At 38.4% G+C, this 114,799-nt stretch carries 99 protein-coding genes and 1 pseudogene (1 of these 100 running past the window's edge); 51 read left to right on the top strand and 49 right to left on the bottom strand.

Annotated features, from left to right (window positions below; translation table 11 throughout):
• Positions 1-159 precede the first annotated feature (159 nt).
• Positions 160-777 carry a LysE family translocator gene (locus H5120_RS04010; protein WP_182673667.1) on the top strand — a complete coding sequence of 206 codons (618 nt, stop codon included), beginning with the start codon at positions 160-162 and terminating at the stop codon, positions 775-777.
• Positions 778-857: 80 nt separating this feature from the next.
• Positions 858-1,349 carry a DUF2798 domain-containing protein gene (locus tag H5120_RS04005; protein ID WP_182673666.1) on the top strand — a complete coding sequence of 164 codons (492 nt, stop codon included), beginning with the start codon at positions 858-860 and terminating at the stop codon, positions 1,347-1,349.
• A 52-nt stretch (positions 1,350-1,401) separates the two neighbouring features.
• Here the strand turns inward: H5120_RS04005 and uvrA are convergent, their stop codons facing one another.
• Entirely contained in the window at positions 1,402-3,960 is a 2,559-nt protein-coding gene (gene uvrA, locus H5120_RS04000) for an excinuclease ABC subunit UvrA (RefSeq protein WP_182673665.1), read from the bottom strand.
• Between the two features lie 268 nt (positions 3,961-4,228).
• Between uvrA and H5120_RS03995 the strand changes: the two genes are divergently transcribed.
• The 5 genes from H5120_RS03995 (at position 4,229) to H5120_RS03975 (ending at position 10,568) form a co-directional block, all read left to right on the top strand.
• The gene (locus H5120_RS03995; RefSeq protein WP_182673664.1) at positions 4,229-4,633 is read left to right on the top strand and encodes a hypothetical protein; all 405 of its coding nucleotides are present in this window, start codon (positions 4,229-4,231) and stop codon (positions 4,631-4,633) included.
• 159 nt (positions 4,634-4,792) lie between these two features.
• Complete coding sequence (locus H5120_RS03990; protein ID WP_182673663.1) at positions 4,793-6,133, top strand: hypothetical protein; 1,341 nt, start codon at positions 4,793-4,795, stop codon at positions 6,131-6,133.
• Positions 6,134-6,195: 62 nt separating this feature from the next.
• Positions 6,196-8,286, top strand: coding sequence for a retron Eco8 family effector endonuclease (locus tag H5120_RS03985; protein WP_182673662.1), 2,091 nt, complete (start codon positions 6,196-6,198; stop codon positions 8,284-8,286).
• 176 nt (positions 8,287-8,462) lie between these two features.
• Complete coding sequence (locus tag H5120_RS03980; protein ID WP_182673661.1) at positions 8,463-9,533, top strand: reverse transcriptase domain-containing protein; 1,071 nt, start codon at positions 8,463-8,465, stop codon at positions 9,531-9,533.
• Positions 9,534-10,136: 603 nt separating this feature from the next.
• Positions 10,137-10,568: a universal stress protein gene (locus H5120_RS03975; RefSeq protein ID WP_008165663.1), complete on the top strand. Its 432-nt coding sequence runs from the start codon at positions 10,137-10,139 to the stop codon at positions 10,566-10,568.
• Between the two features lie 433 nt (positions 10,569-11,001).
• Here the strand turns inward: H5120_RS03975 and H5120_RS03970 are convergent, their stop codons facing one another.
• Together H5120_RS03970 and H5120_RS03965 are read right to left on the bottom strand one after the other, a co-directional pair.
• Entirely contained in the window at positions 11,002-12,585 is a 1,584-nt protein-coding gene (locus tag H5120_RS03970; RefSeq protein ID WP_182673660.1) for a sulfotransferase, read from the bottom strand.
• Positions 12,586-12,673: 88 nt separating this feature from the next.
• Positions 12,674-15,091, bottom strand: a complete 2,418-nt coding sequence (locus tag H5120_RS03965; protein ID WP_182673659.1) for a TonB-dependent receptor — start codon at positions 15,089-15,091, stop codon at positions 12,674-12,676.
• 478 nt (positions 15,092-15,569) lie between these two features.
• Here H5120_RS03965 and H5120_RS03960 point away from each other — a divergent pair, with 478 nt between their 5' ends.
• A complete protein-coding gene (locus H5120_RS03960; RefSeq protein WP_182673658.1) occupies positions 15,570-16,664 on the top strand; it encodes an NADH:flavin oxidoreductase/NADH oxidase in 1,095 nt (364 codons plus the stop codon).
• 75 nt (positions 16,665-16,739) lie between these two features.
• Positions 16,740-17,936 (top strand): MFS transporter, encoded by a 1,197-nt coding sequence (locus tag H5120_RS03955; protein ID WP_182673657.1) that lies wholly within the window; start codon positions 16,740-16,742, stop codon positions 17,934-17,936.
• An 86-nt stretch (positions 17,937-18,022) separates the two neighbouring features.
• On the opposite strand, the gene H5120_RS03950 is transcribed toward H5120_RS03955, so the two are convergent.
• The 4 genes from H5120_RS03950 to H5120_RS03935 all read right to left on the bottom strand — a co-directional run bounded on the left by H5120_RS03950 (position 18,023) and on the right by H5120_RS03935 (position 22,323).
• Positions 18,023-18,886 (bottom strand): DMT family transporter, encoded by an 864-nt coding sequence (locus tag H5120_RS03950; protein WP_182673656.1) that lies wholly within the window; start codon positions 18,884-18,886, stop codon positions 18,023-18,025.
• 232 nt (positions 18,887-19,118) lie between these two features.
• Positions 19,119-19,862: a FadR/GntR family transcriptional regulator gene (locus H5120_RS03945; protein ID WP_182671067.1), complete on the bottom strand. Its 744-nt coding sequence runs from the start codon at positions 19,860-19,862 to the stop codon at positions 19,119-19,121.
• A gap of 426 nt (positions 19,863-20,288) precedes the next feature.
• Positions 20,289-21,275: a Gfo/Idh/MocA family protein gene (locus H5120_RS03940; protein ID WP_182673655.1), complete on the bottom strand. Its 987-nt coding sequence runs from the start codon at positions 21,273-21,275 to the stop codon at positions 20,289-20,291.
• A 37-nt stretch (positions 21,276-21,312) separates the two neighbouring features.
• Positions 21,313-22,323, bottom strand: coding sequence for an AraC family transcriptional regulator (locus H5120_RS03935; protein WP_182673654.1), 1,011 nt, complete (start codon positions 22,321-22,323; stop codon positions 21,313-21,315).
• Between the two features lie 102 nt (positions 22,324-22,425).
• Between H5120_RS03935 and H5120_RS03930 the strand changes: the two genes are divergently transcribed.
• Entirely contained in the window at positions 22,426-24,030 is a 1,605-nt protein-coding gene (locus tag H5120_RS03930) for a GMC family oxidoreductase (RefSeq protein ID WP_182673653.1), read from the top strand.
• Between the two features lie 27 nt (positions 24,031-24,057).
• On the opposite strand, the gene H5120_RS03925 is transcribed toward H5120_RS03930, so the two are convergent.
• From H5120_RS03925 to H5120_RS03915, 3 genes are all read right to left on the bottom strand, one after another.
• On the bottom strand, positions 24,058-24,873 hold the full coding sequence (locus H5120_RS03925) for a class I SAM-dependent methyltransferase (protein WP_182671071.1): 816 nt from the start codon (positions 24,871-24,873) through the stop codon (positions 24,058-24,060).
• Positions 24,874-24,876: 3 nt separating this feature from the next.
• Positions 24,877-25,278, bottom strand: coding sequence for a hypothetical protein (locus H5120_RS03920; RefSeq protein ID WP_182671072.1), 402 nt, complete (start codon positions 25,276-25,278; stop codon positions 24,877-24,879).
• A gap of 266 nt (positions 25,279-25,544) precedes the next feature.
• Entirely contained in the window at positions 25,545-25,964 is a 420-nt protein-coding gene (locus H5120_RS03915; RefSeq protein ID WP_182673652.1) for a DUF3429 domain-containing protein, read from the bottom strand.
• A gap of 282 nt (positions 25,965-26,246) precedes the next feature.
• Here H5120_RS03915 and ahpC point away from each other — a divergent pair, with 282 nt between their 5' ends.
• Positions 26,247-26,816 (top strand): alkyl hydroperoxide reductase subunit C, encoded by a 570-nt coding sequence (gene ahpC, locus H5120_RS03910; RefSeq protein WP_002960601.1) that lies wholly within the window; start codon positions 26,247-26,249, stop codon positions 26,814-26,816.
• Between the two features lie 155 nt (positions 26,817-26,971).
• Positions 26,972-28,546 carry an alkyl hydroperoxide reductase subunit F gene (ahpF, locus tag H5120_RS03905; RefSeq protein WP_182673651.1) on the top strand — a complete coding sequence of 525 codons (1,575 nt, stop codon included), beginning with the start codon at positions 26,972-26,974 and terminating at the stop codon, positions 28,544-28,546.
• Between the two features lie 117 nt (positions 28,547-28,663).
• Here the strand turns inward: ahpF and H5120_RS03900 are convergent, their stop codons facing one another.
• The 4 genes from H5120_RS03900 to H5120_RS03885 form a co-directional block, all read right to left on the bottom strand.
• Positions 28,664-28,924, bottom strand: a complete 261-nt coding sequence (locus H5120_RS03900) for a hypothetical protein (RefSeq protein ID WP_010555288.1) — start codon at positions 28,922-28,924, stop codon at positions 28,664-28,666.
• A 58-nt stretch (positions 28,925-28,982) separates the two neighbouring features.
• Entirely contained in the window at positions 28,983-31,001 is a 2,019-nt protein-coding gene (locus H5120_RS03895) for an ATP-binding protein (protein WP_182673650.1), read from the bottom strand.
• Between the two features lie 172 nt (positions 31,002-31,173).
• A complete protein-coding gene (locus H5120_RS03890; RefSeq protein WP_007375621.1) occupies positions 31,174-31,395 on the bottom strand; it encodes a hypothetical protein in 222 nt (73 codons plus the stop codon).
• A gap of 206 nt (positions 31,396-31,601) precedes the next feature.
• On the bottom strand, positions 31,602-32,375 hold the full coding sequence (locus tag H5120_RS03885) for an undecaprenyl-diphosphate phosphatase (protein WP_182671077.1): 774 nt from the start codon (positions 32,373-32,375) through the stop codon (positions 31,602-31,604).
• 236 nt (positions 32,376-32,611) lie between these two features.
• Here H5120_RS03885 and H5120_RS03880 point away from each other — a divergent pair, with 236 nt between their 5' ends.
• From H5120_RS03880 to H5120_RS03870, 3 genes are read left to right on the top strand one after another with little or no spacing between them, the layout of a single operon-like run.
• Entirely contained in the window at positions 32,612-32,899 is a 288-nt protein-coding gene (locus tag H5120_RS03880; RefSeq protein ID WP_182673649.1) for a hypothetical protein, read from the top strand.
• Positions 32,896-34,491 carry a PepSY domain-containing protein gene (locus H5120_RS03875; RefSeq protein ID WP_182673648.1) on the top strand — a complete coding sequence of 532 codons (1,596 nt, stop codon included), beginning with the start codon at positions 32,896-32,898 and terminating at the stop codon, positions 34,489-34,491. Before H5120_RS03880 ends, H5120_RS03875 begins: the two co-directional genes overlap by 4 nt.
• Positions 34,488-34,733 (top strand): hypothetical protein, encoded by a 246-nt coding sequence (locus H5120_RS03870; RefSeq protein ID WP_165723373.1) that lies wholly within the window; start codon positions 34,488-34,490, stop codon positions 34,731-34,733. The genes H5120_RS03875 and H5120_RS03870 overlap by 4 nt, the downstream gene beginning before the upstream one ends.
• Before the next feature lie 9 nt (positions 34,734-34,742).
• Here H5120_RS03870 and H5120_RS03865 read toward each other — a convergent pair whose 3' ends face one another.
• On the bottom strand, positions 34,743-35,579 hold the full coding sequence (locus H5120_RS03865; protein ID WP_182673647.1) for a patatin family protein: 837 nt from the start codon (positions 35,577-35,579) through the stop codon (positions 34,743-34,745).
• A gap of 167 nt (positions 35,580-35,746) precedes the next feature.
• Here H5120_RS03865 and H5120_RS03860 point away from each other — a divergent pair, with 167 nt between their 5' ends.
• Positions 35,747-36,619, top strand: coding sequence for an SMP-30/gluconolactonase/LRE family protein (locus tag H5120_RS03860; protein ID WP_182673646.1), 873 nt, complete (start codon positions 35,747-35,749; stop codon positions 36,617-36,619).
• Between the two features lie 239 nt (positions 36,620-36,858).
• Here H5120_RS03860 and H5120_RS03855 read toward each other — a convergent pair whose 3' ends face one another.
• The gene (locus H5120_RS03855; RefSeq protein ID WP_182673645.1) at positions 36,859-38,298 is read right to left on the bottom strand and encodes a diguanylate cyclase domain-containing protein; all 1,440 of its coding nucleotides are present in this window, start codon (positions 38,296-38,298) and stop codon (positions 36,859-36,861) included.
• A gap of 197 nt (positions 38,299-38,495) precedes the next feature.
• On the opposite strand from H5120_RS03855, the gene H5120_RS03850 reads away from it, so the two are divergent.
• Positions 38,496-39,389, top strand: coding sequence for a cation diffusion facilitator family transporter (locus H5120_RS03850; protein ID WP_182673644.1), 894 nt, complete (start codon positions 38,496-38,498; stop codon positions 39,387-39,389).
• 54 nt (positions 39,390-39,443) lie between these two features.
• On the opposite strand, the gene H5120_RS03845 is transcribed toward H5120_RS03850, so the two are convergent.
• A complete protein-coding gene (locus H5120_RS03845) occupies positions 39,444-43,943 on the bottom strand; it encodes an EAL domain-containing protein (RefSeq protein WP_182673643.1) in 4,500 nt (1,499 codons plus the stop codon).
• Positions 43,944-44,109: 166 nt separating this feature from the next.
• On the opposite strand from H5120_RS03845, the gene H5120_RS03840 reads away from it, so the two are divergent.
• The 3 genes from H5120_RS03840 to H5120_RS03830 all read left to right on the top strand — a co-directional run bounded on the left by H5120_RS03840 (position 44,110) and on the right by H5120_RS03830 (position 46,783).
• Positions 44,110-44,661 (top strand): isochorismatase family protein, encoded by a 552-nt coding sequence (locus H5120_RS03840; protein ID WP_182671085.1) that lies wholly within the window; start codon positions 44,110-44,112, stop codon positions 44,659-44,661.
• Positions 44,662-44,808: 147 nt separating this feature from the next.
• Entirely contained in the window at positions 44,809-46,275 is a 1,467-nt protein-coding gene (locus tag H5120_RS03835; protein WP_182673642.1) for a methyl-accepting chemotaxis protein, read from the top strand.
• On the top strand, positions 46,259-46,783 hold the full coding sequence (locus H5120_RS03830) for a DUF6436 domain-containing protein (protein ID WP_182671087.1): 525 nt from the start codon (positions 46,259-46,261) through the stop codon (positions 46,781-46,783). The genes H5120_RS03835 and H5120_RS03830 overlap by 17 nt, the downstream gene beginning before the upstream one ends.
• Positions 46,784-46,843: 60 nt before the next feature.
• On the opposite strand, the gene H5120_RS03825 is transcribed toward H5120_RS03830, so the two are convergent.
• On the bottom strand, positions 46,844-47,401 hold the full coding sequence (locus tag H5120_RS03825; protein ID WP_182673641.1) for a TMEM165/GDT1 family protein: 558 nt from the start codon (positions 47,399-47,401) through the stop codon (positions 46,844-46,846).
• 342 nt (positions 47,402-47,743) lie between these two features.
• Here H5120_RS03825 and H5120_RS03820 point away from each other — a divergent pair, with 342 nt between their 5' ends.
• The gene (locus H5120_RS03820) at positions 47,744-47,938 is read left to right on the top strand and encodes a (2Fe-2S)-binding protein (RefSeq protein ID WP_002960627.1); all 195 of its coding nucleotides are present in this window, start codon (positions 47,744-47,746) and stop codon (positions 47,936-47,938) included.
• A 65-nt stretch (positions 47,939-48,003) separates the two neighbouring features.
• On the opposite strand, the gene bfr (H5120_RS03815) is transcribed toward H5120_RS03820, so the two are convergent.
• From bfr (H5120_RS03815) to H5120_RS03795, 5 genes are all read right to left on the bottom strand, one after another.
• The gene (gene bfr, locus H5120_RS03815; protein ID WP_002958984.1) at positions 48,004-48,468 is read right to left on the bottom strand and encodes a bacterioferritin; all 465 of its coding nucleotides are present in this window, start codon (positions 48,466-48,468) and stop codon (positions 48,004-48,006) included.
• Between the two features lie 12 nt (positions 48,469-48,480).
• Positions 48,481-48,951, bottom strand: a complete 471-nt coding sequence (gene bfr, locus H5120_RS03810; protein ID WP_002958985.1) for a bacterioferritin — start codon at positions 48,949-48,951, stop codon at positions 48,481-48,483.
• Between the two features lie 274 nt (positions 48,952-49,225).
• A complete protein-coding gene (locus tag H5120_RS03805; protein WP_182673640.1) occupies positions 49,226-51,361 on the bottom strand; it encodes a TonB-dependent receptor in 2,136 nt (711 codons plus the stop codon).
• A 72-nt stretch (positions 51,362-51,433) separates the two neighbouring features.
• Positions 51,434-52,504 carry a PepSY domain-containing protein gene (locus H5120_RS03800; RefSeq protein ID WP_182673639.1) on the bottom strand — a complete coding sequence of 357 codons (1,071 nt, stop codon included), beginning with the start codon at positions 52,502-52,504 and terminating at the stop codon, positions 51,434-51,436.
• A gap of 102 nt (positions 52,505-52,606) precedes the next feature.
• On the bottom strand, positions 52,607-53,485 hold the full coding sequence (locus H5120_RS03795) for a cation diffusion facilitator family transporter (RefSeq protein WP_182673638.1): 879 nt from the start codon (positions 53,483-53,485) through the stop codon (positions 52,607-52,609).
• Positions 53,486-53,736: 251 nt separating this feature from the next.
• Here H5120_RS03795 and H5120_RS03790 point away from each other — a divergent pair, with 251 nt between their 5' ends.
• The 8 genes from H5120_RS03790 to H5120_RS03755 all read left to right on the top strand — a co-directional run bounded on the left by H5120_RS03790 (position 53,737) and on the right by H5120_RS03755 (position 63,657).
• Positions 53,737-58,500 carry a PAS domain-containing protein gene (locus H5120_RS03790; RefSeq protein ID WP_182673637.1) on the top strand — a complete coding sequence of 1,588 codons (4,764 nt, stop codon included), beginning with the start codon at positions 53,737-53,739 and terminating at the stop codon, positions 58,498-58,500.
• Positions 58,501-58,512: 12 nt separating this feature from the next.
• Positions 58,513-58,995, top strand: coding sequence for a GNAT family N-acetyltransferase (locus tag H5120_RS03785; RefSeq protein ID WP_002958990.1), 483 nt, complete (start codon positions 58,513-58,515; stop codon positions 58,993-58,995).
• Positions 58,996-59,074: 79 nt separating this feature from the next.
• Positions 59,075-59,581, top strand: a complete 507-nt coding sequence (locus H5120_RS03780; RefSeq protein ID WP_182673636.1) for a hypothetical protein — start codon at positions 59,075-59,077, stop codon at positions 59,579-59,581.
• A 22-nt stretch (positions 59,582-59,603) separates the two neighbouring features.
• Entirely contained in the window at positions 59,604-60,215 is a 612-nt protein-coding gene (locus tag H5120_RS03775) for a superoxide dismutase (protein ID WP_182673635.1), read from the top strand.
• Positions 60,216-60,289: 74 nt separating this feature from the next.
• On the top strand, positions 60,290-61,642 hold the full coding sequence (locus H5120_RS03770; RefSeq protein WP_182673634.1) for a DNA-3-methyladenine glycosylase 2 family protein: 1,353 nt from the start codon (positions 60,290-60,292) through the stop codon (positions 61,640-61,642).
• On the top strand, positions 61,642-62,112 hold the full coding sequence (locus H5120_RS03765) for a methylated-DNA--[protein]-cysteine S-methyltransferase (protein ID WP_182673633.1): 471 nt from the start codon (positions 61,642-61,644) through the stop codon (positions 62,110-62,112). The genes H5120_RS03770 and H5120_RS03765 overlap by 1 nt, the downstream gene beginning before the upstream one ends.
• Before the next feature lie 114 nt (positions 62,113-62,226).
• The gene (locus H5120_RS03760) at positions 62,227-62,979 is read left to right on the top strand and encodes an amino acid ABC transporter substrate-binding protein (protein WP_259397815.1); all 753 of its coding nucleotides are present in this window, start codon (positions 62,227-62,229) and stop codon (positions 62,977-62,979) included.
• Positions 62,980-63,072: 93 nt separating this feature from the next.
• A complete protein-coding gene (locus tag H5120_RS03755) occupies positions 63,073-63,657 on the top strand; it encodes a thymidine kinase (protein WP_154902930.1) in 585 nt (194 codons plus the stop codon).
• Here H5120_RS03755 and ltaE read toward each other — a convergent pair.
• Both ltaE and rlmF read right to left on the bottom strand, forming a co-directional pair.
• Entirely contained in the window at positions 63,640-64,644 is a 1,005-nt protein-coding gene (ltaE, locus tag H5120_RS03750; protein WP_182673631.1) for a low-specificity L-threonine aldolase, read from the bottom strand. The genes H5120_RS03755 and ltaE overlap by 18 nt on opposite strands.
• A gap of 40 nt (positions 64,645-64,684) precedes the next feature.
• Positions 64,685-65,617: a 23S rRNA (adenine(1618)-N(6))-methyltransferase RlmF gene (rlmF, locus tag H5120_RS03745; protein WP_182673630.1), complete on the bottom strand. Its 933-nt coding sequence runs from the start codon at positions 65,615-65,617 to the stop codon at positions 64,685-64,687.
• Positions 65,618-65,745: 128 nt separating this feature from the next.
• Between rlmF and H5120_RS03740 the strand changes: the two genes are divergently transcribed.
• Complete coding sequence (locus H5120_RS03740; protein ID WP_182673629.1) at positions 65,746-66,654, top strand: alpha/beta fold hydrolase; 909 nt, start codon at positions 65,746-65,748, stop codon at positions 66,652-66,654.
• On the opposite strand, the gene H5120_RS03735 is transcribed toward H5120_RS03740, so the two are convergent.
• The 3 genes from H5120_RS03735 to H5120_RS03725 all read right to left on the bottom strand — a co-directional run bounded on the left by H5120_RS03735 (position 66,651) and on the right by H5120_RS03725 (position 71,408).
• Entirely contained in the window at positions 66,651-68,084 is a 1,434-nt protein-coding gene (locus tag H5120_RS03735) for a sulfotransferase (RefSeq protein ID WP_182673628.1), read from the bottom strand. The genes H5120_RS03740 and H5120_RS03735 overlap by 4 nt on opposite strands.
• 250 nt (positions 68,085-68,334) lie before the next feature.
• A complete protein-coding gene (locus tag H5120_RS03730) occupies positions 68,335-70,917 on the bottom strand; it encodes a TonB-dependent siderophore receptor (RefSeq protein WP_182673627.1) in 2,583 nt (860 codons plus the stop codon).
• A 317-nt stretch (positions 70,918-71,234) separates the two neighbouring features.
• Positions 71,235-71,408 (bottom strand): oxidoreductase-like domain-containing protein, encoded by a 174-nt coding sequence (locus H5120_RS03725; RefSeq protein ID WP_182673626.1) that lies wholly within the window; start codon positions 71,406-71,408, stop codon positions 71,235-71,237.
• Positions 71,409-71,511: 103 nt separating this feature from the next.
• Here H5120_RS03725 and H5120_RS03720 point away from each other — a divergent pair, with 103 nt between their 5' ends.
• Both H5120_RS03720 and H5120_RS03715 read left to right on the top strand, forming a co-directional pair.
• Entirely contained in the window at positions 71,512-71,934 is a 423-nt protein-coding gene (locus H5120_RS03720) for a hypothetical protein (RefSeq protein ID WP_002959004.1), read from the top strand.
• Between the two features lie 87 nt (positions 71,935-72,021).
• Positions 72,022-73,386 (top strand): M17 family metallopeptidase, encoded by a 1,365-nt coding sequence (locus H5120_RS03715; RefSeq protein WP_154902923.1) that lies wholly within the window; start codon positions 72,022-72,024, stop codon positions 73,384-73,386.
• Positions 73,387-73,425: 39 nt separating this feature from the next.
• On the opposite strand, the gene H5120_RS03710 is transcribed toward H5120_RS03715, so the two are convergent.
• Positions 73,426-73,812, bottom strand: a complete 387-nt coding sequence (locus H5120_RS03710; RefSeq protein ID WP_002959006.1) for a VOC family protein — start codon at positions 73,810-73,812, stop codon at positions 73,426-73,428.
• 70 nt (positions 73,813-73,882) lie between these two features.
• Positions 73,883-74,962 (bottom strand): ketoacyl-ACP synthase III, encoded by a 1,080-nt coding sequence (locus tag H5120_RS03705; RefSeq protein ID WP_182673625.1) that lies wholly within the window; start codon positions 74,960-74,962, stop codon positions 73,883-73,885.
• Between the two features lie 153 nt (positions 74,963-75,115).
• Between H5120_RS03705 and H5120_RS03700 the strand changes: the two genes are divergently transcribed.
• The 7 genes and pseudogenes from H5120_RS03700 to H5120_RS03670 form a co-directional block, all read left to right on the top strand.
• Positions 75,116-76,423, top strand: a complete 1,308-nt coding sequence (locus tag H5120_RS03700) for an amidohydrolase family protein (RefSeq protein ID WP_182673624.1) — start codon at positions 75,116-75,118, stop codon at positions 76,421-76,423.
• An 8-nt stretch (positions 76,424-76,431) separates the two neighbouring features.
• Positions 76,432-76,836: a DUF4440 domain-containing protein gene (locus tag H5120_RS03695; protein ID WP_024595765.1), complete on the top strand. Its 405-nt coding sequence runs from the start codon at positions 76,432-76,434 to the stop codon at positions 76,834-76,836.
• Between the two features lie 61 nt (positions 76,837-76,897).
• Entirely contained in the window at positions 76,898-78,139 is a 1,242-nt protein-coding gene (locus H5120_RS03690; protein ID WP_182673623.1) for an ATP-binding protein, read from the top strand.
• Positions 78,136-78,663, top strand: coding sequence for a response regulator transcription factor (locus H5120_RS03685; protein WP_002959011.1), 528 nt, complete (start codon positions 78,136-78,138; stop codon positions 78,661-78,663). The genes H5120_RS03690 and H5120_RS03685 overlap by 4 nt, the downstream gene beginning before the upstream one ends.
• Before the next feature lie 27 nt (positions 78,664-78,690).
• Entirely contained in the window at positions 78,691-79,113 is a 423-nt protein-coding gene (locus H5120_RS03680; protein ID WP_182671112.1) for a thiol-disulfide oxidoreductase DCC family protein, read from the top strand.
• A 102-nt stretch (positions 79,114-79,215) separates the two neighbouring features.
• A complete protein-coding gene (locus H5120_RS03675; RefSeq protein ID WP_002959014.1) occupies positions 79,216-79,494 on the top strand; it encodes a peptidylprolyl isomerase in 279 nt (92 codons plus the stop codon).
• 225 nt (positions 79,495-79,719) lie between these two features.
• Positions 79,720-79,824: pseudogene (locus H5120_RS03670) on the top strand (peptidylprolyl isomerase); the annotation flags it as partial.
• A gap of 80 nt (positions 79,825-79,904) precedes the next feature.
• Here H5120_RS03670 and H5120_RS03665 read toward each other — a convergent pair.
• From H5120_RS03665 to H5120_RS03640, 6 genes are all read right to left on the bottom strand, one after another.
• The gene (locus tag H5120_RS03665; protein ID WP_182671113.1) at positions 79,905-80,252 is read right to left on the bottom strand and encodes an energy transducer TonB; all 348 of its coding nucleotides are present in this window, start codon (positions 80,250-80,252) and stop codon (positions 79,905-79,907) included.
• A 165-nt stretch (positions 80,253-80,417) separates the two neighbouring features.
• Positions 80,418-81,077, bottom strand: coding sequence for a DsbA family oxidoreductase (locus tag H5120_RS03660; RefSeq protein ID WP_002959016.1), 660 nt, complete (start codon positions 81,075-81,077; stop codon positions 80,418-80,420).
• A gap of 114 nt (positions 81,078-81,191) precedes the next feature.
• The gene (locus tag H5120_RS03655) at positions 81,192-82,412 is read right to left on the bottom strand and encodes a Xaa-Pro peptidase family protein (RefSeq protein ID WP_138490371.1); all 1,221 of its coding nucleotides are present in this window, start codon (positions 82,410-82,412) and stop codon (positions 81,192-81,194) included.
• Positions 82,413-82,513: 101 nt separating this feature from the next.
• Complete coding sequence (locus tag H5120_RS03650; protein ID WP_149593093.1) at positions 82,514-83,122, bottom strand: flavin reductase family protein; 609 nt, start codon at positions 83,120-83,122, stop codon at positions 82,514-82,516.
• Positions 83,123-83,131: 9 nt separating this feature from the next.
• Positions 83,132-83,854, bottom strand: coding sequence for an SDR family NAD(P)-dependent oxidoreductase (locus H5120_RS03645; protein WP_182673622.1), 723 nt, complete (start codon positions 83,852-83,854; stop codon positions 83,132-83,134).
• Complete coding sequence (locus H5120_RS03640; RefSeq protein ID WP_182671116.1) at positions 83,851-84,249, bottom strand: thiol-disulfide oxidoreductase DCC family protein; 399 nt, start codon at positions 84,247-84,249, stop codon at positions 83,851-83,853. Before H5120_RS03640 ends, H5120_RS03645 begins: the two co-directional genes overlap by 4 nt.
• Positions 84,250-84,369: 120 nt before the next feature.
• Between H5120_RS03640 and ppc the strand changes: the two genes are divergently transcribed.
• A complete protein-coding gene (gene ppc / locus H5120_RS03635; RefSeq protein ID WP_002959021.1) occupies positions 84,370-87,015 on the top strand; it encodes a phosphoenolpyruvate carboxylase in 2,646 nt (881 codons plus the stop codon).
• A gap of 136 nt (positions 87,016-87,151) precedes the next feature.
• A complete protein-coding gene (gene cdd, locus H5120_RS03630) occupies positions 87,152-88,078 on the top strand; it encodes a cytidine deaminase (RefSeq protein WP_182673621.1) in 927 nt (308 codons plus the stop codon).
• A 90-nt stretch (positions 88,079-88,168) separates the two neighbouring features.
• On the opposite strand, the gene udp is transcribed toward cdd, so the two are convergent.
• Positions 88,169-88,924: a uridine phosphorylase gene (gene udp, locus H5120_RS03625; protein ID WP_007375563.1), complete on the bottom strand. Its 756-nt coding sequence runs from the start codon at positions 88,922-88,924 to the stop codon at positions 88,169-88,171.
• 454 nt (positions 88,925-89,378) lie between these two features.
• Between udp and H5120_RS03620 the strand changes: the two genes are divergently transcribed.
• From H5120_RS03620 to H5120_RS03590, 7 genes are all read left to right on the top strand, one after another.
• The gene (locus H5120_RS03620) at positions 89,379-90,488 is read left to right on the top strand and encodes an arginase family protein (protein WP_024605708.1); all 1,110 of its coding nucleotides are present in this window, start codon (positions 89,379-89,381) and stop codon (positions 90,486-90,488) included.
• Between the two features lie 129 nt (positions 90,489-90,617).
• Entirely contained in the window at positions 90,618-91,307 is a 690-nt protein-coding gene (locus H5120_RS03615) for a transporter substrate-binding domain-containing protein (RefSeq protein ID WP_182673620.1), read from the top strand.
• Positions 91,308-91,454: 147 nt separating this feature from the next.
• On the top strand, positions 91,455-92,756 hold the full coding sequence (locus H5120_RS03610; RefSeq protein WP_002959027.1) for a hemolysin family protein: 1,302 nt from the start codon (positions 91,455-91,457) through the stop codon (positions 92,754-92,756).
• A gap of 286 nt (positions 92,757-93,042) precedes the next feature.
• Positions 93,043-94,212 carry an efflux RND transporter periplasmic adaptor subunit gene (locus tag H5120_RS03605; RefSeq protein ID WP_182673619.1) on the top strand — a complete coding sequence of 390 codons (1,170 nt, stop codon included), beginning with the start codon at positions 93,043-93,045 and terminating at the stop codon, positions 94,210-94,212.
• Positions 94,213-94,224: 12 nt separating this feature from the next.
• The gene (locus H5120_RS03600; RefSeq protein ID WP_182673618.1) at positions 94,225-97,359 is read left to right on the top strand and encodes an efflux RND transporter permease subunit; all 3,135 of its coding nucleotides are present in this window, start codon (positions 94,225-94,227) and stop codon (positions 97,357-97,359) included.
• Positions 97,356-98,774 carry an efflux transporter outer membrane subunit gene (locus tag H5120_RS03595; protein WP_182673617.1) on the top strand — a complete coding sequence of 473 codons (1,419 nt, stop codon included), beginning with the start codon at positions 97,356-97,358 and terminating at the stop codon, positions 98,772-98,774. The genes H5120_RS03600 and H5120_RS03595 overlap by 4 nt, the downstream gene beginning before the upstream one ends.
• A 96-nt stretch (positions 98,775-98,870) precedes the next feature.
• Entirely contained in the window at positions 98,871-99,494 is a 624-nt protein-coding gene (locus H5120_RS03590) for a TetR/AcrR family transcriptional regulator (RefSeq protein WP_182673616.1), read from the top strand.
• Between the two features lie 68 nt (positions 99,495-99,562).
• Here the strand turns inward: H5120_RS03590 and H5120_RS03585 are convergent, their stop codons facing one another.
• The 6 genes from H5120_RS03585 to H5120_RS03560 all read right to left on the bottom strand — a co-directional run bounded on the left by H5120_RS03585 (position 99,563) and on the right by H5120_RS03560 (position 105,226).
• Positions 99,563-100,675: a HupE/UreJ family protein gene (locus H5120_RS03585; RefSeq protein WP_182673615.1), complete on the bottom strand. Its 1,113-nt coding sequence runs from the start codon at positions 100,673-100,675 to the stop codon at positions 99,563-99,565.
• Positions 100,672-101,697: a hypothetical protein gene (locus H5120_RS03580; RefSeq protein WP_182673614.1), complete on the bottom strand. Its 1,026-nt coding sequence runs from the start codon at positions 101,695-101,697 to the stop codon at positions 100,672-100,674. The genes H5120_RS03585 and H5120_RS03580 overlap by 4 nt, the downstream gene beginning before the upstream one ends.
• A gap of 53 nt (positions 101,698-101,750) precedes the next feature.
• The gene (locus tag H5120_RS03575) at positions 101,751-102,260 is read right to left on the bottom strand and encodes an Ig-like domain-containing protein (RefSeq protein ID WP_182673613.1); all 510 of its coding nucleotides are present in this window, start codon (positions 102,258-102,260) and stop codon (positions 101,751-101,753) included.
• Between the two features lie 11 nt (positions 102,261-102,271).
• Positions 102,272-103,864, bottom strand: coding sequence for a DUF4331 domain-containing protein (locus H5120_RS03570; RefSeq protein WP_182673612.1), 1,593 nt, complete (start codon positions 103,862-103,864; stop codon positions 102,272-102,274).
• Between the two features lie 157 nt (positions 103,865-104,021).
• Positions 104,022-104,705 carry an anti-sigma factor domain-containing protein gene (locus H5120_RS03565; protein WP_182673611.1) on the bottom strand — a complete coding sequence of 228 codons (684 nt, stop codon included), beginning with the start codon at positions 104,703-104,705 and terminating at the stop codon, positions 104,022-104,024.
• The gene (locus tag H5120_RS03560) at positions 104,702-105,226 is read right to left on the bottom strand and encodes a sigma-70 family RNA polymerase sigma factor (RefSeq protein ID WP_182673610.1); all 525 of its coding nucleotides are present in this window, start codon (positions 105,224-105,226) and stop codon (positions 104,702-104,704) included. Before H5120_RS03560 ends, H5120_RS03565 begins: the two co-directional genes overlap by 4 nt.
• Before the next feature lie 349 nt (positions 105,227-105,575).
• Here H5120_RS03560 and H5120_RS03555 point away from each other — a divergent pair, with 349 nt between their 5' ends.
• Positions 105,576-107,195, top strand: a complete 1,620-nt coding sequence (locus H5120_RS03555; protein WP_165742538.1) for a diacylglycerol kinase family protein — start codon at positions 105,576-105,578, stop codon at positions 107,193-107,195.
• Positions 107,196-107,246: 51 nt separating this feature from the next.
• Here the strand turns inward: H5120_RS03555 and H5120_RS03550 are convergent, their stop codons facing one another.
• Both H5120_RS03550 and H5120_RS03545 read right to left on the bottom strand, forming a co-directional pair.
• Positions 107,247-107,555: a VF530 family DNA-binding protein gene (locus tag H5120_RS03550; protein ID WP_024591820.1), complete on the bottom strand. Its 309-nt coding sequence runs from the start codon at positions 107,553-107,555 to the stop codon at positions 107,247-107,249.
• Between the two features lie 54 nt (positions 107,556-107,609).
• Positions 107,610-107,912 carry a DUF1496 domain-containing protein gene (locus H5120_RS03545; RefSeq protein ID WP_002959040.1) on the bottom strand — a complete coding sequence of 101 codons (303 nt, stop codon included), beginning with the start codon at positions 107,910-107,912 and terminating at the stop codon, positions 107,610-107,612.
• A gap of 126 nt (positions 107,913-108,038) precedes the next feature.
• Between H5120_RS03545 and H5120_RS03540 the strand changes: the two genes are divergently transcribed.
• Positions 108,039-108,272 (top strand): TIGR02647 family protein, encoded by a 234-nt coding sequence (locus tag H5120_RS03540; RefSeq protein WP_007375551.1) that lies wholly within the window; start codon positions 108,039-108,041, stop codon positions 108,270-108,272.
• Between the two features lie 11 nt (positions 108,273-108,283).
• Here H5120_RS03540 and maiA read toward each other — a convergent pair whose 3' ends face one another.
• Positions 108,284-108,913, bottom strand: coding sequence for a maleylacetoacetate isomerase (maiA, locus tag H5120_RS03535; protein WP_182673609.1), 630 nt, complete (start codon positions 108,911-108,913; stop codon positions 108,284-108,286).
• 2 nt (positions 108,914-108,915) lie between these two features.
• Complete coding sequence (hmgA, locus tag H5120_RS03530; protein WP_182673608.1) at positions 108,916-110,217, bottom strand: homogentisate 1,2-dioxygenase; 1,302 nt, start codon at positions 110,215-110,217, stop codon at positions 108,916-108,918.
• Positions 110,218-110,368: 151 nt separating this feature from the next.
• Here hmgA and H5120_RS03525 point away from each other — a divergent pair, with 151 nt between their 5' ends.
• Positions 110,369-110,800 (top strand): MarR family winged helix-turn-helix transcriptional regulator, encoded by a 432-nt coding sequence (locus tag H5120_RS03525; protein ID WP_024591817.1) that lies wholly within the window; start codon positions 110,369-110,371, stop codon positions 110,798-110,800.
• 52 nt (positions 110,801-110,852) lie between these two features.
• Here the strand turns inward: H5120_RS03525 and H5120_RS03520 are convergent, their stop codons facing one another.
• Both H5120_RS03520 and H5120_RS03515 read right to left on the bottom strand, forming a co-directional pair.
• The gene (locus H5120_RS03520; RefSeq protein WP_165742535.1) at positions 110,853-113,972 is read right to left on the bottom strand and encodes a TonB-dependent receptor; all 3,120 of its coding nucleotides are present in this window, start codon (positions 113,970-113,972) and stop codon (positions 110,853-110,855) included.
• Between the two features lie 336 nt (positions 113,973-114,308).
• Positions 114,309-114,799 carry the final stretch of a TonB-dependent receptor gene (locus H5120_RS03515; RefSeq protein WP_182673607.1) on the bottom strand. The gene runs 2,692 nt beyond the window's last position, so the window shows 491 of its 3,183 coding nt (coding positions 2,693-3,183); its start codon lies beyond the right edge, outside the window; it ends in the stop codon at positions 114,309-114,311.

Raw genomic sequence — 114,799 nt, 5'->3', positions numbered from 1 at the left:
AGAACAGTGGTTAGATAAGTATTTGTTAAATGATACAGCAGAGCCAGTAAAAGTAATTACCGAACCAGTGGTAAGTACTGGGCAATAGTAATAAAAATGAGTAAGTAACAGCGCGGCTACTTATAGCCGCGTTTTTGCTTTTAATATGAGAGTAAATTAATGATTGATGTAGCAGCACTTGCGGTTTTTATTCCTACGTTCTTTTTTGTGTCGATAACGCCTGGTATGTGTATGACCCTTGCCATGACACTCGGTATGAGCATTGGCGTGCGCCGCACATTATGGATGATGATAGGCGAGCTGTTAGGTGTTGCAAGTGTTGCCATAGCTGCGGTATTAGGTGTTGCAAGCGTAATGCTAAATTACCCTGAAGCGTTCGCTATTTTAAAGTGGGTAGGCGGTGCATACCTAATTTATATTGGCGTTAACATGTGGCGAGCCAAAGGAAAAATGTCGGTCGATACCTCAAAACCAAGTGACGTAAGTAGGAAGTCGTTATTTACGCAAGGTTTTGTAACCGCAATTGCTAACCCTAAAGGGTGGGCGTTTATGATTTCACTACTGCCACCCTTTATAAGTGTTGAGCATGCTGTAGCCCCTCAGCTTTTAGTATTGCTTGGCGTTATAATGACCACCGAGTTTTTAAGTATGTTAGCTTACGCAACAGGCGGTAAAAGCTTACGTTTATTTTTAAGCCGTGGTGATAATATAAAATGGATGAACCGTATTGCTGGTAGCTTAATGGGGTTAGTTGGAATTTGGCTTATTTTTGGTTAGTTCAAAAAGTAGTTGATATTATCAATTAATTTGTTATAGTTGACTTTATCATCTATTTAACGCTTAAGGCATGCCCAAAAATGAATACACCCGTATCAGCAAATCCAGTAATGGTTGAGCCTAAAAAAACACCTGTAATTTATAAAATACTGGTTATGGTAAGTATTATTACCTTAATTGGCGGTACTCTAACTGGCATTATGACTTATGTGAATGTGGGTGTTACAGAGCATTTTTATGCAGATTGGTTTACCTCATTTATAAGTGCAGTATTGGTTATGGCGCCTGTTGGTTTTGTAATGATGACCTTAATGCATAAGCTAGTTAATAAGTTATTGCCTAGTAGTAGCGAGCTAAAACGTAATTTAGTGATTAGTGTTTTTATGGCGCTGATCATGGAGTCGGTTATGGCGTTTGTTATCGCTACTAATAATATTGGCTATGCAGATATGTGTGTATTTGTAACTGGATGGGCTGAAGGATTATTAGCTGCATTACCAATAGGTTTAACTATAATGCTGATAATGTCGGTTACGGTAAAACCTAAAATAGAACGCTTTTTAAAAAGCTAATAACAAAAAAGAGCCATTGGCTCTTTTTTGTTATTTAGTGTTTACCTGCTCTTTAAATTGCGTCATTCAAAAAAGGTGCTGTTCGGCTTATTTTAGATTGAGCTACCTCTGTAGGTTTACCTTGCGCTACAATTAAGCCGCCTTCTTCGCCAGCACCGGGTCCTACATCTATAACCCAGTCACTATTGCGGGCTACTTGCATATCGTGTTCAACCATAATGACGGTATTGCCAGCATCTACTAATTTATTTAACTGCGACATTAACATTGATACATCCGATGGATGCAGGCCTGTCGTTGGCTCATCAAGAATATAAAGTGTGTTACCGCGCTGCGCACGTTGCAGCTCGGTTGCTAATTTAATACGCTGCGCTTCACCGCCCGAAAGCTCAGTGGCAGGTTGCCCTAAACGTAAATACCCAAGACCAACTTGCATAAGTGCATCGAGTGTTCGCAGTATTGCAGGTTCATTTTCAAAAAAGGTATATGCCGATTCAACCGTTAAATTTAGAATATCGCTGATGTTTTTATCACGATATGTAACCTCAAGTGTTTGCTCGTTATAACGTTTGCCATGACACACTTGGCAAGGTGAATAAACGCTAGGTAAAAACAGCAGCTCTATACTCACAAAGCCAACGCCTTCACAGTTTTTACAGCGACCTTTAGTAACATTAAACGAAAAGCGACCAGCATCGTAACGGCGCTCTTTCGCTTTTTGGGTAGAAGCAAATAGTTTACGCACATGATCAAATAAACCCGTATAGGTAGCCAAGTTTGAACGAGGGGTACGGCCAATCGCTTTTTGATTTACGGTAATAAGGCGGCTTATATTATTTATTCCTTCAATGATTTTTCCGCTGGTGTGTGTTTGCAGCTCTTGTTCGAGTAAGTCGGCTTCGTCGGTTGGCGCTTCCGTTATTATTTTTTGCCCAAGTGCTTCGTAAACAAGCTCTACTAGTGCTTGGCTTACTAGGCTTGATTTACCAGAGCCCGAAACCCCAGTAACTGTTGTCATAACACCCAATGGAAATTCTGCATTGAGTTTTTTAAGGTTGTTACGCTCAATATCAGCTAATTTTAACCACGCTTTTGGCTGCCTTTGCTCCTTTTTTTGAGCGCTGTTTTGAGTAGACTCTTGACTGGCGTTTTTAGCAAAAAGGTGGCGACCGGTGTGCGAATTTTTTATTTTTCTTAACCCTTCAACAGGGCCGCTGTAAATAATGTCGCCACCATGCACTCCTGCATCAGGGCCTACATCAACAATCCAATCGGCATGTTTAACAACGCTAACATCGTGTTCAACAACAAATACAGAATTGCCAGCCGCTATTAACTCGTCGAGCGCTTTTAAAAGTGCTTGAGTGTCGGCAGGGTGTAAACCCGCTGAAGGTTCATCTAACACGTAAACCACCCCAAATAATTTAGAACGAATTTGTGTGGCAAGTCGCAATCGTTGTAGCTCTCCGGGTGAGAGCGTTGGCGTTGTACGCTCAAGCGACAAGTACCCTAAACCAAGCATGGTTAGTGCTTCAATACGGGTGAGTACATCGCTGGCAATGCGCTGCGTAACAATGGCTTGCTCTGGATTTTTTGTATTTTTATTTACTTTGGTATTGGCGGCGTTACTTAGTTTTTTAGCAAGCTCGTTTAATGTAAGTTGAGATAGCTCGCCAATATCAAGCCCTGCAAATTTAACACTTAACGATGCTTGTTTTAATTTTTTACCTTGGCAAGTAGGGCACTGCGATATTTGCATAAACTGTGATACGCGCTTTTTAGTACGCGGGCTTTGGGTAGTAGCAAAAGACTGTAAAACAAAGCGTTTAGCGCTTGAAAAAGTTCCCATGTAGCTTGGATCTTCGTTATTTTTTATCGCATTTTGTGTTTGCTCATAGGTGTAATCTGGGTATACCGGCACAGTAGGTGTTTCGTCGGTAAATAAAATCCAATCCCGTGCTTTTTTAGAAAGTTTGTTCCAAGGTGTGTCTATGTCATAACCAAGGGAAGTAAGAATACGGCTTAGGTTTTTACCTTGCCATGCTGGTGGCCACGCTTCAATGGCGCGCTGGCGAATAGTTTTTGTATCATCTGGCACAAGTAGCTTTTCGGTTACTTCAAACACTCGGCCTATTCCTGAGCATTCTGGGCACGCACCTTGTGGCGTATTCGGCGAAAACGCATCGGCGTAAAGTATACCTTGCCCTTTGGGGTATTCGCCTGCGCGTGAGTAAAGCATGCGTAGCGCGTTAGAAATAGTTGTTATGCTGCCAACGGATGAACGAACCGACGGTGCGCCGCGTTGCTGCTGCAAAGCAACGGCAGGCGGTAGCCCTTCAATAGAATCAACATCGGGCTCATCAACTTGATCTATTAACCTACGGGCGTACGGCGATACTGAATCAAGGTAACGGTGCTGCGACTCAGCAAACAGCGTTCCAAACGCAAGCGACGACTTTCCAGAGCCCGATATCCCTGTAAAAACAACCAATGCGTTACGAGGTAAATCAACGTCTACATTTTTTAAGTTGTGAACGCGCGCCCCTCTTACTTGAATGCTGTTACTGGGATCAGATAAATCCGTTGTTGAGTTTTTATGTGTGCTTGCCATACGTTTATACTCCTGTTTAATCGCGCTTTTTACTCTAAGTTAGCTTTGAATTATTTACTCTTATCACTCGTTATTACCCCAAAGTAGCGCAAGCACACTGAATGAGCGCTTAGTCTGTAGTGGCGCAGCCAAAGCGCTGGATAAAATTGTGATGATTGTTTGTTTACATAATAGGTATGGAATGCGAATATAATTTAAACAGTTATTGTTATGTAATTTATTAGGTAATTTACTAGGTATTTTACTAGGTAATAAAAAGGAACTCACAATGAAGAAAGCCTTAGTGATCATTTTATTGGTGCTTTCGTGGGCAAGCCAAGCCGACTCTATCAACGCGCTAAATGTTGACCGTGCAGTACCAAATAGCATGCACTTATCGTTTGCAAACGATAGCAACATAACCCCTAAAAAAGGGGATTTTAAAATCGTTAATTATGTATTAATGAGCAATGAAGAGGGCGAACGCTGGGCTGTTATAACGCTAACTAACTTATCGTCGGGCAATCGAGAATTAGGCGAGGAGCACTTACTTGCACTTTTTGCTGACGGCAGCCGATTCATGCCAATGGAATTTAAACTCGGTTTCAAAGGCAACGAAACACAATCGGTAACTGTATCGTTTGCCGATTATAAATTCCCTATTTTAAGTGTGTATTCGAGTAACGATTTATAACTATACCAGCTTTAAAAGGGTATAATTTCTAATCCATAGTTTAAATACTGTTTTTATTCATAACTTTGATGAAGTGTTTGAACTTTCAACGTGTTTTTTATTAACTTCATCGTAAATGTTAATAAATTATAGTCTAACTAAATAGAAAAAGGTGTATGGATGACTTCGTGTAAAGGTAATAGGCAGGCAGTAATTATCATACATGGTATTGGCGAACAAAGGCCGATGGATACGTTGCGGAGCTTCGTCAAAAATTTATTTAGCAAAGATATAAGAAATAAACCAGATAAAATGTCTGCATCTTTCGAGTTAAGGAGGCTCCAGGTTCCTGGTAAAGGGCGATATCAACCTTTAACAGATTTTTATGAGTACTATTGGGCCCATCACATGCGAGATACAAAGTTAAGGCATGTGCTTAGTTGGAGTCGTTCACTGTTACTGAAAAGGCCTAAGAATGTAAGCAATAATTTATTACCTATTTATTATTTTTTATGGATTACTTTCTTCCCTATACTGTATTATTTTTTATCTTCTGTATTAGATTTTTTACAGGGTGGATCTTTAATAAGTTTAACTTCATTGTTAATTGTAATTGGCTTTTTATTTTTTGATTATCACGTTTTGAGAATAATTTATGGGACTATTGATGATGCCGCTCGTTATTTGAGCCCCTCTCCAGATAATATTGAACAACGTAATAAAATTAGAAAAGAAGGAATTGAACTATTAGATAAGCTTCATAAATCTAAAAAATATCGGAGAATTGTAGTTGTTGGTCATAGCCTAGGTTCTGTTATTGCTTATGATTTATTGAGGTTATATTGGGCGAGCATAGAGGTTGAGAAAAGAAAAAATACGAAAAAACAAAAATTACTCCATAGTTTTTCAAGCGATAGCAATAATATTTTATCTTGTCAAAACTATCAAACAGAGAATGAGCGCATAAAGGACTACCAAAATCTTCAAATAAAATTATGGCGCGAACTTAGGGAGAGTAATTGGCCGTGGCTAGTTACGGACTTTGTAACTATAGGTTCACCATTAGCTCATGGGAGCTTTTTATTGGCCAACGATGGCGCTGAATTTGAACAATTAAAAAAGGAAGGGGAATACCCTTGCTGCCCGCCAGTGGGTTCTAACAAGGTTTTTTATAAAAAAAACTACAGAACTCCAGACAATGGTTTAACTACATCAAGCGTACCAACTTACTCAGCTCCATTTATATGCACCCGGTGGAATAATATCTATTTCCCGCACAGAAAAATATTTAAAGGAGACTTGATTGGAGGCCCTTTAAAAAATATTTTTGGAAGAGGGGTTAACGATATTCCTGTTGGTATAAGTGGTTATTTCAAAGAGTACTTACAATCACATACCAAATACTGGTCTTATGATATAGATTCTTTTAAAGATAAAAATAAGAATCATCCTACTCAAGCTGTAAGGGATTCTATGTCACTAGGTCGGCTAAAAAATAATGAGATGTGGCCTGAACCATGATACATTTTAAGTGCTAATTTATTAGTTGTTGAAGTATTATTTATATGTAATAGAAGAAATAAATGAGTATAAAATCTATCGAAATTAAAAACCTATTTTCATATGAATATATGAAAATAGATGATGTTAAAGATATTAACTGTATTGTTGGCAAAAACAATGTTGGTAAGTCAAATATATTAAAAGCTTTAAGGTTTTTTTATGGGAAATTGGAAGGTAAAAGAGAGTTAGGGCCAGAGCTATATTCAAATTACACATCATATGGTTCAATAACTATTGAGTTTGACACAGAGAGGTTACATCGGATAGTTAGATCTTCGGAAGTACCTTATTTTAAAAGAATTAATACTATTTTATTTAAAGATTTCTTTTTAGATAGGGATGAAAAAAAAACTTTATCTAATTTTTTACGTACCGAATCCCAGCTTGTTTCTAGTTATCCATTGACATTACATATAAGAAATGATGGTCTTTCTGAATGGTCGATAAAAAATAAGAACGCTATTGATCTTCTGAGTACAATTTATCCTTTTTTCGAAGTTGATGCGCGGCATATGAACCTCCATGAATGGGATAAAATCTGGCATATTGTAAGTAGTTTGAAAACTATAAACTTTAATAAAATACCAAAGAAAGACGTAGAGTTATTCTTTAACGAAAAATTAGGTGAAAAAAATAAATCTTATAGTCAGCTTATATCAATTGTCGATAATGCCATTTCCACTAAACAATTTACTTATAAAGAAAGAATTTTAAACTACATTAAATTAGGCCTTAAAGGCGATCAATTTGAAATTAACGGAGAGAGCTTAGATTTACAATCAGATGGAACTAACGCTTATAATTTTACAAATACACTTTTAACATTATTGATAGCACTTACTCGCTCAGAATACATATCTCCTTTTATATTTCTTGATGAACCAGAGTTAGGTTTACATCCTAAACTTAATGAAGGTTTGATTAGTAATATACATGAAAATTTTATTAAGTACGGATTTAAAAAGAATGGTGTGAAGATTAAAACTAAAATGCCAAGTATTTTTATATCCACGCATTCACCTAATATAGTTAAAGAAGTAATAATTAAATTTCAGGGTAAGCATCAAGTACTCCATATATCTAAAGATAAAGAGCAGGGGTCACTACTAAAAAAATTACATTCAACTTATAAAGATAGTAATTTTTTAAGTACTTTCAGTGATAATGAAGCCAGGCTTTATTTTAGTGATCATATTTTATTTGTAGAAGGTCAAACAGAACTAGAAGCTTTTGGAAACTTGTCATTAAGGATGCATTTTAAACATTTGAGTCGTGTTGATGTATATAGTACTAGTAGTAATACAACTAGTGAGAGTATTAATCCAGGTGCAACTGACGCTGCTATAAAATATCTATTCTTATTCGATGCTGATAAAGCTTATTCTTTCAAAGATAAAGGTAAAAATGAACTTACGGTCCAGTTAGAAAAGAATGGTCGATTATTTAACCTACGTAAGCAAAATCTTGTAGAGCAGAAGATATATTATAAAAAGGGATTCAGTGCTGAATTTAAGCGTTTAAATAAAAATATCAATAATATTTTAGATTTTAGTTCAGAAAGTCACAAAGTGGAAAGGCATAACGTAAGATTTACCGACCAAAAATCATATTTGAATTTCCATTCTAATGTTGAACAATACCTACTGTCCAAAAATGTAAAACTGATACCTAATACTTTTGAAGGGTGCTTAATATGTTTAACAAGTGCTAGTTTATTTTATCAATGGCTAAAAATAGAGAAAAATATAGATCTAACCCTTTTTGTTAAAAAAGCTAGAAAAAATAGTAATGAAAGACGATTAATCGACTTTCTAAGAATAAAGTTTAAAGGTAAATCAGAAACTTTGAAGAGTGAAAAGCAGTTTCGTATCAAAAGTAAGTCTGACACAATATCTGGCTGGGGTATAAAGTACTTTGAGGAGTTAGAAAGTCTGTTAAAAAATTCGGAAAAAAAGAAAAAAACTAATGGTTGGGTTACTCAGTTCCTTAATTTTTCAATTAATGAAATAGAGAGAGAGTCCTTGAATACTAAAATTGAGTTTGAAGAACTTTTTAGTAATTACTTCCCTGAATTACATGATATAATAACAAGGCTTCAATCTGATAGGTAATGGGAACGGTTTAGTTATTAATTTAACTTAATTGTAAGGGCTTGTCCCTTCATGAACTTAATATAACTAGTTCATAAATAAATAAATAGTCTCTCAGTCAGCAGTTCATTGTCAGCGTGTCTGAGTACTCAAGGTCACATGTGCAACTCTGAAAATGTATCAGATTGGAGCAATTGATGAAAACAATTACAAAAAAATATTTCATGGAAAATATTCTAAATAGTAATCCTCCTGGTGATATACCTGATAATTCAATACAAGAGATTAGGATAGGTAAAGATTTTGCTTACTCTATAGATAAAAAGTTTGAATCATATTCTATAAATAAGCGCCTTACATCTTTAGTTTTTAATAAAGTACCTCTCAATGACTCCGCTGTAGCCTTTCGCCAAGGAATGTCTTATTACGACTTTATGTTTCCTCACAAAAACAACTATAAATTCCTACGTTTAGATGTAAAGTCATATTTCCATTCACTTAGAATTAGAGCGATAAGAAATTGTTTAAAACACTATTTTATGGGGTCACGTTTAACAAATAATACCACAATGGTAGATCAAGCCTTAAAATACTGTACTTATACGATCCCTACAGATTCTAAAAATGTTAAATTTAGTGAAAAAGTTGTGTTACCTATCGGTTTCCCTTCCTCCCCAGTCATCTCAAATATTATTTTTAGACAACTTGATATAGAAATTCAAAAAATTTGTTATAAACATGAAATTATTTATACGCGTTATGCAGACGACATGCTTTTTTCAGCAAAAAAATCAAATATATATATTCATAATGCTTTATTTGAAGAAGAAATATCTAGATTATTACAAAGGTTATCCTTAAAGCTAAATAATAAAAAGACACTCAAGAAGAACCATACTTTATCTCTTAATGGAAACGTTATCGCATTTGGTAAAGCTGGAGGAAGTTTGAGGTTATCTAATAAAAAAGTAAAGTTAATTAATAAGGTAACCTATCTTGCATTAGTAAAAGAAGAATCAGCGGTCTTTATAATGAATAAATTATTCAATGTTAATATCAATAATTATAACTTTCAATTTCAACAAGACGAGATTTTTTTTAAAAAAGTCTGCATGGATCAATTATTTAATAAAGCTGTTGGTTATAGATCTTATTTACTATCGATAATCCAGTTTGATAAAAAAAACAATTGCTTGGAAACACGTTACCGAAAAAAATATTCTAAAATAATTACTCGACTAGATAAATTAATCGATATTTACTCTTAGTTTTTAAAGCTTTCGAAGTAGGAACTTTACAATCTTCTAGATTGAATTGTTTTCATTAGTTTTAATATAAAATTAGGATGACACCCATGTTAATTTATACTGAAACCGTAATTGTTGTGCATAACCAATAGAACGATGACAACTGTTAGTAAATAATGGTGGTAAGCCCTTATCACCTCGAATGGTAATCCTCTTCTCTAATTACTTAAATATCGGTAACCCCTTTCAAAACACTAATGAAAACGAATGGGGTCAAATCAGGATTTCACACATCAGGGATCATCAATGTCTGCTTTTGGCTGTGAGTTCAACTGTGAGCGAAAAACTGACTGTCAGCCCCAATTATTCCAAATATTGATTATCTTATATAAGAAACAACAACGACAACCAGAGTAATAAACCCCGCAATCACAGCCTAATCAATAAGCATAAATTGATGAGGTATTGTTACTTTTAGTGCCTTATTGTTATTTATTGATCGTAATCAATAGATAACCTTTTAATACTCACTACACTTAACTTGCTGAGATGGAGCCGAGTCTATTCTTATGGAGTTGGTAATATCATTGAAAAATATGATTTTAGATTGTGAAGGAGAATAATATGCGCACAGGTAATATTTTATGGCCTACGGATTTTTCTGATACTGCATCACATGCTTTGCAATATGCCATTGAAATGGCGAATTTATATCAAGTAGGCATTCGTATTTTACACATTGTTGATCAGCCTTCAGATAATGAAAATTATATGATCCTTGCGATAACTCCCCAAGAGTTAGCTAAAAATATGGAAGACGCTGCGGCGAGTAAAATGCATGAGTTATTAGGTCAGTTAAATACTGATTTAAAGATTGAAACGGTTATTCGACATGGTGATGCCATTAATGAGATTTTAGATGAGACTAATAGCGGTGATATAGGCATGGTGGTAATTGCCAGTCATGGAAGAACCGGACTTTCTCATTTTTTGAATGTTAACGTTGCAGAAACGATCGCCAATAAAGCTGATTGCCCAGTGTTAATAGTCAAATAAAATTGGCGCGTATCTCTTGTCCCGCTGCGTTTTAGACGGGACAAAGTGGCCAGCAGGTTGGGTAAAAATGTGAGTTGTGTAAACATCAATACACGGTTTAATTGCCCGAAAGTGAACGTTTCATACTGGGGCAGGGTCAACGTAAAACTTTTACAGCAGTGAGTGTTAATTTTTTCACTCATTGCGTAGGCATTCATTGCAGACGTCTTTTAACTGAGACCTTCACTCTACCAGTATGTACAACCTGGTCTTTTCCTCTTGAATTAACTGAATAATGAAGGTCCGCTCATGGCCACCCTTCAACCACTCCACAACATAAAATGTTGATAATAATTGGCAAGGTATTTTACTGTGTCGGATGGCGCTTCGCTTATCCGACCTACATTGGCACAAAGCCGCCTATTTGGATTTTCCCACCGGTAAAATAAAGCGTTTATTCAATATAAATACCTTGTTTTAAAAGGTACTCAACTGCTGTATTAGTATGTGGCTTAAACGCCTTCCAACGGCCGATTGCTTTATTATTAAGTGGTTGGCGTACTTGCATTTTACTTGCAGTAGAAACTGGTGCGGTGTTTAAGTGAAAATTTATACATTGCTCCTGCCAATCTAAGTTACAAAAGCTGACTAACTCTTTAATTTGTTGCTCGGGCTGTGCGACTAATTCTTCGTATTTAACTAATTTTATATTGCTGTGCAGGGTACTAAAGTGCTGCATTAGTTTGTAAAAACAGCTGTAAAATTTTGCTGTGTCGAGTAAATCGAGCGAGTACGCGTAGTAGGGGTTATTAATGGTAAATAATTGGCGATAGTTGCCAATACAGGTGTCCATTGGATCGCGCAGCATACAAATTATTTTGGCATTTGGCAGTGCTTTGGTTATTAAATCGATATAAAAAAAGTTAAACGGGAGCTTATCAATAAAGTGTTTATGGCTGCCTGTTATTACGCGTGTTGCGTTTAAATAGGTTGACCCAAGCTGATTAAAATCAAGCTCGTAGGCTTTACTGAGCGTTTGAGTGTCGAGCACATGGGGTGTTTGTGTTTGGCTCAGCTTTTTAACACTTAGGCCAAAGTCTTGTAATTCACCGGCTGATTGCACGTCGCTGTGGCTCGATAAAATACGCTCAACCAATGTGGTGCCAGAGCGGGGCATGCCTAATACAAAAATAGGTTCGGCCGTTGGGTTACCTTGTGTCAGCGCTTGTGTGTGCTGCTCACTTAAGAGTTTAATATGTTCAAATAACTCAGTTGAGCTTTTATGATCAAACGGCTGCACAGCACGTTTTACTACTTTACCTTGCTCCAGCGCGTTAAAAGCCTCTGAATATTTACCAATATCTTGATACTCTTTTGCGAGTGCATGACCAATATGCAGTTTTGCATCGGGGTGTGTTACTTGCTCAAACACATTTTTTAAGCGCTCAATATGATTGTTTTGTGTACTTACTTTAGTTAAATCACTTAATGCAAAATGACTTTGGTGGTGCAGCGGGTTAAGCGCTATGGCATTTTCAAAAGCGTGTTGGGCTTTATCAAATAGCCCTAAAAACTTAGCGCTTACACCGTAGTTATAATAAAACTGAGGTTGAGCTTTGTTGGCTGTATTAGCCAGTTTAATAGCGCGCTCAAAGTAGTTAAGTGCTTGCTCGTGAATACCTGCTTGAGTAAGTGCAACGCCAAGTGTGTCGGCATCAAGGGCTTTAGTTATTTGCTTTAATGGCACCGATAGTGCGGTGTTTTTTGATTTTTGTAATTCGCCAGTAAGTGCGTAACATTTAGCAAGTTGCGCGGTGTATTCAATACTTTTACCAAAGCTAAGGGCTTTTTCGATGAGCTTTATTGCTTTGTGTATTTGCCCAACAGTTAAATTAACCATTGCCAGCAAAAAGTACCCATCAGCAAAGTCTGGTTTGAGTGTAACTAACTCCACTAGGGCTTTGTGTGCTTGCTCTATTTTACCTTGGTTTAGGGAGTGTATGGCGCTTTGATGAAGTTGCTTTAAATTTGGCTGCATGGTTTTTGGTAATTATTATTTTGTAAAAGAAAATAAAAAGGCTCAAATAAATTTGAGCCTTAAAACATTGTTTAAAAATTACTATAAATTATATTTCAAATTTGTAGTTAAATTTAACACCTACCGTAAGCGGGCGATTAATGTAATGGCCGTAGTTACGTTGTATGTCGGCACCATTTGCTGATGTTATATCGGCATCTGAACGACGAACGGATGTAACCGCGTATTTGTTGAATAGGTTATCAACATATAGGGTAGTTGACCATGCATCAGCTGTTAATTTAGCTGATATATTACTTAAGCTGTAACCTGGTAGTGTTTCACCGTTATCACGAAGCCCTACTCTTGAAAGCACGTCGCTTTGCGCAGTTAAACCGTAGTTAATATCAAGCGTTTTGTCGTTAAACACGTCTGTTTGATAGTTTACACCCATCGAAAATTGATTTTCAGGTGAGCCTGGTAAACGGTCGCCGTCTTCTGCGCCATCGGTACCATCGGCATTAAACAAAAATGGTGCGTCTGATGTTAGCTCTGCTTTTGTGTAGGCATAAGTTGCGTAAACTGAAAACGAGTCAGATAAAATGGCACGGGTCGAAATTTCTACCCCTTTTGCATTAGCGCTGCCTGCGTTTGAAAGGTACGTTAATTGACCTATATCTGTAGCGCCTGTAATTTGTGCATCATCCCAATCTACGTTAAATAACGCGGCGTTAAAGTGTAGCTGGCTTCTAAACCATGTACTTTTAAAGCCTAGCTCGTAGTTTGTTGTGGTGTCGGCTTCATATAATAATTCGTCAGGTTTACCACAACCTGTTTGTTGATCCTCAACAATAGGATCAGGGCAAGACACTAAACCGTTTGAACCGCCAATTCTGAAACCTTCACTTACGGTTACATAACCCATTACAGAGTCAGTGAACTGGTATTTAGCATTAAATTTAAATAAGTTACCGTTATCGGCTGCTTCGTCTTTTTCGTATGCAACGGTGATTTCGTCAGGATCTACTCCACCATACAATGTATTGGCTAGAGGAAAGTCAAAAGCCGCTTGCGACTCTATATCGTACTTGTAAAAACGGGCACCAACGGTCACATCTAATTTGTCGGTAACTTGGTAGCCAACTTCACCAAATAGTGCAGACTCAGTGACGGTACTTTTTGTAAGCTCTAAGTATTCTAATGAGTCAGGTCTTAGCTGCTCGCCACCAAAGTTATCAACTGCGAATTGGTCAAACCCAGGAGTAAACTCTCTGCTTGACGCTTCGGTTTCTGTTTTGTTGTAAAAGCCACCCACAATCCAGTTAAAGTCGCTGTCGCTTTGTGACACTAAGCGAATTTCTTGAGTGAAAGTATCTTCTTCGTCTATTTCACGGGTAAACGTTGAAAACGAAGGGAATTCTTCATAGCCGTAATCAAGACGAATAAGTAAATCTGTTTGATCGCGTTGACCGTCGGCATCAAAGCTCGAAATACCAGTAGCCGATACTAGCTCTGCAAAACCTAGGTCGGCTTTTAGTTCAAGGCTTAGTAATTGATCTTTTTTCTCGCGCGGCTCTTCAAAGCGATAAGCCGATTCGTATTTACCTATTACGTCGCTTAAACCGTTGTTTGAATTAAGGCTGTTGTAATGAACAATCGAGCGGCCTTCGCTATCTTGGTTTTGGTAAAAGTAGTTAAGCGTACCTTCAAACGATTCGTTTGGTTTAAAGCGAACAGAAATACGACCTGTAGTGGTGGTTTCGCCGTTGGCGTCTTTTACATTTTTAAGGTTGTTATTAACTGCTGAGCTGTCGCTCCAATCAGGATCTGGTAACGATACGCCAGGCTCGCGCACTACGTAACCGTAATCGATAAAACCAGGGTCTTCATATACGTTTAAGCTGGCGCGCACTGCTAATTTATCTTCAATAATAGGAAGGTTAAATATAAAACCGCCTTCGCCACCTAAAGAGTCACTTTCTTTTGTTTGAAACAGGTCGCCGTAAACTTCAAGAGATGTAAAATCAAGCTCAGGTTGTTTAAGCATGTAACGAATCGCACCGCCTAATGTGCCTGCACCATATAAGGTGCCTTGTGGCCCAATTAATACTTCAACACGCTCAATATCTACTAGGCGCATATCTACCGAAACCGGAATTTCGTTAATGTAAGTAGATACCGTGCCGCCATCTGATGATGGACCAGACGAGTTTGTATTTAAACCACGAACAATTATAGGCGAGCCTGAGCGACCACCTTGATCGGTAATTGTTAAACCAGGCACCCAGCGCGCTACATCGGCAAGCTCATTGATATTTTGATCTTTCATAATATCTGCATCAAGGGCTGTAATATTTAGCGGTGCATTTTGCACCGAGCCGCTGCGCCTTGTTGCTGTAACTTCGATTACTTCGAGTGATTTGTTTTTAGCTGCAACTTCTTCTTGAGCAAGTGCGGCATTAGGCAATAAAAATACGCTGGAAACAGCGCTCGAAATAGCCAAGGTTAACAAGCTTGGTTTAAACATAAAAAGTGATCCCCAGTTCAAATGTTTTACATTAGTAAATTAAGTTAAGCAGTTTATCAGGGAGTGAAGTAGCTTGGAATATTTAAATTGAATTTTAATTCACTTATATAGAATAAATATGGATTATTTGTGGGGGTTTTATTTGGTTAATAGGCAATACAGGCAATGGCTTAGTGTAATTAGGTACAGTTAGGTTAAAAAATACACCCTTGTTTAAAGGTAAATAGTCATTCATTTTTTAAAAATGGCTTTATGATGTGCTCGTTAAACAAATTATTACATTAAAATTGATAGTTTATAATGTCATTAGTTATGCTTTTATCAGCACTATTAAAGTATGTTTTTATCCCCATTAAGAGTGTTAAGTCGGAATTATAAATAACTGTGTAAGTTATTGAGTGAGCGTGTTTGATTGCCGCTTCGTATTCTTTTTTTTGTTTTGTCCGCACTTTTTTGTGCGTGTTTTTAAGGATTAACAATGAGCCAACTATTTTCGCCTTTATCACTTGGGAAAGTAACGTTAGATAACCGTATTATTATTGCACCCATGTGCCAGTATTCAGCAAACAATGGCGCTGCTAGCGATTGGCATACTATTCATTTAGGCCAATTGAGTTTAAGTGGTGCAGGATTACTTATTTTAGAAGCAACAGCTGTTAACCCAGAAGGGCGTATTAGCTACGGCGATTTAGGGCTTTGGAATAACGAAACTCAACAAGCACTAGACAAAAGCCTAAAAGCAGTAAGGCAATACAGCCCTATGCCTATTGGTATTCAGTTAGCGCATGCTGGGCGCAAAGCATCAACTGAAAAACCATGGGACGGTGGTGATGCCATTGCACCTGATGAGGTAAATGGCTGGCAAACGCTCGCCCCTTCGGCAATTGCGTACGACGCTAACAGCCCAGTACCAAAAGCAATGAGCCAAGACGACATAGATTCATTAATTAAAGATTTTGTGAGTGCAGCCAAACGCGCTGATGAACTCGGCCTTGATTTAATCGAGCTACATGGTGCGCACGGTTACTTGTTACACCAATTTTTGTCGCCACTTTCAAACAAGCGCGATGACAACTACGGTGGCAGCTTAGAAAACAGAATGCGCTTATTACTTGATGTGTTTAAAGCGGTAAGAGCGGTATTCCCCAGTAATAAAGCAGTGGGTGTGCGTATTTCGGCAACCGATTGGGTTGAAGGTGGCTGGGATTTAGATCAATCGATAGTACTTAGTAAAGCGCTTGATGAACTAGGTTGTGATTTTATTCATGTAAGTACGGCGGGCCTAAGCCCAGAGCAACAAATACCAGTTAAACCTAATTTCCAGGTACCGTTTGCAACAGCCATAAAAGAAGCGGTTAAAATGCCTGTTATAGCGGTGGGTTTAATTACACAGGCGCAACAAGCCGAAGATATTATTAGCGAGCAGCAAGCCGATGGCGTAGCACTAGCGCGTGGTATTTTATATAACCCGCATTGGCCGTGGCATGCAGCTGCAGAGCTTGGCGCTACAGTAACTGCACCTAAACAGTATTTACGCTCAAGCCCACATGGGCAGCCATCACCAATAAAATAAAGTTTAGTTTTTTTGTAGAAACCCAACCCGCGTTTGCGGGTTGGGTTTTATTATTTTTATAAAGTAGAGACACACATGACCCAAACAGGCGTTTCAGCGCAACCTCTTAGCAATACACTCGTTACTATTATTGCTTTGTGTTGCGGTCTTATTGTTGCCAATATTTATTACGCTCAACCTATTATTGAGTTACTTGCCCCAGAAGTTGGATTAAGTTCACGCAGTGCTAGCCTTATCGTATCGCTTACACAAATAGGCTACGCTTTGGGGTTGTTTTTTTTAGTACCACTAGCTGATTTAGTTGAAAATAAAAAGCTTATGTTGGTCACTCTTGGTGTGTCGTTTTTGAGTTTAGTGGGTACGGCACTTGCTGATTCACCTAATGTAATGCTTATTTTGTGTTTGATGATAGGTATAAGTTCGGTTTCTGTTCAGGTGCTTATTCCACTTGCTGCGCATTTATCGTCTGACGAAAAACGCGGACAAGTTCTTGGTAATATTATGGCGGGTTTGTTGTTAGGTATTTTGCTAGCAAGACCTATATCGAGCTTAATAGCCGATCACTTTGGTTGGCGCGCTGTATTTTACTTTGCAGCAGGGTGTATGGTGTTTATTGCTGGTGTAATTTATTTTGCTATTCCAAGTAGGCAACCAACCCATAAAACAACGTATTTTAAGTTATTAAAATCGCTGAAACAATTAATGATAAGCCAGCCAGTGCTGCGCCAACGTTCACTTTTTCAAGCGTTAATGTTTGCATCGTTCAGCTTATTTTGGACGAGCGTACCGGTTGTGCTTGCCCGTGAGTATGGTTTATCCCAATCAGAAATAGCATTGTTTGCACTAGTGGGCGCCGCAGGTGCTGTAGCAGCTCCCATTGTTGGGCGTTTGGCTGATAAGGGCTATACGCATCAGTTATCGTTACTGGCCAAACTCATTGCAGCACTGTGCTTTTTACCAAGCTTATTTGAGTTACCTTACGGCATTATAGTATTGGCATTAACCGGTGTGTTTATTGATTTTTCTGTGCAGGCCAATATGGTATTGGGTCAACGTGCAGTGTACGCACTAGAACCACAAAGCCGTGCGCGTTTAAACGCTATTTACATGACGAGTATATTTGTAGGTGGCGCAGTAGGCTCGCTTATTGCCAGCCCATTATATGAAGTGGGTGGTTGGACTGGTATTGCACTGGTCGCTACCGGCATGCCGCTTATTTCGTTGATTGGTTATTTGGTTACAACTAAAAAGCAAAGTAAGGCTGTGAGTTAAAAAAACACTGCAAAGAGCTAAATAAAGTCACCATGTGCGTGGTGACTTTATTTAGCTTGTTTAGGTTAGTTTGGTTTGGTAGTTAATTAAGTAGCCTGTTTTTTTGCGTTTGAAAACGAGCTACCAACAGATGCAATAATCACAAGTAAAATAGCAAGCCACTGCCATAAAGTAAGCAATTCACCTAGTATAATAAACCCTGCGAGCGAGGCTATTGCAGGCTCTAAGCTCATCATTACGCTAAACCCTTGTGAAGGCATGTTACGCAGTGCAACCATTTCAAGAGTGTAAGGCAGTGCGCTTGATAAAATAGCAATACCAATACCCAGTGGGATAATTTCCCATGTAAACGCGGGGCTTTGCATAATGCCGCCGTAAGGCACTAGCACTATAGCGGCAACAGTCATGCCCAATGCGACAGTGGCTCCACCAGAACTTTGTGTGCCCGTTTTTTTACCAAATAATATATAACCTGCCCAACACGCGCCAGCACCAAGCGCAAGCGCTACACCTAATGGATCAAGGCTATCTTGCTCGCTCATATCAGGAAGCAGAAGCAAAATACCAGCAATAGCACAGGCAACCCAAAATAAGTCACGTTTGCGGCGAGATGAAAATAAGGCAACAGCAAGCGGGCCTGTAAATTCAAGTGCTACACCAATGCCTAGTGGAATGCGTTCAATAGCGTAATAAAACAAAATGTTCATGCCGCCTAAACTTAAACCATACACAATTATAGGAATACGATTACCCGTAGTGGGTAAGTGTTTCCAAGGTTTAAACACTAAGCAAAGTATAAAGGCAGAAAAACCAAGCCTAAGGGCCGTCGTACCCTCAGGGCCAACAATAGGAAAAAGCTGCTTTGCAAATGACGCGCCCGTTTGAATGGTCATCATAGCAAGCAGTACACACACGATAGCCAGTAAATAACTTTTTGAAGATGCTTGCATTTTAATCCTTGAGTTGAGTGACTCTATCAATTAGTTATGTAATGCAGGGAGTATAAAAGCTAAACCCGCCCGATATTAATGGCGGCATAGTATCTTTTTTTTAATTTATAGGTAAGTGTTTGCGACCAAAAATAGCGCAATTAAAAATATATTAAATAGGGCAGGTAAATAAAGTAAGAGGTAAAGTTAGCAAACAGGCGTTTGCTAACTTTAATCAGTTGGTTAAAAGGCCTTAGTGGGCACTTTTATTAACTAAGCCATCAAGCGAGTAAAGACCTCGTTTTTCATCATTTTTGCGTTTAATTTCTTCAAGTGCGCGCGATTCTACAGCGTCAAATAAAGCATTAATTAAGCGGTTAAAATGTTTATGCATTGCAGTACGTGCTGCATTTGCATCATGCGACTTTAGGGCTGTATAAATAGCGGTGTGTTCATCCATAACGCACTCGTCATTGTTTTTACACACACTGCCATAGTCAGCAACAATTTGTGGGTTTGTTAAACGTAAATCCCACAAGTTAGACACTGCAAATTCAAGTGCTTTATTGCGCGTTGCTCTAGCTATAATTTCGTGGAACTCACGATCGGCTTGCTCAACATAAAGGCCTTTTTGCATGGCAATTAATGTTTTATTTAGTTGCTCTAGTTCTTCTTCTGTAATGCTTTGAGCAGCTAAAGCGGCAATTTCGCCTTCAATTAATGCGCGAGCTTGAGTAAGTTCAAATGCACTGATCTCTTTTGATTTTATAGATGCATTTTTTTGTTCTACTACGTAAACACCAGAGCCAGTTTTAACTTCAACTCGGCCACGTACTTCTAATGCGATAATAGCTTCTCTAATGGTAGGGCGGCTTACATCAAACATTTCTGCAAGTTCACGTTCAGGTGGTAAACGACTCCCAGCAGAAAATTCGCCTTGATTTATTAAAGACTCAATTTTATCAACTATGCGCCAAAATAAGCGACGATTACCCATACTTTACCTTCATTACCTTAAGGAATAATGGCCTCTGGGGCCTATAAGTCAAAACCAACTGTTAATATCAGAGGTTACCTTAAAATTCACTATTATGTCAAAATTCTAACGCGATGTTAGGGTTAATAACCACTATACACCAACGGTTGTATTCTTGTATTACCAATTTAGTTTAAAATAATGTAATTGGCCAGCTTGATTGGTAATGTTTTTATGTGTTAGGTTAGATTTAGGTTATGGAGTAATAAATATTGGTAATAAACCGAGTTGGGTTGTCAGTGTTAAGTTTGTTGTAGAAGTATTTGATTGCCCATGGATGGGGATCGCTATTTTAAAGTGTTTTATAAAATCTGTCGTTGTACGAGAGCTATTTAAGCTTTCTTCTGGGCGTTAGCTGTCGTTGGTTAACGCCCATATTTTATTTAATTAGTCGTTAGGGTACACAACCCCAAGCTGTTTGCGCGCTTCATCAAGAACGCTCATTACGTTACTGGCTAAAATGTGCGTATTAACAGGTGACTCAAGGATATTTTGCTTCACTAATGACATAAAATGCTCAACTTCGTATTTCATAAAGTGCTCATCAAACGGCTGGGATATAACCTCTACATCACCATTATTAGCAATAAACTCCACCTTTTTAAGTTGCGATACCGCTTCTATACGTATGCGCCCAAGCTCGCCTTGTATTTCGGTTATGTTGTCGCCTTGCGATATTTTGGAGTAACTAATAACGGCTTGTTTATCTGCATAGTTTAGTAATACATCGCCCGCACCATCTACACCAGTATCGAGCAATACGCCACTGGCACTCACGCTTTTTGGTGCCCCCCAAAGTGCAATTAATAAATACAGTGGGTAAATCCCTAAATCAACTAAAGCGCCGTTAGCAAACTCGGGTAAAAATGTGTTTGGGCGTTCGCCATTTTTATACTTATCGTAACGCGATGAGTATTGACTGTACTGGCCAATATATTTACGTGGTGTGCCAATTTTTACCATTGCCTGTTGCAGCTGTTCAAAGTTAGGCAAGTGAGTGGTCATCATGGCTTCCATGTAAAGGCGCTGGTGCTTTTTTGCTGTAGCTATAATGCTTGCAAGCTCTTTAGAATTGGCAGCTGATGGTTTTTCGCCAAGGACATGTTTACCCGCTTCTAGACACATAACGGCATATTGTTTGTGTAAGCTATTAGGGGCGGCTATGTAGACAGCATCGACATGTTTATCTTGGCAAACTTGCTCGATTGAGGTGAAAATTTTTGCTTGTGCATTTTGTGGGTGTTTGGCTAAAAATGCTTCGCCGCTAGATACTGCGCGCGAGCACACCCCATATAAATTAAAATCGTTTAACGTATTTGCAGCGGCTAACAATGTGTCGCTAATAAAATTGGTGCCAACAATAACAAAGTTCATGCTCACTCCTTAGCTTAAATAAAAATAATAAGAGTATTTAGTTTAACATTTTTTTAGTTCTATATGCTCGAGGAGAACATCCAAACCAGCGTTTAACATTAACACTTAGTGTTGCTTGTTCCTGATATCCTAAAAGCTCAGATATGGTTGAGATTGTAAATTGGTTTTGCGCTAAATAGTGTGCAGCTAAAGCGCGGCGAGTGGCATCTTTTAGTTTTACAAAACTCGTATTATGTTTGATAAGTTCTCGATGCAGAGTACGCGGGTGCATACCCAGCGCAGCTGAAATAGTTTGGTTACTACATTGATAAATAGGAAGCATAGGCCTAATTAGCGCACTAACTTGGTTGGGCAACGGTTGTGTGTGTTCTTTGTTTTTTGCCAAGAAGTTTAGCGCTGCTTGTACTTTATTTAGTTTAGGGTGATCAAGCTCAAGAGTTAAATCACTTTTTGAGATTACAATGCCAGCGCTGTTGCGATGCTCTATAACGTTACAACCAAAGTAAGTGTTATAGGCACGAGTATTAGTACTTAACTTTTTTGGCAAAAATATATTAATTGGTTTGCAGCGGTTATTACTCAGCTTTTTAATAACAGCCAATGCCAAACCAATGGTTAGCTCAATCACTTGGTTAATGTTCGGTAATGGTTTTAAATTAATTTCGAATGATAAAAACAAGCTTTTATCATTCTCTAAAGGGTGCGAGTTTAAGCTAAGTGCAGGGCTGTGTAAGTGAAGGTATTTAATAACCCAATTAAGTGCATCACCTAAATTAGTACTACTTTTGGCAGCTATTGCAATATGTCCTAAAATATCAAAGTTTTGTCTACTTGCGAGCTTAAGGCCAAAACTAGAGCAATTGAACTTACAAGCACAGTATTCTAAAAGCTCAGCGTAATCTCGATAAGGTAAATATTGGTTGTCGAGATTTTTAAAGTCAACGTTACTAATATTACAGCTTTGCATTATTTCATGCGGATCGCCGCCAAATTCGCTAATTAGCGTGTCTATACCTTGTAATGACGTGGCTCTGATTAGGCTGCTCATGGTTAACCCCAAATAAGTGATGTCTAAAAATATCAAGTTTTATTGGGTTTTTCTATGCACTATTACTGTTAAGGCCGTTTAAAACTTTTATTAAGGTACACCATGAACAATACAACATTTGATTACATTGTGATTGGCGCAGGCAGTGGCGGCTGCGTTATGGCATCGCGATTGTCTGAGGATAAAAATGTCAGTGTGTGTTTAATTGAAGCTGGCGGCAGCGATAAAAGTGCATTTGTGCAAATGCCAGCTGGCATAGCAGCGAGTGTGCCTTATGGCATAAATAGCTGGCATTACAATACGGTGCCACAAAAAGCGCTTAATAACCGCTGTGGTTTTGTGCCGCGCGGCAAAGTATTGGGTGGGTCAAGCTGTACCAATGCAATGGTTTATATTCGCGGTAACAAATACGATTACGACCAATGGGCTGCTAATGGCAATACGGGATGGGATTTTGAGAGTTTACTCCCGTACTTTATTAAAGCTGAGAACAATAAAGCGTTTATAAATAATGAGCTGCACGGAATAAAAGGCCCGCTACATATACAAGAGCTAAGTAACCCAAGCAATGTAAACCAATATTTTTTAAATGCCTGTGCTGAGCAGGGCGTTAATTTAAGCGACGATATAAATGGTAAAGAGCAAAGCGGCGCGCGTTTATCGCAGGTAACTCAGCACAATGGCGAGCGTTGTAGTGCAGCAAAAGCATATTTAACACCGCATTTAAACCGCCCGAATTTAACGGTATTAACCCATAGCCACGTTAATAAAATAAATATAGCTAATAAGATAACGCAAGGCGTGCAAATAGGGCGTAATAAGGAGGTTATTAATTTACGTGCTAAAAAAGAGGTAATACTCAGTGCTGGCTCTATTAATTCGCCGCAAATATTAATGCTTTCGGGTATTGGCCCAAAAGAGCAGTTAAGTGCACATAACATTAAGGTTCAGCACGTACTTGAAGGTGTTGGCGCTAATTTACAAGATCACTTAACGGTAGTGCCACTTTATAAATCAAAAACAAGTAAAGGCACATTTGGTATAAGCCCGCTTGGCATTGCCAGCATTTTAAAAGGATGCGTTAACTGGTTTAGTAAACGAGAAGGGCGATTAACCAGTAATTTTGCAGAGTCGCACGCGTTTATTAAATTATTTGAAGGCTCGCCAGCACCCGATGTGCAGCTAGAATTTGTAATTGGGTTGGTGGACGATCATAGTCGTAAATTACACACTGGGCATGGTTACAGTATACACAGCAGTATTATGCGCCCCAAAAGCCGAGGTACTATTACATTAGCTGATAACAATCCGCGTAGTGCACCGCTTATTGACCCTAATTATTTAAGCCATCCAGATGATTTAACTGTAATGCTTGCTGGTCTTAAAAAAACACTCGCTATTATGCAAAGCAACGCTTTTGATAACATACGCGGTAAAATGCTCTACCCGCTTGATATAAATAATGATGAGCAGCTAATTGAGTTTATACGCCAAACTGCAGATACCGAATATCACCCAGTAGGGACATGTAAAATGGGGCAAGACTCAATGGCAGTAGTAGATACTAATTTACGAGTACACGGGGTAAGTAACTTACGCGTAGTTGATGCGTCGATTATGCCTACTATTATTACCGGCAACACAAATGCGCCGGTAATTGCGATTGCTGAAAAAGCGGCTGATTTAATTAAACACGAAAACGTATAATTGAATTAACAATAGCAGGGCTATTAATTAGCGATAAAACTCATTTAGCCATTGTTGCCAATCGCTTTCGAGATGTAGCATTTGCTGATGCTTTTTAGCGTTTAGATGCTTGGCTTCGTCCTCGCTTGCCACATAAGGCCCAACGCGGCATAGGGGGCAATGGTTAGATGTTAAGTATGCAGGCTTTGTAAGGCGTGAGCTTAATTCGCTAGTATGTTTATCGAGACTTTTTGGGCTGAAAACGTAAGTTATGCCGCTTGTGTCTTTAACGTGTTTGTCGCGGTCAACATTACGAATTTTATAACCTTCAAAATGGCTAATATCAAATGGGATTTGGCCTAAATAATCTGCGGTTAAACCGTTATTTAAACTCCCCTCTATATTCCATTCTCGATAAGGTTTTACATCCTTTGAGGTGATGTAACAAAGCATTGGCCCATTTTTATCAAGCGCGTATTCGTTAGCGTATTTAATAAATTGGTGCAGTAAAGCGCGGTTTAATACGTTCATGCTGGTTTGGCGCGTGTTGTTTTCAAACGCTTCACGGCCAACAAATGCAGGTATAAGCGGAAACTGAAAAATAACCACATCAAAGCTGTGCTGGTTTTCACTTAGAGCTTGCCAACATGCATGGTTTGTAACATCAAAACTATTAAGTACCTCAACGTTATGCGCTTTTAAGTTGCTAAGTGCATTGTGCTGGTATTTTTGCTCAATAGTAGTTTGGTCATCGTAAGTAGATGCAACCAAAGCTTTTGGCGATAGATGAGTGTAAATAGCGTTCGAAAACGATAAATCGCCATCGCCTACGGTGAGTATTCGCCATTGAGGATTTAAATACATATTTTATTTAGCGTTTATGTTTGTAGCAGTATTATTTATATCGCTATTTGTTTGTGCGTCTTTTGCTAGTAAACGATGAAACGCAAGTCTGGTTTTTAACCCTTCAATAGCGATTTGTTTAATAATAAGATTAAAGGTAATTAAAATGGCAAAGGCAATATGAATAGGGCCGTGAGTAAATCCTGCATCTGTATCGTACAGTGTTAAACCGAATAGCAAAAATAAGACGACTAAAAATATTTCGAGTAATTGACTTGAATAAAAGCTTAAACGACCTTCGCTTTTATGATCTTTTTTAATGCGAATAGCACAAAAAAATGGGATCACTTTGATTTTAAATGCAGCGTTTTTTTCTACGTAGTTTTCGCCAAGTTCGTCGAGTTGTTGGCGTAGTTGGTCAATCATGGTGTGTCCTCAAATAGCAGTGCGCGGATATTACCTTATTACCACGCAATATTTAAGTTTACAGCTGCTATTTAACCTGAACTCTGGTTAATAGATTTGCTAACGCATTGAATTATGGTGATATTTAAATTTATTTTCTCTAGCCAGAGATTTTCTGTGAGAACAAGGCGAATTTACGCGTCAATAGCGGGCCTATTGCAAGTAAATTCAACGCAGTTAGCGCTGAAAATAGCTGCTTGAGATAGATTTATTATCCAGAGCTCAGGTTACTCAGGGTAAATACCCATACCAATAGTCAAAATGTGACAAACAAATACAACAGAGGTAAGTACAAAGCGCATTTTTTGATAATCTTTATGATAGGTTTGCCATTGCGGCGTGGCTTTTTCAAATAAAAGTACTAGCCAAAAACTAGCACCTAACCAAGCGAGTGCCCACTCAACAGGTAAAAATGATAAAAATGGTATAGGTATTACAGGCGCAACAGCTTTTATAGCATTGCTATAAGTTTGCTCTCCGGCGCGCCATAAGTTACCCGCCATAAATGCTAAAATGGCGATACTGTAAAAAGTAAAAAACTCCAAGTTAAGGCTATTACTGCCAAACATGAGCGGCCAACCTACACACCCTAAAAACGGGATTAAGCCTAGGTAACCTAGCTGTATATGGTTAACAAATTTTTCCATTACGGTGTGCCTTATATTTAATGACTTATCTGAAGCGGGGCTATTGTAGCAGTATTGCGATTAGCGGTCTTAATAATTCGCCAGCGTTTACAATCCAAATAATGCTTACGATAACAGGGATTATATAGTTCAATCCAAAAAACCGATTGTTTTAATCTAAACAATCAATTTTATTTAATTATCCATTAGCCTTATTGTATTAACCAAGCCAACGCAGAAGGTCGTTTTAAACGAGAGCGTTGATTACTTTTTAAATACATTAAATATAGATGAGGAAATACCATGAGCACTTCATTAATCAATACAAAATTACAACCATTCAATGCAACCGCTTACCACAACGGTGACTTTGTAGAATTGTCTGAAAAAGATGTTCTAGGTAAATGGTCTATCTTCTTCTTTTACCCAGCAGACTTTACATTTGTATGTCCTACCGAATTAGGTGACCTTGCAGATTACTATGCACAACTTCAAGAAATGGGCGTAGAAGTTTACTCAGTATCTACTGACACTCATTTTACTCATAAAGCATGGCACGACACGTCAGACACTATCGGTAAAATTACTTACCCAATGATTGGCGACCCAACAGGGCGTATTACACGTAGCTTTGGTGTAATGATTGAAGAAGAAGGTTTAGCACTTCGCGGTACATTTGTAATGAACCCAGAAGGCGAAATTAAAGTAATCGAAACTCACGATTTAGGAATTGGCCGAAGCGCTAAAGAACTAGTTCGTAAAGTACAAGCTGCACAATACATTGCAACTCACGATGGTGAAGTTTGCCCTGCATCTTGGCAGCCAGGTGAAGACACACTTGCACCTTCATTAGATTTAGTTGGTAAAATCTAAATATAGGTTTACCCACTTTTATAAGGGCAGGTAACTGCCCTTAAATCAACGAACATCCGTTTGTTGGTGCCTCCTATATCAATATACTTGTTTAAGCACATGCATTATTTGGCATGGGAGGCTTGCTGTTTAAATTTTCCTAAAAGGGTTAAGCCATGTTAGATAACAACATAAAAAATCAATTAAAAAGCCATTTCGAATCGCTTACTCAACCTGTTGAGCTGCTTATTGCCTTGGATGACAGCAAAAAATCAGCAGAAGTAGAAAGCTTAGCAAACGATTTAGCCTCACTAAGCGATAAATTTACTGTAATAAGCAATCCTGATACAAGCGCACGTCGCCCGTCAATGGTTGTATATTCGCCTATTAAAAACACTCATATTACGTTTGCAGGCGTACCTATGGGTCATGAATTCACAAGTTTAGTGTTAGCACTTTTGCATACTGGCGGACACGCAAGTAAAGCTAAAAGCGAAGACATTGAGCAAATACAATCGCTTACTCAAGAGTTGAACTTTGAAGTATACATAAGTTTAAGTTGCCAAACGTGCCCGCAAGTAGTGCAAGCACTTAACACTATGGCAGCAACAAACAGTAATATTAAAGCCACCATGATTGACGGTGCATTATTTCAAGATGAAGTAGAAGAGCGAAATATTTTAGCTGTACCGGCTGTATATTTAAATGGCGAACCATTTAGCCAAGGTGCACTAAGCCTTACTGACATACTTAATAAAGTAGATAGCAAAGGGGCTGCTAAACAAGCAGCAGCACTAAGCGAAAAAGGCGAGTTTGATGTACTTGTAGTTGGTGGCGGCCCAGCGGGCGCGTCGGCTGCAATTTACTCAGCACGAAAAGGGTTAAATACAGGCATTGTGGCTGATAGATTTGGTGGACAAGTTGCCGATACATTAGCAATAGAGAACTTTATTTCGATTAAAGCGACTGAAGGGCCTAAATTGGTTGCTCAGCTTGAAGAGCACGTTAAAGAATACGATGTAGATGTAATGCATAATCAGCGTGCAGCGGCACTTGGTTATAACAATGGTTATGAAATTACACTAGAAAATGGCGCAGTACTTAAAGCTAAGTCGCTCGTACTTGCAACTGGTGCACGCTGGCGCGAAATGAACGTACCAGGGGAGCAAGAATATCGTGGCCACGGTGTGGCATATTGCCCACATTGCGACGGCCCTTTATTTAAAGGCAAACCTGTTGCTGTAATTGGTGGTGGTAATTCAGGTATAGAAGCGGCAATCGATTTAGCCAATATTGTGCAAAGCGTTACGGTACTTGAATTTGCAGACACACTACGTGCTGATGAAGTGCTTATTCGTAAAGCTAAAAGTATGGCAAATATTACTATTATCAAAAGTGCACAAACAACCGAAGTACTTGGTGATGGCAAAAAAGTAACTGGCTTAATGTACACAGATAGAGTGTCGGGAGAGAGCAAAGAGCTTGAACTTGCCGGTATATTTGTACAAATAGGCTTAATACCAAATACAGAGTGGTTAAAAGACAGCGACCTTGAATTAAGTAAATTTGGTGAAATACTGATTGATGCTAAAGGCGCAACTTCATTACCAGGAATTTACGGCGCGGGGGATGCAACCAATACTCCGTTTAAACAAATTATTATTGCAATGGGCAGCGGTGCAACAGCAAGTTTAGGTGCATTTGATTATTTAATTCGTCACTCTGAAGAAGCTGATCAAAGCGCTGCTTAATGTAATTAGTAAAAACTCTCTTGATATAACAGCAAGGCTACACCCATAGCTGTTTGTTAACCCAAGCCGCCCTTCTCCAAAGGCGGCTTTTTTAATGCTTAAGAATTAGCTCACGATTTAATCGCACCCACCGCCAGAATCACCGCCGCTACAATTTGTATGAGAATGCGATGAGTTACTGCTAGAGGAAACTGATGAGTCACTGCCAGTATAAGCGGATGATCCACGTGATGACTTAGCACTTATAAATGTAACTAACAGCAATACGCCTGATACGATAACTATTGTTATTGATGAGCTCCATTGCCCAGTGGAAACGCCTTTAAATACTGCAACAATAAGGACAGTTAGTAATATAGTTCTAATTATGTTTTTCATTGTTAATGCCTTATCTAACTATATTTAGCACGCGGTTAAGTGTGCAAAGCTAATATTTTTAAAGCTTTAGTAATTGCGCCGCTGACGCAATAGCAACTTCTAAAGAATGCATTTTAAACGGTTTTGAAATAAACATATCCATACCAGCTTGTTTGCATGCTAATTTATCTTGTGATGAAGTATTAGCTGTAAGGGCAACAATATAGGTTGAATCGTGCGGACAGATACTTTTTGAACGCAGTTGTTTTGTAGCCTCAAAACCATCGAGTATAGGCATAATACAATCCATAAAAATAAGGTCGTAATGCTTTTGCTCGCATTTAAATATGGCATCTTGCCCATCTACTGCAAAGTCTGGCTTTATATTGAGTTTATTAAGCGACGCATCAAGAACGAGTCTGTTTATGTCGTTGTCATCCACCACTAAAACAGAAAGCTTAGAAGCGTTAATGTTTATTTTTGATAGTGGATTTAGTTCTACTTTTTGCTCTTTACCGAGCTCTATAGGGATACTTAGCGAAAAAGTAGTTCCTTGATTTACTTTACTACTTACCTTGATTGTTCCGCCCATGTACTCAACAAGTTCTTTAACTATTGCGAGGCCAAGTCCTGTGCCTCCTTTACTGTTTTTAGCATCTACTTCTTGAGTAAAAGGGGAGAATAAAGATTCAAGAAATTGGCTAGTCATGCCTCTTCCCGTATCGGCGACTTTAATGTTTAGCGTTAATTTATTATTGTTATTAATCACAGACGTGTGCAGTTTTACACAACCACGCTCAGTAAATTTTAACGCATTACTTAATAAGTTGGAGGTAATTTGACTTAGGCGTGTGTTATCGCAATATGCCCAGCAGCTATCAGAAATTTCATTTTTTACTTCTAGTTCTACATTGCTGTTTTTAAATAACGGGGTGTACAAAGAAATGAGATCAGTAAATGTTGTATTTAATAAAACATCCGTGGGTTCTAGTTTTAACTCACCGTGGTTAATTTTAGAAAAATCGAGTACTTCGTTTATTATGCTCAAGAGTATATCTGCGCTACGCAGCGCGACTATTATTTTTTCGGTTCTCTTTTGTTCGTTATGTTCATCTATTAACGTAGTAAGCATGCCCGTAATGCCATTTAGCGGTGTTCTAAGTTCGTGGCTTATTTTTGCAAAAAGCATGCTTCTATCTTCGAGTAATCGCTCGGCTTGTTCTTGTTTATTTTTAAGCTCTTCTCTTAAAGCCACTGCTTCGGTAATATTTTGAAAGGTACCAAACAAACGTACACAGGTATCACCGTCAAATTCGGCTTCACCAAATGTAGATACCCAAATGGTCTGATTTTTGGCTGTAATAATTTCAAGCTCTAGATGCCACTTTTCGCCGTGTTGTATAGCAAGCTCAACTGCTTTACTTATTTCGTCTCTGCTTGTACCTTCTTTATAAAAGTTAACTGCAGATTCCATTTCAGGCTGATAGTTTTCATCAACTTGATGGATTTGTTTAGTTTGCTGACTCCAATAAATTTTATTATTAGTAAGGTCAACTTCCCACGTGCCTATATTTGCTATGCTTTCTAGTTTTAATAAGCTATTGCTGTTTTTTATTAATTTTTCTTTAGTGATGCTGCGAGCTAGTTCTGCCCCTAACCACTGCGCAAATAGCTCAATATAGTCGTAGGCGGCATCTGTAAATACTGGAGATTGATTGGCAGAAGAAAAATTTACAGTTCCAAATATATCGGTACCTATTTTAATAGGTGCCCCAATATATGACTCAAGTTTAAAGTTTGCATAGCAAGGATGGTCAGCAATTGCGCTTTGTGAGACGTTATGAAATGCAAGTGCAGAACCCGCACTAAGAGTGTGTACACAATAGGTGCCATCTAAATCAAATTGAGTACCTATTTCTAATGCATTATCTGGCGTAATGGCATGTAGCACGGTATAGCAGTTTTTCTCGACCTTACTAATAATAGCTAAATCAAGGTTAAACACTTTAAGTCCAAATGCTAGTAGCTGATGGTTTTTTTCATCAAAGTCTAAGCTTTGGTTAGATACTATGTCGTGAAATTGCCTAAGAAAATTCAATAGTAAACATCCTGTTGGTTTTAGAACTGAGTCTATAGCTTGATAAAGCACTAGTTTAACAAAAAAATTAAATATATTTAGTTAATTATTACTTTATATAAACTTTCTCTAATTAAGCACAACTGATTTAAACACAAACTGCGAGTAAGTTGCTCGCAGCTTATTGTGTATATTAGTACGTTGAGTTTGGTGTGTACTCAGGGTTGATATCGCCGCCTACTTCCTCTGGGTCAACATCGTTAATAAGCAGTGTTTCACGTACAGCTTCAATGTGATCAAGTACGCTTTGGTAGCGCTCGCCATATTCATACTTTGTCACTTCAATCGCTTTAGGCATGTAAGTAAAAGCTATTTTTAGGGCGTGGAGTGCTTCTTCGTTTATTTTTTCGCTCATAATGTTCTCTTATGTGTAGGCTATGGCTAACCTGAGTTCTGAATAATAAATCTATCTCAAGCAGCTATTTTTAGCGCTAACTGCGTTGAATTTCCTTGCAATAGACCAGCTATTGACGCGTAAATTCGCCTTGTTTTCACCAAAAATTTCTAGCTAGAGAGAAACAGACTTAAATATCGTTATTATTTATAGTGTTTTTAAATCTCTTAACCAGAATTTAGGTTAGTTAATAAAATAACACCAAATACGATTCGGTAAAGACCAAAACTAACAAAAGTGAAATTTTCTAGAAAGCGTATGAATAGTTTAATAGTAAAATAAGCAACTATAAAAGACGTTAAAAAACCTACAGCAAGGGCAGTTAGGTCATCTAAGCTAAACAGTTGGTAATGTTTAAGTAAGTCGTACCCTGAGGCTGCTGCAAGTACAGGTAAACCAAGTAAAAATGAAAATTCAGCGCTGGTTTTTCGGTTTAAACCACACAACATGGCACCAACAATAGAGCTCCCAGCACGACTAGTCCCCGGAATTAACGCAAATACTTGTGCTACGCCAATCCAAAGTGCTTGTTTATAAGTAACTTGGGTTACATCGGTAGTTGTACAGTGAGCCTCTTTATAACTGCGCTCTAATAGTAAAAAAATCACACCGCCTACAATAAACATAACACCTACTACCGGTACGCTAAACAGTGTTTTTATTACATCACTAAATATAAAACCAATAATGCCCAAAGGAATAAATGCAATGGCAACTTTAATCCATAAATTAAAATGTTTAGGGCTAAACTTGTCTTTATAGTTGGCTAGTACCGCTAAAATGGCGGCAAGTTGGATAATGACTTCGAAGGCGAGGTTAGTGTCTGTTGATTCAATGCCTAACCACTTTGACGCTACAATTAAGTGCCCAGTTGATGATATGGGTAAAAACTCTGTTATTCCTTCAATAATACCTAAAATAATCGCGTTAATTATATCCACGGTTTACTGCTTCCTGAAAAATTAAAAAGCCCGAACTCGGCTTAACTGAAATGACGCATTACTGCGTACCTAAATTGCGAGGCGTAGCATAAAAGCTCTTAAAGCAAACCAACAGTATTTTTAGAATTAATGTGTTTAATAAATTGCATTAAGTTTTAAATGCACAATATAATAACAATTGTTATCATTTGCATATGCTGTTTTGTATATGTTTGGGCAAATTTAATGAGCGAATAATGCATAATAAAAAAACGTTTACAGCTACACGGCGAAGGCACCTAATTGCATGTGTGTTAGCGCTAATTACTGCGGTAATAATGATTCCGGGTATGACAACTTATTTACCGTTTCAAATGAATGAACAAATATTACTGCCTATTTTACTCTTTCCTGTTATTTGGACTGCGTTGTTTATTTATGCGTATTTGGCGCAAAAGGTATGGCAACCGTTTGTTGTAATGATTGCACTGTGTGTATCACATGGTTTATTGAGTTTTTGGGCGTTAACGCAGGGGCAGGGATGAAGTCGATTACTTTAAAAAAGCTATTTTTATTACATAGCTGGGTAGGAATTATTACTGCTGTACTGCTATTTATTGTTGCATTTAGTGGGGCGTTAGCAGTTCTGTCGCGACCTGAGTTAAAAATATGGGCAAATCCAGAGCTACAATCTAGCCAACACGTTGCCAGCGCGCAAATTAATCGACTAGTAAACGAATACCATAAACAGGTGCCTAGTGAATTTGGCGAAAACATTCATGTGTTTTTACCAAGTGGACATAACTTTCATTTATTAACGTTGGTATTTGAATCCCATCATGGCGATGAAAACTATGACCAAGAGGTGGCCAGAGTATTCCAGTTTCATCCGGATACTTTGGCGCTGGAAAATACTTACTATGGGCCTAGTAAAGAGTTTTACGCTAATAAAAAAACAGATGCGCCAACCTACATAGGTGAGTTTCATGCAGATTTGCATTTAGGGCGACCAATTGGGTTAATTCTCACTGGTTTTTTAGGTTTAACACTTTTAGTAAGTGCAGTTACAGGCTTGTTTATTCATCGTAAATTGATAAAAGAGCTCTTTACGTTTAGGCGAGATAAAGGATTAGATATTGCAGTGAGCGATGCTCATAAGGTCATAGGTATTTGGGGCAGCGTATTTAATATTGTAATTGGTTTTACAGGATCATTTTTAGGGCTTGCGACCGTTATTTTATTACCAGCTGCTGCGTTTGTGAGCTTTGGTGGCGATCAAGATAAGTTAATAGAAACGTTTACCGCAATTCCTGAGCCGGTAGTTAGCCACATCAAGCAACCTACAAAAATAGACACTATTTTAGACAATGTGCATAGTCGTTACCCTGAAGCAATAATTAGGGATGTCACAATAATGGCGCATAACGATGCGAATGCGCAGGTGTATTTGCGTTTGTTAGGTGGCGAGGCAGTTGCTTCTCAATTACTGCATTATAAAGGCAATGGTGAGTTTGTGCAGTCGATGAGTAGTTTTGGTGATATTTCCGGTGTTTCGATAAAAGTAATTGAGTTGATGTTTCCGCTGCACTTTGGGAACTTTGCAGGGGTGTTTGTAAAATTACTTTGGGTATTGCTTGGCTTAAGTACTGCGCTTTTACCTATTTCGGGCATGATGATGTGGCTAGCAAAGCGTACACGTGGCAGTAGCCCGTCGCTGAGTGTGCAGGCATATGCACGCTGGAATCGTTTTATTATTGGTAGTTGTGGAGGCTTGGTATTAGCAAGCTTTGTGTTATTTCCTTTGCAAGTTGTACTTAATTATACCGTTATTGGTGTGGCGCAAAATAGCTTTTTTGGACCCGTGTTTTTTTATACGTGGTTGGCATGGTTACTCTCAAGTGTATTGCCTATAGGTTATAAAAACTATTTTAAGCTGACTCTTTTGCTATGCGGCGCTTCGCTTGCTTTGGTGCTGCCGCTCAATATTATATTTGGCGTGAGCAATGTTATTAACCTTAATAGCTCGCTTGTCGCGATAGTAGATATAAGTTTTATGGTGGTGGGTATCGCGTGTATTTTTGGTGCCTTAAAAATAAAAAACACACAAAAATTACAAGCAGAGGTACAACCCGCATGAACGAACTACTAATTATAATTGCCATGGTAAGTCTATTATTAATGATGCTCAATATACGCAAAAACACACTCACAATACCCACTAAAGCTTTTTTATGTACACTGCTATTTAGTTTAGCGCTGATATGCTTTATGAGTGTTTATGGTATTTTAGGCGGTGCAATATGCACCGTTGTAGGAGCTATGTTAGCAGGGTTACTAACTGCAGTTATTGCGGGTAAAGCGCCGCAATTATTAGGGTAAATAATGCATTTATTTAGCTAAAAAGGCCTTAGCAGTATCAACTCCCATATTGTAACCACTATTAAGTATTTCAAACTTTTTAGTGGTTCGGCCAACTTTAAAATTAGACGGTGGAGCAATAATATTGATTTTGCAGTCACTAGGTGGATTCATAATAAAATCGATAGACTTATTATAAAAATTAGCCCTGTTTAAGGTCGTTTGAATTAATGCTGGATAGTTTTTATACATTTTTTTAGTAAGCCAAGGTGCCTTACTTGGTTTTTTACGATAGCCTAAACATTGAGACAAAATAACGGTGATTTCGCGTGCACCCATTTCGTAAGCTTTTATAACCGGAATTGAATCAGCAACACCGCCATCGGTCATCGCTATGTCATTAATAATAGGGTAGTCACGGTATGCAATGGGTATAGCGCATGATGCTTTTAATTGATCCACCATATCGGCGCTGGTGGCTTTTAAATAGTGTGCTTTGCCTGATTCGATTGCCGTAGATACAATATAAAACTCTTGTGGAGTTTGTTCGAATACCTCTGTATGAAGGCGTATTTCGCGAATTGTTTCTTGCCATAACCAATCTAAATCAAATAAATGACCACCTTTAATAAAGCGCGCTAAATTAATGAATTCAGGACGACATGAATAGTCGGTAATTACTTTATAATTTCGCATTGGTTGTTTGCATAAAAATGCGGCTATATTAGTTGCTCCAGCTGAAACACCAAAATAGCGTTCAAATGGCTGGTATTGCTGTTTTAAAAACTCATCAAGCACACCAGCGGCAAATATACCGCGCATTGCACCGCCTTCAACGACGAGTGTGTTTTTATTATTGTTGTTCATGGCCAATCCTTTTTATGAAATTTGATGTTATCAACTCAGTCTAAAAAATGCGATAGAGATTACTGAAGATGATAAAAAATTAAAGCCGGGTACACATCGCGAAATTCACTGCTTTCTGGTAAGGTTTAGTATTACAAGGCTTTGTTAATAATAAAGAATAACTACTTATGTTTGATCCTAGCGTAACCATTTTTGAAAGCACACAGAGTCAGCTTGCAGAAAGTCCTCTTTGGCATCCTATGCTGAACACTTTTTTTTGGGTCGATATAAATAAAAAATTACTTTTAAGCAAAAATATACACAGCAAAAGCCAACTAAAAACCGTGAATATGCCCGATACGCTCAGTGCAATAGCGTGGATTGATGAGCAGCACTTATTGCTAGGGACAAGTACTGGTATATACAAATACCATATTAATTCAAGCACTCGCCATCTTATTCTTAATATTGAAAATACACAGCTAAATCGACGTTCAAACGACGGCCGTGCTGATCCATGGGGTGGCTTTTGGTTAAGTACAATGGATGTAAATGCTAAAAAAGGGGATGGTAAAATATACCGTTATTATAAAAACCAGCTTAAAGCCGTTGTAAGTGGTTTGAGTATCCCAAATGGATTGTGTTTTGATAAGTCCCGTTTACGCGGTTATTACTGCGACTCTTTAACGAGTTGTATTTATGTATTAGATCTGGATGAGAAAACTGGTGAGCCTTGCGCTGAGCCACGTGTTTTTTATCAATTTAATAATACTGATGTTGACCCCGATGGCTGCGTAACCGATAAATTAGGTAATTTGTGGCTAGCTGTTTGGGGAATGGGATGTGTTATGTGTTTATCCCCAAGCGGTGAGTTAATTAAAACAATAGAGCTTTGTGCATTAAAACCGACGTGCACCGCCTTCGGTGGTGAAAATGCTGAGTTACTACTTGTGACATCGGCATTTGATGAAGCGATTAATAATACTGTTGGTGAACAAGGCGCTGTATTTCAGATCTCCGGTATAAAAAACGGGCAGTTTGAGCCGCCAGTTTTACTGTAACTTGTACTTTTCAGTGATGATTAGCTTTTAGGCGTAACCCCCATAACACCCACTTCTTTTTTGGTTACTAAAACCTCAGTACCGGCGATAATTGGTTGCTCACTTTCAACGCCTTACTTAGCTTACTACGCGTAAATCACTGAGTAGTTGTATTGTTTATAATTTCAGGTGTATGGATTATCACTACAGCAAACTTTAAACCACTAAAACTCACTGCAGTGCGACACCTTAGTCGGTTTTTAAAAACTAGCTATTTTATTTCTGCCTGTTTCTTTTGCGTTATAAAGGGCTATGTCGGCGTTAGTTATAACCTCTTTGGGTTTTGTTTTGTGATTGGGTATGAAACTATAAAACCCAATGCTTAAAGTGAGGTATTTACTGACAGTTGAAAAGTTATGTTCAATTGCGAGTTCTGCGATTTTTTCCTGAATAAGAACAGCAAACCTTTGACAGTGATCTGTGTCGACTGCAGGTAAAACTATCGCAAATTCTTCCCCCCCGAAACGAGCTGCTAGATCACCTTCCCGTTTACAAATATTGTGTAGCGCTTTGGCCACTCGCTTTAGCACTTCATCGCCAAGCTGATGCCCATAGTTATCGTTATAACGCTTAAAAAAATCAATATCACACATAATTAAACTAATGGGTTCCTTATTACGTGCACAGCGCTTAATTTCGCATTTTAAAGTCTGATCAAAACAGCGTCTATTAGCAATGTTTGTAAGGCCATCAGTATTGACTTGTTTATTGAGTTTTTGGTTGGCGTTAATGAGTTGCTGCTGAGTTTGTTGAAGCTCTTGTTTATAATTTAAATTTTTGAAAGCATTAGCAAGCATTTCACCTACTAACCTTAGGCGAATAAGGTCTAAATCTGTCCAATCTCGCTTTTGAACAACACAATCACAGCCAATAAAGCCAACCAATTCTTTGTCATAGCGTAATCCAATGCAAAGTACCGATTTTATTTCTTGTAGCTGGAAAATCGTTTTTTCGCTCATTGCTTGAATGGGGAGCAACGTTACATCATTCACTCTGAATAAGTGGGTACGGGCCATCGAACTAAAAAAATAAGGGAGGTCGCTTTTTAAAAGGTTTTGTAAGTCGTCTTTAAAAGCTTTGATACCATCATTGACCCATTCGTGAGTGTTATTAATAGTTTTACCATCTTCGGCAAACTTAAAAAGATAACTCCTATCGGCATTGCAAACCGTACCGACTGCTTTTAATGCATAGTTGATATGCTTATCAACATCGTCATTTTGAATATCAATTAAGTCAGTTGAGATGTTCGATATAATATTATCAAAATCATATTGTTCATCCACGTTGTTATTTAATATATCGATAATAATAATGGAGTTTGAATTAGGTAAATTTGCAAATTTTACGTTGAGTAGCAATTTGGATGATTGTTTCGATAAAATAAACTGGCATTGGTTATTTGCCGTAAAATAATCAAAGAATAGCTCCTCGATCAACAGATTTTTTTTACTGTGATGATTTGTTAAAGTGATGTGTGAAAAATCAGTTTTATAAAAATGTGATTGGTCTTTTAAGTCAAACAAGTCCTGTGCCTGGCTGTTAACTTTAAATATATCTTCATTTGCATCATAAAGTAATACACAAAACGGCAATAACTCCAAGTTTTGCCATGCTTCTTCTGATAGGTTATTACTCACTCAACTCTCCATGTGTCCAAGCCATAATTAAATTCTTTTTCTTTACTAACTATTAGCACATTTTTTTTGATTTACTAAGTTTTTAGTGCGTTTGCGGGCAGTACGTATTATAATTGATACTGTATATCATTACCCATTTCTACTCTAAGCCATCTTTGGCTTATTTGCACTTTAAGTATAGGTTATTCAAGCATTTCATGACAGAAATCACTACACACCAAGCTTCTCGTCGTCGGTTACTCATTGCGCTAGCAATTACGTGTTCGTTTATGGTAATTCAGGTTATAGGTGCTTATTATTCTAATTCGCTTGCTGTTCTTGCTGATGCGGGGCATTTGTTTGTTCACAATAGCTCGTTATTCATCGCACTGATAGCATCAAGTCTCGCTATTCATTTTGCCAAAACCTATAACGATGGCCATCAACGAGCAGAGCTTTTTGGTGGCCTAGTGAACGGGTTTTTATACCTAGCAATCAGTTTAATTATTTTGTATGAAGGTGGTGAGCGCTATATACACCAACATGAAGGAAATGAGCTGGCTATCAATAGTTATTTAATGTCGGTTATTGCTGCTATTGGTTTTTTATTTCATGGGGCTGCTGCATGGGTTTTATATAAAGGCCGCAAAGCGAGTATTAATGTGTACGCGGTATTTTTACACTCATTCTTTGATCTGATTTCTACCGTATCGACATTTGTTGCCGGTATTCTTATATATTTCACAGGCTGGGTTGTAATCGATATTTTATCGAGTATGTTAATTGCTTCTTTCGTATTATTCACCGGTATTAAGGTCATAATTAGTTGTATAAAAGGTTTACGCCTAAATAAAGCGAAACTTCCTAAAGTTACTGATATTGAAAGTAAAATTACAGATATGGAACATGTTCATAATGTCCATAACGTCACTGTAACGCGCAAATATAATGGTGTTGTAGTAGGCGCACACGTTGTCCTTAAACAACATTGTACGATTGAAAAACATGATGAAGCGTGTCGTATGAAGGTAGAGCAATTATTAGCCGAAAAATTTAATGTACGTAATAGTGTATTACAAATTGAAAGCCATGAATGCCATCATATCCATTAATAGCATCTAATTAATATAAAAGCGTGTAATAATGATTAGCACGCTTTTAATGTTTCAAATCAAATCAATGATATTGCTAAAACAATCGCTTTTACGTAAGTCTTTAGCATCCATTGGTTTTGCAAAGTAATAACCCTGTAATACATGGCAGCCAACCTCGGCTAAAAAGAGCATCTGTTCGCGCGTTTCTACTCCTTCTGCAATGCAGTATAGATCTAAGTTTTCTGCCAATGAAAAAATAGTTTTAATAATTGATTCATCTCCCTTATCTATACCAATACTATTTACAAAGCTTTGATCTATCTTAATAACATTAATAGGGAATTGGCTTAAGTAAGTGAGTGATGAGTATCCTGTACCAAAATCGTCAAGTAGTAATTTAAATCCAGCAGCTTTTAGGTTTTGCAGCTGTTTGGCTGCTTTAAGCTTATCTTCTAATAAAATACTTTCTGTTATTTCGAGCCTTAATTGTCTTGGATGAACTTGAGAGTCCGCTAATATAGCCATTAACCGCTGTGTTATGTTTGTTTTTAAAATGTGTTTAGGCGATAAGTTTAAAGATATATAAAACAACGGGTTTTCGCTGAGTATAGGCGTAAGTTCAATTAGTGAACGGTGCAAGGCTTGCTCAGTAAGAAGTTCTATTAAACCGGTTTCCTCAGCTACAGGAATAAAAAGAGCTGGAGATATTAACTGGCCTTCATTTTTCCAGCGCATGAGTAACTCCACGCCATTTATTGTTTTCTCTTTTATGTCGATAATAGGCTGGTAGTGATTAAAAAATCGGTTGTCTTTTACTGCATCTTTTAAATCATTTTCAAGCAGTAACTTTTGTTTTATTAGCTCATTCATTTCATCGCTAAAAAACTTAAAGTCGTTTCTCCCGCCTTGCTTAGCGTGCATCATTGCAACATCGGCATTACGGATGAGTATATCTGTGGTTATAGCATCGAATGGGTACAGAGCTACGCCAATACTTGCTGAAATATTAATAGAAAAGTCTTCAATAATTACTTTATTAGCTAATTCATTACTAATTTTTCTTACGGTATCGCGAAGAGATTGGAGTGATTTTATATTTTGAATCAGCACTAAAAATTCATCACCACTTTGGCGGCCAAGTATAGCGTCTTCGCTAAGCATGCCGCTTACTCTTTGGGTAATATTACATAACAACTTGTCACCTACTGCATGACCAAAAGAGTCATTAACAGGTTTGAACTTATCTAAATCAATAAATAATAATGCGCATTGGGTATTGTTTTTATCGGCATATTTAATCGCCTTTTCAATGTTTTGATACATTAAACTACGATTAGGTAGATGTGTTAGAGGGTCAAAATTAGCCAAATAGCGCAGTTCGTTTTCAGCACGTTTTTGTTCAGTTAAATCTGTAATAACAATCACATAGTAACTTGCAGTGTCTTTTGTTACAGCTGTGGCACTTATATGTATTGGGTGTTCGTTATTTCTTGCTGTTCTTATATAAACATCACTTTGCCAGTTTTCAGTTGGTTTTAATTTTTTTAAAATACTAGCAAACTCTCTGCACTTATCTTTACCAATTGCTTTAATAAACAATTTAGGGCTAATTTTGGTGGTCGTTTGCTCGTTTGAAAATGTTTCAATAAAACTATTGTTCGCAGAAAATGGCATTAAACGCTTATCGAGTATAAGTAACCAATCGTTTATTTGGCTAAACGCTTCACCTAAAATTTTTGCTTGTTGCTCATTAGCTCGTTGCTCGGTGATATTGGTATATATGCCAGAAACATATAGAGGCTCATTTGTTTGAGGATCGTATATAACTTGCCCTGTATCTTGATACCAGAGCCAATGGCCATTTTTATGCTGTAAACGGTAAGTTGCTTGCCAGTTTTGTTGTTTTTTGTACTTGAAGTAGTTTTCCCATTGGTTTTCAAAACGACGTCGATCGTCTGGGTGTATAAGCGCTAAAAATTGATCTATATGCACGCGTTCAGGTAAGTCTGTATAGCCTAATTCACTTCCTCTGAGCGTATTTACGGAAGCGTCTTTAAAGTTATAATCCCATACGCCGCTTTTATTATTTTTAAGCGCGAGTTCTGTTTGCTTTTGCGAATGAATAGTCGCTCTATGGGCTTGTTCAATTGCAACTTGGCGGCTGCGGTATTGCCAAAAAATGAAAAACAACACGGCAATTATTAAAACTACATAGGCGACAATAGCAAAGGGCGACTTCCATGGTGCGTAGGCCACGTTGATATTAAGTGTTGCAGGTTCGCTTGTAACAATACCATCGCGATTATGTGCTGATATTTTTAGTGAGTAATTACCAGGTTGAAGCTTTGTGAAAAACACTTGATTAGATTGTAAATCTTCATATGTAAGAGACGTAGGCCCTGAAAGGATTACTTTATAATATGCTTTATCAATATTAGGGTAAGAGAAGTTAGAAAAGCTAACCGTCAATCCCATGTCTTCATAATTTAATTCAAGTGGTTTGCTAAGGTATTTATGAGGATTGTAATTGAGTTCGCTAGTAAGGAGGCTAATATCAGTAATGGCTAGATTACTTTTTTGTAGTTGTTCATTTTCATTAAAGTCTATCGGGTCAAGAAGTAAGGCTCCAGCATTGCTACCGAACATAAGCCTGCCATCGCTTAGTGTTGCTGCCGCTATTGGTGTAAATTGGTTTATATTCAAACCGTCTTTTACTGAAAAACTCACTACATTGAGAGTATCTAGGTCTATTTGATACAGACCATTGTCGGTACTTGCCCATAAAAAGCCGTTTTCATCAGGAAGTAGTGAATAGATAGAATCAGTATTAAACGAATTTTTTAATCCTATATAGTGCTTTCTTTCATAAGTAACGGGGTCAACGCCGAGCAAACCTTCGTGAGTGGTTGCTAACCATAAAATGTTTCGTTTTGAGTCTAAGTAAAAGTTTTCTACAGTGTAAAAAATATCTTCTTTAGGATTAAAAGACTGAAATATAGTCGTTAAAGTTTTTGTTTTTTCGTTGTACCTAAGGAAGCTTTTTGATGTGCCAAGTACAAACTCTTCAGGATGTGTGTCGAGGTGTTTATAAAAAGCGTAAGAAAATAAAGGATCGACTTGCTCTTTGAGCCCCTTAATAATTCTTGTTTTTCCTGTTGTTTCATTAAAAACATAAAAATTATCATCCGACATAAATGCATATGTGTCTGCAGATAATTGGGCAAAGCCAAATAAGTTGGATTGGTTAATTACATCTTTTTCTGTGTCTTTATTTTCAATAATTTTACCCGTTTGTTTATCAAACAGTTTAAAACCATCGAAAGTAACAAGCCAAAGGAATTGATTATCACCAATTGAAGACGCAAAAATATCATAAACGGCAGATGCCCCGTATATTGCTTTTGAGTCGGTTGAGCTCAGATATACATCACTTTTATTTGTTGCTTTGTCGTACCGTGCAATTCCATCTTCTGTTCCTAACCAAATAATATTATTTTTGTCTTGGTAGGTGGCATGAATAGTATTGTTACCGGGTAAAGTAATGTGTTTAAACCGTCGGGTTTTAATTGGCCATGTAAACACGCCCTGGGTTCTAGATGCGAGCCAAAGTACGCCGGACTTATCAACCATTAGATCGTTTATTGAGTTTTCATTAATATTAAACTTACTTTTTTCATAATTTAATACGAATTCTAGTTCTTTGGTTTCGCGGTGATAACTGAACAATCCACTTTCGGTTGCTACAAACTCCCCGTAAACAGTATTGACATAATCCCATATATTATAATTAGGAATTAAAGTTGTAATATTTGCTGCAGATATATTTTTGGTATTATCGAATGCTAATTGATACATGCCTTCAACAGTACCAACAAGTAATCCTAATTCATTATCAACACTTAAGAATTTGACGTTTACATTATCTACCGTATTTTTTTCAGGGGGATGAAGAGGTATTTTTGCAAGTTCTGAATTATCTATATTTGCAGTGTATAAACCATCATTTGTACCAATATATAAAGTGTTTTTATATATTGTTAATGACCGAATGTAGTCACCTTTACTTGGCAGGGTTAGCTTAAATGTGAAGCGTTTACTCGTCTCATCAAATGTATATATTTGGGCATCTATGGCGAAGTAAAAAGTACCTTGTTGCTGAGTCATTGCAGAGATCGGAGAGAACATTTTTTTTTCTTTATCTATTTGACCAGAATAGATTTTTTCGGTTTTTAAAGTGAGGGGATCTATTATATAAGCACCAGAAAGGTCTGTTGAGACAATGATTTTTCCGTCTTCGGCTTTAAATAATGCATAAATATAGTGTTTATCTAGGCCAAAGCCGCCACTAAAAGTTTTTACATTATATCCATCAAAACGGTTTAAACCCTGTTGGGTTGCTATCCAAATATAACCAATATCATCCTCTTGAGTCTGCAAAACGTAACTTTGTGATAGGCCTTCGTCAGTAGAAATTCGTTGTAATTGCTGAGCATAGTTTTGTGATGCAAAAGTGCTTTGGATGCATAGTAAAAAAGTAATGGTGATATGAAAAAAAAATTTGCTCAAACGCACTTATAAACACTCTCAGTGGAAGATAGGATGATGCTTAGCTAGATAGTAAATATAGCATAAGTTTTTATTTTTTAATTACAAATAATATACATAACGCTAAAAGTTCTATTTATAAATAGTGAGCTACTCTATACAGATAATAGTAAATGCTTATAAGGAGAGTATAGTGGTTTTCTCTAATGTTGATGCAAAAAATAGTGTGTTATTAGTTATAGACTTACAAGAGTTGCTTGCTCCTGTAATTAAAGATTTTCCGAATATTTTAAAAAGCACATTGCAGTTAGCACAAGCGGGTATTATTCATGGCGTTCCATGTTTAGTAACGGAGCAATATGTGAAAGGTTTGGGCGAGACTAATCAGCAAATTAAAAATACGTTACCTAATGCCGCGTATTTTCATAAAACGTACTTTAGTGCGTGTGCAGAGCCTGGTTTTGTTGATACGTTAAAAAGCCATGGTAAAAAGCAAGTTGTTGTTGTGGGAACTGAAGCACATGTGTGTGTTTTACAAACATGCTTAGATTTAATAGAAAATGACTTTGAAGTTATTATTGTTTACGACGGAGTTGGTTCGAGAAACCCGCAACATAAAAATTTGGCGATTGAGCAGCTACGTCAAGCTGGAGCTGTAATTTCATGCGCTGAAATAGTAATTTTTCAATGGACAAAAAAAGCTGCTACGCCTACGTTTAAAAAAATACTGCCTATAATTAAGTAGACCGCATGTATATAATGTAAATTAAATGTATTATTTTTGATGTGTCGGTAGTTTATTATTGTGTTCAGTAAACTAAAACTCGTTTTAATACGTATATTGCAGACTGCTTTATAAAATAACAATGCAAACAACAATTTTAAGGTTCTTATGTCTAGTATTGGCCGGTTATTTACAATTATTTTTAGTCTTTTGTTTGTCGAATCTATCGCTATTGGCTTGTATTTCGACACATTAGCGCAGGCCTTTATGATAGGTTTGCCATTGTGTTTATTACCTATATGGCTTTTAAACACACAAGGGGATAGTCCTGTTACCCCGCATGTGGTAGCTGCCGCTATAATGATGTTTTCTTTTTTGCACATTCAACAAACTTTTGGGTTGATTGAAGTCCATTTTGAAATATTTATTTTAATGCCCATGTTAATTGTTTTTGTACAGTGGCGAGTGTTTATTACCGCTATTATTTTTGTAGCGGTTCATCATTTATCTTTTTATTATTTACAAACTCAAAATACGGGTTTTTACGTATTTGACCCTGATAGACTCGCTTTTACTACGGTGCTAATTCATGCTGGATACGCAATAGTTGAAGTATTAGTTGCAGGCTATATTGCAAAAACGCTGCAACGGGAACGTCGTGCGGGCTTATCTTTAAGTTATGCGACAGAACAAATAATGAAAGATCCTGAAAACATTAAACTCTCTCTTCGCGCGGATGACACTAAAAGCGAGGCTGTAGCAGGATTTAACACATTACTAGATTACTTATCTGATGTTATTAAACAGGTACAAACTCAATCAGAGTCATTGCAAAAAAACTCACAAGAGCTTATTGATGTTCACGATCAGTTAGCGAGTGGAGCGGTTCAACGTACGCAACAAACCGATGATATTGCTAATTCTGGCGCTCAAGTTGCCAATGGCTTTAAACTTGTAGAAGAAGAAAGTGAGGTGCTTAAGCGCCAAGTTGACCATATTACACAATCTGCAGGTGATGCATTAAAAGAGGTGCTTCAAACAGACGCTAAAAGTAGAGAGTTGTTAACACTGCTTAACCATACCGAAGAAAAAATAAATCACTTAGTGGCAGCGGGCGATGTTATTTCAGGACTTCTTAATGAAATATCAGGCATTGCTGAGCAAACAAACCTACTTGCTTTAAATGCCGCTATTGAAGCTGCCCGCGCAGGCGAACACGGTCGAGGTTTTGCTGTTGTTGCTGATGAGGTGAGATCTTTGGCCAACCACAGTAAAGCAACAACAGATAAAATTAGTCTTACATTAAAAGACCTTGTTAATAATAGTAAAACGTCAACGCAATCAATGAGTCAGTGTGTGAGTTTTGTAGTTGATTTAACAAGTATTAGTGCTGCAATGAAAGAGAATATTTCAGCAATGAGCGAGCAAATAGCCGCAGTATCTTCAAGCTCTGACTCAGTTGCACAAGTGGTAGCGGAGCAGGCAGGTAATACCGAGTTAATAGCAAGCAGTACTGATACTATGCGCCAAAATCAGTACCAAGATACGCAAATAGTGCAGCAGTTAACCGCTAAGGTGCAGTTAATCGATGTAAGTATTGATGTATTAGAGCAAAGCATTGCCAAGTTTAAATAAATCTAACTCTTTTGTATTTTCGCTTATAACTATATGGCTTGTTTGTGTTGTTGCAGGGTTAGTTTATTTTCAGTTAGAGCAGCTTAAACCGTTTGATAGCTCAAAAGTTTTATTGCAAAAGCACTGGTTTAATAACTTTAAAAAGCAATTGGACTGGGTTGACACTAATGAAGCGTCGTTAGTGCTTATAACTGAAAAAAATTGCGGGTGCACCATACAAGCCAAGCCGCATATTTCATCGTTAAGCTCCTTTGCTGCCAATAAAGCTATGAAGGTTGTACAAGTTGAATTAACACCAAAGCTTAAACTTGTTATTCCGGCAACGCCTGCCGCCGTTATTATTAATAAAAACGGTGATTTTGTTTATGCCGGTCCTCTCTCCGAAGGGTTAGCGTGTGCCCAGGGAAGTGGCTTTGTTGAAACTGCGGTCACTAATTTAGCTGCTGGTTTTAACTCAAATCTCTTAATTACACAAACCAAGGGATGTTACTGTGTAAATAATGCATAAATAACGTATCGATAAACTAAAGCTCGCACTTAAATCAACAGTTGCGAGCTTTAATATTGATTAAATTGTAACTAAGCCATAAATACCTAATGACACAAACACAAAAGCAGCAATAGCACGTACGGTGTTTAGCGATATTCTTTTTAGTAGTGCATTTCCGGCGTATATAACAGGCACGTTAGCAATTAACATACCTAACGTGGTTCCTACCGTAACCCAAAACACAGACTGATATTGTGCACCTAACAACACCGTCGCTATTTGTGTTTTATCACCAATTTCTGCAATAAAAAATAATACAAAAGCGACTAAAAAAGCCCCGTAGCTATCGTATTTACTACATACATCTTCGTCTTTGTCTGGAACTAATAGCCAAAGGCCAACAACAATAAAGCTGATGTTTACAAGCCAAGGTAAATATTCAGAAGAAAAACTATTACTTAACCACTGCCCAAACCACGCTGATAGGCCATGATTGAGTAAAGTTGCGGCTAAAATACCAAGAATAAGTGCGCCTTTATTACGAAAACGGGCAGCTAACAGGAGCGATAAAAGCTGGGTTTTATCGCCAATTTCGGCAAGAGTGACAGTGACGGTTGAGGTTAAAAAAACTTCCATTATTGATTCTTACAGGCGGGAATACTAAACCAAGGCAAACAACTATCTCCCGCCATGAGGATAGTGTCTACCTAGGTCTCGCCGATAACGCTTGCTACAACATTACAAACTTACCATGCACATGAGGTGCAATTATGTTGATAAGTTTACTCATTACTGAGCGGGCTACTCCCCTAAGAGGCGGCCATTATTCCATAACTTTATTTTTAGGTAAATATAGTTAAGAGAACAAATACCATATTCTAATAAATAATTTATATTTATTAGTGAAGAAGCTATTGATAACAATTGTCGTTTAGATTAGTATGCATCTATTGATTGTAATTAACACGGTTTGTATTGATGTATATTTGTCTTTGTCACGGTGTGACTGATAAAAAAATTGAGCAAACAATTGACGATGGTGCAACGACCATGCGTGAATTAACTAAAGAGCTTAAAGTAGGCAGCCAATGCGGTAAGTGTTGTGGTTGTACTAAAAAGATCCTTAATCGCAGACTTATTCAAATTGCGGATGTAACGGATCAAGTTGCTTAATTACATATAAAATTTAGATATAAAAAAAGCAGCTTTTTAGCTGCTTTTTTTATGCTTGTTACTATTTACAGTTGAGACTGTAAGTAGTTTTTGATACCCGTATTTTTAATAAGTAATTGTTGGGTTTCTAACCAATCAATTTGCTCTTCTTGTTCATTTAAAATGTGATCAAGGGCTTCGCGGGTAATGTAATCTTTTTTGCTTTCAGCTAGTTTTACAGCGCTTCGTAACTCGTCAATAGTATCGAGTTCAAAACTCATGTTAGCAGCAATCATTTCTTCGCTGTTTTCACCAATACGTAATCGGCCTAGGTCTTGAAGATTTGGTAAGCCTTCTAAAAACAAAATACGTTCAATTAAACGATCAGCGTTTTTCATTTTTTGAATTGATACTTTGTAGTCTGCTTTATCAAGCTGTGTAAAGCCAAAATCTTTAAACATACGTGCATGTAAAAAGTATTGGTTAATACCAACAAGCTCATTAGCGAGTACTTTATTAAGCGCTGCAATAACGTCTTTATCGCCTTTCATAATATGCTCCTACTAAGCCATTTGTGCTTGATGATAATTTTCAGAACCAATTTTATCAATTAGACCAAGTTGTTGCTCTAACCAGTAAACATGATCTTCTTCGGTATCAAATAACAGCTTTTCTAAAATGCTACGAGATTGATAATCTTGTTGTTCTTCACATATTGCGATGACGTCTTTAACACACGCAACTACTTCAAGCTCTAGTGTTAAATCGTTTTGCATCATGCTTTTTACATCGTTACCGATAAGTAAATCACGGCGCTTAGTCATATTTGGTACACCTTCTAAAAACAAGATGCGCTTAATAAGCCAGTCTGCGTGATCTTTTTCTTCTTCCATTTCGTGGTTAAGGCGCTCGTATAGTTTGTTTAAACCCCAGTCGTCATACATGCGCGAGTGTATAAAATACTGATCGATTGCTGCTAATTCGTTAGCTAACAATGTATTAAACGCATCGATTACTTTTTGATTACCTTTCATGATAAATCGCCTCAACTATTTCAATTGTTTGCAGTGTAGTACATATAGCCTATATTGCAAGTTTTCTCTATAAAAATCATTGCTTTACTATTGGTTTTGATTCTTATTTAAGTTTGCGTTACTGCTTGGTTTGTGGACAGTTTTTTATTTGTATTAGTATCTGAGAATGATTACTAGAGGTATTTATAAACAATAAGTTGAGAGACTACTTTTCATATTATTTTTTTAATAAATAGGCATGCTGATGATGCCTATTTATTGGGTCTATTACTAATTAAAACTGGTATTTAGCACCTAGGGTAGCCGTTGTGCCTAATCCTTTGATGTTATAGCCGCCGTAAGTGTAAGATTGTGCGCGGGCAGGGTAGTAATCGCTATTGAACAGGTTTTCGATACCAAAATAGCCACTCCAGCTGGCGTTAACATTGTATTGGCCACTTAAGTTAAAGGTGTTGTAGCTACTAACAGGGCCTTGATCGCCAGAGTATTGGCCTTGCGCATTTTTATCAAAACGCTTTCTGTCGCCTACATATAAAAAACTCATTGCAAGTGATAAGTTTTCGTTGGTTTGCCATGTTAAATTAGCAGTGGCTTTCGGCGGGCTGATTTGTTTTGCCCCTAAATATTCATCCGCTTCGGTGTTTTTACCTTCTACGTAGCTGTATGTAGCACTTAATTTAAGTTCTTGATTAATAGTATAATTAACTAAACCTTCGTAACCCCATATTTCTTGAGGTGCGCGTACGGGTTCGTAAACACCCGTTACTTCGTTAAATTCATTACTGGTGCCAAGCTCTGAAGTACTTCTGTACAGTGCAAATTCAAAACGAACGTTTTCAAACTGTGAAGTAAAACCAACTTCGTAGTTGTCAATTATAGATGCTTGTGTCTGAATAAGTGCAATATCGTCAACGGTTGCAGCGCGAAGTAAGCGCCCAATATCAGAAATATCAGATCCCTGTGAATAACTAAAAAATGGGCTGAATGCATCTGTTAAATTGTATTTTATGCCTGCATTATACGTTGTAGCGTCATAGTTTATGGTATCACCACGCACATTTAATGGGACTGAGCATTGCGAAGGGGTTCTACACAGTTTTAATGTTTGGTAATCACTTACGCTCAAATCAATACTTTCGTTTCTTACACCTGCTTTTACAATAATATCGTCGTTTATTACCCATTTGGTTTGTAAAAAGCCAGCCACACTTTCCATGTCCATTTCGGGCACCCATACACGGCCATCTACTAAAGGTTGCGATGTTTTATCGTTTAAGGCATCAATACCGTAGATTAAGGTGGCTGTTACGTTTTCAAAATCAAACTGACTATTAAATGTAGCCCTTGCACCTTGCTTGTCTGATTTAATAACGGATTGGCCACCGGTATAGCCTTCATCGAGGTTAGCTAGGTTAGTGGAGAAAAAGAATACGTTTTCTATATCTTGTTTATAAAGATCGAGGGTCATTTGTGTGTTTTCAAACAACGCGTAATCAACATATTTTAGGGTTATATTTTTGTTGCCTTCTGGGCCTTGCGGCTTACCTTGTTTTTGAAGCTCTAAGGGGACATGTATAGCGTATGTTTTTTCTCCTATATTGCCATCGCCAGTAACATCGCCTAAATCAGTTTTTTGCTGTGAGCTGAAATAGTTATAGCTAAACTGCAGTTGCTTTTCGTCGTCAAAATCATAAGTTAGTTTGGTAAAATAGTTTTGAGTTTCAGAGTCTGATAAACCATATTGCAAGCCTAAAATATCGCCCTGTGCATCGCGTTGTACGCCGTTTTCTTCATAGCTTGCCGTTAACAGGTAGCTTAGTTGGTCGAGCTTACCGTTTACTGCAGCCGCTATTCTGCCGCCACCACTTTCTGCTAATTTAACCGCGCTAAAGCGACTTGAAATACTTATTTCGCCTTCTGGTTTACCATCACTACGCGCTTGTTTTGTTATGTAGTTAATAATGCCACCTGAGGCACCATTACCATAAATAGACGTTGCGCCTTTTATGACTTCAATGCGCGCTATTGCGCTGGCGTCTAACGTTTTTACGCCTAAAGAACCATTACGAAGAGGGGTTGATTGCGGTACGCCATCAATCATTATTAGAGGCGCACGGCCGCGTAGTGTTTGTCCTGAATTACTTGAACTACCAGTATCTGGGGCAAGCCCTGGAACCATTTGCGCGAGTAAACTTCCCAATTCTGAGCTTACTTTTAAATGCTGTTGTATTTGTTGCTGATTAATAACGGTGATCGAGGCTGGTACTTCGTCAATGCTTTCTGATATACGGCTGCCTGAAACAATGACATGCTCAAATTGATCAGAATTGTATTCATTTTTATTATTTTCATTTGCTAACGTGTTAGTACTTATTGCAACAGCAATAAGGCAAAGCGAAGTTTTTAACATGGGGTGTCTTAGTTGATAATAATTTACGTAATGGTAATTATTATCAACTAATGACGCAAGTGTTAATGAGATTTATTTCCATTTATGGCGTTTTAACCAAAAATATACACCGCTTACAATAAAAAATGCGAGTGAAAGGGCTATTAATAACCATAAAAACTGCACGATAGGACCTGCAAAATCACCAATGTGAAACTTATATTTGAAGTTCCATGCTTGTGTTGTGAAGTTTGTTTTACTGGCGTCAAATGAGTTTAATACTTTACCCGTAAATGGGTTAGTCCAAACCCAGCTGTAAGCGTGACTTTCGCCAGGGTTTTGCATTCTCAGTGCAATTGCTTCGTCATCCTTTTTAGGTAAGTAAACTCTATATAATTTACCGTCTGGAAATACGTTCTCTGCATTTTTAATTGCTTCATTGTAGTTTAAAGCAGCTTGAGAAGGGGTTATTACTTTTGGTGCTTTAGGTCTTTGTTCTACCTTGTTTAAGGTCACAAATTCTAATACCGATTGAGTTTGTGTTTTCCAGTTAAATGCCATACCAGTAAAGGCAATCAGCATAAGCGGTATAAAAAAGTAAACACCAAGCACTGTATGTAATTGATACATGAGCACTCTAAATTTGGCTTTTGGTTTTATAGCTAAACGTTTAACTCTGTTTTTGGGCTTTACCCATAAATAAAAGCCCAGTAATACATTTATTAAAAGTAGCAATGCACATACCGACATCCAATTTCGAAAGGTTTTTTCACCTTTACTGTTTTCAAACAACAGCCAACGATGTAATCCCATAGCAAACCCATAAATCGTATCGGTTGATTCATAGATGTTTAGTACACTCCCAGAGTAGGGGTTAACACTGGCGTAGTGTTTATTGGCTAACCGAAATTGCCATGCTGCGTTTGGCGCTTGTTCGGGCATAAAAAAGGTGATTTTTTGCTTAGTTTGAGCTTGTACATTTTGTATAAGTTCATCGTAATGCATTAAGTTTTTTTGGGGTGTTACTTGCCATTTCTCAGGCTCTATTAGGTGCTGTATGTCTTTTGCATAAATCATAACAGCACCGGTTAGGCTCACTATTAATAAAAATAGTCCGCTAATTAGGGCAAGGCCTAAATGAATTCTACGTAACCAAAGTTTCAAAAACGGTATCTCATTATGAGTTAATGACAATATTGTAAATGATAATACGAGCTGTTTTCAATTAAATAGTTATGTATTTGGTTTAGCTTGTTATTAAGAACATTAAATTAGGCTTTTATTCGCGATTGGTCGGATTTCTATTATGCAATTTTCGATATTAAAATTGTTGTGTAAAAAACTTTTAACTGCGGCTAAATCAATTACGTGCTGAGTGCTAATAATAAGCTCGCAATAATTTTCTTTATCGTCTAGTTGCCAAAGCTTGATGCTCATTACCGATTCGATATTAAATTCATTACTAATAGCATGTGATATTGCATCTGTATCAATATTGCTAGGCGCTGCTTGCATTAAAATTTTGCAGCTTTGCTTTAATAGTAAAATGCCATGATAAATTACATAAAGAGAAATAAGCACAGTGGCAATTAAGTCAACGATATACCACTGGTATAAAATAATTAAGGTGCCCGCAATAATAACAACAATAGATGCCATTGCATCTGATACGTTATGAATAAAGGCCGCTTTTATATTTATACTGTGATTTGCGCCAGCTAGGTAGATTAAATATGCGGTTGCTAAATCAATAATCAATGCTAATGCTGCCACCCACACAACTATCCAACCATTAATTGGTTGAGGGCTTAAATAGCTCGAAATGGCTTCAAAAATTAAATACACACCAATTAATATCAATGTACTGCTATTAAAAAGTGTGGCAAGTATTTCAGCGCGTTTATAGCCAAAATGATGAGTGGTGTCAGCAGGTTTATTACCAATTTTACGTGCAACGAGCGCGATAAATATAGCGGCAGCATCACTTAAATTATGAAGTGCATCGGCTATAAGTGACAAACTGCCCGAAAATACCCCGCCAATAACTTGGGCTACGGTTAGCAATACATTAATAACCACAGCGACGGTTAGCTGTTTATCGCTCTGGTTTTCGTCTACATGACTATGAGAGTGATCGTGCGCCATAATGACCTCAAATGTATTAATTGAATATTGCTTATATCATGGCTGGTTTAAAACCGCTACAGATGTGGTAGCGTCAATAAATCTAATTATAAGTTAGTAATAAAGGCGTATATTTTAAAAAGTGTGAATTTAATATTGTAACGCTAAACACCCATTTTTTAAGGAGTTTACCGCTCAAAACTTGCGTCTTTATATATTTAGTGCATTAATGTAAGTAATATTAAATGATTATAAGTTGCTGGATATTAAGCATGCACAAAGGTTTAAACTTTGGTGAATTAACAGGTAAAGGACAGTCTGTTCGAAGTAAGTTAATTATAACCTTTATAATTATAGCCTTAGGGCCACTTTGTATACTTACTTGGTTTAGCCTTGGACATGTAAATAGCACGCTTAAGCAAAATGCAGACGCTGAACTTAACGAGCTTAATAATATAGGTAAGCAATTTGCTGATATTTGGTTTGCAGAGCACGTTAAGGATCTATATTTGCTTAGGGCGCAGTTTGATATTAGCCCGACTAAAAAACAACAATTAATAGCGCAATTTGTTGAGCAGTACGACTTTGTTAATAATGTAGAACTTATTGATGTAAACCTCGTTAAATCACTACCTTCATCTCCCTTTTTTAATATTATTAAAGATCAACGTTTTAATAACATACTCTCTGGTATTAAAAATACAGGTAAAATCCAATTTCAGTCAATGACAGTCTCAGGGCGTGAGTATCATATTATTGGCTTACCGTTAGTAAATACCGAAAATAAGCTACAAGCCATATTGCTCGCAGATATAAATTTAAACGGCTTATTAAATAATCTAAGTAAAATACACGCTGCAAATAAAGACATAACATTTTATGTTATGCATAATAATAAAATTCAAAAAAATAATAATTCAGAAGATTCTCAACCATTATTTTTCTCTCAAAACGGCTCCCCAACGCAACGTGTTTTTTCTTACAGTAATAAAAATGAAGAGACTTTATACGGGTATATTGATTCTCTAGAGTTTTTAAATGAATCTGGATGGCAGTTACTTGTAACAAAACCAAAAGAAGTTGCACTACAAGGTGCTAATTTTTATAAACAGCTTGCTTTATTAACAAATGCGGGGGCATTACTGCTTATATTAACGTCATCGTGGTGGTTTGGGCGTCGACTTTTTAGACCTTTAATTAACTTAGCTAAAATTGTTGAAAGTATTACAAAAGGAGACAAGGTAAAAGTCCCTGTAATAAACGACAGTATTGAGTTTAACCAGCTTTCATTGGGTTTACGTAATTTAGTAGCCGTAAAAGAAGAGCAACAAAGTATATTACAAAAGCAACGCTCTGCACTTCAAATTGCATTAAAACAATTAGCCGAGCAAAAAAGTGCATTAGATGAACACGCTATTGTTGCTGTAACTGATTTGCATGGCACCATCACTTTTGTAAATAAGAAATTTTGTGAGATTAGTGGCTACGATGAACACGAATTAATAGGTCAAAACCATCGCCTTTTAAATTCAGGAAAACACGAAAAAGCATTTTTTAAAAATATGTATAAAACGCTTAAACGTGGTGATATATGGAACGGGCAAATATGCAATAAAGCTAAGCATGGTGGCATATATTGGGTAGATACGACAATTGCACCATTTTTAGATGAAAATGGAAAACCGCAAAACTATATTGCTATTCGTAATGACATTACAGCCCTGAAAGTACAAGAGCTAGAGCTTGAGCAACACAAAACACAGTTACAGCTAGTGATAGACTCAACAGCCGTGGGTATTTGGGATTGGTATATTGATACTAATAAAGTGACGTTTAATAACCGCTGGGCCGAGATAATAGGTTACAAACTCAGTGAGATTGAGCCTTGTACTATAGATACTTGGTATACATATGCTCACCCAGACGACTTAGTGATATCAAATAAAAAACTTCAAGAGCACTTTGCCGGTGAGACTGACTATTTTGTTAGTGAAGCCCGCATGAAGCATAAAAATGGACATTGGATATGGGTACTCGATACTGCAAAAGTAGTTGAGTGGAATACCGATGGCTCTCCAAAACGTATGATAGGTACGCATTTAGATATATCAGAACGAAAATCTACAGAGCTTGAGCTACAAGGAAGCCGCGATAGGTTTGAATCTTTGGTATCAAATATCCCTGGCATTATTTATCGATGTAAGTTTGATAATAAATTAAGCATGCTTTATATGAGCGAGCAAGCGAGTGGAATAACAGGTTATTCACCTGATGAGTTGATACATGATGAACCCCCCAGCTTTTTTGATTTGATATGCGAAGACGATTCTAAAAAAATAAAAGATGAAATTCTACGTTGTGTTAGCGCTAAGCAGTCATGGTCTGTTGAGTATAGGATTACAGCCCGCGATGGCTCCTTACATTGGGTAAATGAAAAAGGCCAAGCCATTTACGCAGATGATGGCAGCATATTGTATTTAGATGGATTTATTTTTGATATTACAGAGCGTTACAATACACAGTTAAAAATAAATCGTCAGCAAAGCCTACTTGAATCAATGAGTAAGCAAGGGCAAATTGGCGCATGGGAGATGGACTTAGATGCGCATACACTTTATTGGTCTGATGAAGTTAAAGTTATTCACGAAGTACCAGAGGACTTTGAACCGAGCATAGATACCGCTATTAACTTTTATAAACCAGGCATACACCGAGATACTATAAGTACCTTATTTGAGTGCGCAGTGACTTTAGGTGAAAGCTGGAGTGTAGAGCTTATTATTTTGACCTATTCTGGGCAAGAGCGTTGGGTTAAATCGATGGGCCAAGCTGAGCTTAAAGACGGTAAATGTGTACGTGTGTTTGGTTCATTTCAAAGTATTGATGCACATAAACGACTTGAACTTGAGAGCGAAAAAGCAAATCGTTATAACAAAAATTTAGCCGCGCTTACAGTCGCACCTGAGGTGCAAAATAGTGATGTAGAACAGGTTAAAAAGCTAGCCGTTAAATCTATGTGTGAAGTGCTAAATGTTACACGAGCTTCGATATGGATCTTTAACGAAAAACGAGATGTGATGACGTGTCATTGCTTATATATAAATGGTCAAGGGTTTGTAGATACCGACGCTATTTTAACTGCTAAAGACTACCCAGCTTATTTTAATGCTATTTATAAACATAATTTAGTGGCTATTGATGATGTTTATACTCACTCAGCAACTGTTGATTTTATTAAAGTATATGTAACACCACTAAATATTAAATCGATGCTTGATGCTGTAATTGCAACAGGCGATGGTAATTTAGGTATTTTGTGCGCTGAAACAGTAGGCGAGCATCACAACTGGACGCAAAGTGAAGAAACGTATCTTCGCTCATTAGCTACTTTAGTGGGAAGCACTTTAGTTTCTCAAAAACGAAAAGTAATTAGTGAGGAGCTAAAAGTAGCACTTGTAAAAGCTGAAGATGCAGCCATTGCTAAGAGCCAATTTTTAGCAACCATGAGCCATGAAATTAGAACGCCAATGAATGGCGTACTCGGTATGCTAGAGCTTGTTCAATTAGAGTCGTTATCTAAACCAATAGAAACAAAAGTAGATATAGCCAAAAAAAGTGCACATTCTTTATTGGGTGTAATTAATGATATTTTAGATTTCTCTAAAGCTGAAGCAGGTAAAATCGAGCTTGAAGAGATTAACTTTAATGGACGTGATTTAATTGGTGAAGTTGCTGCCGCACAAGCATTTACAGCTCAAGACAAAGGTATTGAAATTATTTTGGATCTGGTAGCGCTAGAGCCTTCGCAGTTATGCGGCGATCCTGGGCGCATTCGCCAAGTTATTACTAATTTATTAAGCAACGCCGTTAAGTTTACGAGTCAAGGCGAGGTTGTTGTAAGCGCGAAAATTAATAAAGTAGCTCAAGGTATAGAGTTTGTTGTAAGTATAAAGGACTCAGGCATAGGAATTAGTTTAGAAAAACAAGAGCAATTATTTACCCCTTTCTCTCAAGTCGATGCATCAACAACGCGTGAATATGGAGGCAGTGGCTTAGGGCTGGCTATTTGTAAGCAGCTTTGTGAACTAATGGGGGGAGCTATCTCTCTCACTAGCGAAGCCGGTAAAGGGAGTACTTTTACTGCCACTATAATGCTGACTCCGGGAGATCAAAAAGAACGTTATATTCCTAATATTAATATGGAAGAGCTAACCGTTTTGGTTGTTGATGATAACGAGACAAATCGAATTGTAATTTCACAGCAGCTTGAGCACTGGGGCGCTAAAGTTGCGCTTGCATGTGACGCACGCGAAGCTCTTGATATGTGCGCGCAGCAATATAAAAGTAACAATTGTATGTATGATATTGCAGTGCTTGATATGCAAATGCCAGGAATGGATGGTATAGAGCTGTGTAAAGCACTAAAAGCACATGAACATTATAAATCAATGCCACTTGTAATGATGACCAGTATTGCTGGTATGGAAGGTGCGCAGCGCTATTCTAATGCAGGCTTTCAGGCATATTTCCCCAAACCTGTAACCACTGCCGATTTAATTTCTGCACTGTCAGTCATAACAAGTAATGATTCAGATGAGACACTCCCACTTGTTACTTCAGGCTATATTTCCTCTCTTAAAAAAGAAAAGGTGCAGGAACCTACCCAAATATTACTTGTAGAAGATAATCCAATTAATCGGCAAGTGGCTACATTAATGCTCAAAAAGCTTAATTGTGACGTTACAATTGCCGAAAATGGTCAATTAGCGATAGATATATTGGAGTCTCACGATTCTGGCTTCTTTAAACTCGTTCTTATGGATTGCCAGATGCCTGTTATGGATGGCTTTGCTGCAACTGCAGCTATACGTAAAGGTATGGCGGGTATACAACACAAAAACATTAGGATCATTGCTATTACGGCTAACGCAATGGACTCTGATAAAGAGCGTTGTATAACCGCTGGAATGGATGACTACTTGAGCAAACCGATTCAATTAGATATTTTAAAAGATAAATTAGAGCAGTATATTTAAGGTAAAAATACAATGAGCCAACCCGTTATAATACGTGATGCAAAACCAAGTGATGCAAAAACAATTTTGCACTTTATTACCGAACTTGCCATATATGAAAAAGAACCGGATGCAGTAAAAACAGACGAGCAGGCTATTTTAGATACGCTGTTTAGCGATGGTGCTACTGCGCACAGCATAATTTGTTTAGAAGGTGATGAGCCAATTGGTTTTGCGGTCTATTTTTATAATTACTCTACATGGTTAGGTAAAAATGGCCTATACCTTGAAGATTTATACGTAAGCCCAGATAGCCGTGGCAATGGTGCAGGTAAAGCCATTATGAAGCACTTAGCTAATAAGGCGATTAGTAATGACTGTGGTCGTTTTGAATGGGTAGTGCTTGATTGGAATAAACCCGCTATCGATTTTTACAATAGCATTGGTGCAAAGCCTCAAAACGAATGGATAATATATCGCTTAACGGGGCAGGAATTACTAGACTTTGCTAAATAGTTAATGAAAATCATTTGCATTTAGGCTTGTGGGTGTGTAAGTTAACTACACGCCCATAAATAAACCTGCAGATGATTATATGATCTCAAATCAAAAACAATCCAACTCAGATTTACTTTGTCTTGATCAAGCATTAAGCCCTTGGCAGTCGAATATAATGCAAGGTAATTATGCATTTGAACAAGGTGCACTTTTCGAAGCCCGCGATAAATACTTATTAGCTAAAACACTTGCAGATCATCTTCTTCAGCAGTTTTTATATGCTCAGATTAATAACAATGTCATCCATGCTATTGAGCATTGCATACCCGCACTTGTTGTTGCGTCGCATAATTTAGCTGATACCTATATAGCTTTGCAACAGCCTGAAAATGCATGCAAATGGCTATGCGAAGTACACTTAACACTCTGTTCGCTAATTAAGCATACTCATTACGATATACAAAAAGTGAGTAAGCATCATTACACTAAAACGTCCTCTGAACTTGTATTATTTGCAAGACGCTATCATTTTTTACCTGAGCTAATAGAGCAAGTGAATTTTTGCTTATGCTCAGAGAGCACTACAAACAATCAACTGCACTAATTTAAAAGAAAAAGGAGTATTTATGGCTTTTACTTTGCCTGCACTTAACTATGAGTACGATGCGCTTGAGCCTCATATTGATGGTAAAACAATGCATATTCACCACACATTGCATCATCAAACGTATATCAATAAAGCCAATGCTGCTTTAGCAGATACTGTTTATGCAACCGCAAATGCTGAAAAATTACTTAAGGGAATAAACAGCCTGCCTAGTAATTTACAAAAAGCAGTACAAGAGCATGTAGGAGGGCATTTTAATCACAGCTTATTTTGGCAAGTAATGTGCCCGCAAGGAGGAGGTGAACCTGAAGGTAGTGTAGCTCAGGCAATAAATGAACAGTTTGGCTGTTTTGATAAGTTTAAAGAGGAATTTACAGCTGCTGCAATTAGTCAATTTGGCAGTGGTTGGGCGTGGCTATGTGTGACCCCAGATAAAAAGTTGATTGTAGAAAATAGTGCTAATCAAGATTGCCCTTTAATGCAGGGAAATACCCCTATTTTGGGGCTTGATGTATGGGAGCATGCTTATTATTTGAAGTATCAAAATAAGCGTCCTGACTATATTGCTGCTTTTTATAATGTAATTAATTGGACTGAAGTTGAAAAACGCTACCTAGCCGCAGTAAGTTGAGTGCCGAATATGGCTAGTAATGTGAGTTTTTTTGTATAAGCTAGGCTCTATTAGGTTAATTTATAGAGCCGTTTATGGACACTTTACATTGGCAAAAAGCACGTCAGAGTCGCGATCCTCGTTTTGACGGGCTTTTTTACGTAGCGGTAAAAAGTACCGGTATATATTGCAGACCAATTTGCCCTGCACCAACGGCTCACGAAAAAAACGTTGCTTATTATCAGTTTGCCCATAACGCGGCGCAAGATGGTTTTAGGCCCTGTATTCGTTGCAGGCCCGATAGTGCCCCTGGCAGCGCAGCATGGCAGGGTACAAAAACGACTGCACTAAGAGCAAAACAGTTAATAGATCAAAATGACGAGCACGACTGCGAAAAATTAGCAGCTCGTTTAGGTATAAGTAGTCGTTATTTAAGGCAGTTGTTTAAGCAGTATTTTGGCGTGTCGATTACGCAATATCGATTATTTAACCAATGCCACTTTGCTAAAAAACTGATTCAAGAAACACATTTACCCCTTACCGAAATAGCGTTTTCCGCAGGCTTTAAAAGCATTAGGCGCTTTAATGATGCATTTTTACAGCAGTTAAATATAGCTCCCTCGAAGCTGCGCAGTGGCGATAAAAAGCCAACGTCAACACTCATTTTAACCCTACCATTTAGGCCGCCTTATAATTGGCCTGCTTTGCAGGGCTTTTTACAAAGGCGCTTGATAAAACCAATGGAGTGGATAACACAAACGAGCTACGGGCGTACTTTTGCAAGTGATAAATATAAAGGAAGCTTTAACGCTGAATTTATAGCTAATAAAAACCACTTTAGTGTATCTATCAATATAGACAATACGGCGTACTTACAACCTGTTATAAATAATATACGCCGTGTACTTGATTTAGATGCCGATATTAATTTAATTGAAACGCATTTAAGCGCCAATATAAACAATGCGTTTACAGTGTGTGAAGGGCTCAGACTTCCGGGGATTTGGTCAAGTTTTGAAGCCGGTATAAGAGCTGTACTTGGGCAACAAGTGAGTGTTACTGCGGCGCATAATTTAGTAACAAAGTTAGTTGATGAATTAGGCGAAAAAGAGGGCGCTGCCGTTTATTTTCCTACGGCTAAAATTGTTGCTAATAGTGATTTTGCATTTTTTAAAATGCCACAAGCACGCAAAAATGCGCTACACAACTTAGCCCAGTTTTGTGCACTAAATCTTGAAAATGACGATTTAGACGAATGGCTTAGCTTAAAGGGAATTGGTCCTTGGACAGTAAATTATGCAAAGCTGCGAGGACAAAGCCAACCCGATATATTACTTGATGGCGACTTAGGTGTTAAAAAAGCTCAAGCGGCGGCAAACCCTTTTGAGCCTGCTAATTGCGCTCCCTTTCGCTCTTACTTAACGTTTCAACTTTGGCAGCAATTATAATGATCATTCAAACATCAATTTCGAGCCCTATAGACGACATAATAATTCAAGCGACTGATAAAGGTGTGAGTTACGTTGGTTTTTATCCACCAGTTGAATACTCTTATACGCCATTTGAGCAAGTTACTAACAAGGCGGTGCTTATTTGCGCTGCGCAGTTAAATGAGTACTTTGCAAAAAAACGCACTATGTTTGATGTAACACTTGATACAACCGGTACAGTATTTCAGCAAAGTGTATGGCAAGCACTATTAACTGTGCCTTTTGGACAATCGCAAACATACGGCTATATTGCTAACCAACTCAATAACCCAAAAGCAGTGAGGGCAGTAGGCGCTGCTAATGGTAAAAACCCGATTAGTATTATTGTACCGTGCCACCGCATTATTGGCGCAAATGCAAAGTTAACGGGCTATGCTGGTGGGCTTGAAAGGAAACTGTGGTTGCTGAAACACGAAGGATTAATGTAAATTAATTGATAAAATATAGCCAGTCTGCTTAACTCAACCTATAATTTAAATAATCAACTAATAAAAATTATTATGCGTATTAATAGCTTAGTTTACTCTTTTATTGTCAGTTTAATGTTTACCGCTACTGCGTTTAGCAAGCCGCAAAGTCTCGTGTTTTGTTACGAAGACAAAAACATAGCACCCATGTTTTTAGGTGATGGCCAAAATATACCAACAGATAAACCTGGTGCATCAATCGAAATACTTCAAAAACTTGATTTAGCATTGCCCAATGTAGCAATATCATTTGTTAGAAAGCCATGGCGTAGATGCTTAAACGATTTAGAATTTAATCGAGTTAATGCTGTTATTGCAAGTTACCGCAAAGGGCGAGAAAACGTTGCTGTTTACCCTGTTGATGAGCAAGGTAAGTTACAAGATGACTACGCAGTAAGTGAATTTGGCAGCTGCCTTATAGGGCGTTATAAATTTCATAAGGAATGGGAGACTCGTGAAGTATTTCAAAATAAAGCATTTACGATAGCTATTCCTAATGGTTATGGGCTAAATAGCGCGTTAAAAGAAGAACCATTTTTTATTCATAATACGTTTTCTAAAAGCAAAGCTTTTGAGTTGCTAGATAAGGGGGTAGTGCAAGCGAGCGTTGATCTATGCCAAGTAGATGGCTTAAAAGTGTCGAGTTATCCGTATGAGGGTAATAATGTTAAACCTATTTATCCCCCTTACGAAACCAGCCATGGTTACCTTGTATTTTCAAAAAAATTCTACGAAGAAAATAATGCTCTAAGCTTGCAAATGTGGCAGTGGTTATCAAAATTTGAAAGTGCACCTGTGTATATTAAATACTTACAAACACTTAAATAAACAGGCCCTGACAAAATAAAATTCGCGTTTGTAAATTGGTATTAATTTAATATTAAGGTAGCATAAGCGCACTTTTTATAAAATGGCACCACAATGGCTCAATTATACTTTTACTACTCTGCAATGAATGCAGGTAAATCAACCACGTTATTACAATCTGCATTTAATTATAAAGAACGTGGCATGGAACCTGTGATCCTGACTGCTGCCATTGATGATAGACAAGGCGTGGGTAAAGTATCTTCTCGTATTGGTTTGCAAGCTGATGCGCATGTATTTGATGCTAGTAAAGATGTTTTTGATCTTATTCAATCACTCAATAATGATAAAAAGCGCCATTGTGTGTTAGTTGACGAGTGCCAATTTTTATCAAAAGAACAAGTAATGCAATTAACCGATGTGGTTGACGAGCTCGGTATACCGGTATTGTGTTATGGCCTGCGTAACGACTTTAGAGGCGAGCTATTTATAGGGTCGCAATATTTGCTTGCGTGGGCTGATAAGTTAGTTGAGCTTAAAACTGTTTGCCACTGTGGACGTAAAGCAAACCATGTACTGCGTACCGATGAAAATGGCGAAGCAATAGCCGATGGTAACCAAGTAGAAATTGGCGGCAATGACCGATATGTTTCGGTATGCCGCAAACATTATAAAGCCGCGTTAAATATGGGCCGATAAAGCATTTAAAAATGTATCAATATCTTCGCGGGTTATATCTAAATGCGTAACTAGCCTAAGCTGCTTGCTTGGGCTAAATAATATGCCTTGTTGTTTAAGCGCTTCAGCAATATCTTCAATATTTATACTGCTACTGTATGTTGCGTAAACCATATTAGTGGTGTTAGTCATATCGACAGTAAAACCACTGATTTCACTTAATTGTTGAGCCAAATAACGTGCATTTTCATGATCGTATTTTAAGCGCTCTACATTGTGCTCAAGTGCAAACTGCCCGGCAGCTGCAAGCATTCCGGCTTGGCGCATACCGCCACCAAGTACTTTTCTCCATCGTCTTGCTTTATTAATAAATGCTGGTGAGCCTAATAATAAAGAGCCTACGGGCGCACCTAAACCTTTAGATAAACATAAAGAAACTGAGTCAAAGTGTTTTGTAATTTCAGTGATATCAACTTTTAGCTCAACAGCGGCATTAAAAGCACGTGCGCCGTCTAAGTGCAGCGCTAAACTATGCGTATTAACAAAGTCACGTGCTTGGGCTAAGTACTCAAGCGGGAGTACTTTTCCGCCAATGGTATTTTCTAAGCTGAGCAATCGCGTTTTTGCAAAATGGCAATCGTCTGGTTTTATAGCCGCCGCTATTTTACTAAAAGGGATGCTGCCATCAGCTTCGTTTTCAATAGGCTGTGGCTGAACAGATCCTAATACAGCTGCGCCGCCGCCCTCAAACTTATAATTGTGAGCATTTTGGCCACAAATGTATTCGTCACCTCGCTCACAGTGCGCCATTAACCCAAGTAAGTTGGCTTGTGTGCCTGAGCTACAATAAAGTGCGGCTTCAAAATTAAAACGCTTACACGCATAGGCTTCTAGTTGGTTAACGCTTTCATCATCACCATATACATCGTCACCAACCGGTGCGTTGTACATAATGTCGCGCATTTCTTTTGTTGGTTTTGTAACTGTATCAGAGCGAAAATCTATCATGATTGCCTTATCCTTTTTATTATTTTCAATAAAATTGGTATTAATCAAGCTCGCTACAAATTTGCTCACGAGTGTCTTTATCAAAGTAGGTCCATGCAATAAAGCGGCTAATTTTTTGACCTTGTGCCATATCAACTATTTTATACTGTGCTATTGGGTGAGCTTTTAATACTTCTTCAAGGGCTGCAATATTATCTTTTTTAGAGACTAACGATGTAAACCACAGTACTTGCTCTGCAAAGTCTTCGCTTTCTTTAATCATATTAGAGATAAACTGTACTTCACCGCCTTCACACCACAATTCATTATTATGGCCACCAAAGTTAAGCGTGCTACTGGGTGTTTTTCCTAGGTTTTTCCATTTACGTTCACTGCCTTTACTTGCCTCTTCTTCACTTGCATGAAACGGAGGGTTACAGAGCGTTAAATGGTATAGATCTTTTTGATTTATAACGCCTTTAAAAATATGTGATGCGTTTTTTTGTTGTTTTAGGCTTATTTTTAAACCATTAAACTGAGCAATTTGCTTTGCTATTTTTACTGAGGCTGTATCAATATCAGTCCCGGTAAAATGCCACTTATATTCACTTGTACCAGTAAGCGGATAAACTAAATTAGCACCAGTACCAATATCAAGTACTTTAATTTGCTTACCTAAAGGTATTTGTTGTTGGTTATCATCACTTAATAGGTCGGCCAAGTAGTGAATGTAGTCAACACGCCCAGGTATAGGCGGGCATAAGTTGTGCTCGGGAATATCCCAAAAATCAATATTATAATGTGCTTTTAAAAGAGCTTGGTTAAGTGTTTTAACGGCTTTGTTATCACTAAAATCAATACTTTTAGTCCCTGCAGGTGTGGTTATAACAAAGGGCAGTAGAGCAGGATGCTCTGTTGTTAATAAATCGAAGTCGTACCCATTTTTATGTAGGTTACGAGGGTGTAATTTTGAACGTGCTTTATTTTCTTTCATGGCTTCATTTTAACAACAGATATGATGTGGTGATTGTAACAAATGCTGATGAGTAAAGTGCAGACATTTCCTTTGGTATATTTAATATTACTGGTAGGATGAGTTGAAAATAATAAAAAGGAATAACTGTGGCAATTTCTCAGCAATCAATAATAGTTGATTTAGACTCTCAGCAAACTCTTCATTTACGCCGTATTAGCGATGAAGATCAGCAAGGGCCCATCGTATTTTTTATGCATGGAGCAATAGAAAACGGTAAGATTTTTTACACGCACTCTAATAAAGGACTTGCCCCTTTTTTAGCTGAGCATGGGTATAGATGTTATGTGGCTGATTTACGTGGCCGAGGTGATAGCAAGCCAATCATTTCGAGTGAGTCCGAACATGGACAAACTGAGTCTATCCTAGAAGACATCCCTGCCTTTATTAAGCAAATAGAGTTGATTGAAGGCAAAAAGCCAGACTACTGGGTTGCTCACTCTTGGGGCGGGGTATTGATGAACAGCGCGTTTGCACGTTTTCCAGAATATATTAACGACGTTAAAGCATGTGTGTATTTTGGCTCTAAGCGTTCTTTATTTAATAATCATCCTCAAAAATTATTACAAGCCAATTTAATTTGGTATTTTATGGCGCCTTTACTTGCTAAAAAACATGGCTATTTAAATGCTAAAGGTTATAAGTGGGGCAGCGATAACGAAACTCAAAAGTCGCATTATCAAAGTATGCAATGGGCTAAAAAGAAGCCATGGATAGATTCTGATGATAATTTTGATTATGCAAAAGCGCTAAACAACCTGCATTTACCGCCAACGCTTCATATTGCTGCGGTAAAAGATAAAGCATTAGCGCAACCAATCGATATTCAAAAATTTATGGACGAATCGGGGCTAGGCATTCAACAAATGCAAATTTACGGTCGTAAACACGGGCATAATTTTGATTACGATCATATTAATATGCTTACCCACCCAAGTGCGCGTGATGATCAATTTAAAGATTTACTTAATTGGCTTAAAGCACATCCGATTAATTAATTCTCATCAAGTAACTTTAGAAGAGGTGTTTTGTAACGCTCCCACTTAGCGATTGCGGCATTATTAATAGGTTGGCGAATAGCATGTTTACTCAAGGTCGTTACCGGTGTTTTTTGTTTATAAAACGCTAAGCAGCGCTCTTCAAAACTACAGTTTAAAAAACCAAGTAACTGCGTTAGCTGCTCTTTTGGGTTATTCACTAAATCTTCGTAACTGACATCATAAATTGGCATCTCTTTAAAAGAGTGCCAATGGCTCATCAGTTTTTTATACAACTTATGATAAAGCTTAAACTCAGGTAGTGAGCAAAAGTAAGGCTCGTTTTCAGCAAAGTAATTAGTGAAGATAGAAAATGCGGTGGCATTAAAATCACGACTTAAATTTATAAATTTAGCATTTGGAAATAGAATATATATAAGTCCGAGCGACTGATAATTACTCGGCAGTTTATTTATTATAAAAGGTCTGATGGGCGATGCTGTTTTTAATGTTGTGATATACAGCTCGCGGGCTTTTTTGATTAAATCCGGCGTTAAATGTGCTAAACATTGCGGGTAAGTCACTCCCGTTTTTTGTTCGATAAAAGCAACTGCGTTATTACTAATACTCGTGCTCTCTCCTAGGCTCGAAAACTGACTATGGCTTGCCAACATTTGCTCCACAAGGGTAGAACCACTACGAGGCATGCCAATAATAAATACAGGTGTGATATTACCCGTAAACTTTTTATCGGCAGAGGCTATAAATTCCTCGGTGTTGTATTTTATTATTTCATCGTAAAAAGGGGTTAAATCTTTAGTGTTAAATTCACTTAATTTTTTTTGTAATTTATTCGCCAATATAAAATAATTAAATGCTTGCTCGGTATCCTCAAGTGCATTGTAACTGTTTGCTAATGCGTAGTAACACACCATTTTTAAACGTAAATTACTCGTTTGAGTTAATAAGTGGTGCAAATTACTTACATAATTATGTTCTTTATCAAAGCGACCTAATTGTACAAGTTCAAATAAAATATAGGCTGTTACAGGGTATACACCAATGCTGAGTGCATGAGCAAAAGTTGTATGAGCTTTATCTAACTCGCCATGTGTTAAATAGTGCTGTGCTAAGTAATAATGAGGTTCTGGATTATGACTTGCTAATTTTTTTGCGTATTCAAGTACCGTTAGTGCATCGTTTGGCGAATGAACACCGTTAAATGCATCAGCAAGGGCATGTAATGGTTCAAGCATATGAGGCAAGCGCTCACAAGCTTTTTGGAGTAGGTATACGCCAGCGTCGTAACGTTCTAGTCGTAAGGCAATTCTGCCTAAGCCAAATAAAGCCTCACCATTTTCAGGGTTACTATTTAAAATTGCTTTAAAATGGAACTCGGCTTCTTTGAGTTTATTTTGTTGCAGTAGTTGGTTGGCTTTTTCAAGTAGCATAGTTATACCAATTTTATTAAAAAAATAATCATTCTATCGCATTAAATAGCGTACTCACTGCGTTAAAAATTATTCATATAGAGCAACTATATATCATAGTTTTCGCCTTGTTATTACGCTATTTTCTGAGCGCTATAATAGAACACTTATTCAATGCAATTGGTATTGTTCATTATTATTTTTATTAACTATAAAATTAAAAAGGCGAAATGTCTTTAACATTTCGCCTTTGGTTCTTCATGAAAATAGTTTAAAAAGTATATGTTGCTTTAGCGTAGTAAAAGCCACCGTTAATACCAAACGGAGATGTTTCGTAGAACTGACCACCCCAGTTGTTATTAGGGATGCCCGTTGCATCTGCAAAATCAAGTTTTTCAGCATCTTGGTCGAATAAGTTTTGAGCGCCTACAGAGAAGCTAACTGATTCATTTAAGAAGTAAGTTACTTCAGCATCAATAGTGACTGCAGCATCTGCTGTTTTAGCTGTTGCATCATAATCAACGTGAACACCTTGGTATTCGCCGTAGTAGTTTGCACGAGCAAATGCAGAAACTGATTCCCATTGTTGAGACAATGTGAACGTTGCACGATGATTAGGTAAATCTTCTTCTAAACGCTTAACTTTAAACGCACCTGTAATTTCACTAAATTTAGTTACTTCAGTATCATTCCAGTTATATGCAAGGCTAAATGTAGAGCTACCGCCCATTAATTCAGCTGTATAGTTTGCAACTAAATCGATACCTTGTGTTGTTGTGTCAAAGTCATTTGTAAAAAAGCTTACCTGAGCAAGGCCTTGTACATTAGGTACTCCTGCTGCTGCAAGGGTATCTTTATCTGCTTGGCTTAAGTTGATTTTATCTGATTGGCTAATACGGTCATCTACTTGGATGTTGTAGTAATCAAGCGTTAAAAATAATTCGCCAATTGTGTATACAGCACCAAGCGTATAACTTTGCGATTCTTCCGGCTCAAGCTCTGTACCACCTAATTGCACTGCAATTGGGTTTGTTGGTGGAAGAAGCGCTGAATCTTGTAATACACCGCCATCTAAACTTGTTTGTACATTACTTACGTTAGCTTGACCAACCGTTGGTGCACGGAAACCACTGCTTACAGAACCACGCACGTTTAAGTCTTCAGTTAAATGGTATTGAGCCATTACTTTGTAGTTAGTGGTAGTGCCAAAGCTGTCGTAGTCTTCAAATCGAAGTGCTACGCCCATTAAAAAGTCTTCAGTAAACGGTGCTTCAACATCAACATATGCTGCATAGTTACGGCGAGAAAATTCACCTGCTTGTGATGGTTTAAAACCAGGGAAACCATTAGAGCCAATACCAAAACCTTGTGCTGTTAAAGGGCCTGCAGTGTAAGATTCTTCATCACCAGAGACGATAGTAAATGTTTCTTCATGCCATTCAAAACCACCGGCAATGTTTACATCATAAGCTAAACCAAAGTCGATACCTTTTGATAAATCAAAGTTAAAGTTCTTCTCTAGTTGTTCGTATTTACCCGGGCTGAAGTCTCGTGGTGTATCTGCACCTAAAGAGGCATTAACCGTGTCGTAAATAAAGTAACGTGATTCATTTAAGCCAACAGTACCGCTTAAGTCATAGTAAGTATCTTTTAATAAGCCACCAGTGAATCGACCTTTAGTACCAATAGTTAAAGAAGTATCAGTAATGTTGCCGCCAAAGTTAGGTGTAAAGCCACCTGGAAGCATCTCATTAAAGGCAAAACAATCTGGGTTGTTTGCTACACCATTTATGTAAGCAGGATCATCTAGTACATTGCCGTCTGTTATTGTGATAGTTGGACAGTTAGCACTCATATCAGGTGTTGTGTCGGCAACAAGTAATGTTTCGCCACCATCATTTGAGTAAACACCAGAACGTGTTTGCGGATTACGGTAATAAAAACCGCCACGTACATCACGTTCAGAGTAGTTACCAAACATGTAAAATTCAGAGTCGTTTGTTAGCTCTAAACCCACATTACCAAAAATAGTAATATCGTCATCTACTTCTGGTGCACCCCATACTTGTGCAAGAGAAGATACTTCAGGCACACCGGCAGCTGAAAGTGCTGCAGCATCGGCACGTTGAACTGAACGACTTGTTGCATCAGCTGTTTTATATTGAAAGCTTAAATTAGCAAAACCATTGTCGGTAAACGGTAAACCTACGTTACCCGACACTTGTGTTGTATCGCCATCACCTTCATAAAATTGACCATGGCGGATTTCTAATTTACCACCTTCTGAAGCGTCTTTTAGTTGGAAATTCATTACACCGGCGATTGCATCAGAACCATACTGCGCAGCCGCGCCATCGCGAAGTACTTCTACTTGTTTAATCGCAATGCTTGGAATAACTGAAATATCTGCGCCTTGCGCGCCATCGTTAATACCACCGCCTAAAAATGCGATTACAGAAGCACGGTGACGACGTTTGCCGTTTAAAAGAACCAATGTGCTGTCTGACGGTAAACCACGTAAGTTAGCTGGACGAACAAGAGAAGCCGCATCACTGATAGGGTTTTGGTGTACGTTAAACGATGGTACTGCACCTTTTAAAAGTTCAAGCATGTCAGTGTTACCTGACTTTTCAAGCTCTTCGCCGCCAATAATGTCGATTGGAACCGGTGAGTCACCTATTGAACGAGGAGCTGAACGCGTACCTACTACGGCAATTTTCTCAACGTTTTTATTTACTTTAGTTTGTTCCTGCTCGTCTGCCGCAATAGCAGATCCAGAAATAAATAACCCTGCAGTGGTTGTAGCTAAAGCAAATTTGATTGCTTGGTTTAGCGCATTACTTTTTAATTTCATTCTAATTTTCCCCAGTTAGAATAATTCTTATTTTTGATGTGAATTTCACATCATTTGTTTTTAACTTAATTTTTTGTTTCACATAAGTTTGAGGTTTTAGCTCAAAAGCCTAATCAATTAAGCTTACTTTTTGTGAAGTCCTATCTACAGACTATAGATAAAAAACAGGAAGGGCAATTACTAATTAACCGTTTGATAACAAAAAGATTCAATTTAAGAAAAAATGCAACAGTGGTGCAAAGTAAAACTAAAACGAACTAAATAAGTGCAAATAAGGCTATTGAGGGGAATATTAATGCGCTAACTGCATTTAAATGTTATTTATTTGTATCTTTTTTTATGGGGTTTTCAATGTTTTGTGCGTACCGCCAAGCTGCTAATTTTTCTTTGTATTCATCCCATACGCAGGGACAGCAACTGCCACCACCGCAACATTCATCAGATTTTGGTTTTTCAGGTTTTTGCGGTAATTGATTTGTTATATTCTGCATTGTTGTATGTATTTAATACTAATTTGGTGCAAAGGGTAAGTTAAAGGGTGTTGAAAGTAAATTATTCTTTGTGAACCTGTGCTGCTGTGTGAAAATAAAAGTTATGCGATTATATAAAGTTATTCACCGTGCACCTTGGCGGGTAGTTAAAATTAGTAAAAAACGCCAACAGCTGCGTTTTCGCCGTGCTATGGTGGCGCTTAAAATCGCACTCGCCCAAGAAAAACAAGAAACTAAAGAAATGCTCTCTATTTATAGGCGTTACACTCAAGGCCACACAAGTAAAGAAGAGTTAAAACGCGCAAATGAGCAATTTGTTGATATTTTAAAAGGGTTAGGGCTCGGTGTATTTGCTGTATTACCTTTTGCTCCGCTTACAATTCCTTTAGTTGTTAAATTAGGGAGTTTGGTGGGAGTTGATGTACTGCCAAGTTCGTTTAATATGAACAAATCTATTAAAGAACTAGATGCTAAAATAGATCAAGAAAATCAAAAGCAAGAATCTAAAAACAGCTTAAAAAAGTAGCTAAAATCCCTTCAAATTAGCGATACCTTTTAGGTGCGCTTATTGATATGCTCTTAAGTACCATTTTTATATTATATGAGCTTTTTAATGAGTGCATTACTACGTCATACATCTTCTGGTATTCCTTTATCTTTTATTCTTAAAAACGAATTATCTGACTGGCAAGCACAGCAGCCTGCATTTATACAAAATTGGTTAACTAATACAGGTTTTGAAAAGCAAGGTGTTGCTTTAATTCCTGATGCTAAAACGGGCGAGTTAAGCCAGGTATTTTGTTTAATGCAAAGCAGCGATGATTTTTGGGCTGCGGGTAATTTAGCAAATACACTTCCTACAGGTACTTATCAAATTCAAGGCGACAGCGCTTTTGTAGAGCAGGTTGCTTTAGGGTTTGTACTTGGTGGTTACGAATTTAGTGAATACAAAGAAAAACCAACAGCAAAGGCGCAATTAGCCATTAGCGATAAAGCGTTATATGAACGCATTAGCCAACAAGCTGATGCCATTACACTTGCACGTGATTTAGTTAATACTCCAGCGGTAGATATGATGCCGCAACATTTATCGCAAGTTATGGAAGATTTAGCTGCAACTTACAATGGCGAATTTTCACAGTGGGTTGGCGATGAGTTACTAGAGCAAAACTACCCGACTATTCATATGGTGGGTCGTGCAAGCGAAAATAAACCGCGTTTACTTGATTTAAAATGGGGCGCGACAGATGCTCCATTAATTACGCTAGTCGGTAAGGGCGTATGTTTTGACTCAGGCGGACTTGATTTAAAACCAAGCTCTGGTATGCGTAACATGAAAAAAGACATGGGCGGCGCGGCGCATGTAATTGCACTAGCGCAGCTTATTATGGCAGCTAACTTACCAATTAGATTACGTGTACTTGTACCAGCGGTTGAAAATGCAGTATCGCGCAATGCATTTCGCCCAGGCGATGTTATTAAAACGCGCAAAGGTATTATGGTCGAAATTGATAATACAGACGCTGAAGGCCGCTTAGTATTGTGTGATGCATTAAGCGAAGCGCAAAACGATAATCCTGAGCTAATTATTGATTTTGCTACCCTCACGGGTGCATGTCGTGTTGCACTGGGCACGGAGCTTCCGGGCTTTTTCTCAACAGAGCGCGATGTAGCAAATGGGATTATTGACGCCGGTTTAAGTGTACATGACCCTGTTTGGCAACTTCCGTTGTTTGAGCAATACAAAAGCTTACTAAAAAGTGATGTAGCCGATATGGCAAATTGCGCAAGCACACCGTTTGGTGGTGCTATTACCGCAGCGCTTTACTTAAAAGAATTTGTTGAACCAACAACACCGTGGGTACACTTTGATGTAATGGCATGGAACTTACGTGCATTACCAGGTCGTCCAACGGGTGGTGAAGCATTAGGTATTCGTGCTGTATTTAACTACTTACAAAATCGTTTTAATAAGTAAGTTTTTAATTCAATAGTAAGAACTTGAGCTTTATGAGCTTTAAACCTCATAAAGCTCAAGTGGCAAGTTATCTGGATCGGCAAAAAAGGTAAACTTTTTGCCGGTTATTTCATCCACTCTAATATCCTCAACTTTTACGTCGCACGACTCTAAATACGTTTTTGCAATCTGTACATCCGCTACCTTAAAAGCTAAATGTCTTAAGCCTTGTGCTTCGGGATAGCTGGGTCTTTCGGGCGAACCATCAAACGAAAATAGCTCTATTTGGCTACCATCGGGCATGGCTAAATCTAATTTATATGAATTACGATCAGCTCTAAAGTGCTCATTAATAACGTTAAGTTTAAGTACATTGCTATAAAAGTGTTTAGAACGTGCATAGTCACTACAAATTATAGCAGCGTGATGAATACCTAAAAGTTTCAAATTTAATTCCTTAAAAAGCAAAAACGCACTTAAATAAGTGCGTTTTAAATGTGGCTTATTACATGTTGTGCTAGCTTTGCTCGGCTTCTTTACATGCTTTAACGGCCGGTGCTACAAGCTCTAAACCTGTTTGATCACATGGTGGTAAAGCAGCATCGCTAACACTAATAGGCGTTACACGTTCGCCCCATTTTATGTAACTTGCAGCCCACGTAAGGCCTGCACCAAATGCTGCAGACATAATGTTTGAATGCGGTTTAATTAACCCTTGCTCAACCGCTTCACATAACGCAATAGCAATAGTCGCAGCAGAGGTATTGCCATACTCACCAATGTTAACCATTACTTTTTCGTCAGGTACTTTTAAGCGATGCTGAATAGCCTGAATAATACGTAAGTTAGCTTGGTGTGGAACGAGTACATTAATGTCGTCAAGGCTTAAGTTGGCCTGTTGTAGTACGTTGTCGCAGGCTTCACTCATACCTTTTACAGCACGTTTAAAAATTTCACGGCCTTCAAATAATAAATCAGAAGGACCAATTGGCTCATACTTATTTAAATCGCTACCAAAGTTGGTGATGTGTAAAATATCGCGGTCTTCGCTGTCACAACCGGTTTTGGTACCAAGTAAACCCGCTGGCGTATCGGCAGCTTCAAGTATTACTGCACCTGCGCCATCGCCAAATAAAACAGCGCTGTCGCGACGTGCCCAGTTTACATACCAGGTCATACGTTCAGCGGCAATGACGACTGCTTTTTTGATCATACCCGCTTGAATTTGTGCTGTAGCAGCTTGCAATGCATATAAAAAGCCCGAACATGCCGCGTTTGTATCCATTGCGGCAGCGCCTGTTGCACCAATGTTTTTTTGCACTTGTGAGGCGGTATTTGCCACAACAGTAGAAGGTGTACAGGTCGCTAATATCACTAAATCAATATCTTTAGGATCAATGCCTGCGCACGCAATAGCATGCTTAGCAGCAACGGTTGCCAGCTCAGCGGTACTTACATGACTCACTCGGCGAGATTTAATGCCAGTACGCGTGGTTATCCACTCGTCGGTGGTATCAACTATTTCACTAATTTCATCGTTGCTAATGCTTGCTGGTGGAATGCATTTACCCCAACCAGTGATATGTGCGTAAGGCATAGTATGTTCTCTTAAGGTGGTCTGACATGTATTACTAATGGGTGAGTTATACCAAAAAACGGCTTTCAAGACTAGTTTATAGCATGTTTTGTATCGTAAATATTCGCAATTACAGGTTATTTAAGGTAATGCTAGTATAAAAAAGGAGCAAGTATGAAAACAACACTAATAACAACATTCACTTCAATAACGCTGGCATTAATAACAAATGGGGCTTTTGCTCAACAGCATAAAATTATTTATGCGGGCAGTTTACTTGCATCCGAAGATCAAAAAGTAAAAACAGAGCAAACGTTAGTCATCACAGATAATACAATAACAGCCATTAAAAACGGCTACCTCACAAAAGCAGAACTTAACCTACCTGATGCCGATATTATCAATCTTAAAAATCAATTTGTAATGCCTGGTCTTATTGATATGCATGTTCACGTAACGTTTGAGCGAGATGCTAAAGCAAACCCTCACCGCTGGGCAACAGAATATGACGCCGATTATGCTTTGCGCTCAATTAAATATTTACAACGTACGCTCGATGCAGGTTTTACATCAGTGCGAGATTTAGGTAGCGATCACAAAGTTATATTTCCGCTAAAACGTGCTATTGAGCGAAATGATATTAACGGCCCTCGCATTTTTGCAGCGGGTAATACAATATCGCCTACCGGCGGACACGCAGATATGCACGGATATCGAAAAGATATTACAGATGCGGTTACAGGCGGGATTGGTATATGTAATGGCGCGGATGATTGTAGCCGTGCGGTACGCGAGGTAATTAAAAGTGGTGCTGATGTAATTAAAATTACTGCCACGGGTGGAGTACTAAGTAATACTGCTGCTGGTGTTAACCAACAACTTACAGATGCAGAGCTGATTGCAATTGTTGATACGGCTCACCACTTAGGACGTAAAGTTACAGCCCATGCACACGGTACACAAGGTATAAAAGCGGCCTTAAAAGCCGGTGTAGATTCTATTGAGCATGGCTCTTATTTAGATAAAGAGGCAATAAAGTTATTTAAAAAAACGGGGGCTTATTTAGTACCGACGCTTTTAGCGGGGGCAACGGTAAGTGAAGAGGTGCTTACAAACCCAAATATGCCACCGGCAATAGCCGACAAAGTGCGTGAAGTGACCCCAAAAATGCAGGCTTCGTTTAAACTTGCATTGAAAAACAAGGTTAATATAGCTTTTGGAACAGACTCTGGGGTGTCGCGTCATGGGCTTAATGCTAATGAATTTAGTTTAATAGTAAACAATGGAATGAGCAAAGCCCAAGCTATTAAATCAGCAACCATACATGCAGCTAAACTGCTGGGGCAAAGCGCACTCATTGGCGACTTGAGTGTTGGTAAACAAGCAGATATTATCAGTGTGAATGGCTCACCGCTTAAAAATATCGACGTACTTAAAAACGTGCAATTTGTTATGAAAGCTGGGCAAGTTTATAAACAATAGGGAAGGTTATGAGCAGCAAAATAAAAGTGTCGTTGTTTAATCATTTGATTGACGCTGAGCGCCAGTTACTAGACCCAGAAGTTCGCCAATCTGAGCGCGCATTAGATGCTTTACTCGATGATGAATTTATCGAAATTGCTGCCAATGGCACTACATTTAATAAATACCAAGTACTTACCCGCTTACCTACCGAGGTTGTGCCACAGTTTTATAATCAGCATTTTAAGGGCCGAATGCTGAGCGATGATGTAGTGCAACTTAGTTACCAAGCTGCTTTTAGGCGCTCTGCTCGCGCTGAGTTTAATTATTCATTGCGTATGTCGCTTTGGCGTAAAAGTAATGAACAATGGAAAATGGTGTTTCACCAAGGAACGCCTTGTGCGCCGTTTTCAATTTCGATGGATGATGATTAAAAATCATATAACCGTTAAAATAACCTTATTAAACATTTGATTGGGCAATAACCTGTTGTTAATGCGTACCGACCCCACCATTAGTCGATTATTAATGCTGCGAAGCGGCGCTATTGCCGTGCAATTAATTGCGGTACTTAGCGTTTATTTTTTACTAGAACATCAAATTGCATTACTGCCTTTACTTATTGTTATTGCCGTTGAGGCTGTGTTTCAGCTTATTAGCCTATTTGCTTATCGTAATGTGAGTCGTGCTAAACCTTTGGGTATGTTGATGCAGCTAACTGCAGACGTATTATTTTTAACGGTTTTGCTCTCACTAAGCGGCGGTGCAACTAATGCATTTGTTTCGTTATTATTGCTCCCAATAATGATCGCTGCTGTTACGCTGCGAGAAAAAGGATTAGCTTATATTGCGGTATTAGCCATTGCCGCATACAGTTTGCTACTTATAAAGATGCCCGATCACAGTATGCATCAAATGAATATGAGTGGTCACTTTATTGGCATGTGGGTTAATTTTGTTTTAAGTGCCAGCGTAATTGCACTTGTTATTGGCGCAATGAGCAGGGCACTTAAAGAGCGAGAGCGAATTATTGCAAACGTGCGTGAAAAACAATTGCGTAATGAACAGCTTGTTACCCTTGATGGGGCTGCTGCACAAATCACCCATCAACTAGCGACCCCAATTGCAAATTTACAGCTATTGTTTGAAGAGTTATTAGAAGAGCAACCAAACAACCCCATTGTTAAGCACATGCAAGCGCCGCTTACTCAGTGTAGTACGCAGCTTAACGACTTTAGAAAACTCTCAGAGCAATTACGTCTTAAAAATTCGCAAGAGCATACCACCGTAAAGCAACTGCAAACGCAAATTACAGATACGCTTTTACTGCAATACCCTGATCAGCACATTAAATGGATTACGCCACCTATTGCGGCAACGCTATTGAGTGATGCGATGTTATTGCCTGCTATTTTAAATTTACTGCAAAATGCCGCGCTCGCTAATCAAAAACAAGGCCAAACTCAATTAGAGCTGAGTTGGCAGCAAGATAGCTTACATAGTGAGTGCGTTTACTTGTTAATTCGCGATTTTGGCCGTGGCTTTTCATCATCGCAATTAGCAGAGCTGGGTGGTCAACTTATGCCAAGCGTTCAAGGAATGGGGCTTGCTGTGCTTTTATCAAACGTTACTTTTGAGCGTTTAAATGGCTCACTTACCTTGTTTAACCATGCAGATGGCGGCGCTGTCGCCAAAGTTAAACTTGCTATTGTAAACACTGAGAATAACGCCTCATGAAGTTACTTATAATTGAAGACGACATAAATTTAGCCAGCACACTGGCAAGGCGCTTAACTAAACAAAGCTTTACCTGTGAGGTGGCGCATAACCAAAGTGATGCGTTACTTGCTGCGCGTAAATTATTGCCCGACTTTGTTTTATTAGACATGAAACTAGGCGACGATAACGGACTGACACTAATAAAGCCGCTGCGTAGTTTGCTCCCCCAAACTCATATTGTTTTACTAACTGGGTTTGCAAGTATTGCAACCGCAGTAGAGGCAATGCGGTTAGGTGCAAACGATTACCTTACTAAGCCGGTTGATATGGCAACATTATTAAAAGCGCTTAACACCGAGCCTGTGGCATTGGCATCGAATGTTATTGATGATGCGGTTATGTCGCCGGAGCGCTTAGAGTGGGAGCATATTCAACAAGTATTACACAGTAATAATGGCAATGTGTCGGTTACCGCGCGGCAACTTAATATGCATAGGCGTACTTTGCAGCGCAAGTTACAAAAAAAGCCGGTGCAACAGTAATTTAGTACTTAATTTAAGGAAAGTGTTATGAGCGATGATGCAGCAGCACTCATGCAAAATCAAAAAATTATATTATTTGATGCGCAATGTAAGCTGTGCAGCGCGTGGTGTAATTTTATTATTGCTCACGATAAAAATACTATTTTTAAATTATGCAGCGTGCAATCTCCAAAAGGAGAACTGTTGTTAACGCATTTTGGTTTTTCAACAACTGAATATGCCTCAATGGTGCTTGTTGAAAATGGTAAAGCATTTACACAAAGCCATGCTTTTTTTAATGTTGTTAAGCAGCTAGGTTACCCATACAAGTTAGCAAACGTATTTAGTATTTTGCCAAATAGTTTTAATAATTGGTTATACGATAGGGTTGCTTTAAACCGCTATACCTTATTTGGAAAATATCAGTATTGCAGAATTCCCAACCCAGATAATGCTAAACATTATTTATAAATTAGGCGTTAATACACTGCAGTATAAGTAGATGCTAGGTTTATGAGGTTGTGTTAAAATCGCCGCGTTTAATTTTAGCTAACGGTATAAAAGGCTTTTTTCATGGCAAACACAGCACATGCACTTCACATTTTGGTAAAGCACAAAGAGATTGCAGAAGATATTATTAAGCAATTAGGTAAAGGTGCAAAGTTTCAGACCTTAGCTAAAAAATACTCATCATGCCCATCGGGTAAAAAAGGCGGTGACTTAGGTGAATTTAGACGCGGACAAATGGTCCCTCAGTTTGATAAAATTGCATTTAAAGGCGCAATTTTAGAACCCCACCTAGTTAAAACTAAATTTGGCTGGCATGTAATTAAAGTACTTTATCGTACTTAGTTTATTTAAACTGTTTAGCGATTAACGCGTCTTAGCAAGCGTCTATTTCATCACCTATCCTAAATTTACACTTTGACGAACTAAGAATTAGGATGGGTGTCATCTTAGTTTATTGCCTTAGGAACTTCAGCCACAGTTGTTACAAATCCTTCTGGATGGATAGGACACTTGGCCGGTGATTTATTAGGCTGTCTGCGTAAAATAGGTGCCTGTCTTGCTTAATATCTACCACAGTTCGATAAGGTTGCATTTAAAGGCGAAATTTTAGAGCCCCACCTAGTTAAAACTAAATTTGGCTGGCATGTAATTAAAGTACTTTATCGTACTTAGTTTACTTTTAAGTAAAGAAGTAACCTTCGCTGTATAGAAAAAGGCTGCAATGTGCAGCTTTTTTTAGTTTTAGTTAGTTATTATTTTGCTAAATTAAAATCTATAGTCATTTCTAAGTCTTCATCAACTACCGCAATACCATTAACTACTTTAGGTGCGTAACGCCATTTAGAAAGAGAGCGAATCGCTGCTTTATCAAAAATTTTCACAGGCTCAGCTTTAATCACTTTAATATTAACTGGCTTACCAGATGTATCTACATCAAAAGACATTGTCACACTACCTTCAATTTTTTCACGGACACTTTTAATTGGATACTCCGGAGGACTGGGCATTATCAGTGTAGCGTTAGGGCTATCAGGTAGATGTGTTGTCGAACAAGCGGTTAAAAGAAACAGTGACGTCAATGTTGTAATTATATATTTCATTATAAATCCCTTTGTAGGTATTATTATCGATTTGTTAGAGGTCGTTTCTATAATGACACCAAAAGAGATTCAAGGTAAATAATAAATTTGTCTTTTTTGAACTGATGAATATACAAGAAAGGCTGCAATGTGCAGCCTTTCTTAATTTTAAGCTTTATTTGTGTATTAAGCGTCTTGCTTAGCTTCTTCTTCACTAATTTGTTTTAGTGCTTGAATGAATGAGTCGCTTGGTTGTCCGCCAGTAAGTGCATACTTATCGTTTATGATAAACGTAGGTACTGACGTAATACCCATCTGTTTAAAGTTGTCTTGCTCTTGGCGTACGTCTTGTACGTATTTGTCTGAATGTAGAATACCGCGTGCAGTTTCTTTATCAAGACCTACTTTTTCAACAACGTCGAGCAACGCTTCTTCTTGATTTAAGTATTTTAAATCTGTGAAGTGCGCTTCAAAAAAGGCGAGTTTTAGCTTCGTTTGCTTACCTTCTTCACGTGCCCACATTAATAAACGATGCAAATCAAAGCTGTTGATCATGATACGTTTGCCATCAAAATTAAAGGTAAACCCAGCACGCTGACCGGCTTCGAACATGTTTTTACGATTTTCGTCGCCTTGCTCTTCTGTTAGGTTGTACTTTTGCATTAAGTGTTCGTTTAAGTCTTGACCTTCAATTGGCATATCTGGGTTTAGTTCAAAAGGATGCCACGTAATATCTGCGCTCATTTCGTCTTTGAGTTGCTCTAGTGCAGTTTCTAGGTTTTTATAACCCACTACACACCAAGGGCACATTACGTCTGAAACGATATCAATTTTAAAGTTTTTCATATTTATCCTTTTGAGGATTGCTTTGGTATAACAGGGGATATTGGGATGAACTGCACTTTATCAATGCCAAACTAAAAAGAGCAGCTAAGCAGCTGCTCTTGAAGGTATTCAGTTTTAAGCGTTAAGGCCAAATGGGTCGTCAATACTATAACTTGGTTGTGTAAACCAATGAGGGCCGTTGTCGGTCATGTAAAAATGATCTTCTAAACGCACGCCAAATTCATCGGGTATAACTAACATTGGCTCGTTACTAAAGCACATGCCTGGGGCAAGTAGGGTTTTATCACCGCCAACTAAGTATGGCCATTCGTGAATATCTAGCCCAATACCGTGACCCGTTCGGTGTGGGCAACCCGGTGTTTGGTACTGCGGGCCTAGCCCTTGCGCTGCTAAATAGTTACGTGCGCCCGCGTCAACGTCTTCGCACGTAGCACCAATTTTAGCTGCATTAAACGCGGCCATTTGTGCTGCTTTTTCATGATCCCAAAACATCCGTTGGCGCATTGTTGGTTCGCCAAATACATAGGTACGGGTTATATCTGATAAGTAATCGTGTACTTTACAGCCAGTATCAATTAGTACCATATCGCCTTTTTTAAGTATTTGGGCATCTTTAACACCGTGCGGGAAAGACGTTGCAACACCAAATAAAACAATACAAAAATAGTTACCTGGTGCACCTACTTTTTGGTGTGCTTGCTTAATAAAAGCTTCTACTTCGGTGGTGGTTATTCCCTCATAAAGCATGCTTGCTGTGGCTTGATGTACGGCTAAGGTCATGTCCATCGCGCGTTGCATTAAGCTAAGTTCATGAACTGATTTATGCATACGGCAATGCGCCGTTACAGGTTGTGCATTTATGAGGGTTAAACCCATTTGTGCTTTATTAATGCCGTCGAATATAAAAAATTGTGCGCTTTCATCAATGCCAATAGTTGCGTTTTCATTAATATTTAACTTTTTTAATACTTCGACAAAAAGTGCATAAGGATTTTCGTGCTCTTGCCACCCATGAATAGGCCCATCTATTACTTTAAACCCGTTTAGTGAACCAATTTCGAAATAAGGCGCAATGTACTGTACTTCACCAAGGGCGGGTAATATCGCGCCAACCATACGTTCGCTCGCGTACCATTTCATGCCTGTAAAGTAGGTAAGGTTGGTGCCAGCGTTTAAATAAATTGCATCTATGTTGTTTGCTAGCATATACGCTTGAGCCTTGGCTATGCGCTCTAAATGTTCGTCAGCTGCGATAGGGGTCAGCGTTTGCGTCATGTTACTTAGGCTTGCCAGCGCTTGCTCGCTTGATTGTGTACCAATACCGATGGTGGTCATATTTTTCTCCTTGGATTTTTAGCTAGTGTGATTAATACCAAGGTAAAATTCAATGTTATGCGATAAGAGGCTATTAGTTTATAGCCTCTTAAAATGGCATATTATTTTTTAGCGTAAGGTAAACGCGTGAGTTTATTACTTGTGTGGTAGCTATCAAGCCCGGTTACTGCCACCGTTTCAATAGCCTGTAAATCTAAAAAGCCATCACTTTGAAGTGCTACTTCATCTAAATACACATCAGTGATTTCACCTATTACAAGCTCTGTGCCATTGATGGCTAAATGTTGGTTTTCTACAAATTTAACCGAGTACTTTAAGCGGCTTTCTTTAACAAAAGGCGCTGCAAAGTCATTTAAATATTCGGTCGTTAAACCTGTCGCTGTAAATTCCGACTCGCCTTTATTGTAGCGGGCTGATGTTTGATGAGCTTGCTTATAAATAGCCTTATTAACCTGGTTAATGGTGTAACTACCAGTTTCGATTATGTTTTCGAACGTATGGCGAGGCACGCTATTTGGGCGCATTATCATCCCAACTAGCGGCGGGTGAGCACCTAAATGAATAACTGAGCTAACAATGGCGAGATTAGTATTGCCTTGTTTGTCTTGCGTGCCAATTAAGTTGGCGCTTTTAAAACCCGAAAGCGAATTAATTAAATGAGTACGGGTATGTTTTTCAAGTGCGTTTATGCGTTCTTTAGTAAAATGCATTAAAGGTCCTTACCACGGTATGGTTTCGCCTTGCCAATCTAAGTAGGCAGACTCACCATTGAGTTCTAAATGAGGGTTATTAAAAGTAAGTGCAAAAAGCTGCTTGGCTACAAATTCAGCTGTAAAGAGTTTTCCAGCAGGTACGTTTTTTTGAAATGGCTTTGAAAGCGCAGTATCAGTAGTCCCTGGGTGAAATAAAACGAGCTTGGTATTTTTAGCTCTGCGTGCAAGTTCAATCGCTGCGGTTTTAAATAGCATGTTAAGCGCAGCCTTAGAGGCGCGATACGTATACCAACCGCCTAATTTATTGTCGTTAATGCTGCCCACACGCGCACTGAGTGCTGTAATAGTGCACTGCGTTTTGTGTGTTAAAAGAGGCAAAATACTCTGCAAACAAAGTAGGGGAGTTAGGGTGTTTGAATTTAGAAGTTGGCTAAAATACTCAGCGTCTAAATCCTCTAGCTTTTTTTCAGGCATATGGGTTTCGTTGTGCAGTGTACCATTGAATATAATAACTTGTTGTATATCGGCATTTTGCTCTTTCAGGTAATTAGTAACACGCGCTAAACTTTGTTTTGTGTAGTCAGTATGCAGGTGGACAACACTTGAACCAGATTCAATACTTTTTGAACTAATACAAACAATTTGATGAGTAGGCGTGTTTATTTGTAGATGTTCTATATATGCATTTGCTATGGCACTGCTTGCGCCGAATAAAACAATGGTTTTCATTTATCACCTTTTGCTTTTAGTCCACATTGGCCGTTACTGCACTGAGTATTTGGCATTAAAAAGCGACTGATGGGGTGTCGATACTTAGCAAATAACAGGTATCCGCAGTCAGCGAAAAAGCGAATTATTGGCAAGCGAAAAATTTTCAACCAGCTGTGTTTATCCACTATTTTCCATGCTTCGTACGTTACATCAAGCCCGTAAATCATTTCACCTGATTGCTTTTGGGCTTGCAGGTAGTTCATTGCTTTGTCTTTATCAATATACGGGTAGCGTTCACTAAAGTCGCTCGCGTTAAGATCTTCAAGCGTAATTAGATTTTTAGAGTCTGCGTGTTTTAGTTGCTGCATTTCGGTGCTACAAAGTGGGCAGTTTCCGTCGTAAAAAATGATCATGTAATTGCTTTGTGATTATTTTATATATACTTTTTTACGACAAGACATTGCAAATGGATCTATTAAATATCTCTTCATGATGATATTAATAGTGTCCTACGAAACAAAGGAGAATGAGAAATGAGTGAACAATATGCCGCCTTGCGAGGTAATGTAAATTTACTTGGGCAATTACTAGGACAAACTATTAAGGATGCTCAAGGCCAAGCTATTTTAGATAAAGTAGAAGAAATTCGGGCTTTATCTAAATCATCTCGCAGTGGTAATGAAGACGACAGACAAGCGCTAATAGATGTTTTACATGCGCTTAGTGATGAAGAGCTTTTGCCGGTTGCCCGTTCATTTAATCATTTTTTAAACCTTGCTAATGTAGCAGAACAATTTCATACCGTTTCGCGTTTTAATGACGTTGGCCTTGGTCAACAAAACCCTCTCACTCAAACATTAAAAACGTTAGTTACAAAAGCAGAACAAGGCCAGCTAGATAGTAATCATTTGGCCGAAACACTCTCAAAACTCCACATAAACTTAGTATTAACCGCCCACCCAACCGAGGTGACGCGCCGTACTATTATTAACAAACATGTTGAACTAAGTGATTGCTTAGCGTCATTAGAGCGAAAAGATAACTTACCGCTAGAGCGAGACGCTATTTTAAATCGTATTGAACAGCTTATTAGCCAGGCTTGGCATACCGACGACATTCGTCGTTCTCGCCCAACGCCAGTTGATGAAGCTAAGTGGGGTTATGCGGTAATCGAAAACAGTCTTTGGCACGCTGTTCCGCGCTTTTTACGTGAATTTTCAGCCAATGTTAAAGAGCAATTAAGTTTAGAGCTACCAAAAGATTACAGCCCGATTGAGTTCACATCTTGGATGGGTGGAGACCGTGATGGAAATCCATTTGTAACATCGCAGGTTACAGCAGAGGTGCTTGACCACGGTCGTTGGATGGCGCTTAACTTATATATTCAAGATTTAAAAACGTTATGCGCTGAACTCTCTATGTCAGACGCCAGTGATGAGCTTATTGAATTGGCAGGTCAAGACTTTGAACCATACAGAGCGGTGATCAAAAAGCTTAAAAACCAAGTTGCAGAGACTGTGGCTCACCTGGGCGCTAAAATTAAAAATAAGCGTAGCGATTCACAAGATTTAATTACCGATATTAATCAGCTTAAGCACCCTGTAGAGGTCTGCTACCGCTCGTTATTAAAGTGTAATATGAAAGTAGTTGCTGATGGATTATTGCTTGATTTACTGTACCGTATTAATAGCTTTGGCTTGCGTTTAGCTAAACTCGATGTGCGCCAAGACTCGTCTCGTCACAGCGATGTTTTTTCTGAGCTGACTCGTTATTTAGGTTTAGGCGACTACAACCAATGGCAAGAGCAAGATAAACAAGCTTTTTTACTTACTGAGCTTAACTCTCGCAGACCGCTTATCCCAAAACATTGGCAACCAAGCCCTGATGTTCAAGAAGTGCTTGATACCTTTGACGTTATTGCTAAGCAAGACGAACAAACATTTGGCTTGTATATTATTTCGATGGCGCGAACAGCATCAGACATTTTAGCAGTACAATTATTGCTAAAAGAAAGCGGCTGTAGCTTTGATTTACCAGTAGCACCCTTATTTGAAACACTCGACGATTTAAACGCAGGCAGTGATGTAATTACTACATTACTTGATAATGTGTGGTATCGCGGGCACATTAAAAACACCCAAAATGTAATGATTGGTTACTCTGATTCTGCTAAAGATGCCGGCATGATGGCAGCAGGTTGGGCCCAGTACGAAGCAATGGATAAACTAGTACAACTTGCTGATGAACGTGGTATTGAACTTATTTTATTCCACGGACGTGGTGGCACAGTAGGGCGTGGTGGCGCACCTGCTGCACAAGCGCTGCATTCACAACCGCCAGGTTCGTTAAAAGGTGGTTTGCGTGTAACCGAGCAAGGCGAGATGATCCGCTTTAAATTTGGTTTACCCGATGTAGCACTGCAAAGCTTAAATATTTACGCAGGCGCAGTACTACAAAGTAACTTATTACCGCCGCCGGAACCAAAACCGCAGTGGCGCGAAGTAATGAAGCTAATAAGTGAGGAGTCATGTGAACATTACCGTAATGTAGTTCGCCACGATGAAAACTTTGTACCTTACTTCAGAATGGCAACGCCTGAGCTTGAGCTGTCTAAGTTGCCGCTTGGATCGCGTCCTGCAAAACGTAATCCTAATGGTGGCGTTGAAAGCCTGCGTGCTATTCCATGGATTTTTGCGTGGAGCCAAAACCGTTTAATGCTTCCTGCATGGTTAGGTGCGTTAACTGGCTTAAAAGCTGCGCTTAATAAGTACGGCGCAGAAACCCTAAACGAAATGAGCCTACAGTGGCCATTCTTTAGATCGCGCCTAGAAATGCTAGAAATGGTATTTAGTAAAGCCGATTGCTGGTTGAGTGAGCATTACGATAATGCGCTGGTGGAAGATATGTACAAACCATTGGGTGTAACACTTCGTAAAGAGCTTCAAGAAGCGATTAGCTTGGTGCAATCACTTAGCCCACAAAAAAGCCTACTCGCCGAACAACCTTGGATTAAGGAGTCGATTAGTTTACGTAACCCGTACACCGATCCACTTAACCTATTACAGGTTGAGCTTTTACGCCGTGCTCGCTCAGAGGAAAAACGAAACGAAGGTGACATTGATAATGCGTTAATGATCACGATGACAGGTATAGCTGCAGGTATGCGTAATACCGGCTAACACTTTATTTTGTTAGGTATACCTATTGGTATTAAAAGGGAGCACGCGATGTGCTCTCTTTTTTTGCGTTAAATAGGCTGGTATTTAACACCCTAACCTTTTAAACTACTTAGCCATTGAATAATTAAAAAATATTATGGCTTCAGCAACTTTTACTGTACAGCAAGATACAGCACTTACAAATTCGCACATCACATTAAGCGTAGCGCAAACAGCGTCATTACGTAGTCAATTAAAATCACAACGTGGCATATTAAATTCTAATAATATTAAAGCGTTATGCACGCAACTCAATGTGTCTGATGATGTATTACTACAAGGTTTAGTACCTTTAGCTTCTGAGTATGCCGTTGCGCCAGTGTCAGGTTTTCATGTAGGCGCAATTGTTAAAGCACTTGATGAAAAGGGTGAGGTAAACTTTTACTTTGGTGCAAATGTAGAGTTTGATCATCAAGCATTGAGTTTAGTGGTTCATGCAGAGCAATCGGCTATAAATAACGCATGGTTAAACGGCGCTAAAAAAATAGTTAAAATTGCTATTAGCGATGCGCCTTGTGGGTATTGTCGCCAGTTTATGAACGAACTAGCTGATGCGAAAGAGTTTGATATTTTACTTCCTGATCAGCAATTTAAACTTGCTGAATTACTGCCGCATTCATTTGGACCTACCGATTTAGGTAACGAATTTAGCTTATTTAACCCAAAACCACAGCAAGGTAATTTTAGCTTTGATGGCCTTGATGAAACCCTTGCGCGTTTTGCACTTAATGCTTACGTGCCTTACAGCCAAAACTTTAGCGCCGTAAAAATAAGTACATTTAGTGATGGTGACTTTTACGGAAGTTACGCCGAAAATGCAGCTTACAGTCCAAGTTTATCGCCACTACAAAGTGCACTAAGTCAGTTCTTTTTAGCTGGGCTTAGCTTTAACGAAAGTACGGTGAAGGGAATAACATTGCTCGAAACAGCGGGTCGTGAAAACCAGTCGCAAGTGGCAAAAGCTGTACTTGCCAGTTTTACGCATTTACCTGCACTTAAAGTAATTAGCGCACCACTTAAATAGTGGCTTGCATACAATAAAGCACAGCCAGAGCTGTGCTTTATTAAAGCGAGTCATTCTATCGAATTAACTCACTGACTGCTATAACCTGTATTAATCAAGTAATACTTTAGCTGCTTCTAATACTACTGCTACAGATTTACGCTCAATTTCACCGTGGTCTACATTTGGTATTTCTTGGCGAGTACGGTTAACAAGTACGCCTGCTACACATGCTGCTTGTAATCCAAGGGCTGCACACATAGTAAATAATGTTGCCGATTCCATTTCGTAGTTCATCACGCCCAATTTTTGCCACTCTTCGCAGCTACCTTGTAGTGATTTAGGAACGTAACCAGAGTGCGTATCGTAACGCTCTTGCCCTGGGTAGAATGTATCGCTTGATGCAGTAATACCAATATGAAAATCGATATTTAGGTTTTTACATGCTTGTACCATAGCTTGTGTTGCATAAAAGTCAGATACAGCAGGGTAGCTAAGTGGTGCAAAATGTTGGCTAGCTCCATCTAAACGTACAGACGCTTGGCTAATTAAAATTTCGCCTTCGTTAATGTGTGGCTGAATTGCACCGGTTGTACCAATACGTAAAAATTTACGCACGCCAAGTTGTGCTAATTCTTCTACTGCAATCGACGTAGATGGACCACCAATACCTGTAGAACATATAACCACAGAGTGGCCGTTTAATTGACCTAAATAAACATGAAACTCGCGAGTTTGAGCAAGGCAGGTTGGGTTGTCTAGGAATTGTGAAATACGTGCTGCACGATCTGGATCGCCTGGTACAATCGCAAGTTTTGCACCTTTAAGATCGTCAATACATAGTCCTAAGTGAAATACCTTTTCCATAGCTAAGCCTTTTATAATAATTTGTTGTCAATCTAGCATGATTGCTAGAAACGTTTATCAAGTACAGGACGATTGTCCGTTTTGTCTTAACTCTTCCAATAAAGCCTTAATAATTTTAAGGGCTAATTTGATTTATTCACCAACTATGAATATTCACTCAAGTACTTATATACGTAGCCTTGTTGCGCTGTTGACATGTTCAAGCAGACATAATAAGTATCACTCAAGCGCGTAACTACAATTAAAGTGATGATTACAAAGCTTTGCTAATATCAAACAAATTCAATGATTTAAGTTTGTAGTGAACACGTAATAGCTAACGTGTTTACTTATATTAAGCACTGACTTATTTAGCGAAGTGGCATTTATTTGAAGTTTAGGCACTTTTAGTAATTTTGCATAACTAATCAAAACTAATTAGCTACGTACAGAATAAAAACCGAAGGAGTTTATTATGAGCACACAATTTGAAGCATTTAAAAACAAAGTTGAGCACTGTTTGTGCGCACCGGGCGATGGTGTATACACAGTAAATACTGCAAAAGAGCGCAAAGCCGCACTACGTAATAAACTTTACGGACAAACTGAAAACGTTGATAACTTGTGGCGCGAGTCTTTAAACGAATTACCAAACTCACCACATAAAGCCGTTATGTTAGGTATTAGTTCAGACTGTGGCGGTGGGATATTACGCGGAGCAAACTGGGGGCCACTGTTTGTGCGCTCAGCTTTAATTGATCAGCAACCTCAGTGTCATTCGTTTGATTTAGGTGATGTACGTGTAATCCCACATTTACTTCATGACAAATACCTAAATGATGCAACCATTTCTAATTGCCAAAAAGCCTTATATGGTGATGAAGATAACGATTATTACGTAAGCCCGTTATCAATCACTGAAGATGTGTGCGACAGTTTTTACGCAACGTTTAAAGATAAAGGATTATTTGGTATTGGTGGCGATCACTCAATTAGTTACCCACTTACTAAAGCGTACTTAAAAGCAAAACGTGAGCAAGGTAAGCGCACGGCTATTATTCACTTTGACGCGCATACCGATTTACTTGTGGAGCGCTTAGGTATTGATTTATGTTTTGGCTCGTGGTGTACACATATTTTAGAATTTTTACCGGCGCCGCATCATTTAATACAATTTGGTATACGCTCAAGTGGCAAGCCTAAAGCGCATTGGGAAAATACTTTTGGTGTTAAACAGCACTGGGCACATGAAATCATTGAACGCGGCGCAGCAGCGGTTGCTGCCGACGCTATTGCACAGTTAAAAGCCGATAACGTTGATGAAATATACGTAAGCTTTGATATTGATGCACTTGATGCAGAGTTTGCATCTGCCACAGGTACGCCAGAGCATCACGGTTTAACGCCTCAGCATGCGCTTGATATTCTATCAGCCATTGCGGATGAGTTCCCGATTACGGGTGCAGATATGATGGAGATAGCGCCATTTACCGACAGCTCTTTAGTTGGTCAATCAAGCTCTGAGACGACACTTAGAGAAGGCGCTAAAATTTCAGCCTTTTTAATTAGTGCGATGAACAAGTAAGCTGCAGAAGCTATAAAGGCTAGCACTATCAGCGTATAAGTGTGCATTACATAACTAAAAACTAGCAGTTCACAAAGCCTCAGCTATATTTATTAAATACATATAATGAGTTGGTTGAGGCCTCGCTAGATGAAATTGGTGATCTTTTTATTGTTCATTAGCTGTATTAAAGTTAATGCAGCTGAAATTACAATAGTAACGGAAGTATTTCCGGACTTTCAGTATATTAATGAAGATAACAAACTCGTTGGCCGCTCTGTCGATAAAGTTCATAAAGCGCTAGAAGGTACAGGTATAAACTACACTATGTTGGCGCATAGTTGGGCCATATCCTACAATGCAGCGCTACGCGATAAAAACACCTGTATATTTTCGATTGTTCGATTACCTAATAGAGAAAGTAAGTTTAACTGGGTAGGTGAACTGGAAAGCTTTGACTCTGCCATTTATGGTCTAAAATCCAGAGGTATAAAGTTAAACACTCTCAATGATGCTAAAAAATACAAAATAGCAGTACTGCGTGATAACTTTAGTCATCATTATTTGCTTGAAAGGGGCTTTAGTGAAAGCAAGCATTTATTACTCATCGATAGCCTAGATAAAATAGATAAACTCATAAGCACTCGTCACCATATACTTGATTTTGTTATCCTCAACAAAAAGCAATTTAACTATCGAGTTAAAACAGAGCCTAAGCTTGAGTTACTAGAACCATTACTTGATTTAAATACAACTCAGTCTCCGTTATTTTTTGCCTGTAATATAAATATGGATCCGGCTTTAGTTTCTCAATTAAAAGTTGCCTTTAATAAAATTTAAGCACTTTAAACTCACTGTTTTACCTCTTAAATAATTGAAAATTAATAGCTTAAATATATTTCGTAAATATAAATTGCTGCGTTTAAAAAACCGATTATAATCCAGCTGCTTTTTGTTTAAAAAAGCGCTAACTTATTGGAGCGTTAAATGGGTGATTTAATCGGGATTAGCTTATTGATCTTGATCAGTGCGTTGTTTGCTATGTCAGAAATAGCAATTGCAGCGTCGCGTAAAATAAAACTGCGGGTAATGGCAGATGAAGGAAATATAAAAGCAGCAGCGGTATTAAAGCTACAAGAAAATCCAGGGGCTTTTTTTGCCATGATCCAAATTGCACTCAACGCGATTGCGATTTTGGGTGGTATTGTGGGCGAGCAGGCTTTATCGCCTTATGTTGAAAGTGTTTTAGTGCTTTTTTATCAAGGTGCACACTTAGAAAAAATTAGCTTTTTATTCTCATTTTTTACTATTACATCTCTGTTTATCTTGTTCGCCGATTTAATGCCAAAACGTTTAGCGATGATCATGCCAGAAGCTGTCGCTGTTAGAGTCGTTACAATAATGCGCTGGGTAACCTTTGCCTTAACTCCGCTAGTGATGTTTTTTAATGGGGTAACGAACTTTGTGCTGCGCTTATTTAAAGTGCCTGCTGAGCGAGAAGACAACGTTACAACTGAGGACATTGTTGCCATGATGGAAGCGGGTGCTGCATATGGTAGTTTGCAAAAGCAAGAGTATGAATTAATTGGCAATGTGTTTGACTTAGAAGCGCGGTTTTTATCAAGCGTAATGACGCCACGCGATCAAATTGTCTATTTTGATTTAAACGAATCTAGCCATGATATTGCGACCAAAATTATTGATCACCCTCATAATCACTTTTTAGTAGTGTCAGGAAATTTAGATAAATTGCATGGCTCTGTTGAATCTAAAGATATTTTACGACAAGTACTAAAAGGCGAAGCCGCCAATATAAACGATGAGCTGATTGATAAAGATGTTTTTTACTTACCGGAAACATTAAGCCTATCAGAAGCTTTAAATGCGTTTAAAAGCGCAGCAAAGCCATTTGCTGTTGTCGTAAATGAATACGCGCTTTCGGTAGGTATTGTAACGGTAAAAGATTTAATGAAAGGGTTTATGGGTGATTTAATTACTCATCAAGGTGATGAATTAATTATAGAGCGCGATAAAAATTCATGGCTTGTAGATGGGTTAACTCCAATTACCGATTTAGCAAAGGTACTTGATATAGAAGAATTTCCTGATCAGATGCACTATGAAACTGTCGCTGGATTTTTAATTTACAGTATGAAGCGAATCCCTAAACGTGCAGAGCATTTAACTTTTTCAGGCTTTAAGTTTGAAGTTGTTGATGTAGAGGGCATTAGGGTAGAGCAGTTGTTAGTTTCAAGAGTTATTAATCCACAGAACGACAACCCCCTTTAAAAAAGTAAGATAGTCGTTTATATAACTAGCCAAGCTGTTTTTTGCTTGGCTTTTTTGTGTCTATTTAAAAGTTCTGTGCTTAAAATGAGTGGTTATTTCAATCTGTTTAATTGCTTTATTTTCAAACAGCTTTGATTCTATTTTCATCAAATTAACATTAAATGCTACCTAAGGCGTATATTATATTCAATAGTGTAAGTTTGTGTAAATTTCTCCTTATTAAGATTCATTATCAGCGCATTTTAATTTAGAATGATCGTTCACTCTAAACTAAAAGGTATTTAACATGCAGCGTTCCCGCATCGCTTTATTTGTATTGTCAGCCCTCGTCGGTTCTGTTGCTTTAACTGGTTGTGATCAGGCTGCTGAGCAGTTACAAGCTTCAGCTCCTAAAGCTGTCCCAGTGGGTGTAATTACAGTAAAAAGCCAAGCGCTTACTCTCAAAAAAGAACTTCCTGGTCGTATTAGTGCATTTCAAATTGCTGAAATTCGTCCACAAGTAAGTGGTATTGTGCAATCTCGTTTATTTGTTGAAGGTAATGAGGTTAAACAAGGCCAAGCACTGTATCAAATAGACCCTGCTACATTTGAAGCAGACTTAGCAGCAAGTGAAGCAAGCGTCGCGCGCGCAGAGGCAAGCATTGCCAGCTCTAAATCAAAAGCATCGCGTTATAAAGAGCTTTTAAAAATTAAAGCCGTGAGCCAACAGGATTTTGATGAAGCAGATGCCGCATACAAGCAAGCTAATGCTGAATTATTAACAGCTAAAGCGCAGTTAAAATCGGCGCAAATTAACCTTGATTATAGCCACGTTTCGTCACCAATTAGTGGTCAAATTAGTAAATCAAACGTAACAGTGGGTGCACTAGTCAGTGCCAATCAAAGTACAGCACTTGCTACCGTAACTCAGCTAGATCCAATTTATATCGATTTAACACAATCAAGTAATGAGCTTACCCAACTTAAAAAAGCAATATCATCAGGTGCTCTAAGTGTTGATTCGGCTAGCCAAACTGACGTCGAACTTATTATGGAAGATGGCTCTGTTTATCCACATAAAGGCACATTGCAGTTCTCTGAAGTGACCGTTGATCCAAGCACTGGCTCAGTAACACTGCGTGCTAAATTTTCAAACCCAGAAAAATTATTACTGCCTGGCATGTATGCTCGTGCTTCTATTGTGGAAGGTGTTAAGGCGGATGCTGTTTTAGTTCCGCAACGTGGTGTTAGCCGTAATTCAAAAGGCGAACCAACAGCAATGGTTGTCAGTAAAGACAACACAGTAGAAAGCCGCGTATTAAAAGTAGATAGAACGATTGGTTCTGATTGGCTTGTTACTGATGGCCTAAGTGATGGCGATAAATTAATAGTTGAAGGTTTACAAAAAATCCGCCCTGGTGCACCAGTGAATCCATCTGAAATTCAATCGTCTGCTAAAGCCGATCAAGCGCAATAACGGAGAGTTTTAATGTCACGATTTTTTATCGATAGACCGATATTTGCTTGGGTACTCGCTATTGTAGTGATGCTTGCAGGTATTTTGGCGATTAGGAGTTTACCTATTTCGCAGTATCCTTCAATTGCACCACCTGCAGTGAGTATTACTGCAACGTACCCTGGTGCATCTGCACGAACACTTGAAGATACGGTAACTCAAGTTATTGAGCAAAAAATGAAAGGGCTTGATGGCTTGCTTTATATGTCATCTACGTCTGAGTCGAGTGGTTCTGCTACGCTTACACTTTCGTTTAGTGCTGAAACTGACCCTGATATTGCACAAGTTCAAGTGCAAAATAAACTAGCTACAGCGACTCCACTATTACCAGAAGCCGTACAAAGGCAAGGTGTGGTAGTTGCAAAGTCAGCGCGTAACTTTTTAATGGTTTATGCTTTTGTGTCTAAAGATGGCAGCATGACCAATATTGATATTGGCGATTATGTTTCATCAAACGTGCAAGATATTGTCTCGCGTGTAGAAGGCGTAGGTGAAGTACAGCTGTTTGGTTCTCAGTACGCGATGCGTATTTGGTTAGACCCTGCAAAGTTACAAAATTATAAGCTTACACCTGCTGATATTAGTGCATCAATTAGTGCGCAAAATGCACAAGTATCTGCCGGTCAACTTGGCGGTATGCCTGCCGTTGATGGTCAACAACTTAATGCAACAGTAACCGCGCAAAGCCGATTACAAACGCCAGAGCAATTTAAACAAATATTAGTTAAAACCAACCCAGATGGCTCTTTTGTACGTCTAGAGGACGTTGCTAAAGTAGAGCTTGGCGGTGAAAGCTACCGCGTTGTTGCTCGTTACGATGGGCAACCTGCATCAGGTTTAGGTATTAAATTAGCCAGTGGTGCTAACGCACTTGATACCGCAGAGGGCGTTAAAAAAGCAATTGAAGAGCTAAAACCGTTTTTCCCTGAAGGGTTAGATGCCGTAATACCTTACGATACAACACCGTTTGTATCGTTATCTATCGAAAAAGTTATTCATACATTAATTGAAGCTGTTGTACTTGTTTTTGTAGTTATGTATTTGTTCCTACAAAACTTTAGGGCAACGCTTATTCCAACAATTGCCGTACCTGTGGTTTTACTAGGTACATTTGGTATTTTATACACCTTTGGTTATTCAATAAATACGCTAACGATGTTTGCGATGGTACTTGCCATAGGCTTATTGGTAGATGATGCAATTGTTGTTGTAGAAAATGTTGAGCGTTTAATGACCGAGGAAAAACTCTCGGCACTTAAAGCTACACGTAAATCTATGGATGAAATTAAAGGCGCGCTGGTAGGTATTGCCATGGTGCTTTCTGCGGTATTTATTCCAATGGCATTCTTTAGTGGCTCTACCGGTATAATTTATCGTCAGTTTTCTATAACACTCGTATCGGCGATGGGGTTATCTGTTTTAGTGGCTCTTATTTTAACGCCAGCATTGTGTGCAACGCTTTTAAAACCAAGCCATGTACATAACAATGACACGTTGTTTGGCCGGTTTTTTACAGGCTTTAACCGTGGTTTTGATAAAACAAATTCAGGTGCACAAAGCTTTGTAGGGCGCATGCTTACTCACTCTAAACGCTACTTACTTATTTATGGCGTGATTGTGGGCGGTATGGTTTATGTATTCTCAAGCTTGCCAACGGCATTTTTGCCTGACGAAGACCAAGGTATTTTGTTTAACCAAGTGTCATTACCAGCGGGTTCTACAACACAACAAACGCTTGAGGTTGTTAAAAAGGTAGAAAACCACTTTTTAAACGATCAATCTGAAGCAGTAAACGGTATTTTTACCGTGACTGGTTTTAGTTTTGCAGGTTCTGGCCAAAACTCAGCAATTGCCTTTGTAAATCTTAAACATTGGGATGAGCGTCAGCGTGACGAGTTATCTGTTCAAGGTGTTGCAGGTAAAGCGATGGGCTACTTTTCAACGATAAAAGAAGCATTTGTTTTTGCCTTTCCGCCACCTGCAATTGTTGAACTGGGAACCGCTAATGGCTTCAATATTTTCTTACAAGACCGTGTAGGCCTTGGCCATGACGCACTTTTAGCTGCACGAAATCAGTTATTAGGTTTAGCAAGCCAAAGTCCAATTTTAGCGGGCGTACGTCCAAATGGACAAGAAGATATGCCAGAGCTACAACTTGATACAGATTTGGCAAAAGCCGAAGCGCTTGGCGTGTCGCAAAACGATATTAACAGTACACTTTCGACAGCATGGGGTAGTAGTTATGTGAATGACTTTATTGACCGTGGTCGAGTGAAAAAAGTGTATATGCAAGGTGATGCACAATCTCGCATGGTGCCTGAGGATCTAAATAAGTGGTATGTACGCAATGATAATGGCGATATGGTGCCGTTTTCAGCGTTTGCTAGTGCCTACTGGACGTATGGTTCTCCGCGTTTAGAGCGTTACAATGGTTTTTCAGCAATGGAAATTCAAGGTAGTGCAGCGCCAGGTTACAGTACAGGCCAAGCAATGGATGAAATGGAGCGTTTAGTTAAACAATTACCAAATGGTATTTCGTCTGAGTGGACCGGTATTTCATTCCAAGAGCGCTCTAGTAGCGGTCAAGCACCTCTACTATATGGCCTATCGCTGCTGTTTGTATTTTTATGTTTAGCCGCGCTTTATGAAAGTTGGTCGGTACCGTTTGCGGTAATGATGATTGTGCCACTGGGTATATTTGGTGCAATTATGGCAGCGCTTGGCGGTGGCTTATCTAACGATATCTACTTGCAGGTAGGCTTGTTGACCACCATTGGTTTGGCATCTAAAAATGCGATACTGATTGTAGAGTTTGCAATTCATAAAATGGAAGAAGGGCTTGGCTTAGTTGATGCGGCTATTGCTGCTGTTCGCCTTCGTTTGCGTCCAATACTTATGACTTCGATGGCCTTTATTTGTGGTGTTTTACCACTTGCTATTGCCTCAAGCGCGGGTTCTGGTGCGCAAAATGCGTTAGGTATTTCGATTATTGGCGGCACACTTGCATCATCAATATTAGTTGTTGTTTTTGTTCCGTTATTCTTTGTGTTAGTACGCCGTGTATTTCCTGGCAAAGCTAAAGAGACAACGATGGAGAGCGCAGAATGAGCATTAAAACATTCAGCCTAAGTGCAATTGCTTTATTGGTGCTAAGTGGTTGCCAATTAGCGCCAGAGCAAAAAGATCTTGCTCTACCAGTATCTGATGCTTATGCATCAGGTACTGGGCAAAGCGCTGCGCAGCAATTAAATTGGCAGCAGTTTTTTAATGACGAAAAACTACAAACGTTAATTAGTCAAAGCCTTGAGCATAACAAAGACATGCAAATTGCAGTGCTTAATGTGCAGCGTGTGCGTGGTTTATATCAAATAGAAGACTCTGCTTTGTATCCATCCCTTGATTTAAATGCATCTGGTACGCGCCAGCGTTTACCGGCTGACTTATCAGGTACTGGCGATGCAGCTATTAGCTCGCAATACAGTGCAACAGTGGGTATTACCTCTTATGAGTTAGATATTTGGGGCAAAGTACGCAATCAATCAGCGCAAGCACTGCAAAACTTATACTCTACAGAGCTTAGCCAATACAGCACGCAGGTGTCTTTAATTTCTGAGTTGGCAAATGCGTGGCTAAATTATGCAACTGATTTGCAACTGCTAGAGCTTGCAAAAGAAACGCTTACCTCTCAGCAAGAGTCATTATCTCTTACGCAAAAAAGCTTTGATTTAGGTGCGACGTCTTCAATTACCCTTGAGCAGCTTAAAAGCACAGTTGCTACGGCAAAAGTAGACATAGCAACGTACAAACGTTTGTTAAAGCGTGATAAAAGTGCCTTAGATTTATTAGTAGGTAAATCTGTTTCAGCTGATTTACTGCCTAATAAAGACCTGACTAACTTGATCAGTATGCCAGAAGTACCCGTTGGTTTACCGTCTGATCTGCTATCACAGCGCCCTGATATTAAAGCCGCTGAGCATTTAATGCTTGCTGCTAATGCCAATATTGGTATTGCTCGAGCGGCGTTTTATCCAAGCATAAGCTTAACAGCCAACGCGGGGTCTGCTTCAAGTGACTTAAGTGGCTTGTTTGATTCAGGCTCGGGGACATGGAGTTTTGTGCCGACAATTAGCTTACCTATTTTTAATATGGGACGTAACCAAGCAAATCTTGATGTAGCAAAAGCAGATCAAGAAATTGCAGTGGCAACGTATCAGCAAAAAATTCAAAATGCGTTTCGCGAAGTTGCCGATGCACTTGCTGATAGAGAAGGTTACCAAGAGCAATTAAGTGCCCTTGATATGCTTATAAGTAGTCGACAAATCACGTTTGATTTATCAAAAATGCGTTACGAAAAAGGGGCAGATAGCTACTTGCAGGTACTTGATGCTCAGCGTACGTGGTACGGCGCGCAGCAACAGTTAATTGCGGGTCAGCAAGCGTATCTTGCGAGTCAAATTAACTTGTACAAAGCGCTTGGTGGCGGATGGAAAGTAGCCAGTGAAACAACTCAGGAAGAGAAATAATATTTGCGGCTTTTAAAGCCGCATTACATATTTATATAGCGAGACTATTTATAGCTCTTGCTTTACTGAGTTTATGACTTGGTAGTGGAGTTGAACATGAAGCCTAAAGCAAAAAGGCAAACAGATCCCGCGATAGCACTTGCTAGGCGTGAGCAAATTTTAACAGCTGCTGCAGAGTGTTTTCGCCGTAAAGGTTACCACGGTGCAGGTATGGCAGAAATATCTAAAACGGCAGGGATGAGTGCAGGCCATATTTATAATTACTTTGAAAGCAAAGAAGCTATTATAGAAAGCATTATTGAAAAAGACATGGAAGAAATGTTCTCTATCTTTCAAAAGTTTGAAGATCACCCTGGTGATGTTTTGGCGGCTCTTTTAGATGGCTTAAATATTGGCGTGCAAAGACACATGGATACAGGCTCGTGTGTTATCGATTTAGATATGATGGCAGAAGCGGGTCGTAATATTAAAGTCGCTACTCTTTTGCGTGAAACCGATATTCAAGCAAGAGGGCGCATGAGGCAGCTTTTAACAAGCGAGCGAAGTGCGCTCAAAGACATTGATGAGCGTGAACTTGAAAGCCGAATTAATGTTATTTTTTCGATGATGGCAGGGTTATTACTTAGAAAGTTACTCTACCCTGAGCTAACCGAAGAAACGGTACTCATAGCACTTCGCCCTGCGATGAAAACATTACTGATGCCATTTGATAAAGCGTAGTAACGCTAAAAATAAATAACCAAAAGTAAGCTAGCCAATATTTTGGCTAGCTTTTTTATTTATACTATTTAAAAACGCTCGATTGACCACTGAAGTGCAACAATTGCGATAGCAACGGAGCCCATTGGCATTAACCATTTTTTATACCAAGTGTAGTGTCGTACATAAATGAGTATTGGTAAGGCTATCAGTAGTATACTAAGTTGACCGATTTCGACGCCTAAATTAAACGCCAAAATACTGAGCAGTTGATAGTCGCTCGACAGGCCAAGTTCGCCAAGTACGCTCGCAAATCCCATACCATGTAGTAAACCAAAAGCAAAAGTAAGCCAACCTAAACGAAGTACCAACGGCCACACATTATTTAATGCTGCAAATAAAACAGATATAGCAATTCCAAGCTCTACCCAGCGACTATTTGGTGATACAAGGTTCATAGCGGTGGCGGTAAGCGTAATAGAATGCGCAAGCGTAAACGCGGTTACTATCCATGCTGTGTGTTTAATAATGTGTTTTTTAGAGCTAATACCTTGCCATGCTTTATCGCTGCGTTTTAAAACACAGGTAAGTAACAAAGCGATTAAAAATAAAATATGATCAATACCAATCCAAATATGTAAAACACCTTGGTAAACGTATTGATTAAAGGTACTTAAATAACTTGTTTGTTCAAAGCTGAACGTTTGTTGTGCCTCATTGATATTAAATACACGAGATACACCGTTAATATTTACGATGGATTTATGGTTAGCATCAGTTTTAAAAAAAGCGGAGTAGGAAAGGGTGATTGCTTCATTGTCATCACAGCTAAACTGCAGCGGAATCACTAAATAAGGTTGGTTAAAATGGTTATCTAGCTGATAGATACCTTCACTTTTTAAAGGGCATATTTGCGCGCTTTGCGTGATATTTAAATTTTCTTTAATGAAGTTATTAATTGAGCTGCGTTTTGCTTTTATTTCTGTCCACGAAATTTGGCCGTTTTTATCTAAATCCAGAGGCACTGCGTGCTCTAAGTCGGCAATATTTATTTGCCAAGTACCCGTGTATAGATTTTTGCTGGTGTCGTTATTGTTTTCGCTATTTAAGGTTATATAACTTGTACTTAGTTGATGGGCAAAGCTGTAAGTTGAAAAAATGCACAGCATTAAAGTGAGTATAAATAGATAAGGCGTTTTCATAGTGTATCTCGTTGCATCGCTTTTGCTTGAATAAGTAATTGCTCATCGGTGCTCATTTTAGCCTGCTGCCAATTAATATGAGCCCAGTAAAGTGCTTTTTCGCGATTTGGTTGTACATCAAGGTAATATTTAGCTAAGTCACTTGCATGAAAAGAATCTTTACGAAGCTCTCGTAGCGTAACTCTTTGCGCTATTGTATTTTGCCATTTTTTATCGCGTTTATTCAGTTTTTTTTCTGCGATTGAAAGTCTTAGCAAAATAGCGTCCTCTAAATTACCTTTATCAGGAAGCAGTACGCTTAATGTATTTAATACTTGTTGTGGTTGGTTTAGAGCAATTTGAATATCGGCCCATAAAACAATTAGGCTCACAGGGGCTTGAACTAAATCTACACTTTGTAAGTGAGACAATGCTTGTTTGTAGTTATTTAAACGATAGCTCATTTCACTTAAAACATGGTTTGTAGCTAGGCTAGTTTGATTATTATTTATAATTTTTACTAATGCTTGGTAGCTGTCTAAAACGCTTTCATGTTGGCTTTGAACATCAAGTACACAGGTGCTAGCAGTAATAGTACTTACTTGCCCAATTAAAGCGACGCAGTGTTTTTTTGCTTGTGCAAACTTACCTTGAGTCATAAATATATTGGCTAGCAATAAATGGCTATTACTATGCTGTGGCTCTTTAATCAAAACGTTGTTAGCAATATCAATAGCTTCGTTGAAAAGGTGCTCTTTTTGTAAAACGCGAGCATATAAGTAACCAATTTGAGATGAGGGTGTTTGTTCATATAGCTGGGCTAAACGGGTTTTAAGTAGCCCCTGTAAACGCTCTGTTTGGCCTACATATTGGCTGTTAGTGACTAATGTATTTATCTCCTCAACAGACAGAGAAGCACTAAGCGTTGAATTACTGTTAGCAATAACTGCATCATCTTTTGGGGTAAAAGGCGCAGCGCTTAATGCAAAGGTCGTTAGGCATAAAGTTATAAATGCGACGGACTTAAAAATTGATAAATGCATTATAAATATCCTTTGAAAAAAGCCATCCATGGCCTGTCAGCTTAATTACTTGGTTAGTTACCGTTTGTTGAAATTAATCCATCAACATCGGTATCTGTGTTTGTAAACACCCGACCGTTAACAGTTAACGGCTCTGCATTTGGCGCTTGATTAAATGCATCGGTTGCAAATTGAGCAAAGTCGACTTGTAGTGCGTCAATTGTAATGTTTACTGTTGCAGTTACTTGCGAATTAACGCCATCACTTACACCAAACATAAAACTATCTGAACCTGTCACTTCTTTATTTGGTGTATAGGTAAAGTTACCGTCGCTATTAACGGTAACAGTTCCAAGAGTTGGCTCACTTGTTAACGAATAAGTAAGCGAATCGCCATCATTGTCGGTTGCGCTAAGCATATCGGTAATGCTTACCTCAGTTTGTGTAGTTAGCATTGCATCACTTGCGGTAGGCGCTGTGTTTACAACCGGTGTAGGCTGTTTTTTATCATCATCGCTACTACATGCTCCCAATGTTAATGCACTGAGGAGAACACAAATATGGCTAGTTTTTAAATTACGCATTATTTTACTCCTTATTTAGAGCCAGCAAGTGGTGTTGCAAGGTATGGGAATGTTGAGTCCATCATTGTTGCATCAATAGGTGCGCCGTCTGTAAATGGCACTGTGCCTGTATTAGCATCCTCTGGTGCACAAAGTCCTAAATCAGTGTCTTCACCATTTACAGGAATCGGATGACATAAACGACCCATCACAACACGAAGTGCAATATCAACCACATCATCACCCGGGCGACGACCATTTGGGAAGCCGGCTAAATCATTACCCGCTACACCAAATGCAGATTGATCAGCTTGCGCTGTTGCTGCAATGCCTGTATTTAAACGCAGCATTTCTGAAGGTGTTACAGTTGCTTGCTGATTAACGCCTGCAAAACCTGTTAAAAATGCAGTGATTAAATCAGTACGCGGGAAGTTTGTGGGTGCCAGTGTTTCTAAGTTTGCGCCAAGGGTCGTATTAACAGCATCTTTAAACAAAATGTTTAATAACTCTGGTAGTGCTGGGTGAGATACATAATCTAAAAATTGTGCATCATCTTTAGGGTGAGCAGTGGAGAATGTGTCCTTGTCTTTAATGCCAATTACAAGCTCGTTTACAAGCGGGCTACCCAAGCGTGAAACTTGTGTTAAAGCACCACCATTAACACCATTATTAGCAAATTTAGCATTAGGATTTAATACGCGAGCTTGAGGTAGGCTTGCTGTTGTCCACGAACCTATTACGCCATTACCTTCACCAACAATACAGCTTTTAGGTATTTCGATAGCGATTGATGTTACGTTTTTATCTGCAAGGTCGTCGTTATCAGCTGATTGTGTTATGCCACCAGGAAAACCACCGCCGTCACCAGCACCTGGGGCGCTATCACCCTCTACAGGTACATAGTTTACTAAATCAAATGTTTTACCTAGGTTAACTACAAATGGGTCTTTACGTTGCCCTACAAAAACTTGTGCCATGCTTTCACAGTTAGGAATTGAAACCTGATACACAAATTGGTCAGCATAAGTTTGATAATCGCTCATTGAACCAAATGTTTTATTACCCACATAATCAAGCGGTTTAGAAAATGTGCTGGAGCTTGATGCAGTGTTATTTAATACCGTTGTTTCGCCAGTACGCTGCGCGCCGCTTATCATGCTTACTGTGTATGATTCGCTAAAATTTGCAGCGCTGTTATCTCCGGCAGATACACCGCCTACATTTTTAAGCGGTACAGACACGGTGCGTTGATTACCTTCAGGTCCAACAGTTAATTGCACACCTTGGTTATCATTAGGAAGCATGCTTTTAAAGTTAAACGCAAATGTAATATCTTCAACAGCATCGCCGTCGTTATCTATATGAATGCTGTAGGTAGCATCTGGGTCCATTGCAAAGTAATTAGGACCGCCGTAGGCATCTTGCAGCGGGATGTAATTAGCAATTAATGTGACGTAATCATCACGACCTTGCTCGTAACTATTAAATACATAAAAATCGGTAGAATCTAAAGTCGGGAAACGGCTTATATTTGGCGCTTCTCTGTGGCTAGATGCTTCACTTGGTGCACTTACAAACGTACTACATATTACTACTGCGAGTATTGATGGAGTTAAAGCTTTCATGACTTTGTCCTTTAGTTTTGATTGAAGTCATAGCTAATAACGGGGCGAGATTTAAATTGGATGCAAAAAAGTTAAATTATTTTATTTTTTGTTAAAAAAGTTAGAGAGTAGGTTGGCTGCTTTAAGTAAACAGCCAACTTTAGTCATGAAAGTCGGGTTATAAAAGTACCAGCTCTGTGGTGTAAAGCACTTCAGTGGGAGAGCCATTTGGTGAGCCACCAATAGGCTCTAAGCTCACTGCTAACAATGCGATATCACTTGCGTTGAAGCGGTTATCTTTAAATAATATTTTACTGCCTTGCTTGGGCAGTAAACCCAATGAAATAGGTGCATCTTGACCTTTTAAAATCATCCACAGCTCATAATCTTTATTAGTTTGAGCAACCAATTGGCTGCTAGCTTTAATTGAGAGCCCTTGCTCGCTTACATCAATAAACCACAATGATTGTTTATCTTGATTTTGAACCAAAGCAATTTGCTGAGTTTGCATAACATTGGTACTAGGCTGAATAACCAAAAAGGCTAAAACAATGCATGCGGCAGTTGCCACAAAAGACCATGTACGCCAAATTGAAGGCTTGGTATGTATGACTGTTTTACTTGTTTGTGGTCTGTTCTCAATACGCTGTAGTATATTTACCCATACATCGTCACGTGGCGTTTGCGGTGTAATAGCACTCGCTAAGTTGTTTAGGTTTTGCTCCCACATATTTGTTGCTTCACGTGCTTGATTTGAGTTAAGTAACAGACGCTGAAAACGCTTTCGGGCAAGCCCTCTAAGTGTGCCAAGCACGTACTGACCAGCAAGCGCGTCTAATAGTTCGGGTTTATTATAATTCATAATGTTAAACACCTTTGTAGCTGCATAAGCCCACGCCTGATCCAGCTTTTAACTGTACCTAATGGCGTTTCTATATGATCCACTAACTCGCTATGACTCAGCCCCTTATAATAAGCTAAGTGAATAGCTTGTTTTTGTTGCGGCTCAAGCTGTTCGATACAATTGACCAGTTTCGTTTCTTCATCGTAATTAACGTCGATACTTTCATTTTCATATTCGTCATCGCCTAACGACTGCTCTTTTCGTACTTTGTGATAGCGAAGTAAGTCAAGACTTCTGTATCTGACTATACTTATCATCCAACTAATAACGGTGCCTTTAGAGGCGTTATATTCAGATGCGTTATGCCAAATTTTTATAAAAGCGTCTTGTAGTGCCTCTTCCGCATAAGCTCTGTTAGTGAGCATATTTAAGCTAATAGCAAACAGTTTGCCGCTAGTTTGTTGATATAAACTTGAGAAAGCATTTTTGTCTCCTTGTGCTGTTGCGCACAAAAGAGGGAGTAAATCATCATTATCCATAGGGGTCCTGTTTTTCTTATTATCATTGAGTAAACGGTTGAGGGTGTGATTTGGATGCAAAAAAATTTAATTGCCTTTTAGATTAGCTGCTTTATACGTAAGTACAAGCAATAACCGATCAGTGTTTGAAATTTAGACGTGTAAGTATAATTTATTCACATGTTTGTAAAAAATGCACAAAGAGCGGTCTGTAGTGGATTTTAGTTTATTAATTACTATAGATATCAATGACCTACTGTTCTCGTTTGAATTTTAAATGGCATTTATATGGCGTGATATTTGCAAAAGACTACTTAAAGCCGTTTAAATTAAGATTATAAATCGGCATTATTTTCACAAAGGAGAGACTATGTGGGCTGCAATTAGTTATTCACTATTAGCACTACTGCTTATTTTTATTGGTTGGGAAGTGAACTCTGTTTATTTTGCTATTGTTTTTTATTGGACTGCGCTGTCACTTTTATTAGTGAGTACCGCGTATATTTTTAATACAGCAAAAATATTTAGAAAGCGTGAAAATGGGGTGATCCCATTTTATATACGGTGGGCGTTTGTGCCATTTTTATTCGGTGTGCAAATTTATAATGCCTGGTCACGTAAGCGCGATAAAGTGCCGCCCATTCAACAAATAAACGAAAACCTATTTTTAGCTTGCCGATTATTTCCCTCAGATATAGACACATTAAAAGATAACGGGATTACGGCGATTTTAGATGTTACGTGTGAATTCGACGGGCTCGAGTGGAGTTCAACACAAGAGAATATTAATTATTTAAACATTCCGGTGCTCGATCATAGTATTCCTACCCATTCTCAGTTAAATCAGGCTATTAATTGGATTCATCACCATATTAAAGAAGACCATCGCGTAGTCGTTCATTGTGCTTTAGGGCGTGGGCGCTCTGTTTTTGTCATGGCGGCTTATTTACTGAGCCAAAACAAAAATGCAGATGTGCATGAAGTACTTGCACAAATAAAAGAAACCCGCGAAACCGCAAATTTAAATAAGCATCAACTTCGCCATTTAGCTAAGCGACATAAAAAAGGCGAATTACTGATTAAAAACAAAGCCGTTTTAATTGCAAACCCTGTATCTGGTACACGATTATGGGAAGAAAAAGAGCACTTAATTGTTGCGCGGCTATCGGATTATTACGATCTGAAAGTACTCACTACTACAAAAGAAGTTAACGGTATTGAGCTGGCTAAACAGGAAATTGCGCAAAATCCGGATATTATTATCGCATGCGGGGGAGATGGTACGGTGGCCGAAGTTGCAAGCGTACTTGTAAATACACAATGTAAACTAGGCATCATCCCTATGGGGACTGCAAACGCCCTTGCGCATGTATTGATGGGTATTACCTCTAAATTTATTCCTGTTGAACAGGCTTGTGACTTAATTATAGATGGTCAAACAAGCATAATAGATACTGCTTATTGTAATAATGAATTAGTACTACTGCTCGCGGGTATTGGTTTTGAGCAATCAATGATAGAAAAAGCAGATAGAGAGTCGAAAAATAAGTCGGGGCAACTTGCCTATTTAAATGGTTTTTTTGAAGCGTTTGGCGAGCAAAAATCGCAGTTACTTAAAGTAAAACTCGATGATAATGAGCCAAAAGAAATATGTACTAATAGTTTTATTGTAGCCAATGCTGCGCCTTTTACAACGTTATTGGCTCAAGGTGGCGGGCAACCTGATCATAGTGACGGGCTACTCGATATAAATTGGTTAACACCAAATAATGAAGATTCAACCACAGTACTAAGTATTGCAGAGCTGATGTTTAGTAGCTTAACGCAAACACATTTAGCTATAAACTCTCACCATACAAATGCCAAAAGAGTAGAGGTTACAGGCGAAGGAGAGCTTAAGTACGTACTAGATGGTGAAGTTAAAACCGCTCAAAAACTGGTTATTACTATTGAGCCGGCTTCATTAAATGTGATTTGCAAAGAGCAATAAATCGCGCAAGTTATAATCAAAAAAGGAGCTAAATTAGCTCCTTTTTTTACATCACTTTTTAATTGATGGCCAAACAAACCCTGTTGTATCCGGCGCTTGAGAAGATGTTTCTCTTGGTGCACTTTTTGGTCTACGAATAGGCTTATTATTTATAGTGTGAATATAAAGTGCTTCCACTTTATCGCGAGCCCAAGGCGTTTTACGCAAAAACTTTAAACTCGATTTAATGCTGGGTTGATCAGTAAAACATTTAATTTTTACTTGCTCGCCAAGTGTTCTCCAGCCAAGTCGTTGTTCTAACTCAACAAGTATTTGTTCTAATGTTACCCCATGTAGAGGGTTTTTAGGTTGATTATTCATAGCCATACTACTTATTTAAACTGCATGCATTGTAGCTTAAATCAGCTTTTAGCGCTAATTCACAGTGATTGTTTTAGGAGCTGTTGGGTAAATAGCATTACCTTGCTTATCTATTTTAAGCCAAATGAGTTGGCTGTTACTGTGTTGGGGTGTTTTAGCACCACACAAAAGTGTAAAAGAATGAACTTGTATTAATGCGCCTTCGCTATAGCGTTTGTTGTCGTACCAACAGTTAGCTTCTTCATTTACAAACTGGTTTGCATCAATAATTGAATGGGTTTTTAGCGTTGTTGCTTCACTAAGTATTGAATACGATAAGCTGCTAAAACAAAAACATAGTATTAAAAAGTTACGCATTAAAGGCCTTTAAATAGGGAGGGTTAAAAATAATACATTAAGCTAAAAAACGTGCTAGTGTAAAGTACACAAAGTGATTTTAAGTATAAACTTAGTTATTCACAGAACAATAAAAAGGTGCACACAATGCAATTTAATCAAACAATGATCGAAGAATTCACACTATTAGCAAAGTTTCCTCGCGACAGTAAAATGCAGGGTATTAAATTACATTCAGACGCAGAGCCAAGCTTACTTAGCGCAGCGCAACGTTTATTTGAAAAAGGGATTATAGATAGCCCAGATGGCGGATATTTAACTGATCTGGGCTTAGATTTAATTGAGCACGTTACGGTTATTCATAGCGCGCTACAAAGTTAATCTAAATTAGCTTAATTTGCATCGGGTTGATTTTGCGGTGCAGCGTCATTAAATGCAGCTAATTTATTACAATGTTCGTAAATGGCTGCAATTTTTGGATAAGCGCTCATATCTACGTTAAAACGAATTGCATTAAATACTTGCGGCACTAAACAAATGTCAGCAAGTGTTGGTTGGTCACCAAAGCAGTAGCCATTATTTTCGTTTAGCATCAGTTCTATTTTTTCAAAACCCATTTCTATCCAATGTCGATACCATTTATTTTTAGCCTCGTCATCAACACCTAATTCGTTTGATAAATACTTCAGCACGCGTAAATTATTAACAGGATGAATATCGCAAGCAATGGCAAAGCTTAAGTTTCTTATTTGCGACTTTTGCCACGCAGTCCCTGTAATTAATGGCGATTGCGGATAAGTTTCATCTAGCCACTCAAGTATTGCAAGCGATTGTGCTAAAACACCATCATTGGTTTCAAGTGCCGGTAGTAAGCCTTGCGGATTAGTCGCTAAGTATTCTTTCCCAAGCTGCTCCGATTTTAAAAGGTTAACAATAGCAAGTTCATGATCGATTGCTTTTAAGTTAAGCGCTATACGCACTCTATAAGCCGCTGATGAGCGAAAGTAGCTGTATAATTTCATAATTAATCCTGTGAACCTGTAAATTGTTTTTTAATTGTGCGCCAGCAATCGGTGTAATTTGGTTGGCGCTCTTTACCTTCTAATGCATATTTTGTCGGTGAAATTATATAGCGCGACTCAAACATAAAGGCCAATGTGTTTTCATATTTTTGTGGTGTAAGCTCAGCGTTTGAGGCTTTTTCAAATACGTCGGCTTCAGGTCCATGTGGCGACATACAATTGTGCAAACTTGCGCCACCAGGTACAAAACCATGCTCTTTTGCATCATACACACCTTCAATCAAGCCCATAAATTCACTCATAATATTGCGGTGATAATACGGCGGGCGAAATGTATTTTCGGCTACAATCCAACGCGGTGGAAATATCACAAAATCGACATTTGCCATACCCTCAGTAGCAGAAGGAGAGGTTAGTACAGTGAATATAGATGGGTCGGGGTGATCAAAGCTCACTGTATTCATTACATTAAAACGCGATAAGTCGTATTTATAGGGCGCACTATTACCCGTCCATGCAACCACATCAAAAGGAGAGTGCTTAATTTCACAGCTAAATAAATTACCGTTAAATTTAGAAACAAGCTCAAAGTCACCTTCTTTATCTTCAAAGGCCGCTACAGGGTATTGAAAGTCTCTGTCGTTGGCATAACCGTTTGCACCAACAGGTCCTCGCTCTGCAAGCTCTAACGCATGGCCATAATTTTCACAAATATAACCACGGGCTGTATTATCAATTAAATCAACAGAGAACTTAATTCCTCTGGGAACTACAGCAATTTCACCTGGTTTAATGCTTAACTTACCGCACTCGGTGTGAATTAATAACTCACCTTGCTGAGGGACAAACAACATTTCGCCATCGGCATTGCAAAAGTAACGCCCTTGCATTGACTGATTAGCGACATATACATGAATGCCAATACCAGATTGCCCATTAGCACTGCCATTAGCAGCCATCGTTACTAACCCATCAATAAAATCAGTAGGCTGTGAAGGCATATCAATAGGATTCCAACGTAGCATTGTTGGTGGTGTTACGGCTTCAGTGATTGGGGCTGTTCTTATTAGGCCGTTATCAATTGCTTGGTAATCACCTTGCACTACAGACGGACGAAGGCGGTAAAACCAAGTGCGACGATTTGAAGCGCGAGGAGCCGTAAATGCAGTCGAACTAAATTGCTCTGTGTATAAATCATATTTAACTTTTTGTGGGCTAAATTGTCCTATTGGCAGTGCACCGGGTAGCGCTTGTGTTTCAAATTCATTACCAAAACCGGTCATATAACTTAATTGTGTCGCCATTACTGACTCCTGTGAGAGGGGGTTGGTTTAATATTATTTTTATTTCAGTTAAGATACTCTCAAGTGAGACTAATATCAAATGTGCAACTACGCATCCGTGTAAATATTAATGAACACTAAAGTAAGCCTTATAAAGCTGGGATAACTAAAAATGAAAATTGATTTAGCAACTTTTTTACCTTATCAATTAACGAATGTAGCAACACGTGTAAGTAATGACTTTGCCGAGGTTTATCAAACTAAATACGGTTTAAATATTCCGCAGTGGCGAATACTTGCTAATTTAGCGCAATATGGTCAGAGCAACGCAAAGGATTTATGCACGCAAGCAAATATGGACAAGTCGACAGTGTCGCGTGCGGTAAAAGTTTTAATAGATAAAGGTTTAGTGAAAAGTGAGTTAAATGCACAAGATAAACGCGCGGCCTTACTTGTACTGAGCAAAGCAGGGCAAAACTTATATGAGCAAATAGCACCCGATGCACTGAATTGGGAAAAACAATTACTGAATACTTTAACCAACGAAGAATACGAAGTGTTAGTGGGTATTTTTGAAAAGTTAAATAACAAATTAAAGGCATAAAAAAGCCCACCAAAGTGGGCTTTTAAAAGATGTTTTAGGCTACAGTTCTAAATTAGAAAGTGTAACGAACACCTACACGCATTTCCCAAAGAGATGCATCACGTTGAGTTGTGGTGCTTGCGTTATTCCCGTTAAAGTTTGAATAAACGTAACGGCCTTGGTCATCAATATCTGTTGAAATCATACGAGCACCAACGAAAGGACCTTTTTTCAGTACACCCCAATCATCGTTTAACATATTAGTTAAGTTATCGATTACGAAGAATGCTTCACCTTTATGGCCATCCATGAACCCAGGTACTTCTTGAGTTAGCTTAAAGTTAAACTTAACAAACCAATCAGAGTTTTGCGCGTTACGACCTGAAATTTCACCACGTTTTAATCCTTCAGATGCAATGAACTCATTAAATTCATTAATCTCATCTGCTGACATGTTATAAACAACGTTAGGATCGTTTACTAACGGTACATAAAGTAGTTGGCGAGAATCATTTGAATTAAAATCACCAAATGTATCTTCATCGTTACCATTAAATGTGAAGCTGTAAGGCAAGCCTTTGTATGCTTCACCAAATAAATTAAAGCGAGTGCTATATCCATCGATAAATTCATGTGTGTAAGCAAGGTTTAATGTAAAGCGATGAGGTATTTCATAATCTGATGAAGATACACCAGGATCTAACGGGTTAGACGTTGCCAAGTTACCGTAGTTAGAGCTCGCTGTTGAACTTGTCATTGGGTTAACATCATCAGCATCTGTATAAGCATATGATAGTTGTACTTTAATACCGTTATCGAATGCTTTGCTTACAGCTGCAGAGATAATTGAAGTTTCACCACTGTCACCATTAACATTTGTTAAAAGTAAATCACCGTCACGTCCTTCAATAGAGGTTAAAATTGGACGACCATCAAAAGTAGTAGTACCACTGTCAGTAAGGGCTTGGTCCATTAACGTTGCTGCATCACGCTTTTTGGTGTAGAGATAATCTAATGAGATTACATATTCGTCTTCTGTTGTATAAGTAGCCCCTACTGAATATTTCCATTCCGATGGGATTTCAAAATCAGAAGCTACGGCGTTCGTAAAGCTATCTCCAGAACCAATTACTGTGTTAGCTACTTTATCAAACTGTGATTGTGGTACATCAAAACCTGGTTTTCCACCATTCACATTTGGTGTAGCAAATAAATCAATAGATCCAAACTGATTTGCGCTAATATTTGTGATGCCGTCGTTTGAATATGAGTTAGATAACCACACATTCGGATTACCACCTGAAAATAAGCCCAAACCTGCGCGAACTTCAAGTGCATCAGTTGCATACCATTCAAAGCCAATACGTGGTTGAACTAAATCCACACCATCAAATGTTGATTGGTTACTGAAACCATAACGTGCAGTATAGTTTTCATTTAAAGTAGGCTTGTCATCGCTAGTGTAACTGTCGTAACGAAGACCAAACGTTAGTGATGCATCAATGTCTGAGAAGCTATATTCATCTTGAATATAAAAAGTATGTTGAGCATATGAGAAGCTAGCGCCGGCATCTGCAGCATTATTCGTACCTGCGGCATTATTGTAGAAAATTGCACTTGCAATTCCTGCTTCGTAATCATCAATACTTGCAAAACTCCATTCACCTTGCGTGTGTTGAACGAATTGGTTAAATACTTCTAGCTCTTCATACTCGTAACCAGCTGTTATCGTGTGCTGGTCAAGGTAGTAAGTACCAGCAAGTTTAAATGTAGTTGTATCGTAATTTAAATCGTTTGATTGACGAGAATCATCTGGACCTAAATATACTCGACCTCCATCCGATGTGTTTACTTGGAATTCACCAAAGCTGCTTGCAGCATCAAGTGATTCAACACGTGCATCTAGTTCCGATTTACCTAAACGAACTTCAGTTGAAAAATCGTCATTCCAGTCTGAGTATATTGAACCGATGATTGAAGTAAATTCTGCACCTTGCTCATAAAAGTGACTATCTAACGATAGGCGAGTTGAACCAGTATCTGATTGAGATAATGTAAAGCCGTCATTATAGTTATAAACTAAGTTAGCACGGTGAGAATCGTTAATGTTCCAATCTAATTTAATTAATATTTTTTCATCTTCTACAGGTGCACTCGAAGGAGTGGTACCTGCATCATAACCATACACATTTTGTGAAATTTGTTGGATACGAGCTAAGTCGCTTTCAGAAACACTTGAACCTAAAGGGTCATAATTGAATTGTGCTACCCCTTCTAGCTTTTCATATGAAGTATATAAAAATAATGAATCTTTAATTAGAGGTAAGCCAACATTAAAACCGTAGCGTTTTTCATTATAACTACCGTTATCAACGTCTTCGCCTTCAATTTTATCACCTTTCATTGAATCATTTGTGTAATCGAAAAACACGCCACCATGAATTTCGTTGCCGCCAGATTTAGTTACAGCATTGATGTTACACGCTGTAAATCCACCGTACTGAACATCAAATGGTGCAAGTTCTACAGCTACTTGCTCAATTGAATCAAAAGAAAAAGGTGCGCGAATAGTAGGGTAACCATTTGAGCTTAAGCCGAAGTTATCGTTCATACGAACGCCGTCTAGCGTTAAACTATTAAATTTTGGATTACCGCCACCACAGTTAATAGTGCCGCGGCTATCATCTATTGCTACTCGTGGATCAACACGAATGATATCTTTTAAATCACGGTTAATAGCAGGCTGATTCTCTAGATCTGTAAGTGTGAAAGTAGACGCCGGACCAGTACCGCCAGACATAGAGCTAATTGGCGCGCCAGAAACTACGATTTGTTCCATGCTTGATTGTGACTCAAGAGAAACGTTTACTGGATAATCGTTACCAATATTAAGAATAATGTTATTGAATTCTTGGTCTGCATATACATCTGAATCAACAATTACTTTATAAGGACCGCCAACTCGCAGGCCTTTAGCTGTAAAATAACCAGCGTCATTTACTTCAGTTGTTTTTACTGATCCAGAAGGTACGTGTAAAATTGTTACTTTAGTGCCGGCTGCTGGGTTGCCGTTAGGCCCCATTACTTGACCTTTAATTGCAGAGGTCGTTTCGTTAGCCATTGCAGCGCCACTTACACCAACACATGCTGCAATAGCAAGTGAAAGAGCTGTTTTGCGTAATTGAGTTTTCATTTAATTTTCCCGTGTAGTTATTAATTAAATTTTTATATTTTTATTTTAAAATTTTTCAAAATAAACAGTTAAAGTTCATTTATTCAAAATCCGTTACTAGTGTACCTTATTTATTCGTTACAAATAAAATACAACTGCAATATATTTTTAATAAATAGTACTATTTTTGTCTATTTGAGTGTTTTTTTGAGCAATAACTCTATATCGGGGTATATATTACGTGGGCTTTATGACAAACATGTGAAATTGGGGTGTGAAAAACAAAAAACCCATTACAAATTTGCAATGGGTTTTGTTAACAATTAACTTAATGTGTTATTACTTACCTATTAAGGCTTAAAACTTGTAGCTAATACCAACTTTAGCCTGCCAAGCTGATGACGATGAATTGATTTGTGAGTAATTACGCACATCTGCACCGCCAAAGCTGTTGTCTATTTTATATCTGCCTTGGTCATCAAGGCCACCAAAGTCATAAATAGTTTGGTTAGAGTAACCTAAGCGTTTTTCTACACCCCAGTCGCTGTTTAGAAGGTTTGCGAAATTATCAATCATTAGATAAACCTCACCAGTGTGACCTTCAGCAAAGCCTGGTATTTCTTGCTTAATGCTAACGTCCATCGTAGTAACCCAAGGTTGAGTTGCTGTATTTTTACCTAAAATACCACCACGCTGAGATATACCAGCACGCTCTAGTAATGGTTCTAACTCAGCCCAAGTCATACCTGATTCATCCCAGTTTACATTTGGATCATCAGCACCTGTAGGTATATATGGTAAGTAAGCACCATTACTGAAGAAACTACTCGTATCACCCAAATCACTGT

Source organism: Pseudoalteromonas sp. SR43-2, assembly GCF_014163885.1.
Classification (GTDB): Bacteria; Pseudomonadota; Gammaproteobacteria; order Enterobacterales; family Alteromonadaceae; genus Pseudoalteromonas; species Pseudoalteromonas distincta.
Note: the sequence above shows the minus strand (reverse complement) of the source record. Positions and strands in the feature narration are given on the sequence as shown.

Excerpts from the sequence above, each read along its gene's own strand:
- H5120_RS03700 (WP_182673624.1), top strand. The coding sequence starts at position 75,116 with ATGAAAACAACACTAATAACAACATTCACTTCAATAACGCTGGCATTA.
- H5120_RS03570 (WP_182673612.1), bottom strand. The coding sequence starts at position 103,864 with ATGAAAGCTTTAACTCCATCAATACTCGCAGTAGTAATATGTAGTACG.
- H5120_RS03605 (WP_182673619.1), top strand. The coding sequence starts at position 93,043 with ATGCAGCGTTCCCGCATCGCTTTATTTGTATTGTCAGCCCTCGTCGGT.
- H5120_RS03940 (WP_182673655.1), bottom strand. The coding sequence starts at position 21,275 with ATGAACTTTGTTATTGTTGGCACCAATTTTATTAGCGACACATTGTTA.
- H5120_RS03665 (WP_182671113.1), bottom strand. The coding sequence starts at position 80,252 with ATGAAATATATAATTACAACATTGACGTCACTGTTTCTTTTAACCGCT.
- cdd (WP_182673621.1), top strand. The coding sequence starts at position 87,152 with ATGGCTTCAGCAACTTTTACTGTACAGCAAGATACAGCACTTACAAAT.
- ppc (WP_002959021.1), top strand. The coding sequence starts at position 84,370 with ATGAGTGAACAATATGCCGCCTTGCGAGGTAATGTAAATTTACTTGGG.
- H5120_RS03950 (WP_182673656.1), bottom strand. The coding sequence starts at position 18,886 with ATGCAAGCATCTTCAAAAAGTTATTTACTGGCTATCGTGTGTGTACTG.
- H5120_RS03995 (WP_182673664.1), top strand. The coding sequence starts at position 4,229 with ATGAAGAAAGCCTTAGTGATCATTTTATTGGTGCTTTCGTGGGCAAGC.
- ltaE (WP_182673631.1), bottom strand. The coding sequence starts at position 64,644 with ATGATAGATTTTCGCTCTGATACAGTTACAAAACCAACAAAAGAAATG.
- H5120_RS03645 (WP_182673622.1), bottom strand. The coding sequence starts at position 83,854 with ATGAAAACCATTGTTTTATTCGGCGCAAGCAGTGCCATAGCAAATGCA.
- H5120_RS03715 (WP_154902923.1), top strand. The coding sequence starts at position 72,022 with ATGAGTGCATTACTACGTCATACATCTTCTGGTATTCCTTTATCTTTT.
- H5120_RS03965 (WP_182673659.1), bottom strand. The coding sequence starts at position 15,091 with ATGTTTAAACCAAGCTTGTTAACCTTGGCTATTTCGAGCGCTGTTTCC.
- H5120_RS03705 (WP_182673625.1), bottom strand. The coding sequence starts at position 74,962 with ATGCCTTACGCACATATCACTGGTTGGGGTAAATGCATTCCACCAGCA.
- H5120_RS03555 (WP_165742538.1), top strand. The coding sequence starts at position 105,576 with ATGTGGGCTGCAATTAGTTATTCACTATTAGCACTACTGCTTATTTTT.
- H5120_RS03770 (WP_182673634.1), top strand. The coding sequence starts at position 60,290 with ATGGACACTTTACATTGGCAAAAAGCACGTCAGAGTCGCGATCCTCGT.
- H5120_RS03680 (WP_182671112.1), top strand. The coding sequence starts at position 78,691 with ATGAGCGATGATGCAGCAGCACTCATGCAAAATCAAAAAATTATATTA.
- H5120_RS03805 (WP_182673640.1), bottom strand. The coding sequence starts at position 51,361 with ATGTTAAAAACTTCGCTTTGCCTTATTGCTGTTGCAATAAGTACTAAC.
- rlmF (WP_182673630.1), bottom strand. The coding sequence starts at position 65,617 with ATGAAAGAAAATAAAGCACGTTCAAAATTACACCCTCGTAACCTACAT.
- ahpC (WP_002960601.1), top strand. The coding sequence starts at position 26,247 with ATGAGCACTTCATTAATCAATACAAAATTACAACCATTCAATGCAACC.
- H5120_RS04010 (WP_182673667.1), top strand. The coding sequence starts at position 160 with ATGATTGATGTAGCAGCACTTGCGGTTTTTATTCCTACGTTCTTTTTT.
- H5120_RS03870 (WP_165723373.1), top strand. The coding sequence starts at position 34,488 with ATGAACGAACTACTAATTATAATTGCCATGGTAAGTCTATTATTAATG.
- H5120_RS03765 (WP_182673633.1), top strand. The coding sequence starts at position 61,642 with ATGATCATTCAAACATCAATTTCGAGCCCTATAGACGACATAATAATT.
- H5120_RS03825 (WP_182673641.1), bottom strand. The coding sequence starts at position 47,401 with ATGGAAGTTTTTTTAACCTCAACCGTCACTGTCACTCTTGCCGAAATT.
- H5120_RS03585 (WP_182673615.1), bottom strand. The coding sequence starts at position 100,675 with ATGAAAACGCCTTATCTATTTATACTCACTTTAATGCTGTGCATTTTT.
- udp (WP_007375563.1), bottom strand. The coding sequence starts at position 88,924 with ATGGAAAAGGTATTTCACTTAGGACTATGTATTGACGATCTTAAAGGT.
- bfr (WP_002958985.1), bottom strand. The coding sequence starts at position 48,951 with ATGAAAGGTAATCAAAAAGTAATCGATGCGTTTAATACATTGTTAGCT.
- H5120_RS03955 (WP_182673657.1), top strand. The coding sequence starts at position 16,740 with ATGACCCAAACAGGCGTTTCAGCGCAACCTCTTAGCAATACACTCGTT.
- H5120_RS03900 (WP_010555288.1), bottom strand. The coding sequence starts at position 28,924 with ATGAAAAACATAATTAGAACTATATTACTAACTGTCCTTATTGTTGCA.
- H5120_RS03685 (WP_002959011.1), top strand. The coding sequence starts at position 78,136 with ATGAAGTTACTTATAATTGAAGACGACATAAATTTAGCCAGCACACTG.
- H5120_RS03660 (WP_002959016.1), bottom strand. The coding sequence starts at position 81,077 with ATGAAAAACTTTAAAATTGATATCGTTTCAGACGTAATGTGCCCTTGG.
- H5120_RS03795 (WP_182673638.1), bottom strand. The coding sequence starts at position 53,485 with ATGGCGCACGATCACTCTCATAGTCATGTAGACGAAAACCAGAGCGAT.
- H5120_RS03860 (WP_182673646.1), top strand. The coding sequence starts at position 35,747 with ATGTTTGATCCTAGCGTAACCATTTTTGAAAGCACACAGAGTCAGCTT.
- H5120_RS03615 (WP_182673620.1), top strand. The coding sequence starts at position 90,618 with ATGAAATTGGTGATCTTTTTATTGTTCATTAGCTGTATTAAAGTTAAT.
- H5120_RS03655 (WP_138490371.1), bottom strand. The coding sequence starts at position 82,412 with ATGACCACCATCGGTATTGGTACACAATCAAGCGAGCAAGCGCTGGCA.
- H5120_RS03920 (WP_182671072.1), bottom strand. The coding sequence starts at position 25,278 with ATGATTGACCAACTACGCCAACAACTCGACGAACTTGGCGAAAACTAC.
- H5120_RS03620 (WP_024605708.1), top strand. The coding sequence starts at position 89,379 with ATGAGCACACAATTTGAAGCATTTAAAAACAAAGTTGAGCACTGTTTG.
- H5120_RS03675 (WP_002959014.1), top strand. The coding sequence starts at position 79,216 with ATGGCAAACACAGCACATGCACTTCACATTTTGGTAAAGCACAAAGAG.
- H5120_RS03560 (WP_182673610.1), bottom strand. The coding sequence starts at position 105,226 with ATGGATAATGATGATTTACTCCCTCTTTTGTGCGCAACAGCACAAGGA.
- H5120_RS03980 (WP_182673661.1), top strand. The coding sequence starts at position 8,463 with ATGAAAACAATTACAAAAAAATATTTCATGGAAAATATTCTAAATAGT.
- H5120_RS03785 (WP_002958990.1), top strand. The coding sequence starts at position 58,513 with ATGAGCCAACCCGTTATAATACGTGATGCAAAACCAAGTGATGCAAAA.
- H5120_RS03985 (WP_182673662.1), top strand. The coding sequence starts at position 6,196 with ATGAGTATAAAATCTATCGAAATTAAAAACCTATTTTCATATGAATAT.
- H5120_RS03760 (WP_259397815.1), top strand. The coding sequence starts at position 62,227 with ATGTTTACCGCTACTGCGTTTAGCAAGCCGCAAAGTCTCGTGTTTTGT.
- H5120_RS03735 (WP_182673628.1), bottom strand. The coding sequence starts at position 68,084 with ATGCTACTTGAAAAAGCCAACCAACTACTGCAACAAAATAAACTCAAA.
- H5120_RS03930 (WP_182673653.1), top strand. The coding sequence starts at position 22,426 with ATGAACAATACAACATTTGATTACATTGTGATTGGCGCAGGCAGTGGC.
- maiA (WP_182673609.1), bottom strand. The coding sequence starts at position 108,913 with ATGAAATTATACAGCTACTTTCGCTCATCAGCGGCTTATAGAGTGCGT.
- H5120_RS03580 (WP_182673614.1), bottom strand. The coding sequence starts at position 101,697 with ATGCATTTATCAATTTTTAAGTCCGTCGCATTTATAACTTTATGCCTA.
- H5120_RS03730 (WP_182673627.1), bottom strand. The coding sequence starts at position 70,917 with ATGAAATTAAAAAGTAATGCGCTAAACCAAGCAATCAAATTTGCTTTA.
- H5120_RS03610 (WP_002959027.1), top strand. The coding sequence starts at position 91,455 with ATGGGTGATTTAATCGGGATTAGCTTATTGATCTTGATCAGTGCGTTG.
- H5120_RS03865 (WP_182673647.1), bottom strand. The coding sequence starts at position 35,579 with ATGAACAACAATAATAAAAACACACTCGTCGTTGAAGGCGGTGCAATG.
- uvrA (WP_182673665.1), bottom strand. The coding sequence starts at position 3,960 with ATGGCAAGCACACATAAAAACTCAACAACGGATTTATCTGATCCCAGT.
- H5120_RS04005 (WP_182673666.1), top strand. The coding sequence starts at position 858 with ATGAATACACCCGTATCAGCAAATCCAGTAATGGTTGAGCCTAAAAAA.
- H5120_RS03990 (WP_182673663.1), top strand. The coding sequence starts at position 4,793 with ATGACTTCGTGTAAAGGTAATAGGCAGGCAGTAATTATCATACATGGT.
- H5120_RS03945 (WP_182671067.1), bottom strand. The coding sequence starts at position 19,862 with ATGGGTAATCGTCGCTTATTTTGGCGCATAGTTGATAAAATTGAGTCT.
- H5120_RS03690 (WP_182673623.1), top strand. The coding sequence starts at position 76,898 with ATGCGTACCGACCCCACCATTAGTCGATTATTAATGCTGCGAAGCGGC.
- H5120_RS03575 (WP_182673613.1), bottom strand. The coding sequence starts at position 102,260 with ATGCGTAATTTAAAAACTAGCCATATTTGTGTTCTCCTCAGTGCATTA.
- H5120_RS03640 (WP_182671116.1), bottom strand. The coding sequence starts at position 84,249 with ATGATCATTTTTTACGACGGAAACTGCCCACTTTGTAGCACCGAAATG.
- H5120_RS03915 (WP_182673652.1), bottom strand. The coding sequence starts at position 25,964 with ATGGAAAAATTTGTTAACCATATACAGCTAGGTTACCTAGGCTTAATC.
- H5120_RS03890 (WP_007375621.1), bottom strand. The coding sequence starts at position 31,395 with ATGAGCGAAAAAATAAACGAAGAAGCACTCCACGCCCTAAAAATAGCT.
- H5120_RS03780 (WP_182673636.1), top strand. The coding sequence starts at position 59,075 with ATGATCTCAAATCAAAAACAATCCAACTCAGATTTACTTTGTCTTGAT.
- H5120_RS03835 (WP_182673642.1), top strand. The coding sequence starts at position 44,809 with ATGTCTAGTATTGGCCGGTTATTTACAATTATTTTTAGTCTTTTGTTT.
- H5120_RS03850 (WP_182673644.1), top strand. The coding sequence starts at position 38,496 with ATGACAGAAATCACTACACACCAAGCTTCTCGTCGTCGGTTACTCATT.
- hmgA (WP_182673608.1), bottom strand. The coding sequence starts at position 110,217 with ATGGCGACACAATTAAGTTATATGACCGGTTTTGGTAATGAATTTGAA.
- H5120_RS03880 (WP_182673649.1), top strand. The coding sequence starts at position 32,612 with ATGCATAATAAAAAAACGTTTACAGCTACACGGCGAAGGCACCTAATT.
- H5120_RS03550 (WP_024591820.1), bottom strand. The coding sequence starts at position 107,555 with ATGAATAATCAACCTAAAAACCCTCTACATGGGGTAACATTAGAACAA.
- H5120_RS03960 (WP_182673658.1), top strand. The coding sequence starts at position 15,570 with ATGAGCCAACTATTTTCGCCTTTATCACTTGGGAAAGTAACGTTAGAT.
- H5120_RS03520 (WP_165742535.1), bottom strand. The coding sequence starts at position 113,972 with ATGAAAACTCAATTACGCAAAACAGCTCTTTCACTTGCTATTGCAGCA.
- H5120_RS03925 (WP_182671071.1), bottom strand. The coding sequence starts at position 24,873 with ATGTATTTAAATCCTCAATGGCGAATACTCACCGTAGGCGATGGCGAT.
- H5120_RS03935 (WP_182673654.1), bottom strand. The coding sequence starts at position 22,323 with ATGAGCAGCCTAATCAGAGCCACGTCATTACAAGGTATAGACACGCTA.
- H5120_RS03600 (WP_182673618.1), top strand. The coding sequence starts at position 94,225 with ATGTCACGATTTTTTATCGATAGACCGATATTTGCTTGGGTACTCGCT.
- H5120_RS03565 (WP_182673611.1), bottom strand. The coding sequence starts at position 104,705 with ATGAATTATAATAAACCCGAACTATTAGACGCGCTTGCTGGTCAGTAC.
- H5120_RS03820 (WP_002960627.1), top strand. The coding sequence starts at position 47,744 with ATGTATATTTGTCTTTGTCACGGTGTGACTGATAAAAAAATTGAGCAA.
- H5120_RS03755 (WP_154902930.1), top strand. The coding sequence starts at position 63,073 with ATGGCTCAATTATACTTTTACTACTCTGCAATGAATGCAGGTAAATCA.
- ahpF (WP_182673651.1), top strand. The coding sequence starts at position 26,972 with ATGTTAGATAACAACATAAAAAATCAATTAAAAAGCCATTTCGAATCG.
- H5120_RS03525 (WP_024591817.1), top strand. The coding sequence starts at position 110,369 with ATGAAAATTGATTTAGCAACTTTTTTACCTTATCAATTAACGAATGTA.
- H5120_RS03540 (WP_007375551.1), top strand. The coding sequence starts at position 108,039 with ATGCAATTTAATCAAACAATGATCGAAGAATTCACACTATTAGCAAAG.
- H5120_RS03720 (WP_002959004.1), top strand. The coding sequence starts at position 71,512 with ATGCGATTATATAAAGTTATTCACCGTGCACCTTGGCGGGTAGTTAAA.
- H5120_RS03590 (WP_182673616.1), top strand. The coding sequence starts at position 98,871 with ATGAAGCCTAAAGCAAAAAGGCAAACAGATCCCGCGATAGCACTTGCT.
- H5120_RS03725 (WP_182673626.1), bottom strand. The coding sequence starts at position 71,408 with ATGCAGAATATAACAAATCAATTACCGCAAAAACCTGAAAAACCAAAA.
- H5120_RS03775 (WP_182673635.1), top strand. The coding sequence starts at position 59,604 with ATGGCTTTTACTTTGCCTGCACTTAACTATGAGTACGATGCGCTTGAG.
- H5120_RS03545 (WP_002959040.1), bottom strand. The coding sequence starts at position 107,912 with ATGCGTAACTTTTTAATACTATGTTTTTGTTTTAGCAGCTTATCGTAT.
- H5120_RS03695 (WP_024595765.1), top strand. The coding sequence starts at position 76,432 with ATGAGCAGCAAAATAAAAGTGTCGTTGTTTAATCATTTGATTGACGCT.
- H5120_RS03975 (WP_008165663.1), top strand. The coding sequence starts at position 10,137 with ATGCGCACAGGTAATATTTTATGGCCTACGGATTTTTCTGATACTGCA.
- H5120_RS03595 (WP_182673617.1), top strand. The coding sequence starts at position 97,356 with ATGAGCATTAAAACATTCAGCCTAAGTGCAATTGCTTTATTGGTGCTA.
- H5120_RS03790 (WP_182673637.1), top strand. The coding sequence starts at position 53,737 with ATGCACAAAGGTTTAAACTTTGGTGAATTAACAGGTAAAGGACAGTCT.
- bfr (WP_002958984.1), bottom strand. The coding sequence starts at position 48,468 with ATGAAAGGCGATAAAGACGTTATTGCAGCGCTTAATAAAGTACTCGCT.
- H5120_RS03650 (WP_149593093.1), bottom strand. The coding sequence starts at position 83,122 with ATGCATTTTACTAAAGAACGCATAAACGCACTTGAAAAACATACCCGT.
- H5120_RS03970 (WP_182673660.1), bottom strand. The coding sequence starts at position 12,585 with ATGCAGCCAAATTTAAAGCAACTTCATCAAAGCGCCATACACTCCCTA.
- H5120_RS03875 (WP_182673648.1), top strand. The coding sequence starts at position 32,896 with ATGAAGTCGATTACTTTAAAAAAGCTATTTTTATTACATAGCTGGGTA.